Below are 111734 nucleotides of genomic sequence, written 5' to 3'. Positions count from 1 at the left end.
CTCGTTGGCTTCGGTGGCGGCGCGTCCTCCACCACCCGCCGCACCCTGGGCATCCACGCACCGATGGCTACTGCCATCGCCGACGTTGCAGCCGCACGCCGCGACTACATCGAAGAGTCCGGCGGACGCTATGTCCACGTCATCGCCGATGGCGGCATGGGGAACTCCGGCGACATCGTCAAGGCCATCGCCATGGGCGCCGACGCAGTGATGCTCGGTACCGCACTGGCCCGTGCCGATGAAGCACCAGGCGCCGGCTACCACTGGGGCATGGAAGCAGTTCACGAGGCCAGCCCACGTGGCGACCGCGCCAAGGTCGGCACCGTCGGCTCGCTGGAGAAGGTCCTGCACGGCCCATCGCACGAGACCAACGGCACCTCGAACCTGGTTGGCGCACTGCGCCGCTCGATGGCCACCACCGGCTACTCGACCCTCAAGGAATTCCAGCGCGTCGACGTCGTGCTGTCCCCGTACGAATCCGATCGCTTCTAGCGGATCCTGATCTGGCCCTGCTCTTCTTTCGAAGGGTGGGGCCAGTGTCGTTTAAGCGCTTGGTCTCAACGAATGAATAAGCAAGTTGGTTCCACCAGCGGAAAATAAGGCAACAGGGCTAATCTCACGCCATCGCATTTCGAGTTCTACGCCAAATAGAAGTACCGTTAGAGTGTGCTTAAAACCGCTCTGAAGCCCAAATGGATCGGCGCCCTCTTTGCCGCGCTAGCTCTCGCCACCGGATTCGTTCTCTTGTCCGGATGGCAGTTCGGCGCCTCCGAAACCGAGCCGCCGGTCAAGATCGACAAGACCGAGAAGCCGGTCGCGCTGATCGAGCATCAGGAAGTCGGCAAGGAGCTGCTGGGCATCAAGGCAGACCAGATCGTCACCATGGAGGGCGAATTCGTCCCCGGCACCGATCAGCTGATTGCGCCTCGGCTTAATGGCGATCAGCGCGGTGTCTGGGTCATCACCCAATTCAAGGTCGAGGGCGCGGCCCAGGACGCCGGTATTGCGGTGGTACGCGGCTGGCAGCCTGAAGCAACCAAGCCAGCTCCGGCACCTGAAGGCGAACTGGAGATCACCGGGCGCCTGCTGCCTAGCGAAGGCCCGGAATTCCGCGAAGACCTGCGCAGCGCAACGGTGCCAACTCTCGCCTCGGCACAGCTGGCGAACATCTGGGATTCGGTCCTCTTTGAAGGATTCGTCACGGCCCACGAAATCACCACTGCCAAGGGCGAGACCGTAGCGCAGCCGGGCCTGGAAATTGTCGACGTCGGTCCGCAGCCCCAGGAAGCGCAGATCAACTGGCTGAACGTTTTCTACGGCTTGGAATGGGTCCTCTTCGCAGGGTTCGCCATCTTCCTCTGGTACCGCATGGTGCGCGATGATTACCAGCGGGATCTTGACGAGATTGCTGAGCTCGCTGCCGAAACACATATCAAGGGCGGCAACGCCACCCAAGCTGGAAACAGCAACGAATAGCATTTCACGCACACCGCACTTCTTACCGAAATCGGAAGGAATCACTAACGATGTCCAGCACCACCCCGGCACCGAAGCCCCGGAAATTCGGCGGCACCCCTAAGCAGATCCGTGCAGCCGCAACCTTCTACAAGGTCTTCGCCTACATCACCGGCGTGATGCTGCTGCTGCTCGTGCTGGAAATGATTTTCAAGTACTTCTGGTCCCTGGAACTCTTCGTGGGTGGCACCTTGGTAGATGGCACCTCCAACGCCGTCGGCATGTACAACCGCGCCGAGGTGGCCGGGGGACTGAACCTCTCGCTGGGCATCCTGATCGCCCACGGCTGGCTATACGTGGTGTACCTCTTTGCCGACTTCCGCCTGTGGACCTTGATGCGCTGGCCATTCATGCGCTTCATTACGATCGCGCTCGGCGGCGTCGTTCCGTTCCTTTCCTTCTGGACCGAAGCCAAGGTGCACGCAGAAGTAGACCGCGAGCTGGCCGCGCATCCAAAGGCCGCCAAGCGCTACTGACACGTGGCCGCATTCATTGCCAAAGGGCAGATCCGTTCATCGAAAATGAACAGATCTGCCCTTTGCCTTTGCCAAAAATCCACTAGGTGACGCTGATGACATCACCTTGGCTGTTTCGCGCGCAGTGAACCGCGTAGACTGTAACGGTGACTACTGCTCCCCTCAATCCAGAACATAAGCCGGTTCTGGTCGTCGACTACGGGGCCCAATACGCGCAGCTTATCGCTCGCCGCGTACGTGAGGCCCGTGTGTACTCGGAGATCGTTCCGCACACCCTGTCCACCGAAGCCATCCTGGCCAAGAACCCTGCAGCGATCATCCTCTCCGGTGGTCCTTCCAGCGTTTACGCCGATGGCGCCCCTTCCGTCGGGGCTGACCTGTTTGAAGCCGGCGTGCCGGTCTTGGGCATCTGCTACGGCTTCCAGGCCATGGCTAACGCCTTGGGCGGTACCGTGGCCGAAACCGGCCTGCGCGAGTACGGCCGCACCGCAACCAACTTTGAGGGCGATGCCCGCTCCATCCTGGCAGGCGCCGCTCAGGCCCCTACCGTCTGGATGAGCCACGGCGACTCCGTCTCCAAGGCCCCAGAAGGCTTCGAAGTGCTGGCCACCACCGCTGGTGCTCCGGTTGCCGCTTTCGCAAATGAAGCAAAGCGACTGTACGGCGTGCAGTGGCACCCAGAGGTGAAGCACTGCGAGTTCGGCCAGGATGTCCTGGAGAATTTCCTGTACAACGGTGCTGGCCTGAAGGGCGACTGGACCGCTGACAACATCGCTGACGAGCAGATCGAGCGCATCCGCGCCCAGGTCGGCACCGGCAAGGCCATCTGCGGCCTGTCCGGCGGCGTGGACTCCGCTGTTGCAGCTGCCCTGGTGCAGCGCGCCATTGGCGACCAGCTCACCTGCGTGTTCGTCAACCACGGCCTGCTGCGCGAAGGCGAAGCCGAGCAGGTTGAGAAGGACTTCGTAGCTTCCACCGGCGCCAAGCTGTACATTGCCGACGAGCGCGAGCGCTTCCTGACTGCTTTGGACGGTGTCACCGACCCGGAGACCAAGCGCAAGATCATTGGCCGCGAATTCATTCGCGCCTTCGAAGCAGCGGAAGCGGCGATCATCGCCGAGGCCGCTTCCGAGGGCGAGCCAGTGAAGTTCCTGGTCCAGGGCACCTTGTACCCGGACATCGTCGAATCCGGCGGTGGCGAAGGCACCTCGAACATCAAGAGCCACCACAACGTGGGCGGCTTGCCAGAGGACCTGGACTTCGAGCTGGTTGAACCACTGCGCACCCTGTTCAAGGACGAGGTCCGTGCAGTGGGCCGCGAGCTCGGCTTGCCTGAGGAAATCGTTGGCCGCCAGCCATTCCCTGGCCCAGGCCTGGGCATCCGCATCATCGGTGCCGTCAACGAAGATCGCCTGTCCATCCTGCGCAAGGCTGACGCGATCGCTCGCGCCGAGCTGACTGCTGCAGGACTGGATGACGAAGTTTGGCAGATGCCAGTAGTGCTGCTCGCTGACGTACGCTCGGTAGGCGTACAGGGCGATCACCGCACCTACGGCCACCCAATCGTGCTGCGTCCGGTTTCCTCCGAGGATGCCATGACCGCTGACTGGTCGCACCTGCCATACGATCTGCTCTCGAAGATCTCCAACCGCATCACCAACGAGGTAGATGGGGTGAACCGCGTGGTGCTGGACGTTACTTCCAAGCCACCTGGAACCATCGAGTGGGAGTAAATGCCCAAGACTGCTAATTCACTGCGCTTTGGCGGGTGAATGGGAAGCGGATCCGGTACGCCGGTTCCGCTTCCCGCAGTTAAAACGTGTTTCGCGCACCGGTTCTGCACGGTGCGTGCACTACGTTAGAAAGAGGCGTATCTGCACCTGTGGTGCGCCCGAATGTGGTCGGTTCAGTGAAGGGAATGACTGTCGTGACTAGTGGACAGAATGCTGCCGCCGAGCGTGTAGCTGCCTGGGTGAAATCCCTGGGACAGAGTGCCGGGGCGGATACCACCCTGCGATTTGCTCCGTCGACCTCCAATAGCATCGACATAACCCATGCCAATCCATCGGGATTGGCCCAGTTCCTTGCCGGACGGCGTACCCGCCTGTCCACGCTGCTGCACGATGCGGACCAGTACGCTACCGCGCGCCGCACTGCCCGTGCGCTCTCGGCCAAGATCAATGAACTGTGGGAAGAACGCGGCATCGACGTCGGCTACCTGGCCGCCGGTGTCGCCAACTGGCGCGCGGTCCACGATGGCAAGAGCGAGCCTGTCTCGGCTCCCATCATGCTCGGCCGCATCACACTGACCAAGCACGTTGATGCTGACGACTACGACCTGCAGCTGGTCGGCCGCGCCACCGTATCCCCGGCCTTCGTGCGCCAATTCGAAGCCGACCACAACGCCAAGGTCGATGTCGCCGCGGTGGACGCCGAAGCGTACTCCATCGCCCGTTTCGACCCGGTCCGCGGAATGGATGCCCTGCGCCACCAGATGTCCGAGGTTCCCGGCGTAGTGGTGGGCCACCGCCTGCTGCTCTCCACCTTCTCCGAGCTGATGGACCCAGCTGACCCGGCCAAGCTCAATGGGTCCCACCCGGTCATCGAGGCGCTAATTCGTCACGACTCCGCGGAAAAGCAGGCTGGGAACAGCCAAAGCAGCAAGACCTCCGAAGCGCTGGCCAACCTGGTCGCTTCCAAGCCGGGCGCTTCCAAAACCGAGGGCTCAAAGCCTGAAGAAGCCAAGGACGAGTCTGCCGCTGAAAAGAAGCAGGACGAAGAGCAGCCTGAAGCGCAGGCCGCCGATGCCAAGGGCCATGAAGCTGCCGGCTCCCGCCTGAGCCGCGTGAAGAACATTCTCAAGGAAACCGCGCGCTCGCGTAAGCAGAGCCTTGCCTCCGAAGGATCTTCTGCCCGCAAGGTCCACACCGGAACCACCACCATTGCCAAGTCTTCTGATGACCGTGATCCGGAAGATGAACTGTTCTTGCTGGACGCGGATGAGTCCCAGTCCAAGATGCTTGACTACATCGCTGCCGGTGAATCGGTGGCCATCAACGCCGCTGCCGGTACCGGTGCTACCCAGACCGCGCTGAACGCAGCCGCGCTGCTGGCCGCCCAGGGCAAGCGAGTACTGGTGGTTGCGGAACAGCGTTCTGCCGCCGAAGAATTCGTGACCCGCTTCAACGAGCACCTGGATGCAGGCAGCATGCTGCTGGAACCCAACGAGGATCCAGAAGCGCTGCGCGCGATGATGACCAAGGCAATTCTGCGCAACGAACGCGCTGCCGAGCCGCAGCTGGGCTCCATGTTCAAGCGCCTGCGCGAATCCCGCCACGCACTGCACGAGCACGTGAAGTCGCTGCACTCGGTGCGCAGCCGTTGGGGTTGCTCGCCATACCAGGCAATGCAGGAACTGGCACGTCTCTCCGCACTGGAACCAGCGCCATCCACCACCGTGCGCCTGAAGCGTTCGGTGCTGGATTCCATGGGCCAGCGCGGACATGTTGCCGCACAGCTCAAGCGCGCAGCGCAGCTTGGCGCCTTCTCCAAGATGCACACCACCAGCCCATGGCATGGTGCACCGCTGCGCAACACCGAAGCCACCGAAAAGGCCTTGAACCTGGCCAGCGGGCTGGGCCGCGACCTGCCCATCCTGCATGAGCACATGCTGCAGATCGCCGAGCGTTCGCAGATCCGCCTGGAAGAAAGCTACGACAAGTGGGGAGACCAGCTGCAGTTGCTGGTCGCCGTCCGCGGATCGCTGGACAAGTTCGAGGCCGACATCTTCGAGGGCGACATCGATGATTTGATCGCCGCTACCGCAACCAGCGCATGGCGCCGCGAGCACGGCGTGGAGATGGGCTCCATTGTCCGTTCCCGGCTGCGCAAGATTGCCAAGGAATACGTCCGCCCGGGCATGCACGTAGCTGACCTGCAGTCCGCTCTGCAGGCGGTGGCGGTCCAGCGCGATGCCTGGCGAGCCATTGCCACCAGCCAGCGCAACCCGCAGGTCCCAGGCGGCCTGCTGGATGTTGAAGCCGGATACCACGACGCCGGTGCCCGCATCGACAAGCTGGCCGAAATGCTGCCGTCCTCCCTGGGCTCGCGCCTGCGCGAAATGCCCATCAAGGAGCTGCTCTCGGTGATTGCAGCGCTGGTCGAGCGCCGCGAGGACCTGGGCGAGCTGCCCGAGCGCACGTTGATCTCCGAGCAGCTGGCTGAAGCCGGGCTGGGCGACCTGCTCGATGACTTCGCCGAACGCGAGATCGACGCCGACCAGGTAGACAGCGAATTGGAGCTTGCCTGGTGGCAGTCCGTGCTGGATGCCATGATCTCCGGTGACGACTTCCTGGCCATGAATGACGGCTCCAAGCTGGAGAAGATCGAGGCTGACTACCGACTGGCTGACGGCGCGCACATCGCTGCCGGCCCGCAGCGCATCCGCTGGGCGCTGACTCGCAACTGGAAGGCAGCGCTGGCTGACCACCGAGCCGGTTCCCGCGCGCTGCGCGAGATGCTCAAGGGCGGAACCCCGAGCATTGCCGGGCTGCTGGATCTTGGAGCACCGCTGGCCAATTCGCTGACCCCGGTCATCGTCTCGGCTCCGCTGCTGCTGGGCAGCGCCCTGCCGGAGGACACGAAGTTCGATGCGGTCATCCTGCTGGAAGCCAACTACCTCACCCTGCGTGAAGTCCTGGATGCGATCCGCCGCTCCGGCCAGGTCATTGCCATTGGCGATGAAATGCTGGGCGGTCCGAAGCGCTTCGAGGTCTCCGTAGACCCGACCGCACGAGTTCGCGAGCAGAGCGTGGACCGTTCCGCGCTGGAAGCCCTGAACAAGGTCCTGGTGACCGGTTCGCTGTCCACCGTGTACCGCGGCATTGACGAAGGCCTGGTGGAACAGCTGTCCGCCACCTACTACGATTCGGCGCTCTCGCGCCTGCCAATGGCGGTGAACCTCACCGGCGACTCCTCGCTGCTGCGCGGCGAATACGTGCCAGATGCCACCGGCTCACTGTCCAGCAGCGAAGACGGTGTGCAGACCACCGCAGCAGAAGTGGCGCGCGTGGTGGATCTGGTCTTCGGCCACTTCAAGAACCACGGGGGCGAATCGCTGGCAGTCATTGCCTCGAACCGCAGCCATGCCTCGGCCATCGCCGAAGCGATCCGTGTCCAGCTGCCAAACCACAAGTACGCGATGGAGCACCTGCGCTCCAAGCGCGAACCATTCGTGGTGACCACCATGGACCGGCTGATCGGCCTGCGCCGGGACTCGGTCATCTTCGCCTGGGGCTACGGACGTACTCCGCACGGCAAGACCCTGCACGAATTCGGTGCACTGTCCCGCGAGGGCGGCGAACAGCTGTTCGTCGCCGCCATGACCCGATCGCGGACCCGCATGACCTTGGTGTCCAGCCTGTTGCCCGAAGACGTGGACCTGAACCGCGTCTACCGTGGTGCCCGACAGTTCTTCGAACTGTTCGGACGCGTGCAGGCAGGGGATTCCGGAGTCAGCTCGATGCGCAATCCGCGCTTCGATCCATTGGTCTCCGATCTGGCCCGCCGCCTGCGCGAAAGCGGTGCCATCGTTTCCGAGGACTACCGCGGTGTGCTGGACCTGTCGGCTCACGCCTACGACTCTGCGCACAGCGGCATCCGCCCATTGGCTGTGGTCTACGACGGCACCGAGCACTATGCCGGACTGACCGTGCGTGAACGCAGCCGACTGCGCCCGGAATTCTTCGAGAAGCACGGCTGGCGCTATGTTCCGCTGTGGACCATTGACGTCTTCACCGATCCGGGTGCTGTCACCGATCGCCTGGCCCATGCACTGGGGTTGAAAAAGCCTGCGGCCCCAGCCCAGGCTTCGACCCGTACCGGTGTGGCCGCCGCTCGGCCGGTGTCTGCCCGTGAAGTCACCACCGAGGCGGAAACGCCGAAGGAAAAGTCCAATCTGCTCAAGTCCGCCAAGGCGCGACTGGAACCAAAGGCCGAGACCAAGCAGGAAGCGCCAGCTGCTGAAAGCGGTGCCAAAGCTGAAGCTGGCGACGCACCTGCAAAGGACAGCGCGGATAAGCCGCTGACTCCAGCCCCTGTCCCGGCTACCAGCAAGAACGAGGATCCGGAGCCAAAGAAGTAATGACTTCTGAGCAAGAACCAACGCGCGGCCGCCGCAAGCGGCCGCGCGTTGTCGCACCCCCGCAGCATCTGACTGCTCGCGTTGAACTCACCGGCAGCTACGCGCCAGTGCCGCATTCAGACTCCGTGAACCGGGCACTAGCCGGCCACCAGCCCGCCGAGACTTCTGCTGCGGCGATGGCGTCCCGCGCCAAACAGCCGGCCGCCGATCCGCTGTCCGAGTTGCTGGCCAAAGACCAGGACCCGAGAAACTGGGGCGACGCCAAGGAAGACCTGGCTGAAATGATGAAGCGCGAGAAGCCGCCGCACTGGGGCTGATCTCCTAATTCACCAAGACGGCTGAAACCTTGCCGCGCGATACTGCCCCGGCCAGATCATCCGAGAGGCTGCTGGCAGCCGCGACCACCACAATTCCTTCACCGGTCGGAGCCGCGCCGCTGAGCATGCCGAATTCGGAGCTGCTGGCATTATCCGGAACCCAGAGCACCGGCACCGCCTTGGCGATGGTCTGCGAGCTGATGTCCTTTTCAAAGCCATCTCCGGTGGTCAATACGATATCCACCAGTTGCCCTGGATGGAGCAGCGTCACGGTGGCAGGATCGCTCAAGCGCAAGGGAACGGCCACGGTGCCTTCCGGCGAACCGGTCAAAAGTTGTGGCCCCACCAAGGAATAGTTGCGCAGCACCGTTCCGGCAGTCAGTGCCACGGCTGCCCGTTGCCCCGAGATGGCATCGATGCTTTCAAAGACTTCGGCATCTTCCGGGGCAAGCCGCACCGTTTGCACCGTCAGCTGGTTGGCGGATATGCGGGACCCGGCAGGAATGTCGCTCAGCGCCACCACGACCTCGCGCTGCGCTAATTGCCCGGAGGAAAACACATTGAGCACGCCCGCCAAGGCCAGCAGCGCGCAGGCGATGGCCAAAGGCTTCCGGTAGCGGCGCAACAACTCATTGCGGTTGCGCACGGGACGGATCTTCGGCTTGGGAATCACCGGGGGCCGGGAGGCAGCATGCGGTCTGGAGAAGAAGCTCATAACCCCATGCAACCTTCAGGTCCAGCGGCACACTGCGAGCTGCCCGCGAGCTGTGTGTAAATCAGATGATCTGATGCACCTGCTGCGGAGTGAACACCAAGTCCACGGGTTGGTCATGCTCATCGATCTGGAAGGAACCGGCCGGAACATACTCGTGCTCATAAACCACGGCCGCCACACGGACCGGCGCATCGTCGATCAAGGGCAGGAAGCGATCGTAGTAGCCACCGCCTTGGCCTAAACGCAGCCCGTTCGAATCGATGGACAGCGCAGGCATGATCAGCGTATTGATCTCGTCAAAGAGCTCTGTGCCCATCCGCTTGCCCACCGGCTCCATCACCGGGGCCAAGGTACTTGGCTGGAATTCCATGCCGGGGGAGTACTCAACCCACGAGAGCGCGTACTCCGGTTCGCACACCGGCAGGTAGACTTCAATGCCTTCCTTGGCCAAAGCATCCAAGAGCGCCTCGGTGGACGGTTCATCCGGACCCGAGCAATAGGCCGCGACCTTCTGGACGACACCGGTGCTCTGGCTCAGATAGCCAATCACCGTGTGCGCCAGATCCAGTCCGAACTGCTCACGCTTGCTCGGATCAAGTGCCCTGCGCCAAGTGCGCACAGCGGCACGCGCGGCCTTCTTGCCGGCGCCAGAATTCAGATCAGCGGTGGGATTCATGCCTACAGCTTACGTGCAAGAAACGAAACGCTGCCTGCTAGCGCTGTTGCCAGCTGCAAGCATGACGAAGTAATACGATGTGCACATGTTCTTCTCTCGTCGAGCAAAGCGCCTGGTTCCGGATCTGGCCTCGGAACGGCTGTTGTTGCGCCAACTGACTGCCAGTGACGAAGCCGAGTGGATCAATCTGCGCTACGCCAATTCCAAATGGCTCAAGCCATGGGATCCCACCAGTCCCTTGGGCCCGCCAGAAGCCATGACTTTTCGCGAGATGCTCAGGGCCAAGGATGAATCAGCAGTTGACGGCAGCGGATTCACCTGGGCCTTGGCTCTTCCCCAGCTGCACAAGGGGCGCCCGCCATTAATCGGGCAGGTTTCCGTGGCGTCGGTGCAATATGGTGCCGCGCGCACAGCGTCCATCGGCTACTGGCTGGATCGCAACCATGCCGGCTTCGGCCTGATGCCCGAAGCCTGCGCCTTGGTCATAGACCATTGCTTCGAGCAACTGCAGCTGCACCGCCTGGAAATCAACATCCGTCCGGAGAATTCGGCCAGCCTGCGGGTGGTGGACAAGCTCGGGTTCCGCGATGAAGGGCTGCGCAAAGGCTATCTGCACATCGATGGGCAGTGGCGGGATCACCGCACCTTTGCGTTGACCCGTGAAGAGGTGGAAACGACGCTGCTCGAACGCATCTACGAATACTGAGGCGGATTTCGTGCTATTTCGTTCAATCGAGCTCTGATATGAGAGAACTGCATTGAAAACATGCAGACACGCCAAGGGATGTGCATGAGCGCGCACCCAAGGTTGCATAGTGTTGATTCGAAGGAACCATATTTAGTTCCACGAGGATTTGACCGACTCAATCGGTGATGGAGGACCCACATGGCTGGCACGTCACAGAGCGCTTCGCAGGAAAGTGCTGCGACCAAACTCAAGATTCGTGTGCGCTATGGCCGGTTGTCCGTCGCGCTCGTCGGTGCCTTGGCAGTCCTCGCGACCGTCTTCGGTCTCATTCTGGCTCCTTTCACTGCTCTGACCTTCGGCACCGTAGGCCTGTTCGCGCTGATTGCTGTAGCATCCTTCGCCACCCTGCGCGGGCTGGCTGTCCGCGACCGCAACCGCAAGCTGCTCGAGCACCTCGAAGCCACCCGGCAGCAGGCGCTGCGGACTCCCGCTTTTGACGACGCGGCTAACCAGGTCATCTCGCGCAAGCATGAGGATGACGAGGTCTTCGACGCTCGCCCGGGTTCGTCCCGCCGCGCTCCAGCGATTACCGCTGAAGAGCTGCGCGCCGAAGCGCTGCGAGTTGCTCACGGCTATGGCGGCGTAAAGCAGCCAGGTACTTGGGAACCAACGCACGTGCCCAAGCCAACTTACGTGGAAGCCAGCGAGCGCATCGCCAAGACCGCGGAGCTGGCAGCTGAACAGGGTGCCAAGCGGACCCACAAGGCAGCACTGCCGGTGGAAGAACCGCTGCGTCCGAGCAAACAGATCAGCCTGAAGGCATCGGAAGATGCAAAGCGCCTGGCCACCGAAGTTTCGGCCGAAGAGCGCGCAGCGGTCGCTTCGGTAGTTGCCAAGCGTACCGAGAGCGCACCAGCTGCCAAGGAAACCGTTGCAGCGCCATCCCCCGCACCGGAAGCCGCACCCGTGGCTGCCGCGGGTACCAAGCCTCGCCTGAACCTGGACGCGGTCATGCAGCGCCGCCGCGCATAAGCATTCCAAGCACAAAGACTTGTGGCCCGGACCTCGCGAGGTCCAGGCCACAAGTCGCTTAAGCGCTGCTAGCTGATCATGTCATCGAATGGCAGCGGGCCGCGGTTGCCGCGGTGGTGCGCGAAGACCAAGGTGGTTTCGGTATGGCCCACCGACTCGTCGGTGGCGAGGTTGTCCAGCACCCAGTCACGCAGTGCATCGGTGGAACCGACCGCGATATGCAGCAGGTAATCGGTGCCGCCGGAAACATGGAACATGGACAGCACCTCGGGCAGCTGCGGGATGCGTGCCACGAAAGCGTCAATCTTCTCGCGGTCGTGGGCGCGCAGCTTGACCGAGATCAGTGCCTGCACGGTACGGCCTACAGCGCCCAGCGATACCTCGGCGTGGTAGCCGGTGAGGATGCCGCGCTCGACCAGCGAACGGGTGCGCAACAGTGCGGTGGATGGAGCGATGCCCGCACGCTGTGCGAGGGTCGCATTGGAGATACGTGCATTAGCGACCAATTCGTCGATGATGATTCGATCGATTTCGTCCAGATCGACGTTTGATGAAAGCTCTGATTGCTGGGCCATAAGAATATTTCATCATATTCGCGAGATATCAGTGGGATCTTTGGCAGAAAAATCAGTGTATGCCGTCCGCGTACGAGTAAATAATCGGTGAACAAACGGATATATTGGGGATATGACACGTCGTTCTGAGCACACCGGTGAATCCTTTGATACCAGGCTGGCGGCCTATTGCTTGGTGGAACACGAAGGAAAGGTACTGCTTACGCTCTGGGATATGCGTCATCGCGATCCACGCTTCACCCCGCGCTGGTCCCTTCCCGGCGGCGGCATCGACTTGGGGGAGCCTATCGAAGAAGGCGCGCGCCGTGAAGTCTATGAAGAGACCGGCTACGCGGTGGGCGAGCTGGGGCTCCTGGATGTCAGCACGGGAGTTATTCCCGGTTCCAAGCGCTACTCGGGCGAAGGCCATGCCATGCAAACGGTGGCGGTCACCTATCGGGCCAAACTGACCGGTGGAGAACTGCGCCACGAAGTCAACGGTTCTACCAGCCAGGCCGCCTGGTTTACCCGCGAGGAGATTGCCAAGCTGAACTGCATTGAACGCGTTGAGAGCATCTTGCGACTGACCGCACCCGGCAAGTAGCGACGGATCGCCGCTGGCCTGCCCTAGAATCAATAGGGACATGAACTTGCGAAATACCATCACCGTTGGCGCACTCAGCGCAACCCTGCTGCTAACCCTGTCTGCTTGCACCGAAGAGGCAACGCCGACGGCCGAGCCAAGCAAGGCCATCACCTTGCAGATTGCTGCCGGTTCTCAACCTGCAGACCAGGCCTTGGTCCATGTCTATGCCAATGCGCTGAAAGCCGAAGGCTATAAGGTGTCGTTGAACAAGCCCAGTGCTGATCCTTACCAGCAGGTGGTCGACGGAAAAGCCGATTTGGCGGTGGACCAAGCGGCCAAGGCGCTGCCCCTGGTTGCTGACCCGGCGGCCATCACTGGTGAAGATCAATTGCTGAGCGTCGAGGAATCCAAGAACCTGCGCAGCGCCATCAATGACGCTGAGGGGGAGCTCTCTGCCTTGGAACTCAGCCCAGCTGATGCGGGAAAGGTCTTGGTCATGAGCCAGGCCCAGGCAACCTTGCACAAGGTCGATTCGGTGGAAACCCTGATTGCGGCTTGCACAGATCTGACGATCATTAGCGATGAAGCCAACGCCGCATCCTTGAAGGCATCATTGGAGGACGCTGGCTGCGGGAAGCCGAAGGTCGTGGCTGAGGAGCCGGCGAAACTGGCCAGCAAGCTGCGTGCCTCGGTGGACAGCGCAGTGGCGCTCGGGTCGGGAGATGCCGTCATGTCAGATGAAGGCTTCTACAGTATTCCGGGAAGCGCCGCCTTCTTCAACGCCGAGCAGTACATGGTGCTGGCCAACGGCGACGTGGATGACAAGGCCCGGGCAGAACTGGACAAGGTCACCGGCGAATTCTCGCAGCAGTCCCTCGTGGACCTGAACCGGATGGTCAGCCAGGCCGACGGACTGAGCCCAGAGCAAGCGGCCACCCGTTGGGAATGGATCATCGAAGAGTAGGCCCCAGCCAGCTCTCCCAGGATTTCGACCGCTGACCATAGCGGTCGAGTAACAAGGTGTGTCGATCGCACCTGACGTGAGAAAGTGTAACCATGGCAGAATTCAAACAATCAACGAAACTGCACAACGTCCTCTACGACATCCGCGGCCCGCTGCTTGAGCACGCCACGCGCATGGAGTCCGAAGGACACCGCATCCTGAAGCTGAACATCGGCAATCCCGCGCCGTTCGGCTTCGAGGCGCCCGACGCGGTGCTCGTTGACATGATTCGCAACCTGCCTAACGCCCAAGGATACTCCGACTCCCGCGGCATTCTCTCGGCACGTACCGCCGTCTCGCAGTACTACCAGACCCGTGGCATCCAGACCATTGGCGTGGATGACGTCTACCTGGGCAACGGTGTCTCCGAGCTGATCACCCTCTCGTTGAATGCGCTGCTGAATAACGGCGACGAGATCCTGATTCCCGCCCCTGACTACCCGCTGTGGACCGCTTCGGTTTCGCTGGCCGGCGGCACCCCGGTGCATTACATGAATACCGAGGAAGAAGGCTGGCTTCCAGATCTTCAGGACATGGAAGCGAAGATCACTGATCGCACCAAGGGCATCGTGATCATCAACCCCAATAACCCGACCGGTGCGGTGTACCCCAAGGAAACCCTGGAGGGAATCCTCGAGCTGGCGCGCAAGCACAACCTGATTGTGTTCTCGGACGAGATCTACGAAAAGATCCTCTACGAAGACGCCGTGCACATCAACACCGCTTCGTTGGCAGATGACGTGCTGATACTGACCTTCTCCGGCCTGTCCAAGGCCTACCGCGTGTGCGGCTTCCGTGCTGGGTGGATGGCTATTTCCGGTCCCAAGCACCAGGCCGGCGACTACATCGAGGGCATCAACCTGCTGACCAACATGCGCCTGTGCGCCAATGTGCCGGCGCAGCACGCAATCCAGACCGCCTTGGGCGGCTACCAGTCGATCAATGACTTGATCCTGCCTGGCGGACGCCTGCTTGAACAGCGCGATGCGGCCTACAACCTGCTCAGCGCGATTCCTGGCGTGAGCGTCCAGAAGGCCAAGGGCGCGCTCTACATGTTCCCGAAGCTGGATCCCGAGGTCTACCCGATCCACAACGATGAGACCTTCGCCCTTGAGCTGCTCAAGGCGCAGAAGATCCTGATCTCCCAGGGCACTGCCTTCAACTGGATCCGTCCGGACCACTTCCGTTTGGTCACCTTGCCCAACGTGCGCGACCTGACTGATGCGGTTGGACGCATCGGACAGTTCTTGGAGGACTGGCGCGCTCGCGCATAAGCTGCCCGGATGCGGAACCGGCCCAGAATCACCCACGTGATTCTGGGCCGGTTGTGCGTTAAGGCGGCCACCGGGGAATGCGGCCCCCGGAACTTCAGGGATATCGCCTGCCAGCGACTGCGATCGGAGAATTTGGTGTCCTGGGGAGTTGGCGTATCGGCCCGTTGCCGGCGCTTTCGCGGGGCTCAGCGATGCTGAGCATCGAGCCGTGATGGGTGCTTCGCCGTTGACGAATACCGCTTCTCACGGCGCACGCAGTGGCAGTAGGCTGGCAACAACGAATCGCATCACTTCGACACACGCGTGAGGACTTAATGATGAGCGCCTACCCTGCCAACCTGTTAGAAGCGCTACGTGCAGAACCGGGCGTGAAGCTTTCAGAGCGCGCAACCAAGGATGCTGATTGGTGGCCCGGGGACGCCCCGCAGGATAAGAAGGCCGCCGAGAAGCGCATGGAGCAGCTGGCTGAGCTGCTCTCGGATCTGCAAGAGAGGCTCTTCGCCGCCTCGGTAGCTGGCGGACAAGGCCCAGCAGTCCTGCTCATTTTGCAGGGAATGGATACGTCCGGCAAGGGAGGGACTGTTCGCCACGTCCTTGGCATGCTGGATCCGCAGGGCGTCAAGCACCATGCCTTCAAGGCGCCAACCGAGGAAGAAGCAGCCCATGACTTCCTCTGGCGCATCACCAAGCAATTGCCCGCCGGGGGACTAGTGGGAGTCTTTGACCGTTCCCACTATGAAGACGTTCTGGTCGCCAAGGTGAAGGGCTTCGCCACCCCGGAGGCGGTCGAGTCCCGCTACGGGAAAATAGTCGACTTCGAGAAGCAGCTGATCGAGCAGGGCATCCACCCGATCAAGGTGATGCTGCACATCAGCCGAGAAGAACAATTCGAGCGCCTCTCGGCACGCCTGGAGCGTGCCGACAAGCATTGGAAGTACTCGCCGGGCGATGTCGATGATCGCCTGCTGTGGGATGACTTCCAGTCCGCCTACGAGGTGGCGATTAACCGCACCGATAACCAGGGCGCACCATGGCATATCGTTCCCGCTGACCAGAAGTGGAAGGCCCGTTTGTGCGTCGCCGAGCTGCTGCTGGCTACCCTGGAGCGCGTCGCTCCGGACTGGCCCGTTGCCACCTTCGATGTGGAGCAGGAGAAGGCCCGGCTGGCGGCCGCGAAGTAGGCCCGGGTGAGGACAGGCTATTCGCCGGCGGCCTGCTCATGGTTGGCGCGGGCCTGCTCCAGGCGCTGAGAGACACCGTTGAGCCAGTTCTCGCAGTGGGCTGCCAGTGCTTCGCCACGCTCCCACAACGCCAGCGAGGCTTCCAGCGCAACTCCGCCGGTCTCGAGCTGGTTGACCACGGCCAGCAGTTCTTCGCGAGCCTGCTCGTAGGAAAGCTTGGCAATGTCTTCAGGGATTTGTGCAGTCATGATTACTCCAAATTGGTATTCGTGGTGATTAGCTTGCGTTGTCGCCGGCAGGGAGGGATTCAAGGGTTCGTGCAACCAGCTGCCCGGAAGCCACCCGGATGAGCACCTTGCTGTCTGCTGGCGCCTGGGCTGCCTCGCGCACGATGCTTCCGTCCTCCAGCTGGGTGACCGAATAGCCGCGGTCCAGGGTCTGCTGCGGGGACAGGGCACGCATCTGGTTCTTCAGATGGTTGATCTCGTCGTTGGCGCGCATCACGCGGTGGCGCAGCAGATCCGTCGAGCGCTGCTTCCAGCGCTCCAGGTCTTCGGCGCGGGAAGTGACCATCACCTGCGGGTTGGCCAGCACCGGGCGTTCGCGCACCGAGGCCAGCAGCTGGGCTTCGCGCTGGAGAAGATTGTTGATGGAACGGTCCAAGCGGTTGCGGGCGATTTCCAACCCGGCGAATTCTTCTTGCAGGTCCGGGACAATGCGCTTGGCTGCATCGGTGGGGGTCGACGCGCGAAGATCGGCCACATCGTCCAGGATCGGGCGGTCCGCTTCGTGGCCGATGGCCGAAACCACCGGCGTCTGGGCTGCGAAGACCGCACGCACCAGATCCTCATTGGAGAAGGGCAAGAGGTCTTCCAGGGCCCCGCCGCCACGGGCGATGACGATGACGTCGATGTCCGGGTCCGCATCCAGCTGCTGCAGGGCTGCGATGACCTGGTTGGCGGCATCCATTCCCTGCACGGCGGTATTGATGACCTTGAACTGCACCGATGGCCAGCGCAGGCTGGCGTTCCGCAACACGTCCTTCTCCGCGTCCGAATCACGCCCGGTAATCAGGCCGATGCGGTGGGGAAGAACCGGCAGCGGGCGCTTGTGCTCAGGGGAGAAGAGGCCTTCTGCTCCCAGCGCCTGGCGCAATCGTTCCAGGCGCACCAGCAGCTCGCCCAAGCCTACCGGGCGCAGGTCCGTGGCATTCAAGGAAAGCCGGCCGGTTTTCGCGTAGAAGCTCGGCTTCACCTGGGCCACCACGCGGGAGCCCACCTGCGGGGTGGCATCCAGCTTGCGCATCGTCGAGGCCCAAATGGTCACCGAGAAAGAGAAATCCGCATCGACATCGCGCAGGGTGAGGTAGGCGTGTCCGTTGCGCACATTGGCTTCCAGCAGCTGGCCTTCAACCCAAACCACCGGAGAGTTCTCGATATGGATTTTCAGCTTCTCCGAGAGCAGCCGCAGCGGCCAAGGATTGTCCGCTGTGGTCTGCCCGGCGGTCGCCGGCAAACTGGCGGGGGCTTGGGGATCCATCGGTGCCGCTCCTTGGAAAGTCGAATCTCTGGTGCATCTGTGAGACTACCGCATGGCACCGACGCCTGGCCGGATCCCCGGGGGCTGGGGCAAGGCCGCGGCAGGTGGAGCGCAGGTATCGCAATGGGCGATTTTCATACTCGATTGGCCCCGCAAGACCCGGGGAAACGGGGTTTTCCAACGATTGGGACAAGCCTGCCTGCGGGCATTGCGAGGGGCAATGTGCGGGTGGACACTATTGAGCATTGGGGAAGCACTTCAGAAGGATGCAGGGCCATGCGTGGGGCATTGGGGAATAAGAATATTGCGCGTTCTGGGTGGACTTGGGTGGCAGCGCTCAGCTTGCTGGCCGGTTCCATTCCGCTCTCCGCCGCGGCCCCGATGCCCGTGCTGGCGGCTGCGGCAGTGCCGGCCGCAACGGTGGACGTTGCCAGTGCCATATCCATCGACTTGCCGGTCCGGGTGCGCACCACGGCGGATCTGAATATGCGCACCGGCGCCTCGACCAGTTACCGGATCCTGGTGCAGATACCCACGGGGACCTCGGTTCCTGTATCCGGGCGTGCCTCCAACGGCTGGTACAAGGTCAGCTACAACGGGTACACCGGGTACGTCAGCGGCTACTACGTGGTCGCCGCTTCGGTGCGCACGCTCGATGACCTGAATCTGCGCACCGGCACATCCACCAGCTACCGGGTCCTGCTGAGCATCCCGAAAGGGAAGACGGTTCCCGCCTACGCCCGCGCCTCCAACGGATGGTACAAGGCCAGTTACGGAGGGTACACCGGCTGGGTCAGCGGCAGCTACGTGACCACCTATCCGAAGCCGCCCTCCGCCCCGCAGTCCACCGGTCCCAACCGGACATCGAGGGTGGTGCTCACCTTCGATGACTGCCCGCGCACGCTGAGCGCCTTCACCTCGGTGATGGATTACGCCGCCAGCAGCAACATCGGCCTTGTGATCGCTCCCACCGGCGATTGCCTCGGCTCGTTCAAGTCGCGCTACGGCGTGGACCTGGCCGCACTGGCCCGGGCCAAGGGCCAATGGGTGATCAACCATTCGATCAGCCACCCGGATCTGCGCCCGCTGTCCTGCCAGCAGGCCGGTGCGCAACTGGGCGGTTCCGGAGTGCACACGAATTTCGGGCGCCCGCCTTTTGGAGCCATCGACGGTTCGGTGCGTTGCGGCTACGACAGCCGCGGGATGGCCATCTGGACCTGGTCCCGCGACACCCGCGACTGGGACGTGAAATCCAAGTCGATCACCATCTCGCGGGCCTCGGCCGCGGTGCCCGGGGACACCGTGCTGATGCACATGCAGTGGTACGGCTTCTCGCCCGATGCGCTGCGCCAGATCAAGGCGAACCTCGGCGCCCGCTCGGTGGGCGTGTGCCGGGCCTACCACGGGTCCGATGGCACCGGCGCGGTGGTGCGCACCCCGGTGCTGCTGCCCAGTTCGCTGCCCTGCTGAACCGGCAAGCACCCTTCGGAGGCAGATCTCACAGTCCCCGGAGGGTGGCGCGCATCATATGAGCATGGGCTAACTTGCATGCACTTCGTAGACTAGAGGTATGGCTACTTCCACTTCCACTACGGTCTCGCTGTCAATGCCTCGGATCCCGCGGGTGCGCCGCACCCCGGCCGAGATTGCAGCTGCCTCCCCAACGGTCACCGAGCGCAAGGTCCTGCTGGCCGCTCCTCGCGGCTACTGCGCAGGCGTGGACCGGGCAGTGGTTGCCGTTGAAAAGGCGCTGGAGCACTACGGTCCTCCGGTGTACGTGCGCAAGCAGATCGTGCACAACCTGCACGTGGTCTCCGAGCTGGAATCCCGCGGAGCGATTTTCGTCGAGGAGAACGAGGAAGTGCCCGAGGGCGCCCTAGTGGTCTTCTCCGCCCACGGCGTCTCCCCGGCCGTGGTGCAGTCCGCGGCGGACCGCAACCTGCAGACCATCGATGCCACCTGCCCGCTGGTCACCAAGGTGCACCGCGAAGCCGTGCGCTTCGCCAAGAACGACTACGAGATCCTGCTGATCGGCCACGAAGGCCATGAAGAGGTCGAGGGCACCTACGGCGAAGCCCCGGAGGTCACCACCATCGTGAACAACCCCGAGGAAGCCGACACCGTCCAGGTGAAGAACCCGGACAAGCTGATCTGGCTCTCGCAGACCACCCTGAGCGTGGACGAGACCATGGAAACCGTGCGCCGGCTGCGCGAGCGCTTCCCGAACCTGCAGGATCCACCCAGCGATGACATCTGCTACGCAACCACCAACCGCCAGGCCGCGATCAAGAACATTGCGCCGCAGTCGGATCTGGTGATCGTGGTCGGTTCGGCGAACTCCTCGAACTCGGTGCGCCTGGTCGAGGTGGCACTGGACCACGGGGCAAAGGCTTCCTACCGCGTGGACTTCGCCAACGAAGTGGACGAGGCCTGGTTCGAGGGCGTCTCCACCGTCGGCGTGACCTCCGGTGCCTCGGTGCCAGAGGTGCTGGTCCGCGAAGTCGTGGCGCTGCTGGCAGAGTACGGCTTCACCGACGTTTCCGAGGTCACCACCGCGCAGGAAGACATCATCTTCTCGCTGCCCAAGGAAATCCGCGGAAAGCTCAAGGAAGCCGGGGACGAGGAACGTGCCCTGGGCGGACACGCCCGCCCGCAGGCCTGATTTCTCCATAAGAATTCAAGCGCCAGTACACCATTGCGCGCTCATCACTAGTAAAAGGTAGAATTTCCTCCCGTGGCTCTTACTATCGGAATCGTCGGACTGCCAAACGTCGGCAAGTCCACCATGTTCAACGCGCTGACCCGTGCCCAGGTGCTGGCAGCCAACTACCCGTTCGCAACCATCGAACCCAATGTGGGTGTCGTGCCGTTGCCTGACTCGCGGCTGAAGGTGCTCGCCGGAATCTTCAATTCCGAGCGCATCCTGCCTGCGACCGTCTCCTTCGTGGATATCGCCGGCATCGTCAAGGGCGCTTCGGAAGGCGAAGGCCTGGGCAATAAGTTCCTGGCGACAATCCGCGAAGCTGATGCGATCTGCCAGGTCACCCGCGCATTCGTGAATGACGACGTGATACATGTGAACGGCAAGGTGGACCCGGCCTCGGATATCGAGACCATCGCTACCGAGCTGATCCTCGCGGACCTGCAGACCATCGAGAACCAGCTGCCTCGCCTGGAAAAGGAACTGCGCACCAAGAAGATCGAGAAGTCGTTCCTGGACGCAGTGCTCAACGCGCAGAAGGTGCTCGAAGAAGGCATCACCTTGTTCGCCGCCGCGAAGACCAAGGGCGTGGACCTTGAAGAGCTCGCGCCGATGCAGCTGATGACCACCAAGCCATTCATCTACGTGTTCAACACCGATGAGGCTGGCCTGGCCGATACCGAGATGCAGGCCAAGCTCTCCGAGCTGGTTGCCCCTGCCGAGGCGATCTTCCTGGATGCCCAGTTCGAATCCGAACTGGCTGAACTGGAAGAAGACGAAGCGGCCGAAATGATGGAAGATGCCGGCATCGTCGAGTCCGGCCTGGGCAAGCTGGCCCGCGTCGGCTTCGACACCCTGGGCCTGCAGACCTACCTGACCGCTGGCCCGAAGGAAACCCGCGCATGGACCATCGCCAAGGGCGCCACCGCGCCTGAGGCAGCCGGTGTCATCCACACCGACTTCCAGCGCGGCTTCATCAAGGCCGAGGTCATCGGCTTCGAAGACCTCGTTGCCGCTGGTTCGGTGGCTAATGCCAAGTCTGCGGGCAAGGCCCGCATCGAAGGCAAGGAATACATCATGAAGGACGGCGACGTCGTGGAGTTCCGCTTCAACGTGTAGTCGCGTTCCGCTTCAATGTCCCGCTCGAGTGCCCGGATCTCCCTGTGGAGATCCGGGCACTTGATCTATGTGCGACCAGCAGGCGAGTCGCCGTGCCAGGGACTAGCGAAATGTTCGGCTGATCGCGCTGCCGGTCTGGAACAGGGTGATCCACACCAGGAACTTCTGGACTGGACGCAGCGGCCATGCGACAAGTCCTCGCCACCCTTGGCGTCGCGACCAGGACCTGCTGATCCGCAGCTGTGTGCCACCGGTCGCGTTCGCCAAGGTGAATTCAGCCAGAATCGAATTACCCTGCGCGACGTCGGGATAGCCAAAGCTCCATGCGATCCTGTCCGGTTGGTGAATTGCGATGAGCTCAACACTGCGTCGACGAAACTGAGGCTTGATCTTCACAGGTTTGCCGTCTGGATAGATTGCGGGTGCCGTGCCCTCCCAGACCGTACCCGGCATCGCTTCTTGACCGGTCTGGTCGAGGGTGCCGATGCTCGGTTCCCACTCGGGGATACGTGCGGGATCTGTGAGGAACGCCCACACTTCGTCCAGTGGTGCGGATACGAAAGTCTCAATCGTTCCCGTGGTCCGCCCCTTCACTTTCGTTGCAAAGGGCATGGACTTCATAGAGGGCGAGTCGGCCCGATCGAGGCGTTCGATGAGCGCATCGGATGTTGTGCCAAGGCGGCCGAGGATATCCGTGATCAGGCCGCTGGGCTCTCCGACGAGTTCCCGGAGAACGGCGGCAGCGTCGCCCGACTTGCCTTTGCTGCTGGATTTCGCGATGAGGTCCCGAGCGGGACGAGTCCACTCGTACCCATCCGTCTCATGGAACACGATGCGCCCGGCCTCGGGGAACGACGCCTCGATGCCGAGTGAAGCCAGCTGTGCATCACGTTGGTCCTCGACGGCGAGACGGGCGCTGTCAATGTCGATACCCAGCTCGCGCAGTGCGCGGCCGGCAGACTGGTCGTTGATGACCAATGCGAGGAACAGGTGGTCGATGTCGGCTTCGCGGAGCCCGAGCCGGGATGCTTCCTCCATGGCGGCCAGGGAAAGCGATTGGCTGGTCTGAGCGGCGCGGACGAGTTTGTTCATCTGTTCCTCCTGGGTGTCGAGATCGCGGGGTCAATTCTTTTGGAGTGCTTCTTGTGGGCAGCTTGTCGCGTCACTCCGAGCGCGTCGGCGATCTCCTGCCAACTCATGCCCGAACGCAACGCGGCCTCGACCTGCCGAAGTTCCAAGGTGTCCGCAAGCACGCGCAAGGACGCTACGGCCCGCAATCCCGCTTTCGGGTCGCTGGTATCGGCTGCTACTGTTGCGATCCGCGGAGACTCCATGTCGTCAACCTATGTTGCTAAGTGGCCGGATGTCAACCTGGGTTGCCTATTTGCTCGGCGAGTTTGGTGTTCGCAGGGCCAAGAGAGGGTCGACGCTTCGGGGATTCGCCGGGTACTGAGAGGTTGGTAAGAGCGGCGACGTGGTGGAGTTTAGATTTTCGAACTAGAGTGCGGACTTGAGGACAGCCCAGAAGCGCGCTTCCGGGCCTGTCGAGCCCGGACGCTCTTCAAGCATCAGCCTGAGCGCGGTTGAGCCCCATGGAGACATACGCGGAGAACCCCGCTCGCTTCGCGAACTTGATGCGTCGCCGCTGTGTCTCGGTGAAGCCGAGCTTGGCGTACAGCCCGAGGGCGGGGGTGTTGGTGTCCTTGATGTCGCGCAGCACGAACTTGTCGGAGGGCAGTTCCAGGAGCCGGCGCATCAGCGCAGTGGCTACGCCTTTGCCCTGATGCTGCGGCGCTGTCGTGACGAACGCAATCTCCGTCAGACCGGTGCGGGCACCGTCATAGGCCCCCATGAATCGACTGCGGATGATCCGATAGCTGATCATGCCGTGTATTGGACCGAGCACGCGCTGGAGCTCGCGCCGATCCGGCTCGAAGCACTCCTGCTCGCCTTCGGTGACGACCGCGACCGCGGCGGGCTCGCCGTCGACGAGCGCGACGTGGAAGCGCTCCAGGATGAGCATCGGGGCGAACGCGTCGGCAAGCACACCGGGGTCCTTGGAGAAGAACGCGAAATCCTCGGCGAACCCTTGCGTGAGAACTTCAGCGATCCTGTGCCGATACCCCTCACCCAGTTCGTCTGCGCGCGCGACTTCGATCTTCATCGGGGTCCTCCTGTGAACATTCGTAGGATCAGCTCGACATCGGGCTCCGCAAATCCCTCCCGAAGAGCAACGTGCATCGTCGTTATACCGGCAAGCATGGCGAAGTAGTGAGAAGTCATTCGGGTTGGGTCTCCCGCGGTGATTTGGCCTGCGGCCTGGCCTCGACTGATGAGCAAGGCGAAGGCCCGCCAGAGCGTCCCCTGCGTTGCGGCCAGTCGCGCCGCAGTCCCCTCAGGAGTGTCCGTCGAGAAGCCCTGGTTGATCACCATGTAGAACTCGGCCGCGCCGTTGTTCGCTGCGAGGTCTGCCACGTATACCTCGGTGAAGGATCGGATCATGGAGAGCGGATCCCCTTCGGTCGAGAGCTGAACGGCGACAGCCTCGAGCCCGCGTGAGGCCTGATCGATTAGTTCATCGAACAGTCCTTCCTTGCTCGCATAGTGCCGGTAGATCGACCCAGTGCTGATTCCCGCCTCGACGGCGATCTGACGCATGTTCGTGGCCGCGAAACCACGGTGCGCGAAGACCCGGACGGCGGCCGTCTCCACAGCAGCGCGTGTGGCTGAACGCAACGCTTCATTCTGTTCCGTTGTCCGCGGCACGAAGATCCTTTCAATGAATTTCTGTTCATTTTATGCTTCGATCGCAGACGGCACAACTCTGTGCTCTTCCTGGGCTGGTGCCCGCGAGGTGCCAGGTGGTCGGTGGATTGATTCGTGGCACCGGTTCGGCACCCAGCGGTTGGTAGTGCCGGAACTCGGTGGAGTTCCGCTTCAACGTGCAATTCTCATGTCTCAATCGCCCTCGATTTCTTTTGGAGCCGGGGGTGATTTTTTGCCTCGTGCCATTGATTCATCACGAAGTGGCGCCGGAAGGAAAGCTCCTCCACATTAGCGATGCCGTTCAAGGTGCATGGGCCTTTTCCCTTATGGGGCAACGCCGCAAGCAGGCTGAGGAACCAGGCCCCGCGTTGCGGCGATTTAACCGACGGTCTGGGAGCCGGATCCGCGCGGCAATCCGGACGAACTCCGCCCTGCGCTCTAGAGCTCTTACTTGGGTGGAGCCCGGAAGCGCGATTAGGGACCTGTTGAGTTCATGGGCACTCAAGTATCGGCCTGAGCTCCCTGCGGCCACTGCCCGCGGCGCGCAAGGAGCTGCCCTGCCGATCATGCCCCGCAGAGGACGGGATTCTCCGGCACCTTGTGCGTGCGGAAGTCAGGCGCGATCCATCGCGTCGATGTATCGCGTCAGCGCGTCGCGGTTCTGCTGGAGCAGGACGATGCGCTCGGCCAGCTTGTCGCGCTGTTCGACGAGCATCGCGCGCAGTTCGGGATCGGGATCGGCAACTATCGTGCTGCCAACGTCGTTCAGGCACGGGAGCATGTCGCGGATGATCCGGCTGGGGACCCCTGAGTCGAGCAGCCTGCGGATTTTCAGCACGCGCTCCACGAGATATTCGTCGTAATCGCGGTACCCGTTCTCCAGCCGCAGCGGCGTGATGAGTCCCTGCTCCTCGTAGTACCGGAGCATGCGCGTGGGCACCCCAGTTCGATTGGCCAGCTCGCCGATCCGCATTCCAGTTCTCCTTCACATCCATGTCAAGGATACGGGTCGGAACCGCCTCCCGGCCACGGCAGCTCTCCGCGAATCCGCCCGCAGGCTGCGCAGTCTGCCATGGTGCCAGAGTCCGCGGACCTGCAGGCACGGTAATTTGACCTTTACATGGATGTCAATGTTCGATGATGGTTCCATGAACAAGGAACAACGCAAGATGATTCTCGGCTTGGCGCTGACTGACGGCTACGGCACCCTGCCCGGTGCCTGGCGCGCACCGCACGTCGACCCCGGAAACTACTCGAAGGTCGAGGAGAACATTCGCTACGCCCAAGCCGCCGAGCGCGGTGGCTTCTCGTTCGTATTCACGCCCGACTTCCCGGCCGTGCGGGGCAGCCTCGAGCATTCGACCGTCAGCAACATCATGGATCCGCTCATGGAGGCGGCCGCGATCTCGCAAGCGACGAACAGCATCGGTTTCGTGCTCACGGGGTCCACGACGTTCCAGGAACCGTTCAACACGGCCCGGCAGTTCAAGACGCTGGACATCATGAGCCGTGGCCGCGCCGGCTGGAACGCCGTCACGACGAGCGACCAGCTCGTCGCGTCGAACTACGGAAAGCCCGTCGCGGACCGGGCCGAGCGATACCAGCGCGCCCATGAATCGATCCAGATCGTGCAGTCGCTCTGGGGCAGCTGGGAGATGGATGCCTGGATCAAGGACCAGGAATCGGGCCGCTTCATCGACCCCGCGAAGCTGCAGCCGATCAACCTCAGCGGCGAGTACGTCGCATCCCGCGGGCCGCTCGCGTTGCCGCCGTCGGAGCAAGGCCAGCCCGTCGTCTTCACCTCGGGAGGACCGAGCCCGCATCTGCTCGAGCTGGCGGGGCGCTATGCGAGCGGCTTCATCACGGAGGTGTGGACGATCGACGAGGCTCGCGCTGCGCGCAGGGCGCTGCGCCGGGCCGCCGAGGAAGCTGGCCGCAACCCTGATGACGTGAAGTTCATCGTCGGCATCATGACCACAGTGTCCCCAACGGTGCGTGAAGGGCTCGACCGGCGCCTGTCGATGTCAGGCGAGGTCATGGAGGCGCGCCTGCCGCACCTCAGCGCGATGATCGGTGTCCCGATCCTGTCCGAGCGCATCGACAAGCCGCTCACGCCCGAGCAGCTGGCCAGCGCTCACGCCTCGCCGCAGGACCCGCGCTCCGGGATCGCGCTCAAGGTGGCGCGCGAGGGGTGGTCGCCGCGCGACATCCTCGCGCACGGCGTGATCGACTACCATCCCGTGACCGTGGGGCCGGGAAGGGTGCACGCTGATCACCTGCAGGAATGGTTCGAGGCCGGTGCCGCCGACGGCTTCTGGCTGTCGCCCGATGTCTATGAGGACGGGGTTGACGCGTTCGTCGACGAGGTCGTGCCGATCCTGCGCGAACGCGGCCTCTATCCCGAGGACTACGTGGGCTCCACATTGCGCGAGAACCTCGGCGTCCCCGGCCAGTACGGACTCGGCGAATGGCTGAAGTGATCACGCCTGATCGGATGCCTGCGAACTCGCTCGTGCTGGTGCCGCTGGTCGCGCCGCTCGTCTGATTGCGGGTCGCAAGAGCAGAGGTTGGCCTGTGCCGGAGCCTCGTGGAGTCCAAGGATAATGTATAGTCGCGTTCCACGCTGACTACTGGATGAGCTGCGCCAGACAGAGGGCAGGATCCGCGCATTGGTGCGGGACACGGGCAAGGGAAATATGGCAGGAGACAGGAATCCATATCGCACGCATACCCCTGATACTTGAAGCAGTTACCGGAATCCAAAAGGAGGCCTGTCTTTGACGCGAGCAGACGATTCGAGCGAAGCACCGATACTTGAAACTGCGCTGGAGATTGTTGCGCACGCAGAACTGGCAGAACAAGATGCCGCGGAGCTTCGCAGACTGTTCGATGCCGAGTACCTGCGGGATGCCGGCATCTGGGATCCGGATCTGCCATATGGCTATGCCCCGCATGATTTCCACATCATGGCCCGGTGCAAAGGCGAGGTTGTCGGCCATGTCGGGTGGGCGCGACGCACGATCGGTGTGGGAGGCCGCGGCCTTGTCGTTGCAGGTGTGGGTGGAGTGCTGGTTTCCGAGCGCGCGCGGGGCCGCGGCCTAGGCGGGATCCTGATGAATCTCGTGGCTTCATCGATGGTTGATGCCGGCGGTATTGCGTTCGGCTATCTCGGTTGTCGCGAGGAGGTGGCCGCTTTCTACAGCTCGTGCGGATGGACTCGGATTTCCGCTGCCGAGCGTTCGATTAGCCGTGGAGGCCACGCAATTTACGACCCGCCGGGCCAACCTCTGCTTATTTTGCCCATCGAGTCCCAGCTTGCTTCCTGGCCAGAAGGTGAAGTCGACCTTCGCGGGCGGGCGTGGTGACGCCCAAGCGATATCCTACGCAGGCTATGACCGGGCTTGGCGATAGCCCGGGCTATTTTTCACGGTCGATGTTGTATATCCCCACAGCTCAACATACCGTTGGAAGAAAAAGGATCGAGCGCTAGGGAAGTGGAGGCAGATCGAATGAGGAAACTTCCCAAGGTAGCCTGGCTACGAGTCTCGGTGTACCTTGGCATCTCGATTTTGGGGCTGGCCTTGTTCCTTGCGTGCTATTGCATGATTTCCGGCCGGTCGCTCGCCGAGGCTCTTGGCAGCTTCTGGATCGCGATAGCAATTGCTCTTGCTACATCCGCTATCACTGCGGTACGCGACCAACGGCAAGACACTGGAACCGAGTATTCCGAGCCGGAACTATAGCCCCTGCCTTTCGGCTGGTTCAGTTGGAAGGCTTAGTTGCGATGCCGTCGAGCCACAGAACATCTGATTCGTCATTGTGCTTGCCTCCGGATCCAACGTGCTTGCTAGCGATAGTCGGTCCCTTTTGAATGACATGGACCATCGCCATGCCGTGGCCCCGGCCCAGCTGGTAGTCCTCCTTGAGCCATGCCAGAATCTCTGCTGCTTTGACCCCTTCTTGGCTAAGGCCTTTCTCACGGGCGATCTCGATCAACTGGCGAGCAGTGAGCCCGGTCTTCATTTCTATGGTGTCCAGATAGGCTTGAAATGACATGGAGAAACCTCTCGAAGGCATGAATAGGTGCCTCGAATACTAGACCTAATCCCACGCCGCGCATAGAAGTAGTAGCCGGAGGATGCCACGCGGCTAGCGCACGAGAACCACGGTGTGCTCCACGACTGGCATCCTTGCGGCCTTCCGCGTCTAATCGCCACCAGTGATGGCGCCCTGATCAGCAGCAACCAGACTGGTTGAAATGACCCGCAGGCAAGTAAAGACGCATGCCTCGGGACAGTGGAGAACGGCTGCCCGCAAGTGCTGAAGCCTAGTTCCGTCAGCTGAATTCCAACGTGTAATTCTCCGCCGTTGGCAGGTGCCCGGGATCGTCTTCAAACGGCATGTAATCGACTGAATGCAGGTATCCGGCAACAACCCAGAGATCCAGATGCCCCAGCTCCTTGCCATCTTTTGAAACGAGAACAGTGGAGAATGGGCCACCACCATGCCGGACGCTTTGGCAATCGAGTTTGCTTGTGAAGGAAATCGAGAAGCACTCGCATTCTTTGAACTGGTAGCCGCCCCAACGCGCAAACTTCAGTTGCTGTCGAGCCTTTGCTGATTCAGCATCTGTGCCGCTGCAGAGCAAGGCCAGCAGCTCTAGTTCAGCAGGTCGAAGTTCTCCGCCTGGGACTCGCTTAGGTCGGTTATCCATGGGGACAGCCTATATTGCCCTGTGACTAGGAATTGCATCGCTACGTTCCTAGAGCAGCAGCATCGAAGAAGCTACCTCGGAGATCGCCGAAGACGGAATGGCAGTTGAAGCGTTTTCAAGGACGAGCAAGGAAGCGTTCGGGATTTCTTCGGCTAGCACTATGCCGTTGCCGACGGGGAAAAACGGATCCTTTGCACCGTGAACCACCAAGGTGGGGATATCGAGCTCGGACAGCCGCTCGCGCCAGCGCGGAGTGCAGTCCAGCTTGGAAAAGACGATCCCGATCTGGTTTGCCAGATGGGCTTCGGGCTCTGCGCTGGCCGTACGGTCCCAGATGCGGGAGGCCAAGTCCATGGCAACTTCTGGATCATTGCCTAGAATTTGCGAACCCTCGGCGGAGAATTGGGCAACGGCCGCGCGGTCTGCCCAATCCGGCATAGGGCGGGACAACAGCTTGCCCATGGTTGCCTGGTCATGATCTGGCAAATCTTTGTCTACCGGACCGGGAGCTACTGGTCGTGTGCCTATCAGCGTCAGGGCGCCAAATGATTTGGGATGATCCAGCGCCGCAATCTGCGCGATCATGCCGCTGACTCCGATACCGGCTACATGCGCTGGACGGTTATCCAGTAATCTGGCCAGCGCTGCGGCATCCGAGGCCAGATCGCGCAGGTTGTAATCGGGTTTCATCGGGTTCCCGGCCGTTGATTCACCGCAATCCCGCAGGTCGTAGCGAACCACATGGCGCCCGCCAGCGGCCAGAGCCTGGCACAGGGCATCTGGCCAAGCAAGCATGGTGGTTCCGCCGATGAGGAGAACCAATGGATCACTTTTGCTGCCGAAGGATTCGGCACCGAGCTCCACACCGTTGGCTTCAACCGTTCCCATGCGCGACCTGCCTTTGCTATCAGAATCCAAGGATGGCTTGCCTGCCGTCCTGGGGTCAATAGGAATCGGAGTTCTAGAAGAGCGGCCAGGGCACGGCGGGCATCTGCCCCCTATGAGCAGGGAAGTGCCCTTCGCTGCACAGGGTAGCGCAGCGCTCGGCGAGCGCCGCGATTTCTTCATCGTCTAGCAGGTTGGTCAGTTCTTGGCCAAGTTCTGCGTGCAGGGCTTCGCTGACCGTCCGGAGGCCGGCCAGTTCTTCTTCACCCAGCGGTTGGCCAACCCAACCCCAAAGCACGGTGCGCAGCTTGTGCTCTGCGTTGAAGCAGAGCCCATGATCGACTCCGTAGCGGTGGCCACCGGGCATGGCTAGAACGTGGTCGCCCTTGCGGTCTGCGTTGTTGACCAGTGCATCGAAGACCGCCATGCGCCGCAGCGCAGGTGTATCCTCGTGGATCAACGTCATCTGCCGCCCCGATTCATCCTGCCCATGCAGAATGGTCTTCCAACCGCCAGCTGGCACCATGTCCGCGGCTACGATGTCTACTGGGTGCTGTCCTCGATCAACTTCTTGCCATAGCTGCACCATGCCTTCGCCAAACTGCCCTTCGCGCAGCCAAGTGCGCGGGACGAGGTTCCAGCCCAGGGCTTCAGATACGAGGAAGGCGGCAACTTCGCGGTATGCGAGGGTGCCTTGGGGAAAATCCCAGAGGGGTTTCTCGCCAGCAATGGGCTTGTAGACCACGCTGTTCTCGCCGATGCTGCCCAGGAAAGTTGCGTTGGAGGCGGTGGTGATGCGGCCGGTGAGTTCCAGCTGCGCGGTCAGCAGATCGGGAGAGCTCATTCGCCGTTCTCATCTTTGCAAGTGTGCCCATCCGGATCAATCGGATAACCGCAGTTGGCGCACATAGGCCGCCCAGCAGCCACGATCTCGTGGGTGCGCATGGCGAAAGCGCGTGCAGTGCCTACGGGCATGCGCACGCGCAGGAGCGCGCCCGGTCCATCTGGATCAAAGTCGGCTTCATCTTCTTCGTTCAAGGAGAAGGCTTCCAGAACTACCTGCGCTACGGTGGCATCCCATCCGAGATTCATGGAACCCACCCGGAAGGACTCGTTGACTTCTTCCAGCGGATCGTTGTCAACCAGTTCCACCGGAGTATGTTCGGGAACGCTGAAGGGGTTGCCCTTGACGGTGGAGAGCTGATCGAGAATCTCGTCAATCATCTCGGCAACCACCGCGGCTTGCTGTTTTTCCAAGGCGATGCTGGACAGTTCCTTGCCGGCTCTTGCCTGGAGGTAGAAGGTGCGGGACCCGGGCTCGCCGATGGTGCCAATGACAATGCGGTCTGGCCAATTGAATTCGTTGACTGTTGCCGTCATTTCGCTCTCCTTAGTGTCCTGCTCCGCCGCCGACTGGGGCGTCGGTTGTCTTGATTCCTGGGGCTAGCCAGGAGAGGTCTCCGGCGTCGGTGTTGATGGAATACACGCGAGGCGCACCGGTCCCGTAGTGCACAATTGATGCGGAAGCCGGGCCCACATTCAGTCGCTGGAACAGATCCAAATGCATTCCCAGCGCGTCAGCCAGTATCGATTTGATGATATCGCCATGGCTGAAGGCTGCCCATACTGCTCCGGCACCATGTTCGGCCTCGATGGCCGCGTCATGGCGCCTGATGGCTGCTACTGCCCGGGATTGCATTCCGGCCATGGATTCGCCATCCGGGAAGGTCACCGAGGACGGAGCTGACTGCACTGTTTTCCAGAGGTCTTCGGCGGCCAAGTCCTGCAGCGTGCGGCCTTGCCACTGGCCGTAGTCGCATTCCGAGAGTTCGGGTTCAATCAGCAATTGCTCCGCTGGGCTTTGCCGTTGCATGGCGAACTCCGCCGTCTGCACACAGCGTTCCAGCGGGCTTGAGACAACGCCAGCCAAGGGGAGCGCTGCTAGGCGTTCGGCGGTACGAATCGCCTGTTCTTCGCCGGTTTGGTCGAGGAATACTGAGGGGGTGCGTCCGGCCAGTACGCCGGTGGCGTTGGCGGTAGTGCGTCCGTGCCGCACAAGGATTACTGTGGCCATGAACCCAGCCTAGTCATGGAGATGGTGGCAAGCGACTCCTGGGCTGAAAACAGGTCCGGGGCTTCGAAGAGCCCGGCAGGTTCTGGAGGTGCGGTACCTTCACCCGTTGCACCCTTGCTGCAACGCGAGGGCCAGGGCTGATCATTGGTTCGCCGAGCGAACGCTATGGCTCGATGAGCGCCGGGCGAGGTGTGAGTTCAGTCCTCATAACAGCGCCTTTGCTCGTACCGGCTCACGGCATCGGGGTACCATGAAAGTTGGCCAATTCGGGGCGGCAGCTCCCGGAAGTCCCTTGCAAATGACTCGTCGAAAGCGGCGACGCCATGATCCACCACTGGATGTGGTCTTATAAACGGAGTGATAATTCTTGTCTGGAGTCCTCCAGCAGCCAGCGTCAGAACAGCGGTCTGATTCCAAGACACGCACCATCTATGTCGACGGCGAGCATGCTGGCCGGCGGATCGAGAAGTTCCTCCGGGTCCAGCTCAAGACGGTGCCCGCCGGGCAGCTTTTCCGGCTGATGCGCAAAGGGCAACTGCGTGTCAACGGCAAGAAAGTCCAGGAAGGCTACCGGCTAGCCGTAAACGACCAGATCACGCTGCCGGCGCTATATGCAGAACAGGGCGTGGCACCAGCCTTCGATGTCCCGGCACCCTTGCTCAAGCGGCTACGCAACTGCGTCCTGCACGAAGACCAGGACGTCCTGGTGATTGACAAGCCTGCCGGCGTCGCCGTGCACCGGGGAACCGATGTTCCTGCGGGGGTTATCGAAGCTTTCCGCCAGTTGCGCCCCGAGCTGCCGGACCTGGAATTGAGCCACCGGCTGGATCGCGATACTTCCGGGCTGCTGGTGTTGGCGAAGACCCCGAGCATGCTGCGCTACCTGCATGAGATGTTTCGGGAGAGCGAAGAGGAGATAGAACGCCACTACCTTGCGCTCGTTGCCGGGCATTGGAGCTACAAGACCGAATCGATCCACTCGCCGCTGCTGCGCCGTGCCGACAAGGTCGTGGTTGATCCGAACGGGCAGCGAGCCGAAACCCATGTCACCGTGAAGCAGCGCGTAGGCCAGCGCGCCACCATTCTGGATGTGCAGCTGATGACCGGACGCAAGCACCAGATCCGGGTCCACCTGCAAAGCGAAGGCCATCCGATTGCAGGAGACGACCGGTATGGCTTCGCGAAGTTCAACCGCCGCGTCGAACAGCTTGGGGGTCGCGGGCTGTTCCTGCATGCGACTAAGCTGGTGATTCCCAAGCCCGATGGCCAGGAACTGGTGATCGAGGCACCCATGCCGCAGCGCTGGAAGCAGTTGCTGAAGGCGGGGCTATAGCCCAAGCAAGGCTGGCGGGAGGGGAAAAGATGGCTGAAGGACCCTGGAAGCACGTTGCCGAGGGAGTATTCCAGCGCAGATATGATCCGTTGGATATTACCGTGGGAGCGGTGCTCGGCGGGCAAGGCGTGGCGATCATCGATACCCGCAACAACGCACCCGAAGCACAAGAAATCCTTGACGAAGCCACAACGCAATTCGGACTGCCGATCGTTGCCGTGATCAACACCCACGCGCATTATGACCACACCTTCGGCAACCAGCTCTTTGCCCAGCGGGGAATCCCGATTTACGGCCATCACCGGATCCCCGCGCACTTCGAGCAGTTCGAGAAGCCCCGGCTTGAAATGGTGCAGCGCTCGCCGGAACTCGAACCTGAAATGAATTGGGGCGGTGTAACGCTGACGCCGCCTAGCCACTTGCTGGCCGAACCCTGCACGGCAAATCTAGGCGGACGGGAAGTTGAACTGATCCCGCTGGGTGCCGGGCATACCGACACCGACCTTGCGATCCATATTCCTGATGCCAAGGCATGGTTCCTTGGCGACATCATCGAGCAGTCTGGTCCACCGATGTTCGGCTCGGGCGCCTATCCGATGAAGTGGCCTGTGGTGCTCCAATCCCTGCTAGCGCGCATCCAGCCGGGAGACGTCATTGTTCCAGGCCATGGAGAGCCCGTCGACCGGGAATTCGTCGTTCGGCAAATGCACTGCTTCGAGCTGCTCGCCGCGACCCTGGGTTCGGCTCATGAGAAGGGTGCGGCAATCAAGGACATTGCGTTCCCTGCAGAGCTGCAAGAACTGTGGCCTGCCGATTTCCTTCTCGAAGCTGCCAAGGATGCCTACGCGCAGCTGCCGGGTAACGCGAAGGAACCAGGAAAGCGCGGCGCATGAAGCCAGAGCACGAAATGACCTCATGGCCGGCACTCGACTGAGGGCAGCGGCGGAATGGGCGAAATGTCAGTATTCGTTCTTGATCACGAAGTACGAGCCGCGGATGGTCCCTGCAAGCTTGGACTTCTGGCGAGCGAACTTGAACTTCCCTTCCAGCTCGCTGGGCACAGCCATGCCATCGGAAAGCTTGAAGCCCACGGCGCGCTTCTCGCCGGGATCCAGGCCGTAGAGAACATTGATGGACAAGCCGGACGCGTAGAAGACGTAGGCGCGCTTGGCGCCATCCGCCTCGAACACAGCTGCCTGCAATGGCTTCGATGCGATGTGCAAGTCGCGTTCCTGCGCCAGAATCGTGTGCACCCAAGCTATGGCTTCCCTTGCGTCGTCTGCTTGCTCCACGGCAAAGTCGTGGTTGAACTTGTTCTTCAGATAGCGCGCTTCGTTGGCGCGCAAGCCTGCCAGCGCGTCAGCAACAGGCGAAGTCTCAAGACCGTGGGTGGATATGTCTTTGAAATCGACAAGGTATGGCATGGGCATCCCTTCGGGCGTTGGCCCCGTGGATTCGGTAATTCGTTGTTATCGTACTCCGCGAAACTAGCCGAAGGCACTGAATCCGGTCAGGTCCCTGCCGAGGATCAATGCCTGCACAGACTCGGTTCCCTCATAGGTATGCAAGGCTTCGATATCGCCGAAATGGCGAATCACGTGATTTTCCAGCAAGATTCCATTGCCGCCGAGCAGGTCGCGGGCGGTGGCTGCCACCCGGCGGGCAGCCCGGGTGTTGTGGTACTTCAGCAGCGAAGCTTGCGTGTCTTTCAACCGGCCGGCAGCCTGGGCGCCGGCCACGGCCACGCACTGCAACTGCATATTGGTGATTTCGGCGAGCATTTGCGCCAGCCGTTCCTGCACCATCTGGTGCGCGCCCAGGGGTTTGCCGAACTGCGTGCGCTGCTTGGCGTACTGCAGGGCCGCTTCGAAGACGAACTGGGCATGGCCTAGCGCCGACCAGCCAACATTCACCCGGGTTTCAACCAGTGCCCGCGAGACATCCTTGAATGCGCCGGCCCCGGTGAGCCTGGCGGATTCAGGAACGCGAACGTCCGTGAGCCGGATCTCTGCCTGTTCGATCGCGCGAAGCACGCCCTTGCCGCGCACAGGGGAAGCCTCGTAGCCAGGGGCCTGCTGGTCGAGAATGAACCCCTTGACCCGGGAGTCGGCGACGTCGCGTGCCCACACAATGGTGATGCCTCCGGCGGCTCCATTGCCGATCCATTTCTTATGGCCATTGATGATCCAGTGATCCCCGTCGCGCCGGGCACTGGAATCCAGGCCAACAGAGTCCGAGCCATGATGCGGCTCGCTGAGGGCGAAACCACCGAGCAGCTCACCGGAGGCCACGGGTTCCAGATACTTCTCCTGCTGTTCGGGGCTGCCGAAGAATTTCAGGCTGCGCAGCACCAGGCCGCCCTGCACCGCGGCGGCCGCGGCCATCGAACCGTCTGCGCGCGAAAGCTCCATGGCCACTAGGCCCGCGGCCAGCGGGGAGAAGTGGGCGTGGCCTGGAATCTCAAGACCGTCGGTGAACAAATCGAGTTCGCCCATGCGGCGAACCAGATCCAGCGGATAATGCGCGTTCTCCCAATGCTGGTTGATGCTGGGCAGGATCTCTACTCCGTAGTGCCGGGCGCGGGCCCAATGCTTGCGATCCTCGTCGGTGGCAGCATCGAAAGCGGATAGATAATCGATGTCCAAAGCCGAGGCCAGGTCGTAGGGTGCCCATGGGTCCCGGGTCAATGGGTGCCGCCCGAAGTCTTGTTGCGTTCGGCACGCAGCTGGCGCTTGAGCAATTTGCCCGATTGGTTGCGGGGCAGCTGTGCGGCAAAGTCCACCCGCTTGGGAACCTTGTAGTGCGCCAGCTTGGACTTGACGTGCTCGCGCACCTCTTCGGCGGTGAGCGTGGCGCCGGCCTTGAGCACAATGACCGCGGTCACCGCCTCGATCCAGCGTTCATCATCGATGCCCACCACCGCGACTTCCGCAATTTCGGGCAATTCGTAGATGCAGTCCTCCACTTCGCGCGGGGCTACCAGCACCCCACCGGTATTGATGACGTCCTTGATGCGATCCACCACCTGGATGTAGCCGCCCTGGTCCTTGACCACTTGGTCCCCGGAGCGGAACCAGCCGTCGGCAAATGCCTGCTCGGTTTCCGCCGGCTTGTTCCAGTAGCCGCTCATGACCTGTGCAGAACGGTATTGGATCTCTCCGGGCTCACCGGCATCGGCGAGCTTCCCCTCGGCGGTCATCACGCGCGCTTCGATGAAGAACACCGGGCGGCCGCAGGACGCGGGGCGTGCATCGTGCTCCTCGGGGCGCAGCACCGTGCACAACGGGCCGAGCTCGGACTGGCCAAAGCAGTTGTAGAACCCGATCTGCGGATAGCGGTCGCGCAAGCGGGCCAGCACGGTTACCGGCATGATCGAGGCACCGTACTGCGCCTTGGCCAGCGAGCCCAGGTCGCGGGTGTCCAGATCCGGGTGATTGCTCAGAGGCACCCAGACGGTGGGCGCCAAGAACAGCGAGCCGATGCGTTCGGATTCGACGCGTTCCAGGATTTCGCCGATATCGGGTTTGGCGAGCAAGCGGATGCTGGCACCCAATGACAGATAGGGAAGCAGGAACACGTGCATGGCCGCCGAGTGGTAGAGCGGCATCGCGATCAGGGGCCGGTCCGTGCCCTCCAGATCCAGGGCGATAATGGCTGAGACGTACTGGGCCACCAGCGCCGAATGGGTCATCATTGCGCCCTTGGGTGCCGAGGTGGTTCCGGAGGTATAGAGCAGCTGGGCCAGATCCGTGCCGGCCACCGCAGCTCCAGGCGGCGCGGCCTCCACGCTTTCATCCATCGCCGTTTCCAGCACGCTGGTGCTGTTTCCGGTTCCGGGCAGCAGCGGCCAAACATCCTTGACTGCCTGCAGGCCGCCGGCATCGCGCAGTTCCTGGACCAGTTCGAGGCGGGACTCATCGGCGATGACCAGTGCGGCCCCGGAATCGTGCAGCAGGTAGCGCAACTCGTCGCCCCTGAGTGCGAAGTTCACCGGCACGTGGACCAACCCGGCACTGGCGCAGGCGAGGAACAAGATGGCATAGGCGTCGCTGTTCGCTGCATAGGCAGCAACTCGCGAACCGGCCGGCAGGCCTGCCTGCCGCAACCGGGCAGTCACCCGATTCACCCCGTCGGCCAGCTGGCTGTAGGTCCAGTTCCGTTCCCCGAAGGCCAGAGCATTGTCCGCGGGGCAGCGGGCCACCGAGCGGCGCAGCAGCGCGCCCATGGTGTTCTGGTCATCGGAATTCATCGCCGAGGTGGCTCGCAATGCACTCATGGTAGTTTCCTTTGCGGCGGGTGCGGGTAGCTAGAGGCGTTCGATGATGGTGACGTTGGCTTGGCCGCCGCCCTCGCACATGGTCTGCAGGCCGAAGCGGGTATCGCTGCGTTCCAGCTCATGGAGCAAGGAGGTCATCAGCCGTGCACCGGTGGCACCGATGGGGTGGCCCAGGGCGATGGCGCCGCCATTGACGTTGACCTTGGACATGTCGGCGCCGGTTTCCTGCTGCCAGGCAAGCACTACCGCGGCGAAGGCCTCATTGATTTCAATGCGGTCCATGTCTTCGATGCCCATCCCGGCGCGTGCCAGGGCATGCTTGGTGGCGCGGATCGGGGCCGAAAGCATCATGACCGGGTCATCGCCTCGGGCCGAGATGTGGTGGATGCGGGCGCGGGGTTTCAGCCCATAGCGTTTGACCGCGGCCTCGGAAGCAATGAGCAGCATCGCGGCGCCGTCAGACATCTGCGATGCTGTGGCTGCCGTATGCGCGCCGCCTTCGGCAATCGGTGCCAATGACTGCATCTTGGCACGGTCCACGGGGCGTGGCCCCTCATCTGCAGCCAGGGAATCCAAAGCAAGGATCTCGCGGTCGAAGTATCCTTGCGCCTGGGCGTTCAATGCCCGCTCATGGGAGGCCGCAGCGAAGTCCTCTAGCTGGGTGCGGGTGAGGCTCCAGCGTTCTGCCATCATCTCTGCGCCGCGGAACTGCGAGATTTCCTGCTCGCCGTAGCGGGACGCCCACAGCGTGGAGCCGGTGTAGGGATCGGGGAAGCCGAAGTCCTTGGCGGCGGAGTTGGAATAGGACAGGGGAATGCTCGACATGGACTGGACGCCACCGGCAACCACGAGGTCGCTGCTTCCGCTCATGACTGCTTGGGCCGCGTAGGAGATCGCCTGCTGCCCGGAGCCGCACTGGCGTTCTACCGTTGTCCCGGGGACGTGTTCGGAAAGGCCGGCGGCCAACCATGCGTTGCGGGCGATGTCCATGGCCTGGGGTCCCAGCTGGTCGATGCAGCCGAGGATGATCTCGTCGTATTGCTCGGAATCAATGTTGTTGCGGTTCACCAGTTCGGCCAGCGGCGCGGCGGCGAGGTCCAGCGGATGCATATGCGCCAGAGACTTTCCCCGGCGTCCGACAGGTGTACGCAGCGCATCGATGATGTAGGCCTCGGGCATGGGCTCCTCCAGGAAGTTTTTGACAGGAAACGTCTGCTGAACCAACAATGCCCAATTCATCAACGGTTGTCTAGGTCACAATTGCCACGCTTGGCTTGGGAAAATGCCACTAGCTCCAAATTCGCTACCGATAGGCGCGGCTTGGCTGGAGAATATGCTCCAGAATGGAAAACGGATGCGCGGGCGAAGCGAGCCGGGAAATTGCCTGCGACCGGATTAGCGCCCAGTCCAGGTTCAGCGACCCCAACCCGGACCTGCTAAACGTCGCCGAGTCACGGGCACAAGACCGTCTGATCGTTTTTGCTTCGGGAAGCCTGCAACCATTGCCGGGACTCATCCGGCCTCCGCTGGACCTGCGGTGCCCAAGGCCGCGGTCAACTCGTGGCGTGATTCCGGGTGCTGCCAGGTGGAGACAGGGCATAGAAGGCAGCCAATTCGGTTCCGCGCTTTGCCAAGGCTGGAGTCCTGGAAGGTCAAAGCAGGAGCGCGGTGCCCTCGGTGTTGGCGCGAGTACTCGGCGTGGTGTCCGGCGAATTGAACACGCCTGATGGAAGTACTTGCCAATGGGCGGGCTGCACCTAGGCAATGCAAGAATTGATGGAGCACACTGCACCTCGACGGAAATTTTGAGAACGGAACAGGCCCAAGTGAGCTTCGCTGACTACGATCCACGAATCATTGCGCTCTACGATACGGATAATCCCGACGGACCGGATCATGACTATTACCGTGCCTTAGCGGCTGAAACCAAAGCGCACCGGATTCTGGATCTCGGCTCCGGCACCGGCCTTTTGACGGTTACGCTTGCCATTGCGCAAAGAACTGTCGTTGGAGTTGACCCCTCACCGGTAATGATGGACTACGCCAGACAACGGCCCAACGCTGAGCGAGTCACATGGATTGACGGCGACGCTTCGGCAATCGACGGCGGGCCCTTTGACCTGATGGTGATGACCGGCAACGTAGCCCAGCACATCCCGGATCCGCAGTGGGCGCAAACCCTGAAACAACTCCGCGCTGCCGCGGCGACCGGGGCCGTGCTGGCCTTTGAAAGCAGGAACCCGTCGACTCGCGCCTGGGAGCAATGGAATGACGAAGAAACCGCAACCCGGGACACGCAATTCGGTCCGCTGACCGAGTGGAGCGATGCGGAAGAAACCAGTGCGGGACTCGTGCGCTTGACATCCTATGCCAAGATTGAGCACTCGCAGGAAGTACTGGTCGAAAAGCTGGACCTGGCTTTCCGCAGCGCCGAGCAGATCAGTGCAGATCTAGTTGCCGCAGGGTTCAAAGTTCGCGCAATTTGGGGTGACTGGCAGAAGAACCGCTTCAACGGAGAACAACCCCTGATGATCTTCGAAGCGGAAGCGATCAGGAAAGTGGCCGGGGAGACTGCTCATGGATAGGCAACCTTCCAAGTTGCCGGTTACCGTGCTTTCCATCGAGCATTCAGCTTGCCTGCAACGGCTGATGGAAAGCAACCCGGGATATTCGCAACGTGTCACCGGTGCCGGGCCTGCATCCGATGCCGCAATTCAGGCATTGAGCGCCCTGCCGCCGAAGGCGCAATCCGAGCAGAAAATTGATCTTGGCCTATGGGAAGGCGAAGAACTGGCCGGATTCGCGGATCTGATCGTCGGCTGGCCCAGACCAGATACGGTCCACATCGGATTGCTCATGGTCGATGGTGCCAGGCACGGACGGGGCCTGGGGAAGCAGATCCATGAAGCGGTGCTCGATGTGATCCAGGATCATCTGTTGATCACCGCCTGCCGGATTTCGATAGTCGATGCCAATGCTGCTGAAGTTGAACCGTTCTGGAAGAGCCTTGGTTATGCGCCGACCGGAGAAATCAGCACCTACGCGGTGGGGGACAAGCAGTCATGGGCGCGCACGTGGTCGCGCCCGATCACCAGCATGAGGAAGGAGAACCTTGATGAGTAGGTCCCCGGACAACATTTTGCTGCACCTTCCAGCAGAGCAGGAGCAGCAAGTACAGGAGGTCTTTGCCCAGTTGGAGATGCGCGGCTTCCCCGCGCAACACCAGACTCCGCATATCACCATTACCTTTTCGCCCAGCATGAGCGAGGTCGTGACGCAGCGGGCGGCAGAATTACTGCCTGCGCTCATCCCCGCGAGCTTCCAACGGGTGGGCACTATTGTCTTTGGCACGAAGCGCAAGCAGACGGTTGCGTGGCTGCTGGAAACCACGGATGCCTTGGAAATGGCAGCCCGGGAAATCAGCGCGCTGAATCCCGATGGGCGGGGACCGCGGTGGACCCCGCACCTGACCATGGGGTTGCGGCTGCCACGCGAAATTGTTCCCGACTATATCCGGGCACTTGAAGAGCTGGCCTCAACGCAGCTCAGGGAACTGACTGCCTGCCGGGCAGCCTTGTGGAAGCCGCGAATACCCGAACTGACGCTCCTGGCCGGAGCAATGCAGCAGGAAAACCGCGACTAGCTGGCCGATGCAGCTTGCTCTTTGGCAGAAGCACGCATGATGCGCAGATAGCCGAACCCGACAAATAAATGCAGTACCGTACCGGCAGTCAAAATGGCTACGCCCGGTGTTGCCAGCACCGAAAAATCGGGGATCCTGCCACACGCCACGCAGGCCAGCCCCAGCATCATGATGGCGGTGCGGATCTTTCCCGGCCACGTGGAAGCCGGCGGGGAGCCCAGGCGCAAGAAGAAATAGGTGCACAGCAGGATCAGGTCGGTGATGAAAATGGCCACGCCAACCCATAAGGGGATCGCCCCATTGGCCACCAGGGCGATCGCGATAGCCACGATGCCCAAACGATCAGCTATGGGATCCAGCAGGACGCCCAGATGCGAAACCTGATTGAACTTGCGGGCAATAAACCCGTCAACCCAGTCGCTCAGGCCGAAGGCGAGAAGCAGAACCGCTGTCAGTGTCGGTTCGGTATCGGCCAGCAAATAGCCGACGATGGGAACCACCAGGAGAAAGCGAATAATCGTGATGGCGTTCGGAATCGTCGCCCACTCATGTTTGCGTACCGCGCGCGTTTCCACTGCTTTCCCCTTTCCCTTAGTTGAACGATGACGCACTGCGTCGCAATATACAAGGGTGCGGGGCATCTGGCCTGCAAATATGATCCGTCCAGCGTACTGGTGCAGGGAGATTGTTAACGAACTGCGGGGGCCGTCCCGAAGGACGACCCCCGCAGCCAAAGCTAAAGGGCAGGGTGCAGAATTAGCCCTGCTCAAGGAGCTGGAAGCTTACGCCACCCTGCTCATCCACCGCCGCGTCGAGTACTTTGCCCTCCAAAGCGTCGGCAATCGCTTCATCCACGTAGACTGGGCTGCCTTCGGAAGCCACGACGCCGTCGGTGCTTTCGGGAGCGGGGACAATCTGCAGGCCGAAAGCGGCATCTTCCGGGTGGGTGCTGTCTGCCTGCATGATGCGCAGACCAGCGGTTTCTTCCTCGGCCTGGTTGGTGACGATCGCGGTCACGATCGATGCTGCTTGGTCGGTCAGTGCGAGCACGAGGCTCTCCTTCCGGTTGAGGACATACCAAGTTCAGGGCATGTGGGTGCCACGATTCCAAAAAACGCAACGAATCTCAACACCGCTTAACAGCTGCGCAACATGCTTGGACTTGAACCCCGCCAGCCCGATAGGGTGCGCCCCAACACATAGACTGGCGTTGCCCTGCAAAGGAGAAATAATGTGCGACGCTCAGGCAGCCAGCGGCAGGAGTGCCGCTGGGCACGGAATACGCTTGGCTGATTTTCAACCGCAGGACTTGCCTGCAATCCATGCCTTTGCCGCTGACCCAGTGGTGTGCCACTACTCGACATGGGGACCCAACCAACTGGCCGACACCCGGGAATTTCTCGCCGATGCACTGCTCGGGCAACCGCATAGGGTCTTGCAGGCGGTCATGCTCGGTGATGTTCTCATCGGTTCGGCTTCGGTGTGGGTCACCGACCGGAAAGCCAAGGCAGGGGAGATCGGCTACACCCTGAATCGAGAATACTGGGGAAACGGATACGCCACCGAAACTGCTGGACTCCTGCTCCGTCGGGGATTCGAGGATCTTGGTTTGGAACGGATCAGTGCAACCTGCGATGCGAGAAACGCAGCTTCCATCCGAGTCCTTGAAAAGACCGGATTCAAGCTGGAAGGACGCCGGGTTGAAGATCCAGACAGCGACGCCGCACGGGCTGAAACCCTGATCTTCAATATTGGCCGAACCTAGCCCTGGGCAGTCTCCTTGCAGGTATATTGGCAGCAACAGCGACGAAGAGGGACCAGATGAGACTCCATCACGTTCAGTTGCCGATGCCACGCGGCCAGGAAGCTGAAGCCCGCCGGTTCTACGGTGAAGCCCTGGGGCTAATCGAAGTCCCCAAGCCGCCTTCCCTTGCCGGCAGGGGAGGTTGCTGGTTCCGCGCTTTCAAAGCAGATGCCGTTGTGGCGGAAATCCATCTGGGCATAGACGATGCATTCATTCCAGCCAAGAAAGCGCATCCTGGAATGGTCTGCGACTCGGTAGAGGAGTGGGAAACCCTCGCTGGCCGTATCGATTCCATGGGCTATGAACTGTCTTGGGCAGAGCGCGAAACCTTTGAAGGATATCTGCGGTTCCATGCCCGCGACGGGTTCGGGAATCGTCTGGAAATCATGACCCCATCTAGCTAGCGCAAGTACTATCCGGTCAGGAGCCATCGTGGAACAATCCAGCTTTGCAGCAACCAGGGACCATCCCGTGCCAGGCGACGTTGCGCGGTTGCTTGCCACCGTTCCTGAATGGTTTGGCCAACCTGAATCAAACGCAGAGTACATCCAGTCCGCGCGGACCAAGGAAACCTGGACCGTTCGCAATGCCCAAGGCGCAGTGCTCGGTGTGCTCTTGGCAGAACGGCACTACCACCACTCCGTTGAGATCCATCTGATGGTGGTCGACCGTGGATACCACGGCGGTGGAATCGGTTCGGCTTTGTGCGCAGCCATTGAAGCCGAGGCGCTCGCCGGCGGAGTGCAGCTCTTGCAGGTCAAGACCCTGGGTCCTTCGCACCCGGATGCCGGCTACGCGAAAACTCGGCGATTCTATGAAAAGCAGGGCTTCCTTCCCCTGGAGGAAACTAGCCTCTGGGGAGCTGGGACGCCCTGCTTGATCATGGTTAAACCGCTACCTGGCAAGTAGCAATAGGATTGAAATGATGCCTGGTTCCAGCGCTCATGCCGAATCCTGGGAGTTCATCTTCCAGTTGTTTCCATCGTGGACTCCGAGCCGTAGACTGGGTAGATTCCGTCACGACTCTAGGAGATATCCTTGACTGAAATTTCAGCTCTCGCCCAGAACCTCGCCAAGCAGCACGCCTCAGGTGAACTGCTGGTCATGCCAACCGTGTGGGATGCATTCAGCGCCAACATCGCGGCATCCGCTGGCTTCGCCTCGCTGACTGTCGGAAGCCACCCCGTCGCCGATGCCTTGGGCAGTGAAGATGGCGAGAAGATGGACTTCGCAGACTATCTGGCCGCGGTTCAGCGAATCACCAGCAGTGTCGATGTGCCGGTCAGCGCTGACGTTGAATCCGGCTACGGCCTGGATCCGAAGGAACTCTTCGAACGCGTTGCGGCAGCGGGCGCTGTCGGCGTGAATATCGAAGATGTTCTCCACCGTGAAGGCGGCCGTGTCCGTGAACGCCAGGAGCATGCGGACTACATTAACGGCGTCCGCCAAGCAGCAGATGCAGCAGGCATCGAATTCGTGATCAACGGACGCACCGATGCAGTGAAGCTGGCCGATAAGTTCGCAGACCCGCTGGGCGAGGCAATCGAGCGCATCAAGCTGATGGAGCAGGCTGGTGCGCGTAGCGTGTATCCGGTGGCCCTGGCCAATGCCGATCAGGTTGCGCAGGTCGTGCGAGCAGTCAGCATTCCGGTGAACGTGACGGCCCACCCAGTCAACGCGCACCCCGCCGGTGACCTCGCAGCCTTGCGTGAGCTAGGGGTTCGTCGCGTGAGCTTCGGACCGCTGTGGCAAATGTGGTTGGCGGAGATGTCCGGCAAGCAGCTCGGAGCTTGGCTCTAAGCCTTCCCCGGATAAGGCAGTGCGCGCCAGGCGGGCGACGGCCGCACGCGGGTTGCATCAAGGAACGGCAACCCGGGCACAGCCCGGCACCTCATAGGACATTTGTGTTCTGTGAATAGTTGGAAAATCTGCCGCCAGGGCATTTCGCCTTGGCGGCAGGCTCCGGCATTGCCGGGACTGGCCCGCACCAAACGGGTGTCAAGGGCCCCTGGCTTTCCGCAGCCGAACTAATTGCTGATGCCGTAGGCCTTGCTGATGCTCTGGTTGCTTTGAAGTGTTTCGAGCATGAACGCGGCAAGATCATCACGCGTAATGCTTCCACCCAGCCGGCCTGGTTCACCAACTTGCAGTGCGGTCCACTTGCCGAGGGCAGGCTTGCTGCCCAATCCGGTGGGGCGCACAATGCTCCAATCCAAGCCAGAATCTTCCACTAGCTTTTCCTGCTCGGTGTGGTCGGCCAAAGGCTTGGCCAATAGCATTTTGGAGATGAGACCGATGACGCCGGGAAGTTGCGAACCGGAGTTTCCGGCGCCCAGGGAAGACTGGATCAGCAGGCGCTGGGGACCGTTCGCCTGCATCGCGTGGATAACACTGCGTGTCACGCTGGTGCGGGCATTTTTCTTTCCCTTGCTGCCACCCACGGTGATAGCTACGGCGTCGGCGCCGGCAATCGCCTGCACCGCGAATTCAGGATCAGAGGCATCGCCGTTGAGCTGATTTATTTGCCCATGCGCGGTGCGGGAACCGCTTCGCGAGACGACGGTAACTTCATGGGATGCCTGGCGAGCGAGTTCAGCCAGCGCAGCGCCGGTTCCGCTGTTGCCACCGATAATAACGAGTTTCATGAGTTCTTTCCTTGAAGCGTGAAGGCATCAGGTGCCCCGCACTATTCTCCCGCAATACGGTTGAGAGTTTTCATCAGTTTCTTGAAGGTGCGCTGGCCACTCTCCGACAGGCACACGAGGGTGATGCCGTAGCGGTCTTTGCGTTCCTTTGACAGGTGGATTAGTTCACGATTTTCCAGATCCTTGAGGATCTTTGAAAGGTCGGCGGTGGACAGCCCCGTGGCTGCTTGGAGTCCAGCGAAATCCGCCTGTTCTACTTGGCTCAGATGCGCCAGCGTAACGAATCTTTTGGGCGCCAGAAGCAAGGGATCAAGTTCTTGGTAATTCATGGAGCTCAGCGCCGAATTAACAGGAAGAGATAGTAGCCAAGCCACAGCATCGGTGCGAAGCCTCCCAGCAGCAGCGCTTCAGGCCAAGGTGCGGTTTCATGATGGACGATGCTTCGCCAAATAGGCAGGAGCAACCAGGTGGCAAAAATGGCCAGGATCGTGCGGGCACCGGGATAACGCGGTTCATTGATGCGGCGCTGCCGCGCAGCGAACCAGTGATTCGCTGACAAAAAGGCAATAATTGCTGGCGCTATGGAGATCCAACCGTATCCGGACAGTGCCAGTAGTCCTGCCGCCAATGATGCGGCAACAACCAAGATCGCTATCGCGTGATCGACGGCCTTGAGTTCGCGGCGGGGGCGGTGGGGGACCGAGCCCAGCAGTTGCTGCGCCTTGCCGGGCGATAGCGGGGTGGATGAACTGGAATCTTGGCTCATGCCTCAATCTTTGCAACTAGTTGCAATATTCGCAAGTAGTATTTTGTTTCAATTCCTTATCTGTTCATGCTTTTTATGATCGGACGGTTGAGGAACTGCTATTCTCGGACGGAGCCAGCTAAACCACCCACGGCACCGAGGCACGTCAACATGAATGCTTTTTCTGCTCGATCTGAAACAGCGATGGATCACCGTCGGAGTGCATTCGCGTGGCGACCTGAAGCCGATACGCTCATTGCCTTGGCCACGTTGCTGGCGTTTTCCCTGTGCTACTACGCGGGGACCGCGATTGATAGCCTTTTTCTCTGGCTCGGCATTTTGGTCTTCGGAACCTTTGTCCCTCTCTGGACGGTGCTGCACCGGCGCCGAGAGACTCTTGCAGGGGTGGGGATCACGAGAAAACTCCTGCTGGCATCCCTCGCTATTTCCCTGGTGCTGGGTGCCGGGTCCGCCTACCAGCTGGTCACCTTGGCCAACGCCAGTGGCGCCGATATCGCAAGCCATCTGGCGGCGAACTTCTTGGTCTTGTGGGAACCGTTCTTTGTCTTTGGATGGTTGTATCTGCGGTGGGAACGCGCTTTCGGATGGTTGCCAGCTATTGCGCTGACTGGCCTCGGCTTCATGGTTCAGCACCTCGGTTCGGTTCCGGTGGCAGCTGCAGCAGGATTCGGTGTTTTCGCGATCTTGTTCGCGATTGCCTTTGCCATGATGCGCAACCTCGCGGTGTTGTGGCCGCTATTCTACCCAGTAGCCAGTGGAATCGGGACCTTGCAGGCTGGGTATTCGATGGGATGGGGCGATGCCGGCATCTCGGCTATCGTACTGGTGCTCCAGCTGGTGATCTTCTGGTGGATCGCCAAGAGGGCCAAAAGCCTGCCTGCAGCCTAGCCCAAGGCGCCAGCGGCATAGGCAGCCTGCCCGACATGGACCGAGGCGTCGTCAATGATCGATACCAAGCGCACCCCACGGGTAACCGCCGGGTCCCAGCTTCGATCAATGATTTCGTCGAGTTCGTCCTCGCGCAGTCTTGAGGCGTAGCCGCCGAGCGCGGAAAAGCACGCCTCCAAATAGTCCAGGAGCAGCTGCTGGTCGTTGACGATGATCGAGCGAGCCTGCTCGGCGCTGTGCCCGAAGCCCATCGAATCGCCGAGCTCGCCCAAATTGAAGCGGTCCCGGAACTGCTCCCAGAGTTCAGGCTGACCGCTCAGCGCCGAGAGCTGGATATCTGCTTCGCGCCCTGAATGCCAGAGAAGCCATGCAATGGAGTTGGGGTGGTTGCCCGGGTGCGCGTTGAGCTGTTCATTGCCCAGCTGCGGAAGCGCGCGTGCCGCGTCAATTGTCCGCTGGGCCAAGTCTGACAGGAGCTCGGAGACTTTCATGATTCCTCGTTCTTCCCGCGATGCCAGTCGCAGGATTCGTTATCGGCAATGAATTCGGCGGCGAGATAGGTGGCAACGGCGGCAGTGTTGTCGCTGGCAGTGCATACCAAGGCGCTGGATGCTCCCATGGATCGCAGTTCTGCAGCGGCCGCCAGGCTGATCGCCGTGCCGTACCCCTGGCCGCGGGATGCCGGATGCACCGCGATGGGCTCCAGCAGCCCTGGCCGTCCGGGACCAGCAGACCAGACCGCTGCGACAGCCAGCGGGTTCATGTCGCTGTCATAGGCGGTCAGGCATTGCCCGTGGGCATAGATGGGAGTACTGGCCATGGTATGCCAGCGCTGCACCGCACGCGCCAAGTCTTCTGCTGAGAAATCGGCGCCGCGAAAGGCATTGAGGTGGACTTCCATCCATTGGCTGGCTTGGGCGGAATCGACCCGCCGAAAGGTAAGCTCCGGCAGATGCACCGGAGTGTCCAGCGAACGGCGCAAGGGAGTCCATGCTTCGCCCGGAACCCACCCGTTGGCCTGCAGGACCTGGCCCAAGGCCGTCGCGCCGCGGGCTTCGATGCTGGCGGATGAGGAAGGGAAGATCCGCTGTTGCGGCGAGAGGAGGTCGGTGTGGATCTGCTCGGCCAGCGGCTGGATGCCGACGTAGTCCGGATGCAGGGCCATTCGCATGAGATCCGGGCCATCGAGCAGGCCAATGGCATAAATCGATTCGCGATCCGCCCAGACCCGCAGGCTTTGCGCCGTGATTTCCAGACCCCGCATTGCGTACCAGCCCACATCCCCGGGATGCAGCTGCAGGGGCAGGCCATCGCGTTGCCAGCTGGCGAGCTCATCGACGAGGTCGGCAACCCGCGCCGCGGCGGGGGTAAGCATTCTAAGGCCCATTGGCCCATTCAAGCACTGGGCCTGCCATGGGACAAGGGTTCGCGGCAGGCAGCGGGCCAGCAGCATCCGCCGGATGCTGCTGGCCCGCTGCCTATGGGCGTGCAAGTTGCATCGGACTACAGGTCGGCGGTGGCCTTCCACGCCGAATGCACGGCACCGTGGATGTAGTTGACCGCACTGGCATCGCCGATGACATCGACGCTGAATCCGGCACCGCGCAGCTGATCGGCTACCGGCGCGGCACTGGTGGTGCCATCGGCGTAGATGACCATGTCGGCCGGGGCGCTGAACTGCTCTTCGCCTTCGGTCCATTCCACGGTCTTCTCGGTGATGCGGGTGACCGAGACATTGCGGTGGATCTTGACGCCATGCGCGAGATTCTCCTTGACGGCGGTCCAGCGGCGCGGCATGGCCAGCGGCAAGCCCAGCTGCTGGCTCTCATGGACCAGAGTGACGTTGCGGCCGCGCTCGGCCAGGAACTCGGCCAGTTCCAGTCCCACCAGCGAGCCGCCGATGACTACAACGTCCTTGCCCATCGGCAGCCAGAACTTGGTGAACTGGCGGACGAATTCCGGGGACTTGGTCAAGCCCGAGAGCCGTCCGAGCTTGCCCATGGTGCTCAGCACCAGTCCGGCTTCCTCGGCTGTAGCGGTACCCAGCATCATGGCGCGCAGGGTGTCGCCGGTCTGCACGTTGGGCAGGTCGCCGCCTGGCATGTCCGGCTTCGGGCGCACGGCGCCGGTAGCGACAATGACGTGGTCGGGGTTCAGCCCGCGGATGGTTTCCGCGGTGGCTGGGGTATTGAGCTTCACCGCAACCCGCAGGCGCTTGAGCTCGGATTTCAACCAGCGCAGCAGGCGCTCGTTATCCGGGGTGGTCATGGTGGAGAACCACATGGTTCCGCCCAAGCGGTCGGCCTTGTCGACGATGGTCACCCGGTGCCCGCGCTCGGTGAGCACGCGTGCGCTCTCCATGCCCGCAGGGCCCGCGCCAACGACAACCACATGCTTCGAGGCGCTTGCCGGCTTCAACGGCAGCAGCTTCTCGTTACCCAGTGCCGGGTTCACTGCGCAGAACGGGGTGTCATCGAAGAAGTTCTCCGCCACGCACAGGTAGCAATTGATGCATGGGCGCACCTGGTCAAGCTTTCCGTCGCGCAGCTTGTTGGGAAGCTCCGGGTCGGCCAGCAGCTGGCGTCCCATGGCAGCGAAGTCCACCTTGTTCTGGGCGATCGCCTTCTCGGAAATGTCCGGGAGCATGCGGCCCACGGCGATCACCGGAATGGAAACATGCTTCTTGATCTCTGCGGCATTCTCCAGGTAGGCCCCGACCTTGTTCGGCAGCGGCCCGTCGGTGAAGTTGTCGAAGGGGTTGCGTCCCCAACCGGTCACGTGGATGCCGTCAGCGCCTGCGGCTTCGAACATCTTGGACGCCTCGATGGATTCGGCAAGGCTCAACGCGCCTTCCTGGCCGTATTCCTCTCCGGCTACGCGCACCAGGATCGCCAAGGAATCTCCCACGCGTTCCTTGACGGCGGCGATGACCTGGCAGGCCAGGCGGGCACGGTTCTCCAGCGAGCCGCCGTACTGGTCGGTGCGCAGATTATCGCGCTGGTTAAGGAAGACGCCAAGGATGTATCCGTGCGCCGCATGGATCTCGATGGCGTCTGCTCCGCCCTTGGCTACGCGTTCTGCCGCGTCGGCCCATGCGGCGATCAGCCAGTCGATGTCCTCTTGGGCCATCTCGTGGTAGCTGGCTTGCTTGCCCTTGGTGGCAGCACCCATCTTCGCGAGTTCCTCGGGGGTGCAATCGGCCAGCGCGCTCATGGAGTAGCTGTAGTCCGGCTTGTTCGGCGCCATGACTGGACGTCCGTTGGCGGTGTCTACGCGCGCTACCTTGCCATGGTGGGTGGACTGGATGCACAGCTTGGAGCCTGCAGCGTGGATGGCGTCGGCTAGTGCCTTGATGCCCGGGATGTACTTGTCGTCTGACAGTCCCGGTTCCTTCATCGAGGCCGCTCCGTAAGGGAAGGCGATAGCGCATGCGCCGGTGATGACAACTCCGGCTCCGCCGGCGGCACGCGCGACATAGTGGTCGATTTCCGACTGCTCGATTTCACCGCCTTCGGAAACGTTCATGTCCATCGCGGGAAGGACAATGCGGTTGGCGGTGCTCATAGGCCCGATCCGGCCTTCTGACATCAGGTGGGGAAAATCCGTGTTGCTCATGGCAACATAATACCGGCGGAAAATGCCCCAATTTCCGCCAGGAGGATCTTGGAATTGGATTTAATGCCACTAAAATAAACGACTTGTTCAAATTCAGGCATGCCATCATACTATTAGAAAATGTCATTGCAACTAATTCTAGCGGAAATCCTGCGAAAAGAATTCCTGTTTCCATTGCCTAAGTCAACGATAATCAATTTCCATATGCGGATATTATTGGCCGGTTCAACGAATGCGCGAAGTGACCGGCATCACCCCAGCGGTAGGCTGGAAGCATGTACTGGGAAAATATCGTCTTCGATGCCGAGAGCCCGAAACAGCAAGGGGAATTCTGGGAGACCCTGCTCAAATGCCAGATGCTGACCGATAACGCCGACGGCTATGAAACCCGGCTGCAGCTGGCCGGACCGAGATACCTGGATTTGTGCTTCCCCGCTGTCCGGAACCCGGACCGTGCTCAACAGCGCGTGCACCTGATCCTCGGATCCGGCACCCATTTCAGCGAACGCCTTGGCGATCGGCACCGGGATGCCATGGAGTCCAGGCTCGATGCCGCAGGCAACGAATTTCTGCTCCGTGCCCACGACCAGGACGCAAGCGGCTTGGTGCTTGAAGCCCTGCAACTGGCCTGCGTTGACCCGGCCGGAGATGCAGAATTCTGGAAGCAGCTGCTGGGATGGGACATCGTTGTGCGGTCTCCAGCGGTTCTGGCTCATCCATCAGGCGCGGGCCCGCGGCTGGTCCTTGTCCGGGAAGCTTCACCCAAGACTGCGGGGAAGAATGCGATCCATCTGGACCTGCGTCTCGAACAGGCCGAGAGCATGGAGGACGCGTTGGGAATCATCTGCGCATTGGGCGGCAAGGAACTGGACCGTCCGTGGGGTACGCTGCCATGGCGGGTATTCCAGGACCGCTCGGGCAATGAATTCTGCGTCCTGGCCCCGTCGGCTTCCAACCGGTGACGGATCCGGCAACGCCCCGAGGCCGTTAAACGCAATTATCGGCACTACCCAAGGAAGAAAGTGCAACCACACCTAGGCAATGAGCACACCGTTGCGGTGATCCCGGGGCAGTCACGCCGCGGGATCGCGGCTCTGGCGCTCCTGCTCGCAACTGCCACCCATTTGCTGGCACAACTGTTCTGGCCTTCGGGGCTGCTGGCGGACGCCACGCAGATCCTGCTGATGCCGCTGTTGGCAGGAACGGTTCTCGCCCTCACCACCTCGCCGCGTGGCACACTGATCCGGCTGGTGCTCATAGCCCTTTTCTTCTCCTGGGTCGGTGACACCTTGCCCCGGTTCATGGACGGCGATTCTGCATTCCTGGCCATGGTTAGCGCATTCCTGGTTGCGCAGTTCTTCTACATCGCCGCTCTGGCAAGATACTGGAAATCTTCGATACTGCGCCATTGGAGGATGCCGCTTCCTTATCTTGCCGCATTTGCCCTGCTGCTGGTCCTCTGCTCACCCGGTGCGGGAGTGCTGCTCGCCCCGGTGATCATCTATGGCTCGGCATTGATGATGATGGCCATCCTCAGTACCGGGCTGGGTCCGATCGCAGGCTTCGGCGGCGCAATATTCTTCCTCTCCGATTCCTTGATCGCGCTGCGCTCATTTGCGGATATCGATGTCCCCGGAATGGGATTCTGGATTATGCTCACCTACGTAGCTGGCCAATGGATGATCAGCTACGCTGCGAGCCAGCGCGAGGCACAGGAGAAGAGCACGGTGAAATGCGAGTAGCCCCAAAGAGCAGGATCCCGTTGTTCATGGTGCATGGCAACGGGGTAGACCACCGTATCCTCAAGCCGCTGGAAGCAGAGCTGGCCAACGCGCAGATCTTCGACTTGCACTACGTCGACTTGCCCGGCTTCGGAACCTGTCCACCGCTAGGGAACCCCGGGGGACTGCCAGAACTTGCAAACTGGTTGGAGGAACTGATCAGGCAAACCGCGGGAGAGGGGCCGTTCGCACTGCTGGGCAACTCTCTTGGCGCCTTGCTCTGCCAGGAGATGGCCGACAGGTTTCCCGGCCAGGCCCAAGGACTATTCCTCCTGGCCCCAGTGGTCTTTCCCGATGCCTCGCGGCGCACTGTGCCCGAAGCGCAGGTAGTCGTAGAGGATCCCGGGCTGCTGGCCCGGATAGATCCCCGCCAAGCACAGCAATTCTCCGATATTGCCGTGGTGCAATCGCAGCAGGCGTGGCAGAGCTTCGCGCAGTGGGTGCTGCCCGGGCTGGACTGCGCGAACTTGCGCTCCATGGCCAAGCTATCCAAGCGCTACTTCCTGGATCCTCTGCCCGTGGAGCGTAAACGCCAGCTGGATATTCCGGTAACCATCCTGTGCGGGAAACAAGACCACATCACCGGATACCGGGATCCCGAGCAGCTATCGCGCCGGTACCCCTCGATGAGGATCCGCGTGCTTGATTCTGCAGGGCATAACGTGCACCTTGAGCAGCCCGAGCAGGCCGCGGCCGAATTGCGGGACTGGGCCCACCGCACGGGCCGCATGAACGAGCCGGCTTGAGCCGGGGAAAAACCGCATGCTGGTGTGCCGCAACGATCCATAAAAACTTGAGGAATCGCTGGCACCCGGCTACATTTCGAATCAGCAAGTACGGATTCGCTTGAGCATGAAGGAATATGGCATGGAAGAGACTCTCCTGCTGCGCGAGCTGTCGAGCGTGGATGAAGTGCCTGACCTGCTCGACATTTGGCGCAGTTCGGTGGAACGCCGGGGAGACTTCCTCTCGGCTGCTGATATTGATGCGGTGGCCGTCGCCCTGGAAGCTGTCTATAGCCAATCGGTCTCAGTCAGGATTGCCCAGCATGGTCGACGCATTGTTGGCTTTGCGGCATGGAGCAGTACACGCATCGAACTGCTCTGGGTGAGGCACACTGATCGCCAGAAGGGTGTGGGCCGCATCCTGCTGGATGAAATCATCGCCAGCATTCCCGGGATCAGCGTTCATCTCGATTGCCAGCGCCAGCCTGCCATTGCGTTCTTTGGCGACTGCGGATTCGTGCCTGTGCCCGGGGAATCTGCATCGTCGCCGCAACGAGTCGTATTGCGCCACGTGTAGTCTTCAGCCTGGATCGTGGCACGATAGTTTCATGAGTGAAAATAGCCGTGAGATCCGTGAAGTCAGCATCGAACGCGTCGAGGCACGCAAGTACAGGGCCACTAGCCTCGAATCGGGAGCCAGCCTAGAATTCGGCCAGGGCGAAGGATTGCTAACCCCGGTGGAGTTGCTGCTTGCTGCCATCGCAGGATGTTCCGCAATTGATGTTGATGTGGCGACCACCAGGAGAAGCGAGCCTGAGAAATTCGAAGTCAAAGCGGGCGGCTACAAGGTCTCTGAGAACTCGGCGAGCCGGATGGAGGACATCCATCTTGGTTTCGATTTGAAGTTCCCCGATACCGAGGAAGGCCGCAAGGCAGCCAGCATGGTGGAGCGCATCGTCAAGCTTTCGCATGACAAATACTGCACCGTCTCCCGCACCGTTGAACTGGGCGCTTCCGTGCGGAGCGAAGTCATCAACTAGGTAGCGGGACTTCCGGCAATTCCCGGATGAATAAAGGTCAATGGCTGAATCCGCAATAGCTTCCATGGCAATTCACGGGTTTGGACGCAACCGCGAACTTTCTAACATTGCGTGGATCAGTTGTCGGCAAGGTCTTATTGTTCGGAATTCGTTGAATACATCGGGATATAGTCAGCTTTTCGCAATTCGAGCTGTGAAAGTCCAATGATTCAAGCTGGGAGCATGGGTCTTTGCCCTAGTCAGCGGAGAACCTTCATCGTAGGGTCGGACTGTCCCTACGTTGAAGGAGCAGCAATGCAGTCTGAGAACGTTTTAGGCAATATCGACTGGGCGTCGATGCTACAAAAGGTTGGCATCGCGCTAATCATCCTCATCATTACGTGGCTAGTTGCACGCATAATTCGTTGGGCTGCCGCCAAACTGGTGAACAGGGTGAAGTTCCTGCAAAAGCAGGGCAATGACGGAGAACAAATAGGCCAATCCCTGGGCAAGGTCGCGGGGTTGATTGTCTGGCTCTTCGGCCTCGTGGCAATCCTGCAGGTCTTCGCTCTATCCGAAGTGCTATCGCCGGTGCAGGGCATGCTCGGCGGCGTCATGGCCTTCATCCCCAACCTCATCGGTGCGGGCTTCATCTTCTTCATTGGCTACGTCATCGCGAATATCGTTCGCCAGCTGCTGAGGACCGGTTTGGGAACTGTCGATTTTAGCGGACTGGTCCGCAAGGTCACCCCAGGCAACGAACCAGTAGATGAAGTTCAGTCTCGCGAATCCCAAGCGAAGATCGTTGACATCATTGCCAACATCGTCTTCGCCTTGATCCTGCTAGTCGTCGCAATATCAGCCCTGCAGGTTCTGGGCATCGCGGCAATTTCGGTACCTGCCCAGCAGATGCTGCAGCTGGTCTTCACCGCAATCCCGCAGGTCATCATGGCCTTGGCGCTCTTGGCCGTGGGTATCCTGATTGCCAAGTTCGTCGGGCAGCTACTTGAATCCACCCTCCACGGCGTGGGTACCGACACTGTTGTTGCCCAGTGGGGCGTAGTTCCCGAGGGCAAGAGCGCTTCGGGAATCATCGCTGGCATCGTCAAGATTGCTATCGTGCTGTTCTTCGGTGTGATGGCGGCCCAGATGCTGAACTTCCCAGCGATCACCAATATCCTCAATGAGATCCTGGCCTTGGGCGGCAAGATCCTCTTCGGCGCAGCAATTATCGCCGCAGGTTTCGTCATCGCCAATGTGATTGGCCGCTTCTTGGGTGACACTACTGCTTCGAAGATCATCCGCTACACGGCAATTGCGCTGTTCGTGGCGATGGGCCTGAAGTACATGGGTATCGCCGATTCGATCATCAACATGGCCTTCGGCGCAATCGTCATTGGCGCAGCATTGGCAGCGGCTCTGGCCTTTGGCCTCGGCGGTCGTGATGCTGCGGCCCGCACGCTGAAAAAGATGGAGGCCCAACAGGCCACCAATGGCCCGGACTCGACGCCACCGGCATCGAACCCAGGCATCTAACCACGCATCACAAAACCTGAGGGACAGATAAGAAGTCGCGGAATCCAAAACCGGATTCCGCGACTTTTTTGATGCCCGCCAAGCTACTGCTGCGTGCCCCACGGCAAGGGCATGACCGCAGAGCCGCCATCGGTACGCAACCGCGCGTAGGTGTGCACATCGATGCGTTCTCCGGCAACCAGGAATTTGCCCCGCTCGACACCTTCGTGCAGGAAGCCGTTGCTTTCTGCCACATGCTTCGACCCGGGATTATTTGCCCGCAAGCCCAGCTCCAAGCGGTACAGTCCCAGCTCGTCGAACAGGTAATCCACCAAGGTTGCCACGGCGCGGGTGGCCAGCGACCGGCCCCGGTAATTCTGGTTCATCCAATACCAAATCCACGCGTTCCGATTGGCCGGGTCGACCGTACCGCACACCAGTCCCACCAGCCGATCCCGATATGCGACGGCCATCGCCTGCTGGCGTTCCCCGGCCTCCAGCAGTGCGCGCACATACGACTCAGCCTTTTGCGGGGAATCGGCGTCGCCTTGGCGCAACATGTCGGGGTTCGAGGAGAATGCCTCGAAGACCGCTTCGGCATCCGAAAGGCGCAGCCGGCGCACCGTGAATTCACCGTCGGCATGCACGGTTTCCTTCGGTCCTGCAGATGGCTGCGGATGAGCGGCGGCCGTGCCCTGGTGGAAGAGCAGCTGCCAGCGGCCCTGCTCATGGATCCACAGTGAACTGCGTTCGCTGGGGGAACCGGCGAGCAGCTTCCAGCGCAGCAGCACCAGCTGGTCTGAAAGCTGGAGAGCCACCGGGCTTTCGACTTTCAACGCCCCGGCATCCCGTGCCGGCTCCCGGGCCAGCTGGGCAATGATGGCCTCGCGATCATAGACTCGCCCGCTGGCTCCCACCTCGGCGAACCGAGGATGCAAGCGCCGCTGCAATTGCTCCTGGCTATGGCGTTGGCTGGATTCCAAGAGTTCTTGCTCCAACGAGATGATGGTGCTGGATAGCGCAGAACCTTGGGGAAGCACGATAGGGAAGTCATGGAATGCCATGTCAGCAAGTACATCACAGAAGATGACGGAACTGCGTTCAATGAAGTTCGACTTTATGAGCTGCATCATGCTTATAATCGCTGTAATCCGCGGGAGCCTGAATCGACCAGGCTGAGAGGGCACCGAGCCGACCGCTACACCTGATGCGGGTCATGCCGCCGTAGGAAGGAAGCGTGCCCTTGTGCATGTCAACATTGTTGGCGCCGGGATAATCGGCCTGGCCGTCGCGTTCGAGCTGGAATCACGCGCACACACCGTCACCCTCATCGATCCGGCACCCGGCCAAGGTGCAAGCTACGCGGCAGCAGGAATGCTGGCCCCGGCAGCTGAAACGGTCTGGGGCAATGGCCCGTTGCACCAGCTGCTTGCCGCCTCGAATGCCGCCTATCCGCAGTTCATCGAGCGCATCGCATCGGCCACCGGGCAACGCCCGGACTACTTGCAGAACTCCACGCTCGTTGTCGCCGCAGAGCCTGCGGACCGCGAAGCCCTGCACGAGCTGGCCGAACTGCAGATATCCCTCGGCCTGTCAGCGCAAAAGCTGCTGCCCAGCCAAGCCAGCAAGCTCGAACCAGCCTTGGCCGCCAATATTGCTGGCGCGGTCCTGTGCCAAGATGACCACCAGGTCGACCCTCGATCCATCGTCAAGATCCTGTTGGAGCATCTGCGTCCGCACCTGGTCGAGGAACGGGCGCAGGCACTGGTGACCGACGGGAAGCGGACCACCGCTGTGCGGACCGCATCGGGCCGAATCCTCGAAGCGGAGCAGACCATCGTGGCCACCGGTCTTGGCACCCTCGATGGCTTGAACGAACTTCCGCTGCGCCCGGTCTACGGGGACATCCTCCGGATCCAGGGACCAGCAGGCCCGCCGCTCATCACCCGCACCATCCGCGGCATCGTGCACCGGAAACAGGTGTATCTGGTGCCGAGAAGGGACGGTAGCCTCGTCCTTGGCGCCAGCGTCCGTGAAGACCGGCAACAAGCGGTGAACATTGGCGCGATGCACCTGCTGTTGGACAACGCGAGAAAGCTTGTCCCCGGCATCAGCGACTGCACGCTGAACGAAGCAACGGCCCGGGCACGTCCCGCCACGCCAGATGACCGGCCGCTGCTGGGACGCCTTGATCCAGGGCTGCTGCTCTGCACCGGGTACTCCCGGCACGGCGTGCTGCTGGCTCCGCTGGGCGCAACGCTCACTGCGGATCTCGCCCACGGCCACCAATCCCACCCCTTGCACCAGGCTGTGGATCCCCACCGCTTTGCCAACGCAACCTAGACCGCTCACCGAACGGAGCAGCAACCATGACAAGCATCGGCATCAATTTCAATTCACGGCAACTGAACCTGGACGAAGGAACCACCCTTCGCGAATTCATCAGCACGCAAATCGGCAAGGAACTGGACGCCAACTCGGTGGCCGCTGACGGCAGCAAGCTCGGAGTTGCCGCCGCCGTCAATGGCGCTGTCGTTCCACGCAGCGCCTGGAATAGCTACCTGCTGGCCGAAGGGCACAGCATTGAACTCGTTACCGCGGCCCAGGGAGGCTAGGCATGGAAACGCGCAACATCACCGAGCTGGACATCCACAGCGACCCATTCCAGATCGCCGGACGCTCCTTGTCCTCGCGCCTGATCCTCGGCACCGGGGGAGCGAGTTCGCTGACCACCCTGGAAAGCGCCCTGCAGGCCTCCGGAACGGAGCTGACCACCGTGGCCATCCGCCACTTTTCGGCGGCCGGCGCAGGCAACGTGTATGAACTGCTGCAGCGCAACAACGTGATTGCGCTGCCCAACACCGCTGGATGCTTCACCGCCCGCGATGCGATCCTCACCGCGCACCTGGCCCGTGAAGCTCTGGAAACCAATTGGATCAAGCTCGAAGTCATTGCCGATGAGCACACGCTGCTGCCGGACCCGCTGGAACTGCATGCGGCCACCGAGCAACTAGTGGCCGACGAGTTCCAGGTTTTCGCCTACACCAATGATGATCCGGCACTTGCCCAGCGCCTGCAGGACGCCGGGGTTGCGGCAATCATGCCGGCCGGAGCACCGATCGGCTCGGGCCTGGGGATCCTGAATCCGCACAATATTTCCACCATCGTCTCGCGCGCGCAGGTACCGGTGATCCTTGACGCCGGGGTGGGCACCGCCTCGGATGCGGCCCTGGCCATGGAGCTCGGTTGCGACGCGGTGCTGCTGGCCAGCGCGGTGACCCGGGCGCACAACGCGCCGCTCATGGCCAGGGCCATGAAGGATGCTGTGCGTGCCGGGCGCGCCGCGCGGCTCGCTGGCCGGATCCCGCGCCGCGATACCGCACTGGCCTCATCGCCGGCCGAAGGCATGATGCAAACCCTGGTCGGTGACTTCTCGTGAGCCGGGAAGCCCTGGTCGCACCCGGCGCGGAGCTGGAACCGGAAGAGCTGGCGCGCTACTCCCGGCACTTGTCCCTGCCCGGGGTGGGAGAAGAAGGGCAACGCCGCATCGCCAACGCCAAGGTGCTGGTTATCGGAGCCGGGGGCCTGGGCAGTCCCATTGCCAGCTACCTGGTCGCTGCGGGAATCGGCACCCTCGGGGTCATCGACGATGACACCGTCGAGCTGTCCAATCTGCAACGACAAACCATGCACCGGCAACAGGATGCAGGGCGCTTGAAAGTGGATTCGGTGCGGCGGATGGCCCACGAGCAGAACCGGAACGTCCAGATCATCACCGTGGATGAAAAGCTGGATGAATCCAACGCCGTGGCACTTTTCAGTGAATATGACTTGGTCATCGACGGCAGCGACAACTTTGCCACGCGGTACCTGTCCAATGATGCCGCGGAAATCACCGGCACCCCGCTGGTGTGGGGAACCCTCTTCCAGTTCTCCGGGCAGGTGTCCGTCTTCGATCCGCGCACCGGCCCGATGCTGCGTGATCTTTTTCCGGAAATCCCCGACGCGGACTCCGTGCCCAGCTGCGCCGAAGGAGGAGTCTTCGGCGCACTGTGCGGCGTTATCGGTTCGGTGATGTGCGCCGAAGCCCTGAAGCTCATTACCGGAATCGGGACCACCCTGAGCGGCAAGCTCTGGCTCTATGATGCGCTGGAAGCCACTGTGCGGACCCTCGAATTCGCCAGGGATCCGCAACGTGAGCCGGTGACCGGGCTGGGGGAGTACCAGCCGGTTTCCTGCGCTGCCGAAGGGCATGTCCCGGAGCTCACGGTTCAGCAGCTAGCGGAGCTGGAAACGGAAGAACCGGTATTGCTGGTGGATGTGCGCGAATCCTGGGAACGCGACATCATAGCGATCCCGCACAGCCAGCACCTTCCGCTCGCGCAGCTCAAAGAACGGGGACTGGGAAAGCTCGCGCACAGCGCTTCGGCGGTCGTATTCGTGTGCAAAACCGGTGCCCGTTCGCAGCAGGCAGCGCGGATCACCATGTCCGGTCGGGATGCAGGCATTGCCGTCTACAGCCTCAGCGGCGGAACCGTGGAATGGGCCAGGCAAGTGCGGGGCCAGCAGGTGGCCTACTAGGGCTCAGGCGCATCTTTGGCGCGCAATTCACCGGTGGGAAGTGGAGGCGCTCTGGCATACTGGCGCTATGACGTTGGGAAAGACGCTGGAGATCCGTGAATTGGAAAGCCAGGACGAACAGCAGGCAATCGACGCCCACCACTTGATGCTTCGCGAAGACTTCGAGTTCTTGCCGACTTGGTCTGCAGCCGAGGACTGGGAGGACTATATCTACCGGATGAAGGCAGGGCGCCGAGGCGAGCACATTCCAGAAGGCTGGGTTCGCTCGGCGCTGTTCGCCGCCTTTGACGAGGGGGACCTGGTGGGCCGGGTTTCCGTCAGATATGAAATCAACGAGAGCCTTTTTCAGGTCGGCGGACATATCGGCTATGGTGTAGTTCCCGAGTATCGTCGCCGTGGTGTGGCACAGGAACTGTGCAAATTCGGGTTGCAGGAACTTCGCGAATCAGGAATTGAACATGCGCTGGTTACCTGTGATTCCGATAACATCGGTTCAAAATCCACCATAGAAAAATGCGGCGGCTTGCTTGACGCTGAACTCCCGGAAATTGAAGTCAACTTTGGGCCTAGCAAGCTGCGTTTTTGGATGCCAACGCGGTTAATCCGCTGAATTCTTTGCGACAGATACATGAAATTCCTGTATGTTCTGACACAGATCAACAGACTATGAGTCTCGAGCGCGTAAACTGGATTGTTGGGTCGACTTTGGCCCCGACTCCACAGACCCAAATTTTCGAGCGGAAGTGAGCCTTCACGCATGTCAGCAAACACCATTACTCGCGATGAACTTCGCAATGTAGCCATCGTTGCGCACGTTGACCACGGCAAGACCACCCTCGTCAACGCCATGCTCCAGCAGACTGGCGCATTCGACAGCCATGGTGAAACCGAAGATCGCGTGATGGACTCAGGTGAGCTGGAACGCGAGAAGGGCATCACCATTCTTGCTAAGAACACCACCGTGTTCTACAACGGCCCAGCAGCCGAGGGCAAGAAGATGACCATCAACGTCATTGACACCCCAGGCCACGCCGACTTCGGTGGCGAGGTGGAACGCGGCCTGTCCATGGTTGACGGCGTGGTTCTGCTCGTTGACGCATCCGAGGGCCCGCTCCCGCAGACCCGCTTCGTGCTGCGCAAGGCATTGAGCGCCAACCTGCCAGTGATCATCGTGGTCAACAAGACCGACCGTCCCGACTCCCGCATCGATGGCGTCATCTCCGACTCCATGGACCTGCTGCTGGGCTTGGCTTCGGACTTGGCTGACGAAGCTCCGGATCTGGATCTGGACGCAATCTTGAACGTTCCTGTCGTCTTCGCCTCGGGCAAGGCCGGCTACGCTTCGATGAACCAGCCTGGCGATGGCACCCTGCCGGACAACGAAGATCTTGAGCCACTGTTCGAGACCATCATCAAGCACGTTCCTGCACCGACCTACACCGAAGGTGAAGTCCTGCAGGCCCACGTCACCAACCTTGACGCTTCGCCATTCCTTGGCCGCCTGGCGCTGCTGCGCATGATCAACGGCACCTTGCGCAAGGGCCAGCAGGTTAACTGGGCCCGCCAGGATGGCACCATGAAGCAGGTCAAGATCACCGAACTGCTGGCCACCCAGGGCTTGACCCGCGTTCCAGCTGACGAAGCTGGTCCAGGCGAGATCGTTGCAGTTGCCGGTATCGAAGACATCATGATCGGCGAGACCCTCACCGACCTTGAGAACCCTAAGCCACTGCCACTGATCACCGTTGATCCACCTGCGATCTCGATGACCATCGGTATCAACACCTCGCCACTGGCTGGCAAGGTCAAGGGCGCCAAGGTCACCGCACGACAGGTCAAGGATCGCCTGGACAAGGAACTGATCGGCAACGTTTCGCTGAACATCCTGCCTACCGAGCGTCCAGATGCTTGGGAAGTCCAGGGCCGTGGCGAATTGGCACTGGCCATCCTCGTTGAGCAGATGCGCCGTGAAGGCTTCGAGCTGACCGTTGGCAAGCCACAGGTTGTTACCAAGATGGTTGACGGCAAGGTTCACGAGCCAATGGAACGCATGACCATCGACGTGCCTGAAGAGTACCTGGGTGCTATCACCCAGCTGATGGCATCGCGCAAGGGCCGCATGACCGACATGGCTAACCACGGCACCGGCTGGGTTCGCATGGAATTCATGGTTCCAGCACGTGGCCTGATCGGCTTCCGTACCCGCTTCATGACCGAAACCCGCGGCGCCGGCATTGCTGCTTCGCTGGCTGAAGGCTACGAGCCATGGGCAGGCCCAATCGAATACCGCATCAACGGTTCGATCGTTGCCGACCGTTCAGGCGTTGTGACTCCATTCGCGATGATCAACCTGCAGGAGCGCATGAACTTCTTCGTGAAGCCAACCGAAGAGGTTTACGAGGGCATGATCGTCGGCGAGAACTCCCGCGCCGACGACATGGACGTGAACATCACCAAGGAAAAGAAGCTCACCAACATGCGTGCTGCTTCCTCGGACTCGTTCGAGAACCTGACCCCACCACGTAACTTGACCTTGGAAGAGTCGCTCGAATTCGCTCGCGAAGACGAGTGCGTTGAGGTTACCCCGGAAGCCATCCGCATCCGCAAGGTTCTGCTGAACGCCAACGACCGTGCCAAGGCTACCCGTGCACGCGCTCGCTCCTAATAAGCGCAAATCCCTCGGCAGCAACTTCTCCGCGCTCTGGCGCGGTGTTGTTGCCGCCGTGGCAGCAGGATTATTCGGGACCGCAATCCACGCCTCCATCAGCTATGTCGGAAACGACATCCCGCTGGTTTGGGGTGTGGGTCTGGCCTGGCTCCTGCTCGGAGTTCTGGTGTACTGGGCTGCGGTTTCTTCATCGAAGCTGTGGGCCGGTGCGCTGGGGTTCATCGGTTGCTATGTGACCGTTGGCCTGATTTCCTATGTGGGCGATGACCAGCTGATCTTGGGCATGGAGTACTACAAGTACCTGCCCGGGCCAACGCTGGCCTCGGCCTTGTGGATGTATGGAATGGTTATTCCATCCGTGATTGCCCTGCTGTGCTCCTTGCGAGTGCTGCGCAAGCAACAACGCCAGAACTGAAAACAGAAGGAGCACTTCCCAACGGGAAGAGCTCCTTCTGTGTTTAATTAGGCGAAAAGCAGGCTACTGGTCTTTGCGCGCATTGCCGGTGATATCCAGGTGGTGGGCCAAGAACAACGAGGTGGCAACGCCATCTGGATCCGGATCTCGCATCGCGTAGTCCTCAATCACAGCGCGCAGCCGGCTCATGAGATCCTTCTGGCTTTCCTCATTGAGCTTCAGGCCCAAACGAATTACCTGTATCTCCTGGGGATCAAGTCCCTCGATTTCCTGCAGGAAGGTGTCCACCAGCATGGGGGCCGCGTCGGGAATGCGCGTGCCCCAGGACTGCTTGGTGCTGCGGTAGGGCACTTCTTTGGCGCCACGGTTGCCTCGGCGTGATTCTTCTGCCGCGAGGTAACCGTTGCTGACCAGGGTTCGCACGTGATGCAAGGAGGTGGCGGGATTCAAATCGAGAATGTCCGCAATTTCCTTGTTCGTTCGTGACTCATGCAGGCACAAGCGCAAGATGCGAAGCCTCAGCGGGGAGCTGAGGGCTCGTGCTCGCGATTGGACAAGTTTATCGGAGGGCATGGAAACAGCATACGCGAAAAGCGCTGAGTGATTGGCAGTTTCAAATCACATGTCGTCCCAAGCGGTATGGGTGTGCCCGCGGCAGCAACACCTGGAAGCAGGAAAATTGCACGGCTTGCAGGCTGCTACTCGGTGCGAGGGGCACGGGGCCTGCGGCGCGCCGGAGCCGGCGGTACCCGCTTGGCGTGAGTGATCGCCGCGCGGGGGATGCATACCAGTTCAGCCCGGGTTTGGATGCTCACCGATTCCTCCGTCACTTCCTGCAGCTCGCCCAGTGCATCGGAAAAATGCTCACCGGCCCGGCCGTCGGCCAAGCGGTAGCGGACAACAAGCCGTTCACCGGGCGTCACATCACTGAAATTAAGCATTTGGAAGCGTCATCTTTTCGTAAGAAGAATTCATCTGGACCCCGGGAAGCTGAAATGTGAATGGTCGATTACGTCACAGCGAGCCAATGGGCGGTCCGATGCATGGGTATCAGGACTAGACTGTAGTTTGAGCTGGTAAAGGATTCAAAGAGCATCTGAGGAAACCACTAGCTCCTGTTGAAACCACCCAGTGCAAGGAAAGGTCTCGGCCCTCGTGACTTACATCATCGCTCAGCCGTGCGTCGACGTTAAAGACAAGGCGTGCGTCGAAGAGTGCCCGGTAGATTGTATCTATGAAGGTGAGCGCTCGCTCTACATTCACCCGGATGAATGCGTTGACTGCGGCGCCTGCGAACCTGTCTGCCCCGTTGAAGCCATCTACTACGAAGATGACGTGCCGGATGAATGGGCCGACTATTACAAGGCAAACGTCGACTTTTTCGACGAACTTGGATCCCCGGGCGGCGCCGCTAAAATTGGTAACACCGGCACTGACCACCCACTGATCAGCGCCTTGCCACCACAGAACCAAGGCTAGGTTTTCACTTTTATGCTTGAGCTCCCCGATTACCCCTGGAACCAGCTCGCCCCATACCGCGAGCAAGCATCCACGCATCCGGGGGGAGTCGTGGACCTGTCGATCGGCACGCCGATCGATGGCACGCCGCAACTGATCCAGCAGGCGCTGGCCGAGGCGGCGAACTCGCACGGATACCCGACCACGCACGGCACCATTGAAGTTCGCGAGGCCATCGTCGACTGGTTCGCCCGTCGCCGCAATGTCACCGGTTTGAGCACCGATGATGTCATGCCAACGGTCGGTTCCAAGGAAATGGTGGCATGGCTGCCGCTGTTCCTGGGCCTGGGTGCCGGCGACATCGTGGTCCGTCCAGAGATCGCCTACCCCACCTATGACATCGGCGCCCAGCTGGTTGGCGCGACCCCCATCGCCACCGACGACCTTTCGGATTTGACTGCTGAGCAGCGTGAACGCGTGAAGCTCATCTGGGTCAACTCGCCAGGCAACCCGACCGGCAAGGTCCGTGCTACTGCCGAGCTGGCAAGCATCGTGGCCCAGGCGCGTGAGATGGGTGCCGTCGTGGCCTCCGATGAGTGCTACGCCGAACTGGGATGGGATGAATACGAGGGCCAGGTGCCAAGCATCCTGGACCCGGCGGTCAACGGAGGAAACCTCGATGACCTGTTCGCCCTGTACTCGCTGTCCAAGCAGTCGAACCTCGCCGGATACCGCGCCGCTTTCGTTGCCGGCGCCCCGAACCTGATGCCAACTCTGGTCAACAGTCGAAAGCATGCGGGCATGATCGTGCCCGGTCCAATCCAGCACGCCATGGTGGTGGCATTGAATGACGACGAGCATGTTGCGGCGCAGCGCGAGCTGTACCGGGCACGCCGGGCCATGCTGCGGCCAGCGCTGGAGAACTTCGGCTTGGCCATCGATGATTCGGTGGCAGGACTGTACCTGTGGTGCACCGCTGGGCGGCCAAGCTTCGAAACCATCGGGGCGCTGGCGGAACTGGGCATCGTTGCCGGTCCTGGCGTCTTCTACGGCACCGCGGGGGAACGCCATGTACGCGTGGCCTTGACCGCCTCCGATGAGCGGATCGCGGCTGCCGTTGAACGGTTGAATTCTTCCGCCAACCGGTGAAGATGACACCCTAATTAGCTTGAATGGGTCAAATCGCGGTATGTTCTACGGTGACGACTGACCTTTCGGAACTACACGCTTTCCGGTTAGGAGATGCAATGACAGATACCACATCTGCACAGCTACACTTTGGAGAATCCAACCTCGAGCTGCCAGTAATTCAGGCAGCAGAGGGCAATGACGGATTTGGCGTAGCCCCACTTTTGAAGACTACCGGGAACGTGACCTACGATCCCGGCTTCATGAACACCGCGGCTACCAAGTCCGCGATTACCTACATCGACGGCGACGCGGGCATCCTGCGCTACCGCGGTTACCCAATCGAGCAGCTGGCCGAGAAGTCCAGCTTCATCGAGGTAACCTACCTGCTGATCTACGGCGAACTGCCGACTGCTGATCAGCTGGCCGAGTTCGACAATTCGCTGCGCCGCCATACCCTGCTGCACGAAGAGCTCAAGGGCTTCTTCGGCGGCTTCCCGCGCGACGCGCACCCGATGCCGGTCTTGTCCTCGGCTGTTTCGGCCCTGTCGACCTGGTACCAGGATTCGCTGGATCCGAAGGATGACGCACAGGTTGAGCGTTCGACCCTGCGCCTGCTGGCAAAGCTGCCGGTATTGGCTGCGTACGCGCACAAGAAGTCCATCGGCCAGGCATTGCTGTACCCGGACAACTCGATGAACATGGTCGAGAACTTCCTGCGCCTGTGCTTCGGCACCGCTGCCGAGCCTTACCTTGCGGATCCGGATGTGGTCAAGGCCCTCGACTTGCTGCTGATCCTGCACGCTGACCACGAGCAGAACTGCTCCACCTCCACCGTGCGCCTGGTCGGTTCCTCCGAAGCCAACATGTTCGCTTCGGTTTCTGCAGGTATCCATGCACTGTCCGGCCCAGCCCACGGCGGCGCCAACGAAGCCGTGCTGAAGATGCTGCGCGAGATCCAGTCCTCCGGCATCTCCCCAGAAGACTTCATGCAGAAGGTCAAGAACAAGGAAGACGGCGTACGCCTGATGGGCTTCGGCCACCGTGTGTACAAGAACTACGATCCACGCGCCAAGATCATCAAGAAGACCGCTCACGACCTGCTGGCAAAGCAGGGCAAGAACGAGCTGCTTGAGATCGCGATGAAGCTGGAAGAGACTGCGCTGAATGATGAGTACTTCATCTCGCGCAAGCTCTACCCGAACGTGGACTTCTACACCGGCTTGATCTACACCGCAATGGGCTTCCCGGAGAAGATGTTCACCGTGCTGTTCGCCATCGGCCGTCTGCCAGGCTGGATCGCACAGTGGCGCGAAATGATCAAGGACCCAGAGCTGAAGATCGGCCGCCCACGCCAGCTGTACATGGGTGAAACCGCTCGCGACTATCCCGGCTACCAGGCCTAGGGCGAGTTTCCGGATCCCGGCGGCAGGACCTGTCTTCCCACGCAAGTGGGGCGACAGGTCCTTCCCTGTTTTAAGCGGTACTTCGGGAGTATCCTATGAGGCAGAGGGAACGACAAGTGTGCCGAAGAGTCAGGTGGTATGCATGTACCAACGTCGTGGAAATAATTGGTCGCTAGCCATAAATACCAATCAGAATATGCTGATGGCGTTGTACCTGCGCGAACTGTCAGGCGTCCACCCCGCGGAGGCCGGACCCAATAGCCGGCTGGCTTCCAATATCAAGAACCGCAACAAGATCGACGACTCGCATGGACAGCTCAAGCAGGAATGGAGCTCCTGGTGGGATTCGCTGACCGCAATAGCGCCGGCCAAGGAGCCGGCGGCCAGCGATGCACTGATTGAACGGCTTCAAGACGACGGCTACCCGGCCCTGGCCCGGCTGGCCCGCGCGCACTACGGCCAGGCCACGGTTTTTGCCCAGCAGCATGCCCAGGACTTTGCAGAAAACAGTGGCAAGTACGTGCCGCACCGCATGGATGAGCTGGAAAGAATCCTCATCGACCACGGGGTGGAGCACGGCATGCAATCCACCCGCCAGGAAATCCAGCTCATTGACGTGCCCCTGGACGAGCCCAGGGCATGGCTGACCGGCACGGCTACCATCGTTGCCAGTACGTCGCTGCTACGCGACTCCAAGGCCTTCCACGGCTTCATCCAGCCGATGGTGACCATCATCTTCCCCGGCGGATAGCCGAGCAATAAAAAACTGGCAGATCACTTCCGTGATCTGCCAGTTGGATTGCAGGGCAAGAACTAGTTGGCGTGCAGTGCGCTGTTCAGCTCTACGGTCTGGCCGGCGCGCGGCAACGCCTCAACGGCGCCGGTGATCGAATTGCGACGGAAGAGCAGGTTCGGCACGCCGGAAAGCTCCAGCGCCTTGACCTGCTTCTCGCCCAGAACCACTCGGGTGCCGGCAGTCACGTACAGGCCAGCTTCCACTACCGAGTCGTCACCGATGGAAATGCCTACACCGGCGTTGGCGCCCAGCAGTACGCGTTCGCCAATGACAATGCGCTCCTTGCCGCCACCGGAGAGGGTGCCCATGATCGAGGCGCCGCCACCGACATCCGAACCATCGCCGACAACGACCGAAGCGGACACGCGGCCTTCCACCATCGAAGTGCCCAAGGTGCCGGCGTTGAAATTGACGAATCCTTCATGCATGACGGTGGTGCCTTCGGCCAGGTGTGCGCCGAGGCGCACGCGGCCAGCGTCGGCAATGCGCACGCCGGCTGGGACCACGTAGTCGACCATGCGCGGGAACTTGTCCACGCCGTACACGGTGACCGCTCCACGGGCGCGCAGCTTCAAGCGCGTCACCTCGAAGCCCTCTACCTGGCAAGGCCCGAAGTTGGTCCACACGACATTGGCGAGGTGGCCGAAGATGCCGTCGAGGTTGATGCTGTTCGGCTGGACCAGACGGTGCGAGAGCAGGTGCAGGCGCAGCCACACATCGGCGGTGTCAGCTGGTGCTACATCAAGATTAATGGTCAGTGAAACGACCTTCTGGGTGGTGCCGCGGGCTGCATCGTCCTGCGCGGCGGCAGCGAGTTCACCGGAGAGCCCTTCAGCCTTGGCGAGTTCGCCCAAGACTGGAGCCGGGTACCAAACATCAAGGATCGTTCCATCGGATGCGACCGTTGCCAGGCCATGGGCTGAGGCTAAACGGACAGATGATTCGCTGGATGTCACAGATTCTGAAGTCATACACTGATCGTATCTTTGTTGCCCGGAGTAACGTTGATAAATGACAAAAAAGTGAAGCTAGAGACTCAGGACGTAGCCAGCCGTGAACGAATTGGACCTGCAGCAAGACGTTGCCCTGCTTACCGAGCAGATCATGAACATTGAATCCGTTTCCGGCAACGAGCAAGAGCTGGCCGACAAGGTGCACCAGGCGCTGCGGAAGCAGGCGCACCTTGATGTGCACCGGGACCAGGACGCCATCGTAGCGCGCACCAACTTCGGCCGCGAACGCCGCGTCGTGCTGGCCGGGCACCTCGATACCGTGCCTTTGCCGCGCACCGAGGGCGCCAAGGGCACCGTGCCCGCAGAAGTCATCGACGGGGTGCTCTATGGCCGTGGTGCCACGGACATGAAAGGCGGGGTCGCCGTGCAGCTTGCGCTGGCTGCAGAACTGACCGAGGCCAAATACGATATCACCTACGTCTTCTACGACCACGAGGAAGTAGAAGCAGCCAAATCCGGTCTGGGCCGCCTGGCCAAGAACAGCCCGGAACTCTTGGAGGCCGACTTCGCGATCCTGCTGGAACCGACCGACGGCACCGTCGAAGGCGGCTGCAACGGAACCAGCCGCTTCGTCATCCGCACCCGCGGCAAGGCAGCCCACTCGGGACGTGCATGGATGGGGCATAACGCGATCCACGATGCGGGGGAGATCCTGCAGCGCTTGGCTGCCTACCAGCCCCGGACCATCACCGTTGAGGGCTTGGACTACCGTGAAGGCATGAACGCGGTCCGTGTTGCCGGCGGCATTGCCGGCAACGTGATTCCCGATTACTGCGAGGTGGAAGTGAACTACCGCTTCGCTCCGGACAAGACACTGGCCCAAGCTGAAGCCGTGGTCCTTGAGCTTTTCGACGGCTTCGACATTGAACGCACCGATGGCGCTGATGGCGCCAAACCCGGTTTGGACCAGGAGATCGCCGCAGACCTGATCAAGGTACTGGGCCAGGAACCGAAGCCGAAGTACGGATGGACCGATGTTTCCCGCTTCTCCGCCCTGGGCATCTCTGCCGTGAACTTCGGCCCGGGCGATGCGCTGCTGGCGCACAGCGATGATGAGCATGTGCCGCAGCAGGCCATCCGCGATTGCCTGCAGACCCTGCGTACTTGGTTGGGCTAGCGAGGCTGGGATGATCAGCCTTTGAAGAGACAAAAAATCTCCGTACCGCGCGAATCATGCGGTACGGAGATTTTTTTGTTTCAGCTGCTAGGCCTTGGGATCGGAAGGATCCTGTGGCGCTGGCACGTCGAGGCCGGCTGGGGCGCCGACTATGGCTGCGGCCGGGCCGGCCGGGGCATTCTTCTCCTTCTTCACCCGGCTGCTCAGCCGGCGCGAGACAATCACGGCAATCTTGCTCAAGGTGAAGTTGATGATGATGAAGATGGCTGCCGCCACAATCAGCGCCTGCAGGACGTTGCCGTTAGGCGAGGAGTAGGTGCGGGCGAAGAACAGCAACTCGTTGAAGCTGATGATGTAGCCCAAAGCCGAGTCCTTCAAGATCACAACGAACTGGCCGATCAACGCCGGCAGCATGGCGACCAGCGCCTGCGGAATCTCGATGTGGCGCAGCGACATGCCACGGGTCAGGCCGATCGCTATGCCTGCCTCGCGCTGTCCCTTGGGCAGATTGTGAACGCCGGAACGGACCAGCTCCGCAACGACCGAGCCGTTGTAGAAGATCAGCGCCGCGACCACGGCCCACATCGCCGTATCACCTGACAGCTGCAGGGAACGGGAGAAGAAGACGTTGAAGAACACGATCATCAGCAGCACTGGTACCGCGCGGAAGAATTCGACAATCACGGTGGAGATTCCGTTGATCAGCTTATTCTGCGCCAAGCGGCCGACACCGAAGATCAGGCCGAAGATCACCGAGCCGATGATGCCCAGGACTGCTGCCTTGGTGGTGTTCCACAAGCCCGGAAGCAGGTAGTTCTTCCAGGTGCTGCCTTCGATGAAGTCATCCCATTGCGAAGGCTGCATCTGGTCCTTGGCGGCCAGGCCGAGGACGATCCACGCCACGATGCCCAAGGCAATCAAGGCGCCGACTATGTTTACCGCCAAGATGCGGCGGCGGGCCTTTGGCCCGGGAGTATCAAAAAGAATCGACGCGCTCATCGTGCCACCGCCAGTTTCTTAGAAGCCCAAGTAGTCAACAGGCCCACCGGAATGACGATGATCACGAAGCCCACTGCGAAGGTCAAGAAGATCGGGATCACGATATCTGCGCGGAACTCAATCATGGTCTTCATGACCGAGGAGGATTCCGTGGCAACCGAACCGACCGCTGCGACGGTGGAGTTCTTGATCAAGGCGATCAAGGTGTTGCCCAAGGGGACAATCGCGCCGCGGAAGGCCTGCGGCAGAATCACCAAGCGCGCTGCGGGCAAGAAGCTCAGGCCGATGGCACGAGCAGCTTCTGCCTGTCCCAGGGGAACCGTGTTCACGCCCGAGCGGATCGCTTCGCACACGAACGCCGCGTGGTAAACCGCAAGGCCAAGGACGGCGAGGCGGAAGAAGTTTCCCTGGAAATCGCTGCTGAGCACGAATCCGAGCTGGCCGTAGAGGGCCAGCACGCAGAACAGGATGATGATGGTCAGCGGGGTATTGCGAATCAGGTTAACGTAGCTGGTGCCCAGGGCCTGGAAGCTCCCCACGGGGGAGATGCGCAGCAAGGCCAAGATGGTGCCCAGCACGAGGGCGCCTATGGCAGCCCAGAAAGTTAGTTGGATATTGACCCAGAAAGCTCCGGGAATGTCGTACTCAGTGAATATGGATAAGTAATTCTCCACTGCAAGCCTCTGTCTCGATGGCCGGAAAACCGGCCAAGCGGCTATGGGTCCGGTACCTGCATTAGCTGGTACCTGGGAAACGCAGATTGCAGATGGGGGCCAAACACGCTGCGTTTGGCCCCCATCGCATCAGATGCTGCTAGGCGCAGGAATCCGAAAGGGTTGGCGGGTTGGTTTCAGCGTTCGGCTTGTAACCGGTGCCTTCGGTGTTCTTGTCCAGGGCCTTCTGCCACTCGCCGGACTCGATCATCTTGGTGATTGCCGCATTGATGTCGCCGCACTTGTCGGTGCCATCAGGCAGGCCCACGCCGTAGTTCTCTTCGGTGAATGGCGCGCCGACAACCTTGAACTTGCCCTTGTAGGCAGGCTGCGCAGCCAGGCCGGCAAGGATGATGTCATCGGTGGTAACCGCGTCAATGGTGCCGCCACTCATCTGGGTGGTGCACTCTGCATAGCCCGGAAGTTCCTGCAGGTTGGTGTTCTGGGCGTAGTTGTCCTTGACCTTCTGGGCCGAGGTGGAACCGGTGACCGAGCACAGGTTCTTGCCATCGAGGTCTTCTGGGCCGGCGATATCCGAGTCGGATGGAACCAGCAGGTCCTGGCCGGCGACAAAGTATGGACCAGCGAAGTCGACAACCTTGTTGCGCTCATCGGTGATCGAGTAGGTTGCGAAGATCATGTCAACCTGGTTGTTCTGCAGCATGGTCTCGCGGTTGGCCGACGGTGCCGAAATGAATTCGATCTTGTCCTCGGTGTAGCCCAGTTCGCTGGCTACGTACTTGGCGACGTCAACGTCGAAACCGGTGTAGTTATCGCCGTCCTTGAAGCCGAGTCCCGGCTGGTCGTACTTGATGCCGATGCGGATCTTGTCGCCGTCGGCTTCGCTGTCGCCGGAGCCGCCACATGAAGTCAGGGCCAGGGCTGCGACGGCGGCCATTGCGGCTACAGTGCCGAAACGAGTCTTGCGCATTGTTCCTCCTATTGGATGCGTGATGATGAAATTAGTGGTTGGTGATCAACTTGCCAAGGAAATCCTTGGCACGGTCGGATTTGGGATTGGTGAAGAATTCCTCAGGAGTGGCCTGCTCGACGATCTGGCCGTCGGCCATGAAGATCACGCGGTCCGCCGCCTTGCGGGCGAAGCCCATCTCGTGGGTGACCACGAGCATGGTCATGCCTTCCTTGGCAAGACCCACCATGGTGTCCAGGACCTCGTTGATCATTTCCGGGTCCAGGGCACTGGTTGGCTCGTCGAAAAGCATCACCTTCGGCTTCATGGCCAGTGCGCGGGCGATCGCCACACGCTGCTGCTGGCCGCCAGAAAGCTGTGCGGGCAGTTTGCCGGCCTGATTGGCCACGCCCACACGCTCCAGCAGCTGCATCGCCAATTTCTTGGCCTCATCCTTCTTCATGCCCTTGACCTTCATCGGACCGAGGGTCACGTTCTCCAAGATCGACTTGTGGGCAAAGAGGTTGAAGGACTGGAAGACCATGCCGACATCGGCCCGGAGATTGGCCAGTGCCTTGCCCTCTTCGGGAAGGGTCTTGCCATCAATCTTGATGGTGCCTTCGTCGATGGTTTCCAGTCGGTTGATGGCGCGGCACAGCGTGGACTTGCCCGAGCCCGACGGGCCGAGGATCACAACGACCTCGCCCTTGGTCACTTCGAGATTGATGCCGTTGAGCACATGCAGCGCACCGTAGTGCTTATTGACCCCAGTCAGCTGGACGATAGGGCCTTCAGAAGAAGCTTGAGCCTGATGATCGCTTTTCATGTTGTAGACATTACTTGATGTGACGGCGACTACGCGACCCGTCGACCATGTCACACCTAGTTGTTATCAAACTGTTCTCCAATCCGCGGTAGGTCACATCCGAAGATGCGCAGGAGTAACCGATAGAGTGAAGCTATGGTTCATCAGCGTAAGAGTGAAGAAAATGCCCGGGTCGGGCAAAAGCGCCACATCGAAGCGAGCTGGCCAGGAAAGCAACCGGAAGATCAGCTTGACCACCATCTTCTGGAAAGCCCGCAGGTCGATGTCACGCATAGCGACGTGTGGCGCGTGTTGCGAATCCAATCGGAATTCGTCTCCGGCTTTGGAAATATGGCCGGCACCGGTCCTGCCATCGCGGTTTTCGGTTCCGCGCGCACGGATCCAGGCAGCCCGTACTATGCGATGGCCCAGCGTGTCGGCAGCCGCTTGGCCGAGGAAGGCATCACTACCATCACCGGTGGCGGCCCCGGCGCCATGGAAGCGGCCAACAAGGGAGCTGCTGACAAGGACGGCGTTTCCGTAGGCCTAGGCATTGAGCTGCCTTTTGAAACCGGACTGAATGCCTGGGTCAACAAGGGCCTGAACTTCCGCTACTTCTTCGTGCGCAAGACGATGTTCGTGAAGTACTCGCAGGGCTTCATCGTGCTCCCCGGGGGTTTTGGCACCCTGGACGAACTGTTCGAAGCATTGACCTTGGTCCAGACCAAGAAGATCACCAGCTTCCCGATTGTGCTTGTGGGCACCGAATACTGGGGCGGCCTGGTGGACTGGATGACCAAGACGCTCGTTGCTGAAGGCACCATTTCGCCCGGTGATCTGGACTTGTTCACTATCACCGATGATCCTGATGAAGCGGTGGATCTGGTGCTGCGTGCGCATAAAGAAAACCTGAAGGTCGGCGACCTGGCGAAGGGGCAGTAGGCGATGCCGTTCCTCCTTGTTGCCATCGCAGTATTGCTGGTGGGTGCTGTTGCGCTGCTGCTGTCCAGCCAGCGGAAGAATGTACCGGCAGGTCGCCACTTCGAATCCACTGGGGAGCCCATCACGGGATTGGTAGAGCACCAGGCTTCGTTGCCGCCGGTGCTGCTGGCCAAGAATCCGCGCGCTGAAGATGTGGAGAAAGTTCGCTTCTCCTTGGGCTTGCGCGGTTACCGCTGCGACCAGGTGGATGAGGTGCTCGATGTCCTCGCGGCAGAAATTACCGAGCTGGAGAATACGGTTCGTGACCTTGAGTCACGGCGTGTGATTAGCGACACGGGCGAAAATTAGTAATAATAAAAGATAAGTGTCCCAACTCAGCAGGGAATCCTTGCTGAGGATGGACTAGGCATTCGGTTGTATGCACGGCAAGCGCCAGTGCATGCGTTAGCCACAGACGAAGGGAACAGCTTAATGGCTGCTATGAAGCCACGCACCGGTGATGGACCAATGGAAGTCGCTAAGGAAGGCCGCAGCCTCATCTTGCGCCTGCCAATCGACGGAGGCGGACGACTGGTAGTCGAGTTGAACAACGACGAGGCAACCGAATTGCGTGAGTGCCTGCTCAAGGTAACTGAGTAAGCTTGCCCAAGTTCTAGCTTTGGCCGCACGGGTTGCTCGTGCGGCAATCGAGGACCGACAGAAATGTCGGTCCTTAGTCTTTCCCGAAATCAGCGGCTAGAGGCGGGTCGCGGCCTTGGCAGGAAGGACAGTGGCCACAAACAGGCCCTGCTCGGTAGGGAACAGGTGGGTCTGCAAGCGCGGGTCCTCGCGCAGCATGCGCAGCGCATCTCGGGTCGTGACGGTGGAGGGGCGGCGAACCGCGGGCTTGGCTAGGCGGTGCTCGTCGTAGGCGTTGTTCACTATGATCACTCCGCCGATTCCGACCAGCCGCTTGGCCTCGGCCACGTACTCGAGCAGCAGCTCAGCGCCGGCGTCGATGAGTACCAGGTCGTAGGCGTGGTCGGCCAAGCGCGAGAGCACGTTCTCTGCGCGCTCGTTGATAATGCGGGCGCGGGCCGTCGGGATGCCTGAATCGCGCAGGCCCTGGCGCATCGCGTTGGCGTGCTCCAGATCCGATTCAATCGCGGTCAACGTCATGGCGTTGCCCATGACCTCGAGCATCGCCAGCGATGCGACACCCACACCGGATCCGATCTCCACGATATTGCGCGGCTGGCGCAGGGTGCAGAGCATCTGCAGCATCGAGCGGCCGGCCTGATCGATGCAACGCACGCCCAGGTCTTCCGCACGTTCGCGAACCGGGGCGACATGCTCTGGTTCGTTGACGTGGTTCTGGGTATAGGTCCAGCTCGCGGAGAGTTCTGGATTCATCGATGGCATCGGCGGAGGTCCTCAAGGGTTGAATTGGCGGGGCCAGTTCCCATCGTACCTACGTCGTTACCTGAAGTTGTTGAACTTGGAGGTTCTCGCGCAGGGTATTCTTAGCTTCAGCTCAGCTTCCCATTTCATACTTGGAGTGTGAACAATGCACGAAGTGAAACAGTTTCTTCTACGGTGACTGCCGAAACCACGACTCCGACATGGGATCAGATGGTCCAAGAACATGGGCAACGGGTCTTCCGTTTGTCCTACCGTTTGACTGGTAACCGCCAAGATGCCGAGGACCTCTCGCAGGAGGCATTCGTTCGCGCATTCAAAGCCTTGGAAAATTACACCCCCGGAACCATGGGCGGGTGGCTGCACCGCATTACCACCAACCTGTTCCTGGACCAGGCTCGGCGCAAGAGCAAGATCCGCTTCGACCGTTTCGCCGAGGGATCCGAAGACCGGATGCCCGGTACCGCGGTAACCCCGGAACGCTATTTCGAATTCAACAACTTGGATGTCGACGTGCAAGAAGCCCTGCGTGCGTTGTCGCCGGAGTTCCGTGCCGCTATTGTCCTGTGCGATATGGAAGGCTTCTCCTACGAGGAAGTCTCACGCATCCTGGATGTCAAGCTCGGGACCGTGCGTTCTCGCATCCACCGTGGCCGCGCCATGCTTCGTGATGCGCTCGCTCACCGCAATCCAGCCAACCGCCCTGCAAAGACCATGTCGTTGCCGCGCATCCCGCGAGGCTTGCGCGCCGCCAGCTAACCCCGTTCATCGCGTGTTCACCGTTGGCGTGGCGCGGTGACTTCGTTAGTGGCACTGGAACAAGGTAATCTTCTTACGTGGATCTTTTTGGTATTAATGGTGGCGAGTTTATCGTTCTCGCCGTGCTGGCGGTCGTTATTCTGGGCCCCGAAAAGCTTCCTGAGTACGCCAAAAAGCTAGCGAACCTGGTCAAGGAAGTGCGGCGCATGGCCAATGGCGCCAAGGAGCAGCTGCGCGAGGAAGTAGGCGACGAGGTTGCCGACATCGACTGGAAGAAGCTGGACCCGCGCCAGTATGATCCACGTCGAATCATCAAGGAGGCGCTTGTCGATGAATTCGACGACGCCGTGAATGCCGCAAAGGGTTCTCCAGCCAAGACCGTGGCCCCAGCACCGGTGCGCACCGCGGTCCCTTCGGCTACCGCGCAGCAGCTGCAGCTGGGCGCCAACGAATCGGCCCCCTTCGACTCAGAAGCCACCTAGGCCCAGAAGTCCTCAGAAAGACATCGGCAGCGATCGCCCGGCAAGCCCGCGCGGTCGCTGTTCCAATTTCCCGGCCAATTCACGCATCGCTGCCGCGGCCGGTGCCCCCGGGGTGCTGAGCACTACCGGCTGGCCCTGATCCGAACCCACGCGTACGGACTCTTCCAGCGGAATCTGGGCCAGCATCCCAACAGGGTAGCCCAGCTGCTGGCTCAGCGATTCGCTGAGCTTGGCACCGCCACCGGAACCGAAGACCTCCATGCGCGACCCGTCGGGCAGCTGCAGGAAGCTCATGTTCTCAACCACCCCGATCACCTTCTGATGGGTCTGCAAGGCGATGGTGCCGGCGCGTTCGGCAACCTCGGTAGCCGTGGACTGCGGAGTCGTGACCACCAGCAGCTCGCTATTGGGCAGCAGCTGGGACACGGAGATGGCCATGTCCCCGGTGCCTGGCGGCAGGTCCAGCAACAAGTAGTCCAGGTCCCCGAAGTAGACATCCGAGAGGAACTGCTCCAGGGCCCGATGCAGCATCGGGCCGCGCCAGATCACCGGCTGGTTGGAATCCAGGAACATGCCAATGGAAATGACCTTCACTCCGTGCGCCACCGGCGGCAGGATCATGTCATCAACCCGGGTGGGGTTCTGCGAAATACCCATCAGCGAGGGAATGGAGAAACCATGGACATCGGCGTCGATCAGGCCGACCTTCAAGCCCTGGGAGGCTAGCTGGCAGGCCAGATTCGCGGTAATCGACGACTTGCCCACGCCGCCCTTGCCGCTGGCCACAGCGATCACCCGGGTCAGGGAAGCAGGATCGGAGAACGGGGTGCGGCGGCTGGCCAGTGACTCGCGCAGCTCCGCGCGCTGCTGCGGATCCATGACGCCCAGGCTCACCTCAACGCGCTGCACCGCTGCTACGGTCAGCAGGGCCGCGGTGGCCTCTTCCTCGATGGTGGAGCGCATCGGGCAACCGGCGATGGTCAGCAAGATCTTGACCTTGGCGGTGCCATCGGCCAGGACAGCTGATTCCACCATGCCCAATTCGGTGATCGGCCGGCGAAGCTCCGGGTCGTTGACCTTTGCGAGGGCGGCTAGGAGTTCTGGCGTGGTGCTCAATGCTTATTTGCTCTTCCGGTACTGGCCCTGCTGGGGCTTGACGGTTTCGATCATCCCGGTTTGCGGGTGCGAATTCTTATTGCCGCCCTTTTTCTTCGCGCGCAGGTGCAGCTCTTCGCCATCAGAGGTTTCCAGCAGCTCTTCAAGCACATTGCGCAGTTCGGAACGCACGTAGTCGCGGGTGGCAACATCGCGCAGTGCCAAGCGCAGGGAAGCCAGCTCGCGGGTCAGGTACTCGGTGTCGTACAGATTGCGTTCAGCACGGGCGCGGTCCTCGGTCAGCGAGACGCGGTCGCGGTCATCCTGGCGGTTCTGCGCCAGCAGGAGCAGCGGAGCCGCGTAGGAGGCCTGCAAGGAGAGCATCAAGGTCAGCGCGGTGAAGCCGATGGTGGCATCGTCAAAACGCCAATTGATCGGGGCGACCGAGTTCCAGATCAGCCAGAAGGCGCAGAACACCGTCATGTACAGCAGGAAGGTCGGGGTGCCCATGAAGCGGGCGAACTTCTCCGTGGCCGAACCAAAGAGGTCGGGGTTCGGGGAGAACCGGGGCCAGAAGCGTTGTCGTGCTGCAAGCGGGGTATCCAGGCCGTTACTCTTGCGCTGCTCAGCCATAGCTGGAACTCCTTTGCTGCTGATGGGTGGGTGGGGCGTTGGCTAGTCTTGGGAACGCCAGTCATCCGGGAGGATGTGGTCCAGCACGTCATCCACGGTGATGGCCCCTACAAGCCGGCCTTCCTTGTTGGTCACGCCTACGCTGGTGAGGTTGTAGGTGGCCAAATGGCGAACCACTTCGGTGATATTGGCCAGATCCGACATGGGCTCCAGCTCCGTATCAAGGATATCGCCCAGCGGCTCCGGGGGAGCGGCACGCAGCAGCGCCTGGATGTGGACTTGGCCCAGGTAGCGTCCCGTGGGCGTCTCCAGCGGCGGGCGCACCACATATACGGTCGAAGCAAGCGCCGGGCTCAATTCCTCCAGGCGCACCGAGGCCAGGGCTTCAGCGACCGTGGATTCAGGGGTGAGAATCACCGGAACCGGGGTCATGATCGACCCGGCGGTACCTTCCGGGTAGGCGAGCAAGCGGCGGACATCCTTGGCCTCTTCCTCGTTCATCAGATCCAGCAGCTGGTGCTTGGTCTCTTCGCTGACTTCAGCCAGAAGGTCGGCCGCGTCATCCGGGTCCATTTCCTCAAGCACGTCCGCGGCACGTTCCAGGCCCAGGGCGGAAAGGATCTCCACCTGCTCGCGGTCCGGAAGTTCCTGGAGCACGTCGGCCAGGCGCTCATCTTGCAGATGGGCCGCGATTTCCAGGCGGCGCTTCTCATTCATTTCATGCAGGGCGTCAGCAAAGTCGGCAGGCTTCATCTCATCGTGGGCGGCCACGAAGGTGTCAGCGGACTGCGGTTCATTCTTCGAACCGTGGCTGACCTCGTCCCAGGAGACCAGCACCTTGTTGCGGCGGCGCGAACGCAGTCCCAGCAAATTGGCCGTCGGTTCTCCACGCTGGACATAGTATTCGTTGATTTCCCAGTCCCCGCGACGGGTCTGCGCCAAACCGATGTCCTCGATGACACCGCGACCGGAACCATCAACGAAGGTGATGGTGCGGTCGAACATTTCGGCGACAACCAGAATTTCCTGGCCGCGCTGCTGGAAGCGGCGCATGTTCACCAGGCCGTTGCAGATCACCTGGTTGGCTTCCATGGACTGGATGCGGGTCATCGGAACGAACACCCGCCGTTTGCCGGGGACCTCGACGACCAAGCCCACGCAGGCGGCGGGTTTCTTGGGGCCGCGGGAGACCACCACGACATCGCGCAAGCGGCCTAAGCGGTCGCCCAAGGGGTCAAAGACATCAAGCCCGAGCAGCCGGGCGACGAAGATTTTAGACACTTGTGCGCTCACCCTCCTAGACTATCGCGTTTCAGCCCCGTTCCCGGTGTGCAAAGCCACAGGGCCAGTGCTGTTTCTTTCACCCTCAGCGATAGTTGCTTCACAACTAGGCAGGCTCACAGTAAACCTGTGCACAATATAGTTATGACCTCGCCTCATGGAGTAAATTCGATTAGCACCAGCGGCCTGCCGCGCGGAGAACTGCTTGGACGTTACACCAGCTATCTCGACGCGCAGAAGCTCGTGGATTACCTGGCCGATAATGATTTCCCGGTCGCCGCGGTAAGCATCGTCGGCAATGACGTACGCACCGTGGAGCGAGTCACCGCGAAACTTTCCTACCCGCGCGTGGCGCTGGCTGGCGCGGCCCAGGGCGGCATGATGGGCCTGTTTGTCGGCCTGCTCCTGACCCTCTTCGGCGGTGGCGGCAACGGGCTGTACCAGATTCTCTCCGCCATCGGCCTGGGCATGGCTATTTGGATGATCGCCGGCGTGATCAGCTATTCGACCCGTCGCGGCAAGCGCGATTTCGCGTCCTCCAGCCAGTTCGTGGCCACCAGCTTTGACGTGGTGGTGGATTTCGAGCATGCGCAGTCGGCCCGCATCCTGGCCTCCAAGCTGCCCATGCGTCCGCAGCAGGCACCTGCGCAACCAGTTGCCCAAGCCCCGCAGCAGCAGCCTGCCGCAGCTGCCGCACCGTCGGCCCAGGCGGCCGCCGCAGTACCGGCCACGCCTGCGCAGCCGGCCGCCGAGGAAGAGCGCAGCTCGCAGTTCCCCGACCTGCCCGATGGGCGTCCCCGCTATGGCGTCCGCGTCAACGAAGCCAAGCCAGCTGCGCCAGTTGCGCCGGTCGAGCAGCCAGCCAAGGACGAAGCGCAAGCACCGGCCGCCGAGGCCAAGGACACGCAGGACCTGTCGCAGGTAGAGCCGCGAGTGGATACTTCGCAGCAGCCTCAGGCCCCGGTCCAGGAACCAGCGCCTCGCAAGGATCCTGAAGCATAGGGACCAGCTAGGCCAAAGAAAGGCATGGGCGCAGTTACCTCGGTAACTGCGCCCATGCCTTTCGCTGGTTAACGCTGCGGGACGAATTAGCCGCGCAACTTAGCCATCCACGCTTCAACTTCCTCAGGCTTGCGTGGCAGGGCAACGCTCAAGTTCTCGGCGCCATCGGCGGTGACCAGGATGTCATCCTCGATGCGCACGCCCAGGCCGCGGTACTCCTCGGGGATCGCCAGATCCTCGTCCTTGAAGTAGAGTCCGGGCTCGATGGTGAAGACCATGCCCTCCTCCAGCTCGGCATCCAGGTACAGCTCGGCGCGTGCCTGGGCGCAGTCGTGCACGTCCAGACCGAGATGGTGGCTGGTGCCATGCGGCATCCAGCGGCGGTGATGCTGCCCCTCTGGATCCATGGCTTCTTCCACAGATACCGGCAAGATGCCCCACTCGGAGAGCCGCTCAGCCAAAACGCGGGTAGCCACCAGATGCAGGTCGCGGAACTTCAGGCCCGGCTTGGCCGCAGCGAAGGCGGCATCGGCGGCATCCAGCACGGCCTGGTAGACCTTGCGCTGCACCTCGGTGTACTTGCCGGACACCGGCAGCGAGCGGGTGATGTCTGCGGTGTACAGGGATTCGGCCTCGACACCTGCATCCAGCAGCAGCACCTCGCCCTGCTTGACGGTTCCGGTGTTGCGGATCCAGTGCAAGATGGTGGCGTTGTTGCCCGAGGCGGCGATGGTGTCGTAGCCCAGCTCGTTGCCTTCAAGCCGGGCGCGGGCGAAGAACGCGCCTTCGACAACGCGTTCGCCGCGTTCGTGCGCGACGGCCTTGTCCAGGTTGCGCACCACGTCTTCGAAGCCGTTGATGGTCGCGGCAACCGACTTGCGCAGTTCGGCGATTTCGTACGCGTCCTTGACCAGGCGAAGCTCGGAAACGAACTCGGCCAGCTCGGTATCCAGGGCATCGCTGGCTTCCAGGTCCTGGCCGGTGTTGATGCGCGAGGTATCCACCAGCGCCTCGATGTTCAGATCCACCTCGCGCACCAGACGGATGCGGATGCCGCCCAGGGCCTGCGGGCCGGAATTCTTGGTGATCGCGATTTCCAGCTGTTCCAACGAATCGGTGGGCATCCCGGTGCGCGCCGACAGCGAGGACAGGGTTGGGCGCGGGCCCACCCAGAATTCGCCGGAACGCGAATTCAAATAGAAATCGGTGGTGTCGCGGCCGGCCATCGGCGCGAAATACAGGGTGGAAACGTGGTTGGAGCCGTGCTCGCCCACGCCGTCATCGGTCGGTTCCATGACCAGTACGGCATCGGGCTCGTGGTCGACGCCCAGGCCGGTCAGGTGGGCGAACGCAGAATGAGGGCGGAAACGGTAGTCCGTGTCGTTGGAGCGGACCTTGAGCGGGCCTGCCGGAATGACGATGCGCTCACCGGGGAAATTCTCCGAGAGCTTGGCACGGCGAGCGGCTGCGTAGCTGGCAGCGGCATCTTGTTCTGGCAGATCAGAAGTGTCTTGCGCCCACGAGGAGGCCATGAAGTCCTGGAATGCCTTGGACGTTGGACGCTGGGAACGGTTGTTCACGCGGTCTTCCAACGGCTGATCAGTGCTTGGTGCAGATGAATCTTGATTGGTCATGTTCCAAGTGTGTCACCATCAGCTGTATCCCAGCAAAGAATCAGCGCAGGGGATAACCTAGGCATATGCGAATCGACCTGCACACCCACTCCAATGTGTCCGACGGAACTGAAACTCCGGCCGAGCTCATGCGCGCCGCTTCGGTTGCGGGCCTGGATGTCGTGGCGTTGACAGATCATGACCAGACCACCGGTTGGGCCGAAGCCGCGGCGCAAGCCGGGAAGCTGGGACTGGGATTCATACCGGGCATGGAAATCACCTGCCAGGATACCCACGGCATCAGCGTGCATCTGCTCAGCTACCTGCATGACCCCACCTACCAGCCGCTGCTCGATGAGCTGGATATTGCGCTGAACTCGCGGATCGTTCGTGCCCGCCGCATTGTCGACCTGCTGGCCGAGGACTATCCGATCAGCTGGGATCTGGTGGGGGAGCATTGCCTGCCGGGTTCAACCGTGGGCCGCCCGCATATTGCCGATGCGCTGGTGACTGCGGGGGTGGTGGATAACCGCAATGAAGCGTTCGCCAACATCCTCTCCTCGCGTTCGCGCTACTACGTTTCGCATCCAGCGGTGAATCCTGCCACTGCGGTGCAATTGGTGCGGGAAGCCGGTGGCGTTCCGGTGTTCGCGCATCCCAAGGCCTCTGCGCGCGGACGGGTAGTTCCCGATTCCACCTTCTACGAGATGATCGATGCCGGGCTAGCGGGGGTCGAAACGCACCACCGGGACAATACCGCCGAGGGGAAGGCCTGGTTGCTCAAGCTGGCCGCCGATCGCGATCTGATTGTCACCGGATCTTCCGACTACCACGGCACCGGAAAGCTGAACCGGCTCGGCGAGAATCTCACCGAGCCGGAAATGCTGCATAGGATTATTGCCCAGGGGACCGGAACTCAGGCCTCGATATAGCTGGTGCTTCCAGGCAAACGAGCCTTCATCACCTCGATGGCCTCGGGGTTCTGGTCAATCAGCACGTATTGGCGTCCCAGCTTCGCGGACACCGCACCGGTGGTGCCTGAGCCGGCAAAGAAGTCCAGCACCCAGTCGCCGGGGCGCGACGACGCGGCCACAATCCGGCGCAGCACGCCTTCGGGCTTCTGCGTCGGGTAGCCGGTCTTTTCCTTGCCGGTCGGCGAGACGATGGTGTGCCACCAGACATCGGTCGGCAACTTGCCCAGGGCGCGCTTCTCCGGGGTGACCAGGCCGGGAGCCATATACGGCTCGCGGTCCACCTCAGCCGAATCGAAGTGGTACTTCTTCGGATCCTTCACGTAGACCAGGATGGTGTCGTGCTTGGCCGGCCAGCGGCTCTTGGCGCGGGCACCATAGTCGTAGGCCCAGATCAGTTCGTTCAGGAAGCAGTCCCGGCCGAAAATCCCATCGAGCAGCACCTTCACGTAGTGCACCTCGCGGTAATCGAGGTGCACATAGAGCGTGCCGTCCTCGGCCAGCAGGCGGTGGGCCTCGCGTAGCCGCGGCTCGATGAAGCTGAGGTAGTCGTCGAAGGTATCGTGATACGAACGGGCGATCCCCAGCTCGGTGTTGTACTCGCGTCCCTTGAATCCGGTGCGGTCGCCTTCGCCTTCGGCAGCGCGAACCATGGTGCGCTGGGCACGGGTCTGCTTGCGCCCGGTGTTGAACGGCGGGTCCACATAGATCAAGGTGAAGCTTTGATCGGGCAGGGTGCCAAGGATGGAGAGGTTATCACCGTGATACACGGTATTACCCGAGGCTGGAACGACGGACGCCGGGGCATCCTGCGTTCCAGCGTCGGGCAAAGCTGGTTCTTCGGGTAGAGCGAGCACCGCTGGTGTGGGTTCCTTTCGGAAAAGTTGGCTGACCGGTTGGACTGGGGATTAGTCCTGGCCGCCTGCTTCGGTGCTGCGGGTGCGGCGGCGCGGACGGCGTCGGCGGGCAGCGGATGCGCCCTCGGTCGCCTCCTGCTCCCCGCCGGAAGCATGGGTTTCGCGGTGGCGCTCGTTTTCGCGTGCCGGACGGTCCTGTTTGCCCTTGGAGTGGCCGTGGCGTGCGCCCTCCTGCTCGGCGCCGGAGTCCTGCGCACCGCGCTGCTGGGTCTGCTCGCCGTTCACGGTGCGGGTGCGGGTACGCGAATTGCTGCGGCGGCGCGGGGTGCGCGCCGAATCCTCGCGGCGTGGCGAGCCATCGCCCTCAGCTGCCGCGGTCTTCTTGGCACGCTGCAAGCGGCCCTTGGTGCCCTTGGGGATTCCCAAGTCGGCGAAGAAATGCGGCGAGGACGAGTAGGTCTCTACCGGCTCGGGAACGTTCAGGCCCAGCGCCTTGTTGATCAGCGACCAGCGGGGCACCGAATCCCAGTCCACGAACGTGACCGCGATACCGGTGTTGCCGGCACGGCCGGTACGGCCTACGCGGTGCAGATAGGTGTTCTCATCATCCGGGCACTGCAGGTTGACCACGTGGGTGACGTCATCCACGTCGATGCCGCGGGCCGCGACATCGGTAGCTACCAGGATGTCGACCTTGCCGGCGCGGAAGGCCTTCAAGGCCTGCTCGCGGGCGCCCTGGCCCAGATCGCCGTGCAGCGAACCGGCGTTGAAGCCGCGGTCCACCAGCTCATCGGACAGCTTGGCAGCCGAGCGCTTGGTCTGGGTGAAGATGATGGTCTTGCCGCGGCCTTCGGCCTGCAGCAGGCGGGCCACCATCTCGTCCTTGTCCATGTTGTGCGCGCGGTAGACCAGCTGGCGGATGTTGCGCTTGGTCAGCGAGTCATCATCACCGGGATCCTGGGCGCGGATGTGGGTGGGACGGGTCATGTAGCGGCGGGCCATGGTGATCACGGCGCCGGGCATGGTGGCCGAGAACAGCATCGCCTGGCGTACCGGCGGCAACGCGGCCAGAATGCGCTCGACATCGGGCAGGAAGCCCAGGTCCAGCATCTCGTCGGCCTCGTCCAGTACCACGGTGCGAACCTGCTTGAGGTTCAGCACGCGCTGGCGGTTCAGGTCGATCAAGCGGCCCGGGGTGCCGACAATCACGTCGGTGCCGGCCTTCAGGGCATTGATCTGCTCTTCGTAGGGACGGCCGCCGTAGATGGTGGTGATCGAGATGTTCGAGTGCTTCGATGCCTGGGCCAGGTCGGCGCCGACCTGGATGGCCAGCTCGCGGGTCGGGGCCACGATCAGTGCCTGCGGGGCACCGGGGAATTCAAGATCCCCGTAGCCCTTGTCGCCTTCGCGGATCACGCGCTGCAGGGCAGGGATGCCAAAGCCCAGGGTCTTGCCGGTGCCGGTCTTGGCCTGGCCGATGATGTCGTTGCCGCCCAGGGCAACTGGCAGGGTCAGGGCCTGGATGGGGAACGGGTACTCGATCCCGGCTTCCGAAAGCGAAGCAACGATGTCTTCGCGAACCTTCAAATCGGCAAAGCTCTGCTTGATCGGCTCTGCGATGGTTGGCTCATTGTCTTGTGGTTCGGCCACTGGGGCCGAAAGCGTCGTGTCAGTCACGATGTCTTTGTTCTCGTTTCATGTGGGCACGGTACCTGCTCCATTCCGGCTTGCAACAAGCCAGGAGCATGCGGATACCGCACGAATCCAGCGGAGCCGATCGCTACTTTCACGTTAGGTGGCTTGGTCAAGCACCTGCGGGATGGCGGCCGCTGGGAAGTCGCCATAAAACTGTTTCATCTATCAGCCCATTGCGATCGGGCATCCTATTTACTAATAGGCCAAGCATAGCCGGTTTTGCCCGGAAACCCGGGTTTAGGAGTCTCAGGCCACGATTTCGAAGCTGATCTTGCGGGCCACGGGATCAGCTTGGACCAGCTTTACGCGCACCAAGGTGCCCGGCTGGGCGGAACCGGAAAACTCTCCGGTGACCGGTTCATCGGCCAGCTGCAGTACTCCGGGACGAATCTTTCCATCTTCCTTTTGCTCGGCTGACTTCAGCACGATGGCTTGGAATTCTTCCCCGACACGTGTTTTGAGCACATAGGCTTCGAGCAGGTCGACGGCCGCATTGTTCACCCGGTTGGCGGCAATGCTGCTGGTACGCATCAGCCCGGGCAGCTCTTCCAGGGCCGAGGCGAGCTGCTCGGGGATCGGTTGGCCGGTGGAAAGCAGGTGGCAGGTGAGCAGCACGAAGCGGTCCACGAGCCGGCGCAGCGGCGCGGTGGTGTGCGCGTAGGGTGCCGCCAGTGCCGCTTGGATCAGTTCCTCTTCGGGCTGCCCGGCTATGACCCGGTAGTCCGCACCGCGGAACAGCGCAGCGGCACGATGCATGATCACCAGTTGCTTCGGGTCGCTGACATCCAATGCATGCAGGTACTGCCCATAGCTTTGCGTTGCGTCCCACGGCGTGCCCAGCAACTGGGTCTGGGTGCGGAATTCCTGCTGGTCCGCTTCATCCGGTGCGGGCATGGTGCGCAGGATGCCCACACCGGCCTCGAGCATGATGCGGGCTGCGGCTATGCCGGTGAGCAGGGAAATCTGCGCGTTGTGCCCTTCCAGGGGCAGCGGGGTGCGGCTGACCAGCTTGTAGCCGTCGCCTGCTTCTTCAATTTCCTGGTCCGGCAGGTTCAATGAGGCGCCGCCGCGCAGTTGCTCCTGCAGCAGGCGCGCAGCACCGATTTCGGCGAGCAATTCCAGCTGCTCATCGGGTTCCCCCGAATCCAGCCGGGCCTGGGCGGAGGCGTAGTCGAGCTGGGCGCGGGAACGGATGCGCGCGCGGTTCAGCTGGACCTCGCCCAGGGCGCCATCGGCATCCAGGGAAATTTTCCAGTGGAAGGCCGGCCGGTCCTGGTCTGGCAGCAGCGAGCCCTGGTCTTCGGAAATCAGGGGCGGGTGCAAGGTGATCTTGCGGTGCGGCAGGTAATAGGTCTGACCGCGTTGGCGGGCCACCTGGTCCAGCTGGCTGCCCAAGGTCACGAACGCGGGAACGTCCGCGATCGCATAGTGCACGGTATAGCCCTGGCCGTTTCGTTCAAGGAACATCGCCTGGTCGAGATCGGTGGCGCCGAGCGGGTCAATGGTGAAGAACGGGATGCCGGTGGCGTCTTCTTCGGGGTGCTGGACCTGGGCTACCGCCAGTTCCGCGGCTTTCAGGGTTTGCTCGTCGAAGGGTGCCGGCACCTCGAACTCTGCTTCAAGGCCGAGCAGTAGCTGGGCCAGCGAGTTGGCGGGAACCGGGCGGGGGCTGCGGATTCTTCGTTCAGTCACCCCTTAGCAATACCATGACTCGGTGAGTCAAATCACCATTTGGGCGAAGAAATAGCCGGTTTCGCTTCTAAGCGAAACCGGCCACCAGCTGCCAAGGCGATGCCTCGGCGCGCAACAAGCTCTACTGTGCGAAGCCGACGCGGCGGACTTCTTCCGGGCCAACCTCAACGTAAGCGATGCCAGCAGCAGGCACCAGGACCTCGCGGCCCTTTGGATCCTTCAGTGCCAGAACGGTGCCGTCGGCGATCGCCTTCGAGACCAGCTCATTGACTTCGGCGTTGCTGAGCTCGGATTCAAGTACAACTTCGCGGGCTACATTCTGAATGCCAATGCGGATTTCCATGATTGTCGCAGATCCTCTCGAACGAAATAGGTGTCCCGTATGGGGCCTCTGAACACTAATTTAGCTAGTTTTCTTTCGGGAACTGCGAAATTCCGCGCCAAGCTAAACGGGAGATGAGATCCACGGCGGCATTCTGGTCCACCGAGGAGCTGCTGGTGGCCCAGTAACGCGCCGAAACCTGGGAGAGGCCTGCCAGGGCACGGCCTGCCAGCAGGCCTTCCTCCTCGCTCATGTCGGTATCTTCGACCACGACGCGGGCGATGGAGGAAGCCAGCGAACTGTTGAACTGCTCGATGCGATGGGCGATCAGCGGGTCCGAGAGCACATCGGATTCGAAGATCAGGCGGTACGCCTGGGATTCGCCCTTGATGTAGCTGTAGTAGGTGTTGATGGTGGCGAAGACGCGCTCGCGATTGTCGCTGGTGGAGCGGATCGCTTCATCCAGCTGACGGCTGAAGTCGGCCAGGTGCGAATCCAGCAAGGCGAGGTAGAGTTCGCGTTTGCCGGGGAAATGCTGGTAGAGCACCGGTTTGGAAACCAGGGCGACTTCAGCGATTTCGTCCATGGACGCACCATGGTACCCATGGGCCACGAAAACCTGGTGCGCTGCCTGCAGCAGCTGGCGACGACGCGCTTCACGGGGCATCCGTTGCGGGCGGGTGCCTTTGATATTTTCGAGTTCCGTCATGTCGAATGGGGCCTTTCCAGCTGCAGAGTGATCAGCTCCCAAGTCATCAAAGGAATTCTCGGGTGGATAATCTACTTGGAAGTAGTATTCCATGCTTCTGTGCGGAAAGTGGAAATATGCTGGGGGAAATCAGGTTTTCTACGCTGATTTGGCTTCCGGGGCGGCTGGACAGTTGCCCAGGGCCTGCGTAGTCTCCGATTTCCCGGGCTCCGGCTGCGAGAGCTCCAAGCCGTAGAGGGTTTCCAGGGCCGAGACGTATTCGCCGGTGCGGCCTTCGCCTGCCAGTTCGCGGGCACGCACGGTAGGCACATGCAAAAGCTGGCGCACCATGCGGCGCATGGCCAGCTCGACTTCCTCGGCCGCGGCGCTGCAGCCGTGCTGGGCACGGACCTTCGCGATCTCGGCATCCAGAACGGCTTTGGTGTGCTGGCGCAGCGCGACAATCGCGAAGTCGGCCTCGCGTTCACGCTGAGCGGCGGCAAATTCTGCGGTGGCGTTCTTGACGATGCGGCTAGCCGCGTGAACGGCCATGGCCTGCTCGGTCGGGGCGGCCATGCGCACCGATTCCAAGGTAATCAGTTCAACATCGGGCAGTTCGACCATGGTCGGATCGAAGTCGTGGGTGAGCGCCATGTCGATGGCGATCAGCGGGTGCTTCTTCACGCGCAGCGCTTCAAGCTCTGCACGGGCCAACTGGTGACCGCCGCCGGAGCAGCCAACGATGATGTCAGCTTCGCGCAGGGCCTGCGGCAGCAATTCGTCGCTGAGCGGGAAACCGCCGCGCTTCGCGGTGAAATCTGCGGCGCGCCCGGAATGCGAGTAAACCGAAATGCGCTGGACGCCGCGTTCCTTGAGCAACGCCATGGTGGCGCCAGCGTAGGAACCGGTGCCAAAGAGCACAACATCCTGCTCGGACCAGTCGCGGCCTTCAGTGGCCAGTTCTTCGGCCAGATCGAGGGCCACCGAAACCACGGACTTGCCCTGGGTGCCAAGGTCGGTATTCGAACCGACATCCTTGGCCGCGCGGGTGGCGTTCTGGAACAGGCGGGTGAGGTTGCTGGTTGTGGTCTTCTCTTGCTGCGCCTGGGTCAGTGCTCGACGCACCTGGCCAGCGATTTCGCGTTCGCCGACAACGGCCGAGTCCAGTCCGGCGCCTACGGAGAAGAGGTGCTCAACTACCGGGTCGCCTTCCAGCGTGGTGAGACGGCGGGCCAGGAATTCGGGGGAGAGGTCGGTGCTTGCTGCCAGCTCGTTGACCAGATGTTCTGCTGCGTCCTCCACGTGGTCCACGTCTGCGTAGACTTCGAAGCGGTTGCAGGTGGCCAGCACGACGGCGCCATTGATAGCCGCCGAACCGTTAACGGAGGCAGCTGCCAGCCCGTCGGCCGAAGCACTGATTTGTGCGACGGTCTCCAGATCGAGCTGGGAATGCGATGCGACAAGAGATAAGAAAACCACAGTGACCCCAGAATAGGCCGGAAAATACCGGCAGACAACGCAGGTGTGCCTAAATCCGCATGGTTCCAAGGGGTTAGTTTGCTCACCTTCCCCTGCGGGCGAACGCAGTAAATGGGCTTTTAATCTGAAGAGTTGGCAGAATTGGGGCATGACCCTGTCGCAGAACCATCCGTTGATTGATGGACGTACCCAAGATTCCGCTTTGATCCACGCTTTGACCGGCAAGAAGCCGTCGCATCACCCGGTGTGGTTCATGCGCCAGGCTGGCCGTTCGCTGCCTGAATACCTGAAGCTGCGTGAAGGAGTGAGCATGCTCGACTCCTGCCTTGACCCTGCCATGGCCAGCGAGATCACCTTGCAGCCGGTGCGCCGCCACAAGGTGGACGCCGGCATCTTCTTCTCGGACATCGTCATCCCGCTGCGCCTTGCAGGCATTGGCGTGGACATCGTGCCAGGCGTTGGCCCGGTGCTGGACACCCCGATTCGCACCAGGGAGCAGGTAGCTGCCCTTCCGGAGCTGACGGACGAGTCGCTGGAACCCATCCGCGAAGCCGTGCGCTTGACCGTGGCCGAGCTGGGCAAGACCCCGCTGATCGGTTTCGCCGGTGCGCCATTCACCGTGGCCGCCTACATGGTCGAGGGCAAGCCAAGCCGCGACCACCTGGGCCCGCGCACCATGATGCACACCGACCCGGATGTCTGGGACGGACTGATGACCTGGGCTGCCGACGCCTCGGGCAAGTTCCTGCGGGCGCAGGTTGAAGCCGGCGCCTCGGCCGCGCAGCTCTTCGACTCCTGGGCTGGTTCGCTCTCGCTTCCGGACTACCAGAAGCACGTCGCCCCGTACTCGGTGAAGTCCCTGGACTACGTCCGCGACCTGGGCGTGCCGTTGATCCACTTCGGAACCGGCACCGGCGAACTGCTCACCGCCATGCGCGATGCTGGCGTGGATACCGTGGGCGTGGATTACCGCATCCCGCTGGAAACCGCGATTGAACGCTTGGGCCAGGACGTTTCGGTCCAGGGCAACATCGACCCGGCGTTGCTCGATGCCCCGTGGGAAGTCCTCGAGGCGCACGTGCGCGAAGTGGTTGCAGCAGGCAAGAAGGCCCGCGGACATGTGGTGAACCTGGGCCATGGCGTTCCGCCAACCACCGACCCAACCGTGTTGACCCGTGTGGTGGAGCTCATTCACTCGCTGTAATTCAACAGGTCTAAGCTAGGTTTAACGCTGTGTTCCAACTGGCCCTCGAGGCCATGGGCAGGGAACAGGGCATCGGCATATTGTGAAGGTAGAAGGTGCTAGGCACGTGAGCAAGGAACAGCGCAATCTGCGCGCAGGGGATTCAGCTGAAGCCACCGGCGCGTCCAAACCGCGACGCGATATTGCCAACGATGCCGCAGCGCATGCCTTGCGCCTGCTGGAAAAGGTGCGCAGCGCCAGCGAAGCACGCCTAGCGAAGAGCGAATCGGCCGATCAGGCCCAGAAACCATTGGCCCCGCATGCGGTGGTGATCGGTGGCGGCATCGCCGGCCTGGTCGCTGCCCGTGAACTTCGCCAGACCGGACACGAAGTGACCGTGCTGGAAGCAACCGCGAACTTCGGTGGCTGCGTGCGCACCACCGAAGTTGCCGGCATGGAGATTGATGCTGGCGCGGAATCCTTCGCCCTGCGTGGCGGCATTGTTTCCTCCTACCTCGACGAGCTGGATCTAGGCGGGCAGATCGCCAGGACCTCCGGAGAGCGGGCCTGGCTCATCCAGGGGGAAGAGCAGGAAATTCATGCTCACCAGATGCCTGCCACCGCAATGCTGGGCATCCCGGGCAATGTGCGCACCGACGAGGTGCGCGGCATCATTGGCCGACCGGCCACCGTGCGTGCCGCAGCGGATCTGATCACGCCCATGAACAAGAAGTGGGCCACGGAGAACCTGACCATCGCTGAAGTGGTCCGTTCCCGCATGGGACAGGCGGTACTGGACCAGCTGGTGGCCCCGGTCATCAACGGCGTCTATTCCACCGACCCTGCCAAGATTTCCATTGACGCCGCCGCGCCTGGCCTGCGCCAAGCCATGCAGGAGACCGGTTCGCTGGCCCGCGCCGTCACCCGGCTGCAGGCTTCGGCTCCGGCTGGTTCCCGTGTGGCTGGCCTCAACGGCGGCATGTACACCATGGTCGAAGCCCTGGTGTCCCAGCTGGAGCAGGCTGGCGTTGCGCTGGTGCGCAATTCGCCGGTGACCTCCTTGCGCCACGATGCGCAGTCGCCAACTCCGTATGCAGTCACGACCTTGGGCCATGAACTGCTCGCTGACCGGGTAGTTCTCGCGACGCCGGCCGAGCCGGCACTGGACCTGCTGAACCCCCTGCTGGCACCAGAAGAGCGGATCGCCGGCGAAAGCGGTGCCAATGCCATTGCCTTGGCGATCCTGGTGGTCGATAAGCCGGAACTCGATGATGCCCCGCGCGGATCGGGTGTGCTGGTCTCCAGGAACGCCCCGCTGACGGCCAAGGCGCTGACCCATTCCACGGCCAAGTGGCCCTGGCTCGCCGCAGAGACCGGCCCTGGCACCCACGTACTGCGACTGTCCTTTGGACGAATCGGCGAACATGAGCAACTTGTCGAATCCGGAGATGATTCAGCTCTCATCGACCAGGCAATCAAAGATGCTTCAAAGATTCTCGGTGTTCAATTGCATCTTGATGATGTCTTGGGAAGCACCGTTTCACGCTTCAGCGACATGGTTCCGCTGCAGGGCCAGGCCGCTACCACGCGCCGCGCGCAACTGCAGCGCAGCCTGTCGGGCTTCGAAGGGCTCGATGTGGTTGGCGCATGGATTGCCGGCACCGGACTGGCGCGAGTTATCGCCCAAGCCCGCAGTGCCGTCGCGATCAGCGCCCGCTAACCGCACCCGGGCCAACTATCCTGGACTTTTGTCCGAAACCAGATCAAGGAGAATATCAAGTGAGCAACGCACCGGAGCATAATTCCCCAGTAATTCGTGAACGCGAAAATGCAGGAGAAAACCCGACGTTCTTCTACACTCTCTGGACCATTTTCAAGCGTTCGGAAATTGTCGAGCGTTCCGAGGCTGCTGCCGCTGAATTCGATGCGCTGGTCGCCGAGCTGGCCGCCGAAGGCGCCACCGTGCGCGGCATCTACGACGTTTCGGCCATGCGCGAGGACGCTGACGTGATGTTCTGGGTGCACGGGCCATCGGCCCAGCTGCTGCAGGCATCGATGCGCAAGATCCGCCGTTCGGCCCTGCTGGCCGGCACCGAAATCGTTTACTCCACCATGGCCGTGCACCGTGAAGCGGAATTCGCCAAGGACCACTCGCCAGCGTTCGCGCGCGGCCTGGATCCGAAGGAATGGATGACCGTTTACCCATTCGTCCGCTCCACCGAGTGGTACACCCTGGATCCGGCGGCCCGCGGCAAGATGCTGCGCGACCACGGCATCCTGGGCCGCGAATTCCCGAACGTGCTGGCCAACACCGTAGCGGCCTTCTCCTTCGGCGACTACGAATGGCAGATCTGCCTCGAAGCCGACGACATGATCGATCTCGTCGACATGATGCGCCACCTGCGCTACACCGAAGCTCGCCACCATGTGCGTGAGGAGACTCCGTTCTACACCGGCCGCCGCATCTCGGCAGCTGAAGCGCTAGAGGTACTGAAGTGAGCCAGGCCTTTGACCCCCGCGAGGGATATGACCGCAACGGCCAGATGATTCCCAAGTCCTACGATGCCATCTTGCTGGCATCCTTCGGCGGACCGGAAGGGCAGGATGATGTCATCCCGTTCCTGCGCAAGGTCACCGAGGGCCGCGGCATCCCTGACGAGCGCCTGGAAGAAGTTGCGGTGCACTACCGCAAGAACGGCGGCGTCTCGCCAATCAACGCGCAGAACCGTGCACTGAAGGCCGCGCTGGAGGCAGAGCTGGCTACCCGCGGCATCGACCTGCCCATTTACTGGGGCAACCGCAACTGGCACCCGTTTATCGACGACACCCTCAAGCAGCTGGCTGCCGACGGCCACCGCAAGGTGCTGCTTATGGGCACCGGCGCCTACTCCGGCTACTCGGCCTGCCGCCAGTACCGCGAGGATGCGGGCATGGGCCTAGTCAACACCGGGCTGGACGGTGTGGTGGAAGTGGACAAGCTGCGCCAGTTCTTCGACACTCCTGCCTTCGTGACGCCCTTTGCGCAGTCCTTGCGTTCCTCGCTGGCCAATGTGCGTGCGCAGCTGGCCGAAGCGGGCAAGGAAGACGGGGCGATCAAGATCGTCTTCGTCACCCACTCCATTCCGATGGCCGACGCCGAGGCCGCAGGACCCGAAGGTATCCGGGCCGCAGGCTACGGGAATCTCTACACCAGCCAGCACCAGGCGGTGGCCAACTACATCCTGTCCCAGGTGGAGGAGGCCAAGGGCCTGGAGCACAGCCTGGTCTACCAGTCCCGCTCCGGGGCACCGCATGTGCCATGGCTGGAACCGGATATCAACGACGCGCTGGAAGAGGATGCCGCAGCCGGTGTCGCCGGCGTCGTGGTCGTGCCCATCGGCTTCATCTCGGACCACATGGAAGTCATGTGGGATCTGGATACCGAAGCCAAGGACAGCTGCGCCCAACTGGGCCTGGCCTTTGACCGCGTCGCCACCCCGGGCACCCACCAGGCGTTCATCTCCGGACTGGTGGACTTGGTCGAAGAACGCCTGGCCGGCCCCGATGGCAAGGCCCTGCGCGCCGGCCGCACCTCGGTTCTCGAATGCGGCCCATGGTTTGATGTCTGCCGTCCGGGCTGCTGCGAGAAGCGCGCCCTGGACGGAACCTTGCGCCCGACCATCGGCGCAGTCGATTCAGAAGTTGGTGTACCCCAGCCATGACCGAAGCATTTCGCGTAGGAACGCGCGGCAGCGCGCTGGCGACCACCCAGACCGGATGGGCCGCGCAGAAGCTGGCCGGGATTTCCGGGTTGGCCGCGCAGACCGTGCTGGTCAAGACCGAAGGCGATGTGGTGACCGGCTCGCTGGCCACCCTCGGAGGCACCGGCGTCTTCGCCGCCGCGCTGCGCCAGCACCTGCTCGATTCCGGCTGCGACCTGGCCGTGCACTCGCTCAAGGACCTGCCCACTGCGCAGCCCGAGGGCCTGGTCCTGGCCTCGATCCCGCCGCGCGAGGATGTCCGCGATGCCCTGTGCTCGCGCGACTCGCTGGGCTTGGACCAGCTGCCCCAGGGTGCGAAGATCGGTACCGGTTCGCCGCGCCGTGCAGCCCAGCTGCTGGCCTACCGCAGCGACTTCGAGATTGTCGATATCCGCGGCAACGTCCCCACCCGCTTAGGCCGGGTCAAGGGTGTCGGGAAGACGCTGGATGATGGCAGCGTGGGCCGCGGCACCCAGGGTGACCTGGACGCGGTGATCCTGGCAGCTGCCGGGATGCGCCGCCTGGGCTTGGACAAGCACATCACCGAGTACCTGGATCCCTCCATCATGCTGCCCGCCCCGGGCCAGGGCGCCTTGGCGCTGGAAACCCGTACCGCGGGCACCGGCCACGGCGCATTGGATGCGGCTCTGGCGCAGTTCGATGATGCCGCCACCCGCATGCAGGTGGAGGCCGAACGTGCGCTGCTCTCCGAATTGGAAGCCGGCTGTGCTGCCCCGATTGGCGCCTTGGCCCATATCGAGGGCGATGAGCTGGTCCTCGAAGCGGTGGCCTGCAACCCCGATGGCTCGCAGACCATGCGCCGCAGTGCGCGGATCTCCTGCAGCACGGCGGATGCAGCACAGCAGCTGGGCCGTTCGCTGGCGCAGTCGATGATCGCTGATGGCGCTGCCGTAGTTGCCGGGCTGGCCTAGTTCCGGACCATGGCTTATCAAGCACTGATCCTGCGCAACCCGGCACGTGCCGCGGCCACCGTGCAGGAATTCGATCGGCTGGGCATCACCTCGTGGTGCGCCCAGCTGATCGAAACTGTTTGGCCCGCCGACCGCAGCGCATTGCAGCGCATGGCCAGCGATCTGGTCGCCGGAGACTACTCCTGGCTGGTCTTCACCTCGGTGAATACCGTCAAGGTGGTGCAGCAGGTGCTGGCTGGAGCGCTCCTGCCGGAGCAGCTGCGTCTGGCCTCGGTTGGAGAGAAGTCCACCGAGGCCATCAAGCGGCACTTGGGCCGCAGCGTGGACTTCGAAGCTGAAGAGCAATCGGCTGCCGGCATGCTTGCGGCATGGATCCCTGAGCCGGGTGCCAGGATCTGCTATCCGCACGGCGATCTGGCCAGCTCCACGCTGGCTGATGGGCTGAGCAAATACCCGGTGCAGGTCAACGAATTCATTGCCTATGAAACCGTGGATGCCCCGGCGCCCGGCACCCCGGTCTCTGAGCCGGAAGCGGCAGCCGGACTCAACGTCCTACCGGCGAACCGGATCGGTGACAGACTGGAAGAACAGGATTTGGTGGTCTTCTCGGCGCCCAGCGTGGTCCGCCGCTTCGTGCAGCTGGCAGGGACGCAGCTGCCCGGGAAGCTGCAGACCATCGCGATTGGCCATCCAACGGCCCGGGCTATGGAGCGTGCCGGGCTGCCGGTGCATGCCGTGGCCTCCGCTCCCACCCCGCAGGGCCTGGCCCGTGCGGCCCAAGATTTGCTCCGGCACCGGTAACTCCGGGACCGGAAGTGTGCACAACGGAATAAGAAGTTATGAGAACTGGAGAAAGAGGAGCCATGGGTTTCCCTCAGCATCGCCCGCGCCGGTTGCGGCAGAATCCTGCCATCCGCCGCCTGGTGGCAGAAAATGAGCTTTCGGCACGCCAACTGATCTTGCCTGCCTTCGTGCGCGAGGGACTGGTCGAACCCAACGAGATCACCTCCATGCCGGGGGTCTACCAGCACACCATGGACTCGCTGAAGGCTGCCGCGGCGTACGCGGCCGAGCTGGGGCTGGGTGGCATCATGCTCTTTGGCATCCCGGAAGTACGCGACGAGAACGGCTCGGCCGGTCTGGACCCGCAGGGCATCTTGAACCGCGGCATTGCCGCGGTGCGCGCCGAGGTAGGCGATGAACTGGTGGTCATGTCCGATGTCTGTCTGGATGAATTCACCTCGCACGGCCATTGCGGCGTGCTCGATGCCCAGGGCAACGTGGATAACGATGCCACCTTGGAAATCTACGGTCAGATGGCCGTGGCCCAGGCCGAAGCCGGCGCCCACATGCTGGGCCCGTCGGGCATGATGGACGGCCAGATCGGTGTCATCCGCCAGGCACTGGATGCTGCCGGGCGCCAGGATGTCTCCATCCTCGCCTACAGCGCCAAGTACGCCAGCGCTTTCTACGGCCCGTTCCGCGAGGCAGTGGACTCCCAGCTGGTGGGGGACCGCCGCACCTACCAGATGGATTCGGCCAACCGCAGCGAAGCGGTGCTGGAAGCTGAACTGGATATTGCCGAAGGCGCGGACATGATCATGGTCAAGCCGGCCATGAGCTACCTGGATATCGTGCGCGATATTGCCGATATTTCCCCAGTTCCAGTCTCCGCCTACCAGATTTCCGGCGAGTACTCGATGATCGAGGCCGCCGCCGCCAACGGCTGGATTGACCGCAAGGCGTCCGTGCTTGAATCGCTGCTGTCGATCAAGCGCTCCGGTGCCCAGCAGATCCTCACCTACTATGCAGCCGAAGTTGCCGGCTGGCTCAAGGAAGGCAAGTAATAACATGTCGAACTCTGAAAAGCTTTTCGCCGAAGCCCGCGAAGTCATGCCAGGTGGCGTGAACTCCCCGGTGCGCGCCTTCGGTTCGGTCGGCGGTGTTCCTCCATTCATGGTCGGTGCCAAGGGCGCATACCTGACCGACGCCGACGGCAAGGAGTATGTCGACCTGGTGTGCTCATGGGGTCCGGCACTGCTGGGCCACGCCCACCCGGAGATCCAGGCTGCCGTGCACGCGGCCGTGGACCGCGGTTTGTCCTTCGGCGCATCCACTCCGGATGAGGCCAAGCTCGGCGCGCTGATCAAGTCCCGCATGGGCGGGGTGGAACGCGTGCGCATGGTCTCCACCGGCACCGAAGCCACCATGACCGCCGTCCGCCTGGCCCGCGGCTACACCGGCCGTGACCTTGTCATCAAGTTCTCCGGCTGCTACCACGGCCACCTCGATGGCCTGCTGGCCGACGCCGGCTCGGGTGTTGCCACCCTGGCCTTGCCAGATTCCGCCGGCGTGACCGCTGCCACGGCAGCAGAGACCTTGGTGCTGCCCTATAACGACCGCGCCGCCATCGAGGCGGCCTTCGCCGAGCACGGTGCGAATATCGCTGCGGTGATTACCGAATCTGCTCCGTGCAACATGGGTGTCGTAGTTCCAGAGGACGGATTCAACAAGTTCCTGAAGGAAACTACCGCCAAGCACGGCGCGCTGCTGATCCTCGACGAGGTCCTCACCGGCTTCCGCGCTTCCTCATCGGGCTACTGGGGCCTGACCGGCAAGGAAGAGGGCTGGAACGCAGACCTCTACACCTTCGGCAAGGTCATCGGCGGCGGTTTGCCCACCGCGGCCCTGGGCGGACGCGCTGAGGTCATGGACTACCTGGCACCATTGGGTCCGGTCTACCAGGCAGGCACGCTGTCGGGCAACCCGGTAGCGATGGCTGCCGGCATCGCCCAGCTGACCCACGCGACCGAGGACGTCTACGCGCACCTGGCCAAGCAGTCCGAGGCGCTGCAGGGTGCCATCACCGAATCCTTCAATGCTGCTGGCCTGGACCACTCGATCCAGCGCGCCGGTACCTTGTTCTCGGTAGCTTTCGGCACCTCCGAAAGGGGAGTGCGCAACTACGCTGACGCGCAGGGGCAGGAAGCCTTCCGCTATGCACCGTTCTTCCACTCGATGCTGGACTCCGGGGTGTACCTGCCGCCAAGCGTCTTCGAAGCATGGTTCGTCTCGGCGGCCCATGATGATGCCGCAATGGAGAAGATCTTCGCGGCCCTCCCAGCAGCTGCCCGGGCCGCTGCGGCCGCCACGGCCTAATTGCAGGCTCCCGAGGGCAACAGCCAGGGCCAGGCAGGCACCGTGAGGTGCTTGCCTGGCCCTGGCTCATTTAAGCCTGGAAAGACGGTGGGAAACGGAACTGCCCGAGTTCCGTATACGGAACTCGGGCAGTCAAGGTTCAAGCGTTCGGGAATGCCCCGTGGCTGGAAACCGGATTAGAAAGCGGCGATAACGCTGCCGTCGGTCCAGGTCTTCTCGATGTAATCGCGGACCTCATCGGAGTGCAACAGCTCTTCGAGCTTCGCAACAGCCGGGGTCTCTTCGCCGTCGCGCCAGGTCAGGAAGTTGGCGTTGGGGTTGTTCGCGCCCGACTCCTGGGCAAGCATCTCTGCTTTGTCCAGCTTGGCCTGGACGATGTAGTTGCCGTTGATGACCGCCAAGCCGATGGAATCATCGGACTTGTAGTACTGGACGACCTGCTCGGCGTTGGCGTCAGTGATTTCGAGGTTCAGCGGGTTCTTGTCCGCGTTGCCGTTGACGGTCAGCAGGGAATCATCATCGCTGAGGTTCTGCAGCAGCCCTGCTTCTTCCAGGACGCGCATGCCGCGGATCTGATTCACCGGGTCGTTGTTCAGCAGTACCTTGGTGCCTTCTGCGACGTCCTTGGCGTCCTTGAACTTCTTCGAGAAGACGGTCATTGGCTCCACATGAACGCCAGCGCCGTGCGCGAACTCGTAGCCCTTTTCCTTCATCTCGGTAGCCAGGTAGGCCTCGGTCTGGAAGTAGTTGGCATCCAGCGAGCCGTCGGCAAGTCCGGTGTTCGGGGTGACGTAGTCATCGATCTCCATGACTTCCAAGTCGATGCCGGCTTCCTTCGCCAAGTTCTCATCGATGAAGTTCAGGATGTCTGCCTGTGGGACCGGGCTGGCGCCTACCTTGATAACCGTAGGGTTTGCCGGATCCAGGGTCGCTGCAGCATCAGCAGTTGGTTCGCTGCTGCCGCAAGCAGTCAGGGCGAATGCGGTGGCAACACCGGTGATGGCGAGTGCGAGTTTCTTGCGCATAACTTGTCTTTCCTTAGGTAGAGCCGTGAGGCACGATGCGAGTGGATTTGCCGTGTCCTCAGCGGTTCCACGGCTCCGCCGGATAGACCGGCGGAAGTTTTGACTAGCGGTGATCGACCTTGCGGGCGATCGCATCACCGATGACCTGCACCAGCTGGACCATGATCACGATAATCACGATGGTCGCAAGCATGATGGGCATGTTGTAGCGGACGTAGCCGTAGTTGTAGGCCAGACGACCCAAACCGCCACCGCCTACCAAGCCAGCCATCGCGGAGTAGCCGATCAAGGTCACCAGAGTGGTGGTGACGGCCGAAATGATGCCGGGCATGGCTTCAGGCACCAGGACCTTGCGAATGGTTTGCAGCTTGGTGGAACCCATCACCAGCGCGGCATCGACCTTGCCAGCGGAAACATCGCGCAAGGCGGTTTCCACCAGGCGGGCGAAAAATGGGACCGTGCCGATGGTCAAAGAGACCGAGGCAGCGATCGGGCCCAGCGCGGTGCCGATGAGCATCGCGGCGAACGGAATCAGGGCGACCATTAAGATGGCGAACGGGACGGAACGGGTGATGTTCACGATCACCGTGGAGAGAATCGCGTTTAGCCAGCGGACCGGCGCCAGTCCGCCTTTGCCAGTGACATGCAGCAAGATACCCAGCAGCAGTCCGATGATCACGGTGATCACACCTGAGATCAAGACCATCTGCAGGGTTTCGACGGTCGCTTGGCCTACGGCCTTGAGTACGGTGGGGGTGAAGAAATCCATTGCTTACTTGGCTCCCTTCACGGTTACGGCGATGCCGGTGGACTTCAGGTGGTTCACGATTGCATCCAGATCCGCGTCGGGAGCCAGCTGCAGGCGCAAGTGCGCGTACTGCTGGTTGCCAAGCTGCTCGACCGAACCAGCCAAGACATTGACATCGGTATTGAACAAGCGGGCAATGGAAGAGATGACAGGCTGGGTCGCCTGGCCGCCGGTGTAGAGCAGGTCCAGGATCGGTCCTTCGCCCTCGATGCGTGGTGCGTCGCCCGGAAGCGGGAGCAACGTGGAAGCCAAAGTGCCTTCGGCGTTGGTGATGACCTGTTCGATATTGCCGTGCTCCACGATCTTGCCGCCTTCCAGCAGCGAAACGGAATCGCAGGCTTGCTTCACGACGTGCATTTCGTGGGTAATGATCAGCACGGTGATGTTCAACCGATCGCGCAGCTTCTTGACCAAATCGAGGATTTCATCGGTGGTCTTCGGATCCAAGGCACTGGTCGGCTCATCACAGAGCAGGACATCCGGATCGGTGGCCAGCGCCCGGGCGATACCAACGCGCTGGCGCTGGCCACCGGAAAGCTGGGATGGGTACCCTTTGGCGAACCTGGTCAGGCCCACGAGCTCCAGGAGTTCAGCGACCTTGGCATCAATTTCGGCTTTGGGCATGCCACCAAGCTCCAGCGGGTATGCCACATTCTGCTCGGTGGTGCGCGAGTCGAAGAGGTTCGCGTGCTGGAAAACCATGCCAATTCGACGTCGCGCATTCCGTAACTCGTCGGTGCTGACGTTGGTCAGCTCCTTGCCGTTAACGGCAACGGTTCCGGATGTGGGCTGGTCGAGCAAGGTCAAGCAACGGACGAGAGTGGATTTACCCGCTCCGGAATGTCCGACGATGCCATGAATTTTCCCGGTAGGGACTTCAAGGCTGACACCATCAAGGGCAACAACATCCTTGCCGTCTTGCTGGTAGACCTTGCGCAGGTCACTGACTGTGATCACTAGGCGTGTTCCTTCAGATTCTCAAAGGGTGTAGAGAGTACCCTCCATTGAATCATCATCGAACAAAATCGCCCGAATCAAGGGGAAATTACAGTCAAGATTCTTAGTATGAGGCCTTAATGGGGGAGCCTTCGAATATAATTTGTTGATTTGTGACAGAAAATGAACGATTGGCTTCCGCATGGTGGTCGCGAGGCCTGTTGACCCCATGTGAAACGGGGCACAAGAAGCTGATTATTTCAATCTTTACGACTCGGTGATAGGCCAAGCGCCGTCGACAACAGCTTCAGGCTTCGTCTTGCGCAAGTATTTCTGGAAACTTTCTGCCTGTTCTTTCGCCCAACCGATCTGCCAGCCGTGCAGCACCATCGGATCTACTTGCAACTGCGGATAGCGTTCGCCCAGCTGGCGAGCGACCTCGACGCAGGCAACTGCATCGGCCAACGAGGTGTGCGCATTTTCGAGGACTACACCGTAGAACTCGCAAGCCGCCGCAAGGGTGCGCTTCCCCTTGCGGAACTTGTCAACCTGCTTGTCGATGATGAACGGATCGATCACATTGCCCGGGAAAAACGGCTCAAGGTCGTAGCGAACGGCTTCGCTGTAGAGCACTGAGAAATCGTACGAAGCATTAAAAGCAACGATTGGCGCTTGCTCCGAGGCGAACTTCAGCAAATTCAAGATCTCCTGAACGGACTGTTTCGCCGGGGCACCGTCGGCGCGGGCTTTCTCGGTGGAGATTCCGTGAACTGCGGCCGCGGCCTCTGGAATCTCGACCCCGGGGTTTACCAGCCACTCGCGGTTGTTCACCACTTTGCCATCGGCATCCAGCAAGACAACCGATGCCGTAACGATGCGTGCAGTATTGGTATCAACACCAGTGGTTTCCAAATCAAAGCCAATTGCCAGGCCCTTGTGCCATTCAGTCATGGATATAACGCTACAGCCAAGGCGGGACAGGACGGCCCTGCGAATTGCGTGTTGTGGAGTCCTGCAAGCTAATTGGCAGAATAGGGCTATGACATCTGACGCAGCCGAAAAGCCCCTGGACTATTCAGAGGCGGTGCATCGCCTCGCAGCACTCGTCCCGGCAGGGGCGGTGCTCAGCTACAAGGACGTGGCAGAACTTCTCGGAAGCGGGGGAGCACGCCAAACGGGCAAGGCGATGGCAAGCGCGCCGGAAGGGACACCATGGTGGCGGATTATCCGCTCCAACGGTTCCATGGCCGATGCGCTTGCCGAAGCAGCAGAACGGCACTGGATCGCAGAAGAACTGGCAGCACCTGGCCGTCACGTGAACATGAATAGATACCGCTGGAACCCCAACGACTGGGCGTGGGAAAAAATTGACGCGCTGCGTACGGCGCTGGGCAACCCCAAAATGTCCGAGATGGATGATCAACTATGAGTATGGAAGAGACCCGAAGCCAGCCCCGCGAAGAAGCCACCTCGGTCCTTGGCCACTTGCATTCGGTGGAAAGCCCGGTCCTGGTCACTGGGGCTCCGGGTACCGGCAAGACCCATCTGCTCATCGACACCGCGGTGGCGCACCTTGACGCCGGGCTCGATCCGCAGGCCCTCTTGATCATCGGGCCAACTCGACTGACCGCTGCCTCGATCCGTGATGAGCTCAGCCGCCGAGCAGAACGGACTTTCACCGAACCGGTGGTTCGCACCTGGTCGGCTTATGCCTTTGACTTGATCCGCCGTGCCCGCGTTGAAGGACTCTTGCCCCAGCTCGAACGCATTCCCCGCTTGCTCTCCGGTCCGGAACAGGACACCCTCATCGGCCACCTGCTGGAAGGCCATGCCGAAGGCCTCACCGAAGGACCGCAGTGGCCAAGCGAACTGGCGCTGGCAGTAGGGACTCGCGGCTTCCGCAAGGAAATCCGCGAGTTCTTCGACCGTGTTTCAGAGCTGGGATTGGAACCTGCAGACATCGCTGACCTCGGCCAGCAAGCCAACCGCCCCGAATGGCACGCTGCTGCGCTGTTCTACCAGGAATACCGCGACCTGCTGGACTTGGGCAGCGCCGAAGCCTTCGACCCGGCAGGGCTGATTACCCGGGCGGCACAAATTCTGGAAGACAATGAAGCGTTCCTGCACGCAGAACAGGACCGGTTGGCCCTGATCCTCGTGGATGACCTGCAAGAAGCCACCCTGTCGCAGCACCGCCTCCTGGCTCTGCTCGGCAAGGACCGCGCCATGGTCGCTTTCGCTGCACCCGACAGCGTAGTTCAGGGATTCCGCGGTGCCCGCACCGATGAATTGCATCGTTTCGCACAGAATTACGCGAGTGCTGGCGAAGCGACCTGCCTCGAACTGACCCACGGCTATCGAATGTCTGGACAGATCACCGAGGCATGGAAACGGATCGTCAGCCGCGTGCCGCTGGCTGCAGGCTTGCGCGGACGAGCTATTGAGCCGTTGAACGTGCCGGAACACGAACTGTGCCAGGCACTGGTATTCGAGAATTCCACCTTGGAAGAACGTTTCATTGCCCAGCGGATAGTGCATCTGAACCTCTACGAGAACCGCAGCCTCGCTGAAATTGCGATTGTGGTGCGCAACGGTTCACAGGTGCGCTCCTTCAGCCGTTTTCTTGAAGGCCAGGGAATCGGCGTGCAGGTGCCGCCGGCCGAAATTCCATTGAAGGATGAAGGTGCGGTCCGTCCGCTGCTTGACCTGTTGAACTTGGCGTTCAGCGATTCTGTCACCGATGACCCGCTCCTGATGCAGAACCTGCTGCTGTCGCGTTATGGGATGAGCACTGCCTTGGAAATCCGCCGGATCCGCCAGCTCTTGCGCCAGCAGGAAGCCGCAGCCGGCGGACGCCGCTCCAGCCAGGAGTTGCTTGAATCCTGCCTGCGTGAACCGGCAATGGCCGAGAAATTGGGCAAGCCGGGTTACGGATTGAACCGGCTGCTGAAGATGTACTCCGCGCTGCAAGACGAACTGGCCAGCGGAACCGCTACACCGGAAACAGCGCTCTGGGTGATGTGGGAGGCCTCGGGCCGGGCAAAGGCCTGGCGCGAAGAGGCCCTGGGCACCGGCACTGCCGCCCGCCGCGCAGATCATGACCTGGATGCTGTCCTGTCGCTTTTCCAAGCCGCAGAACGTTTTGTGGATCAGCTTCCCGGCGCCAGCGTCCAGCAGTTCATCGAGCACATCTTGCAGCAGGAATTGCCCATGGACTCCTTGGCAACCCGTGCTGCCGGTGGGCAAACCGTCACGGTTCTCACTACCGCTGCCGCTGCCGGAAAGCAATGGCCAGTGGTCTTTATCCCCGGGCTGCAAGAAGGCTCCTGGCCCAACCTCCGGCTCCGTGGCGAGCTGCTCGGTTCCAATGCGCTCGCCGACGCCGCGGAGCATGGCATTGAATTCCTGGCCACCCGAACGCCAACGCATCTGGTACGCCAAATCCGCAACGACGAATTGCGCAGCTTCAGCAATGCCGTCTCCCGTGCTGGAGACCAGCTGATTTGCACGGCGGTCGATAACGAAGACAGCCAGCCTTCCTCTTTCCTGGATCTGGTCGAGCCACCGGGGCCAGAAGGCAGGGAACCAACCGCGGTTCCGCGCATCCGTTCGCTTCCAACCTTGGTGGCAGAGCTGCGCAGCACCGCCGAGAGAGCCAGGGCCGCCGGCCTTGGGGCAGCGCCAGCGCCGGACGATGTGGAAGCAGCTAACCTGTACCAGGACGCCACCCACGTGCTTGGACGCCTGGCTCAGGCAGAGCGCCCGGTGCGAGGAGCGCATCCAAGTTCCTGGTGGGGGTTGCGCGAACTGACTACCCATGAACCGGTTATCCCGGAAGACCAGCCTCGGCGGGTGTCACCGTCGAAGGTGGAAACCCTGGTGAAATCGCCGCTGAACTGGTTTGTGCAAAGCGCTGGTGGAACCGCTGCCCGCGATTTCGCGGCCTCCTTGGGTACGCTGATCCACTCCATCGCCGAAGAGCATCCCGATGCAAGCGGAAGCGAATACCAGCAGATCCTGGAGCAACGCTGGCCAGAGCTGGAAAAACTGGAGAACTGGGAAGGTCAAAGGGACTTCGACCGTGCCAATAGCATGCTCAAGAAGTTCGCCGCCTACTGCGTCACCATGCGCCAAGAAGGACGCGAACTGGTGGCTCGCGAGATGCCGTTCCAGATCGAGGTCCCGGCCCCTGACGGCACGCATATCCAGCTTCGCGGAATTATCGACCGCGTCGAAGCTGACGCCAACGGCAAGGTGAGGGTCGTTGACCTGAAAACCGGTTCCACTGCGCCATCCAAGGACGCAACCTTGGAACACCCGCAGCTAGGCGTCTACCAAACCGCAATCCAGCTCGGCGCGTTGCAAGATCACGAGGAAACTGCAGGACTCCCGGATGAGCCAGCCGGCGCATCCTTGGTCTACGTCGGTACCAGCACCAAGGGCGCCTCGGTCCGTGAACAACCATCAATTGGTGAAGGGGACTGGGCCCGCGCGCTCATCTTCGAAGCTGCCTCGCTGATGGGAAACAGTGAATTCATCACCCGGCACGTTTCGGGAGCCGCAGGGATCCTCGGCAACTGCACGCTGCCTGAAATCTGCCCTTTGTGCGCCCAAGGACGACAGGTCACCGAACCATGAGCAATATCAGATTCACTCCAGAAGAACTCTCCGCAGCCCTGGGCGAGCAGTTTCCGCCCACCGCGCAGCAGGCTGAGATAGTCGCTGCGCCATTGGAACCGATGCTGGTCATCGCCGGCGCCGGCTCGGGCAAGACCAAAACCATGGCGGATAAAGTCGTCTGGCTGGTAGCCAACCAGCTGGTCCGGCCGGAAGAGATTCTCGGGGTGACCTTTACCCGCAAGGCAGCGGGAGAGCTTTCCGTGCGTATCCGTGCCAAGATCGCGCAGCTTGTGGCCACCGGTCTGCTCAGCCCAGAAGAAACCCGGGACTTCCTTGACCCTGCGGTATCCACCTACCACTCCTACGCCAACACCCTGGTCCAAGACCATGGGCTGCGGCTTGGCCTTGAAGAAGACAGTGCCTTGTTGGGCGCGGCCCAATCATGGCAGGTGGCCCACTCGGTGCTGGAAAGATACACCGGCAACTACGAGCACCTGAACAGTGCCACCAGCACACTGATTGATGCCATCGTTTCCTTCAGTTCGGAAGCATCCGAGCACTTGGTCACCGCACCTGAGGCCCATCAGTGGATTGATGACCTGGTGGCACGCCTGCGCACCTTGCCGATGGACGCAGAGAAGCCCAAGAAAACTACCCAAGCAGCCCTCAAGCTCATCGACAAGCTGGCTTCACGTGCCACCATCGCTGAGTTGGCTGAAGAGTACGCCCGGGAAAAGAAGCGCCTCGGGGTGATGGACTACGGCGACTTGGTGGCCCACGCAGCGCGTATCGCCCAGGAGGTGCCGGCAGCTGCGCTCGCCGAACGGGCTAGCCACAAGGTGGTGCTGCTGGATGAATTCCAGGACACCTCGCACGCGCAGATGGTGCTCTTCTCTCAACTCTATGGCGAAGGCCATCCGGTCACCGCGGTGGGTGACCCTAACCAATCCATCTACGGATTCCGCGGGGCTAGTGCCGGTCAGCTGTTCCGATTCCCAGAAGTCTTCCCGATTGTTCGGGACACAGGCCGGGACGTCGCCCACGTGAAGCACCTGACCATCGCATGGCGCAATACCGTCAACGTGCTCGCGGCAGCGAATAGCATCACTGCCGGCGGGCCGCAGCATCAAGGCCCGGTCTCGGTCAAGCCCTTGGATTCCTCGGCGCATGCCAAGCCAGGTCGTGTGGTGCTCAACCGTTGCGCAACGGTTCGCGACGAGGCAGACGCCATAGCCGACATGATTGTTGCCGAGAATAGGGCATCTTCCGAGCCGAAGACCAGTGCGGTGCTCTCGCGAAATCGTACCCAGTTGAGCATCATGGGCGAGGTGCTCGCTGAGCGGGGCATCAAATACCAGCTCGTGGGACTATCCGGATTGCTGAGCACCCCTGAGCTCACCGACCTGGTCTCGTACCTGCACGTGCTGGTTGACCCGCTGCGCTCCGACAAGCTCATGCGCTTATTGGCTGGAGCGCGCTGGCGGCTGGGTGCCGCAGACCTGATGGCCTTCGCCGATTGGTCCCGCCAGCTGGAACGGCGGCGAGCCCGCGGGCTGCAGCCAGACCCGGCAGAAAGCGAAGAGGCGCAGAGCCCCGAAGAAGCAGTGACCGAGGCGGCCCGCGCCGAACTCAATGATGCGGCCAGCCTCGTCGAAGCACTGGACTTCCTGCCCAGGGAAGGGTGGACCAGCAATGACGGCAGGACCATTAGCGCAGCGGGCTACGAGCGCTTGGCGGCCCTGCGCGATGAACTCGCCGGCCTGCGGCTGCTGGCCAATGACGACCTTGAAACGCTGATTCGCGAGACCGAACGCGCCATGAACCTGGACATCGAGGTGGCTGCCCGTCCGTGGATATCTCGAGACAAGGCGCGAGCCAACCTCGATGCCTTCGCCGATGTGGTACGCGAATACTGCCGCAATGCGCCACGCGTTGAACTGTCCGGCTTCTTGATGTGGCTGGAACAGGCCGCCGAAAAGGAAAAGGGACTACCGCTGCCAAGCGAAGATGCTGACCCCGCGGCAGTCCAATTGCTGACGGTTCACGCGTCCAAGGGATTGGAATGGGACATCGTGGCGGTGATGACCTTGAACGACGGGGTGTTCCCGGGTTCCAAATCCGACCGGTGGACCAGCGGTGACAAAGCGCTGCCCTGGGAAATCCGTGGCGACGCCCGCGACCTGCCCCAATGGGACACCGAACAGCCGGCCTTGAAGGAACTGCTGGAAGCCGAATCGGTCTTCAAGGACCAGGTAGAGGACCACCACATTGCCGAAGAGCGTCGCCTGGCCTATGTTGCGGTGACCCGCGCCAAGTCATTGCTGATTTGCAGTAGCAGCGTCTGGACGAGCACCCGTACCAAGCCAACCGAGCCATCAGAATTCTTCACCTGTTTGCTTCCGCTGGCCGAAGGCGAGGAACCCCAGGCGGAGATCGGGGTCTGGGTGAAGGACGAAGAAGCGCCGGAACAAAACCCGAGCACTTTGACGCCCCTTGAAGCGCTGTGGCCGTACGATCCATTGGAAGGCCCCGTCGTCACGGGGGGAGTGCAAAAGACTCCATACCCGTATTCACGGCGCAATGTCATTGCGGAAGTGGCGAAGGATCTCGAATCCGTTCCAACAGATCATGAGCCGCTGACCAGCTTCGGGAGGCAGTGGGCTGAAGAAGCCGAGAAACTTCTAGGCCAGCGCGAGTTCTTGGCTGGCCGTGAGCGCAGCATCGAGGCACCAGAGCATGTGCGTGCTTCATTGTTTGTCGAGCTGGCCGAGGACCCGGTTGGGGTACTGGAAAACCTTCGACGCCCGGTGCCGCGTCGACCGGGGCTCGCTGCACGGCGCGGTACCGCGTTCCATGCCTGGATTGAAGAGTTCTACGAGAAGACGTCAATGCTTGATCTGGGAGACCTGCAGGATCCGGCAGATGGCTATCTTGATGAGGCGCTGGACCTTGAATCCATGAAGGAAGCGTTCCTATGCAGCGAATGGTCCAAGCTGCAGCCGGCCTATGTCGAGGTTCCATTGGAGACCCGTGTGGGTCCGGTGGCTGTGCGTGGCCGCATTGATGCCGTCTTCCGGATGGACGACGGTACGTGGCTGATGCTGGACTGGAAAACCGGTCGAGTTCCTAGCGGCAAGGATCTGAAGAGCAAGCTGGTCCAGCTCGCGGTGTATCGTCTGGGCTGGTCACGCCTGCACGGAATCCCGCTAGAGGAGATCAAGGCCGCCTTCTACTATGTGGCGGCGGGCATTACGATCCACGCGGAGTATCTCTCCGATGAGCAAGAACTGGAACAGATGATCAGCAGCGCGTTTGAACAGCTCGAAGGCTAGCCGCTCAGGACGCTGGGAAGTCTTTACTTCTCGGCGTCCTCAACAGGCTTGTTGTTCTTTTCAGCAGGCTCAGCCGTGCTCATTGGCCGTGCGGCAGCTGACTCGGCCTCCGCTGCATCACTATCGTGTTCGGCGGCCTTGGAGGCGGGTTCATCCTTCGCAGGCGAACTGTTCTTGGCATCAGCCTGAACAGCATCAGATTTTGGCTGGTCACCAGACTCCTCTGGCGCGGCCTGGACATTGGACGCTGTGCTTCGGGGTGTTGCGGAGTTCGGCGATTCCGCTGCCAGGGGAGTGACCTTGTCGGTGTTAATGCTTGGCGCGGCGACGGCGGCCGGCTTTTCCGGAGCCTTCTGGGCCGGTGCTTCTGGCTGGGGAGCCAAAGGGCGCGGAGCTTCCACGACCGACAATGGCTGGCCACCGTACTCCGCGATGTTCTGGTCCAATTCGCGTAGCATCTCTTCGGCCTCGGCGATGCGCTCGTAGTCCTTGGAATCCAAAGACTTCACCAGCCACTGCGCCAGCGCGAATTCGGCGGCCAGCGCGGCGCGACGCATGATGTGCGGATCCGCAGCCTTGCCGCGGGCTTCGACATAGGCGGTGAAAACGCGCTCGCTGAAGCTCTGGTCTTCTATGGCCGAAAGCCAAGCGAAGTCATCAGCGGGATCACCGACGTGCAAATCTGTCCAGCCCTTGACTGCAGTGATGCTGGAATGGGAAATCTGCAGCTGCTCTTCATCGAAGTCGCCGTGAACTACGGCAGCGTTGAAACGCCACAGCGCCACGTCCTCCATGGCGTGTTCCCAACGGCGCAGTAAACCGCTTGGCACCTTGCCCGTAGCCGCGGCTGTATCCAGTTCGTTGAGTTTGCGCTGTCGAATCTCGTCGGCAGTGTAGGTCGGCAGGCCTGCCACTTCAACAGCTTCATCTGGGATCTGGTGGATGGCAGCCATGCATTGGCCCAGCGACTTGGCCAGGTTGCTGCCGACATCAACCAATTCATCGAGGGTCGGAACGTGTCCGGGCATATCCTTGTAGACAAAGGTGCGCAGTGGGCCCTGGCGCACGGTGCCGGCTACGGCAGGCAAGGAAAACGGCAGTGAAGCGCGGACCT

At 61.6% G+C, this 111734-nt stretch carries 115 protein-coding genes and 1 riboswitch (2 of these 116 cut by a window edge); of the genes, 63 read left to right on the top strand and 52 right to left on the bottom strand.

From position 1 onward, the window contains the following. From ACFVHU_RS04330 to ACFVHU_RS04305, 6 genes are all read left to right on the top strand, one after another. A protein-coding gene (locus tag ACFVHU_RS04330) for a GuaB3 family IMP dehydrogenase-related protein (protein ID WP_105657602.1) crosses the window boundary here: on the top strand, positions 1-492 show its 3' portion. Its footprint begins 660 nt before the window's first position; 492 of the gene's 1152 nt are visible here — the last part of the coding sequence; its start codon lies beyond the left edge, outside the window; its stop codon occupies positions 490-492. 174 nt (positions 493-666) lie between these two features. Beyond that, the gene (locus ACFVHU_RS04325; protein ID WP_388022658.1) at positions 667-1476 is read left to right on the top strand and encodes an SURF1 family cytochrome oxidase biogenesis protein; all 810 of its coding nucleotides are present in this window, start codon (positions 667-669) and stop codon (positions 1474-1476) included. A 50-nt stretch (positions 1477-1526) separates the two neighbouring features. Then, complete coding sequence (locus ACFVHU_RS04320) at positions 1527-1991, top strand: DUF3817 domain-containing protein (protein WP_105657600.1); 465 nt, start codon at positions 1527-1529, stop codon at positions 1989-1991. A gap of 146 nt (positions 1992-2137) precedes the next feature. Next, entirely contained in the window at positions 2138-3724 is a 1587-nt protein-coding gene (gene guaA, locus ACFVHU_RS04315; RefSeq protein ID WP_388022655.1) for a glutamine-hydrolyzing GMP synthase, read from the top strand. A 185-nt stretch (positions 3725-3909) separates the two neighbouring features. Next, positions 3910-8133 (top strand): DUF4011 domain-containing protein, encoded by a 4224-nt coding sequence (locus ACFVHU_RS04310; RefSeq protein ID WP_332489168.1) that lies wholly within the window; start codon positions 3910-3912, stop codon positions 8131-8133. Then, positions 8133-8450: a hypothetical protein gene (locus ACFVHU_RS04305; protein ID WP_332728456.1), complete on the top strand. Its 318-nt coding sequence runs from the start codon at positions 8133-8135 to the stop codon at positions 8448-8450. Before ACFVHU_RS04310 ends, ACFVHU_RS04305 begins: the two co-directional genes overlap by 1 nt. A gap of 4 nt (positions 8451-8454) precedes the next feature. Here ACFVHU_RS04305 and ACFVHU_RS04300 read toward each other — a convergent pair whose 3' ends face one another. Next, positions 8455-9165: an RcpC/CpaB family pilus assembly protein gene (locus ACFVHU_RS04300; protein WP_105657596.1), complete on the bottom strand. Its 711-nt coding sequence runs from the start codon at positions 9163-9165 to the stop codon at positions 8455-8457. Between the two features lie 61 nt (positions 9166-9226). Then, positions 9227-9841 (bottom strand): 5-formyltetrahydrofolate cyclo-ligase, encoded by a 615-nt coding sequence (locus ACFVHU_RS04295; RefSeq protein WP_105657595.1) that lies wholly within the window; start codon positions 9839-9841, stop codon positions 9227-9229. A gap of 85 nt (positions 9842-9926) precedes the next feature. On the opposite strand from ACFVHU_RS04295, the gene ACFVHU_RS04290 reads away from it, so the two are divergent. Both ACFVHU_RS04290 and ACFVHU_RS04285 read left to right on the top strand, forming a co-directional pair. Further along, complete coding sequence (locus ACFVHU_RS04290) at positions 9927-10547, top strand: GNAT family N-acetyltransferase (RefSeq protein ID WP_105657594.1); 621 nt, start codon at positions 9927-9929, stop codon at positions 10545-10547. Between the two features lie 180 nt (positions 10548-10727). Further along, positions 10728-11561 (top strand): hypothetical protein, encoded by an 834-nt coding sequence (locus ACFVHU_RS04285; protein ID WP_105657593.1) that lies wholly within the window; start codon positions 10728-10730, stop codon positions 11559-11561. Positions 11562-11629: 68 nt separating this feature from the next. Here the strand turns inward: ACFVHU_RS04285 and ACFVHU_RS04280 are convergent, their stop codons facing one another. Further along, positions 11630-12136 (bottom strand): Lrp/AsnC family transcriptional regulator, encoded by a 507-nt coding sequence (locus ACFVHU_RS04280; protein ID WP_105657592.1) that lies wholly within the window; start codon positions 12134-12136, stop codon positions 11630-11632. A 112-nt stretch (positions 12137-12248) separates the two neighbouring features. Here ACFVHU_RS04280 and ACFVHU_RS04275 point away from each other — a divergent pair, with 112 nt between their 5' ends. From ACFVHU_RS04275 to ACFVHU_RS04260, 4 genes are all read left to right on the top strand, one after another. Then, positions 12249-12719, top strand: a complete 471-nt coding sequence (locus ACFVHU_RS04275; RefSeq protein WP_105657591.1) for an NUDIX hydrolase — start codon at positions 12249-12251, stop codon at positions 12717-12719. 40 nt (positions 12720-12759) lie between these two features. Further along, entirely contained in the window at positions 12760-13665 is a 906-nt protein-coding gene (locus tag ACFVHU_RS04270; protein WP_105657590.1) for a glycine betaine ABC transporter substrate-binding protein, read from the top strand. Positions 13666-13757: 92 nt separating this feature from the next. Next, complete coding sequence (locus ACFVHU_RS04265) at positions 13758-14978, top strand: pyridoxal phosphate-dependent aminotransferase (protein WP_105657589.1); 1221 nt, start codon at positions 13758-13760, stop codon at positions 14976-14978. A 317-nt stretch (positions 14979-15295) separates the two neighbouring features. Beyond that, positions 15296-16159: a PPK2 family polyphosphate kinase gene (locus tag ACFVHU_RS04260; protein ID WP_388022648.1), complete on the top strand. Its 864-nt coding sequence runs from the start codon at positions 15296-15298 to the stop codon at positions 16157-16159. 17 nt (positions 16160-16176) lie between these two features. Here ACFVHU_RS04260 and ACFVHU_RS04255 read toward each other — a convergent pair whose 3' ends face one another. Both ACFVHU_RS04255 and xseA read right to left on the bottom strand, forming a co-directional pair. Further along, positions 16177-16407, bottom strand: coding sequence for an exodeoxyribonuclease VII small subunit (locus tag ACFVHU_RS04255; RefSeq protein WP_388022645.1), 231 nt, complete (start codon positions 16405-16407; stop codon positions 16177-16179). Positions 16408-16435: 28 nt separating this feature from the next. Continuing rightward, positions 16436-17698: an exodeoxyribonuclease VII large subunit gene (gene xseA, locus ACFVHU_RS04250; RefSeq protein WP_105657586.1), complete on the bottom strand. Its 1263-nt coding sequence runs from the start codon at positions 17696-17698 to the stop codon at positions 16436-16438. A 276-nt stretch (positions 17699-17974) separates the two neighbouring features. Here xseA and ACFVHU_RS04245 point away from each other — a divergent pair, with 276 nt between their 5' ends. From ACFVHU_RS04245 to ychF, 3 genes are all read left to right on the top strand, one after another. Beyond that, positions 17975-19168 (top strand): SH3 domain-containing protein, encoded by a 1194-nt coding sequence (locus ACFVHU_RS04245; RefSeq protein ID WP_332489172.1) that lies wholly within the window; start codon positions 17975-17977, stop codon positions 19166-19168. Positions 19169-19268: 100 nt separating this feature from the next. Continuing rightward, complete coding sequence (locus ACFVHU_RS04240; protein ID WP_105657584.1) at positions 19269-20360, top strand: 4-hydroxy-3-methylbut-2-enyl diphosphate reductase; 1092 nt, start codon at positions 19269-19271, stop codon at positions 20358-20360. 72 nt (positions 20361-20432) lie between these two features. After that, positions 20433-21518, top strand: coding sequence for a redox-regulated ATPase YchF (ychF, locus tag ACFVHU_RS04235; RefSeq protein WP_105657583.1), 1086 nt, complete (start codon positions 20433-20435; stop codon positions 21516-21518). Positions 21519-21620: 102 nt separating this feature from the next. Here the strand turns inward: ychF and ACFVHU_RS04230 are convergent, their stop codons facing one another. The 5 genes from ACFVHU_RS04230 to ACFVHU_RS04210 form a co-directional block, all read right to left on the bottom strand. Next, positions 21621-22610, bottom strand: coding sequence for a Clp protease N-terminal domain-containing protein (locus ACFVHU_RS04230; RefSeq protein WP_388022641.1), 990 nt, complete (start codon positions 22608-22610; stop codon positions 21621-21623). Then, positions 22607-22852, bottom strand: a complete 246-nt coding sequence (locus ACFVHU_RS04225) for a hypothetical protein (protein ID WP_015771057.1) — start codon at positions 22850-22852, stop codon at positions 22607-22609. Before ACFVHU_RS04225 ends, ACFVHU_RS04230 begins: the two co-directional genes overlap by 4 nt. A gap of 227 nt (positions 22853-23079) precedes the next feature. Further along, positions 23080-23682 carry a GNAT family N-acetyltransferase gene (locus tag ACFVHU_RS04220; protein ID WP_332728461.1) on the bottom strand — a complete coding sequence of 201 codons (603 nt, stop codon included), beginning with the start codon at positions 23680-23682 and terminating at the stop codon, positions 23080-23082. Continuing rightward, the gene (locus tag ACFVHU_RS04215) at positions 23679-24284 is read right to left on the bottom strand and encodes a TetR/AcrR family transcriptional regulator (protein ID WP_388022636.1); all 606 of its coding nucleotides are present in this window, start codon (positions 24282-24284) and stop codon (positions 23679-23681) included. Before ACFVHU_RS04215 ends, ACFVHU_RS04220 begins: the two co-directional genes overlap by 4 nt. 613 nt (positions 24285-24897) lie before the next feature. Beyond that, a complete protein-coding gene (locus ACFVHU_RS04210; protein WP_388022633.1) occupies positions 24898-25257 on the bottom strand; it encodes a MerR family transcriptional regulator in 360 nt (119 codons plus the stop codon). 175 nt (positions 25258-25432) lie between these two features. On the opposite strand from ACFVHU_RS04210, the gene ACFVHU_RS04205 reads away from it, so the two are divergent. Both ACFVHU_RS04205 and ACFVHU_RS04200 read left to right on the top strand, forming a co-directional pair. After that, positions 25433-26764, top strand: a complete 1332-nt coding sequence (locus ACFVHU_RS04205; protein ID WP_388022631.1) for an NtaA/DmoA family FMN-dependent monooxygenase — start codon at positions 25433-25435, stop codon at positions 26762-26764. Positions 26765-27061: 297 nt separating this feature from the next. Beyond that, positions 27062-27649, top strand: a complete 588-nt coding sequence (locus ACFVHU_RS04200; protein WP_388022628.1) for a GNAT family N-acetyltransferase — start codon at positions 27062-27064, stop codon at positions 27647-27649. Positions 27650-28046: 397 nt separating this feature from the next. Here the strand turns inward: ACFVHU_RS04200 and ACFVHU_RS04195 are convergent, their stop codons facing one another. The 6 genes from ACFVHU_RS04195 to ACFVHU_RS04170 form a co-directional block, all read right to left on the bottom strand. Further along, a complete protein-coding gene (locus tag ACFVHU_RS04195; RefSeq protein WP_332489176.1) occupies positions 28047-28340 on the bottom strand; it encodes a DUF4287 domain-containing protein in 294 nt (97 codons plus the stop codon). Positions 28341-28620: 280 nt separating this feature from the next. Continuing rightward, complete coding sequence (locus ACFVHU_RS04190; protein ID WP_332489177.1) at positions 28621-28998, bottom strand: hypothetical protein; 378 nt, start codon at positions 28996-28998, stop codon at positions 28621-28623. 48 nt (positions 28999-29046) lie between these two features. Next, positions 29047-29886, bottom strand: a complete 840-nt coding sequence (locus ACFVHU_RS04185; protein ID WP_332498461.1) for an alpha/beta hydrolase — start codon at positions 29884-29886, stop codon at positions 29047-29049. A gap of 73 nt (positions 29887-29959) precedes the next feature. Further along, a complete protein-coding gene (locus tag ACFVHU_RS04180; protein ID WP_332489179.1) occupies positions 29960-30727 on the bottom strand; it encodes an SCO1664 family protein in 768 nt (255 codons plus the stop codon). Further along, entirely contained in the window at positions 30724-31263 is a 540-nt protein-coding gene (locus ACFVHU_RS04175) for a DUF3090 domain-containing protein (RefSeq protein ID WP_133833662.1), read from the bottom strand. Before ACFVHU_RS04175 ends, ACFVHU_RS04180 begins: the two co-directional genes overlap by 4 nt. A 10-nt stretch (positions 31264-31273) precedes the next feature. Next, positions 31274-31957, bottom strand: coding sequence for an MSMEG_4193 family putative phosphomutase (locus ACFVHU_RS04170; protein WP_388022623.1), 684 nt, complete (start codon positions 31955-31957; stop codon positions 31274-31276). A gap of 367 nt (positions 31958-32324) precedes the next feature. Here ACFVHU_RS04170 and ACFVHU_RS04165 point away from each other — a divergent pair, with 367 nt between their 5' ends. Together ACFVHU_RS04165 and ACFVHU_RS04160 are read left to right on the top strand one after the other, a co-directional pair. Further along, complete coding sequence (locus ACFVHU_RS04165) at positions 32325-33290, top strand: RluA family pseudouridine synthase (RefSeq protein WP_332489181.1); 966 nt, start codon at positions 32325-32327, stop codon at positions 33288-33290. Between the two features lie 29 nt (positions 33291-33319). Beyond that, entirely contained in the window at positions 33320-34183 is an 864-nt protein-coding gene (locus tag ACFVHU_RS04160; RefSeq protein ID WP_332489182.1) for an MBL fold metallo-hydrolase, read from the top strand. 66 nt (positions 34184-34249) lie between these two features. Here ACFVHU_RS04160 and ACFVHU_RS04155 read toward each other — a convergent pair whose 3' ends face one another. The 4 genes from ACFVHU_RS04155 to ACFVHU_RS04140 all read right to left on the bottom strand — a co-directional run bounded on the left by ACFVHU_RS04155 (position 34250) and on the right by ACFVHU_RS04140 (position 38745). Beyond that, positions 34250-34714, bottom strand: coding sequence for a phage tail protein (locus ACFVHU_RS04155; protein WP_388022618.1), 465 nt, complete (start codon positions 34712-34714; stop codon positions 34250-34252). Positions 34715-34777: 63 nt separating this feature from the next. Beyond that, entirely contained in the window at positions 34778-35977 is a 1200-nt protein-coding gene (locus ACFVHU_RS04150; protein WP_332489183.1) for an acyl-CoA dehydrogenase family protein, read from the bottom strand. Next, on the bottom strand, positions 35974-37566 hold the full coding sequence (locus tag ACFVHU_RS04145; RefSeq protein ID WP_388022614.1) for a fatty acyl-CoA synthetase: 1593 nt from the start codon (positions 37564-37566) through the stop codon (positions 35974-35976). Before ACFVHU_RS04145 ends, ACFVHU_RS04150 begins: the two co-directional genes overlap by 4 nt. 30 nt (positions 37567-37596) lie before the next feature. After that, positions 37597-38745, bottom strand: a complete 1149-nt coding sequence (locus ACFVHU_RS04140; protein WP_133833668.1) for an acetyl-CoA C-acetyltransferase — start codon at positions 38743-38745, stop codon at positions 37597-37599. Between the two features lie 563 nt (positions 38746-39308). Here ACFVHU_RS04140 and ACFVHU_RS04135 point away from each other — a divergent pair. The 3 genes from ACFVHU_RS04135 to ACFVHU_RS04125 are packed head-to-tail and all read left to right on the top strand — an operon-like array spanning position 39309 to position 41209. Then, on the top strand, positions 39309-40151 hold the full coding sequence (locus ACFVHU_RS04135) for a bifunctional 2-polyprenyl-6-hydroxyphenol methylase/3-demethylubiquinol 3-O-methyltransferase UbiG (RefSeq protein ID WP_133833669.1): 843 nt from the start codon (positions 39309-39311) through the stop codon (positions 40149-40151). Next, entirely contained in the window at positions 40144-40689 is a 546-nt protein-coding gene (locus ACFVHU_RS04130) for a GNAT family N-acetyltransferase (protein WP_388022610.1), read from the top strand. The genes ACFVHU_RS04135 and ACFVHU_RS04130 overlap by 8 nt, the downstream gene beginning before the upstream one ends. Beyond that, positions 40682-41209 (top strand): 2'-5' RNA ligase family protein, encoded by a 528-nt coding sequence (locus tag ACFVHU_RS04125; protein ID WP_133833671.1) that lies wholly within the window; start codon positions 40682-40684, stop codon positions 41207-41209. The genes ACFVHU_RS04130 and ACFVHU_RS04125 overlap by 8 nt, the downstream gene beginning before the upstream one ends. On the opposite strand, the gene ACFVHU_RS04120 is transcribed toward ACFVHU_RS04125, so the two are convergent. After that, positions 41206-41850 carry a CDP-alcohol phosphatidyltransferase family protein gene (locus ACFVHU_RS04120; RefSeq protein ID WP_388022607.1) on the bottom strand — a complete coding sequence of 215 codons (645 nt, stop codon included), beginning with the start codon at positions 41848-41850 and terminating at the stop codon, positions 41206-41208. The two genes, ACFVHU_RS04125 and ACFVHU_RS04120, sit on opposite strands and share 4 nt — an antisense overlap. Before the next feature lie 115 nt (positions 41851-41965). Then, on the bottom strand, positions 41966-42259 hold the full coding sequence (locus tag ACFVHU_RS04115) for a Fe-S cluster assembly protein HesB (RefSeq protein ID WP_105657563.1): 294 nt from the start codon (positions 42257-42259) through the stop codon (positions 41966-41968). Positions 42260-42494: 235 nt separating this feature from the next. Here ACFVHU_RS04115 and ACFVHU_RS04110 point away from each other — a divergent pair, with 235 nt between their 5' ends. From ACFVHU_RS04110 to ACFVHU_RS04095, 4 genes are all read left to right on the top strand, one after another. Then, positions 42495-42974, top strand: a complete 480-nt coding sequence (locus ACFVHU_RS04110; RefSeq protein WP_388022604.1) for a GNAT family N-acetyltransferase — start codon at positions 42495-42497, stop codon at positions 42972-42974. Positions 42975-43030: 56 nt separating this feature from the next. After that, positions 43031-43417: a VOC family protein gene (locus tag ACFVHU_RS04105; RefSeq protein WP_388022601.1), complete on the top strand. Its 387-nt coding sequence runs from the start codon at positions 43031-43033 to the stop codon at positions 43415-43417. Positions 43418-43445: 28 nt separating this feature from the next. Further along, complete coding sequence (locus ACFVHU_RS04100; protein WP_388022598.1) at positions 43446-43922, top strand: GNAT family N-acetyltransferase; 477 nt, start codon at positions 43446-43448, stop codon at positions 43920-43922. A 129-nt stretch (positions 43923-44051) separates the two neighbouring features. Then, positions 44052-44813 (top strand): isocitrate lyase/phosphoenolpyruvate mutase family protein, encoded by a 762-nt coding sequence (locus ACFVHU_RS04095; protein WP_332728553.1) that lies wholly within the window; start codon positions 44052-44054, stop codon positions 44811-44813. Positions 44814-45040: 227 nt separating this feature from the next. Here the strand turns inward: ACFVHU_RS04095 and ACFVHU_RS04090 are convergent, their stop codons facing one another. The 3 genes from ACFVHU_RS04090 to ACFVHU_RS04080 are packed head-to-tail and all read right to left on the bottom strand — an operon-like array spanning position 45041 to position 46424. Continuing rightward, positions 45041-45658, bottom strand: coding sequence for an NAD(P)-dependent oxidoreductase (locus ACFVHU_RS04090; RefSeq protein WP_105657558.1), 618 nt, complete (start codon positions 45656-45658; stop codon positions 45041-45043). A 41-nt stretch (positions 45659-45699) separates the two neighbouring features. After that, a complete protein-coding gene (locus tag ACFVHU_RS04085; RefSeq protein ID WP_105657557.1) occupies positions 45700-45987 on the bottom strand; it encodes a transcriptional regulator in 288 nt (95 codons plus the stop codon). A 5-nt stretch (positions 45988-45992) separates the two neighbouring features. Continuing rightward, positions 45993-46424 (bottom strand): hypothetical protein, encoded by a 432-nt coding sequence (locus ACFVHU_RS04080; RefSeq protein WP_105657556.1) that lies wholly within the window; start codon positions 46422-46424, stop codon positions 45993-45995. Between the two features lie 150 nt (positions 46425-46574). Between ACFVHU_RS04080 and ACFVHU_RS04075 the strand changes: the two genes are divergently transcribed. Continuing rightward, the gene (locus ACFVHU_RS04075) at positions 46575-47312 is read left to right on the top strand and encodes a hypothetical protein (RefSeq protein ID WP_146112272.1); all 738 of its coding nucleotides are present in this window, start codon (positions 46575-46577) and stop codon (positions 47310-47312) included. Here the strand turns inward: ACFVHU_RS04075 and ACFVHU_RS04070 are convergent. The 3 genes from ACFVHU_RS04070 to ACFVHU_RS04060 all read right to left on the bottom strand — a co-directional run bounded on the left by ACFVHU_RS04070 (position 47309) and on the right by ACFVHU_RS04060 (position 50927). After that, on the bottom strand, positions 47309-47803 hold the full coding sequence (locus ACFVHU_RS04070; RefSeq protein WP_105661530.1) for a DinB family protein: 495 nt from the start codon (positions 47801-47803) through the stop codon (positions 47309-47311). The genes ACFVHU_RS04075 and ACFVHU_RS04070 overlap by 4 nt on opposite strands. Continuing rightward, a complete protein-coding gene (locus ACFVHU_RS04065) occupies positions 47800-48687 on the bottom strand; it encodes a GNAT family N-acetyltransferase (RefSeq protein WP_388022592.1) in 888 nt (295 codons plus the stop codon). The genes ACFVHU_RS04070 and ACFVHU_RS04065 overlap by 4 nt, the downstream gene beginning before the upstream one ends. A gap of 128 nt (positions 48688-48815) precedes the next feature. Beyond that, positions 48816-50927: an FAD-dependent oxidoreductase gene (locus tag ACFVHU_RS04060; protein ID WP_388022589.1), complete on the bottom strand. Its 2112-nt coding sequence runs from the start codon at positions 50925-50927 to the stop codon at positions 48816-48818. Between the two features lie 275 nt (positions 50928-51202). On the opposite strand from ACFVHU_RS04060, the gene ACFVHU_RS04055 reads away from it, so the two are divergent. The 6 genes from ACFVHU_RS04055 (at position 51203) to ACFVHU_RS04030 (ending at position 55988) form a co-directional block, all read left to right on the top strand. Beyond that, positions 51203-51889: a VOC family protein gene (locus ACFVHU_RS04055; RefSeq protein ID WP_388022587.1), complete on the top strand. Its 687-nt coding sequence runs from the start codon at positions 51203-51205 to the stop codon at positions 51887-51889. A 60-nt stretch (positions 51890-51949) separates the two neighbouring features. Beyond that, the gene (locus ACFVHU_RS04050; RefSeq protein ID WP_388022584.1) at positions 51950-52669 is read left to right on the top strand and encodes a lysoplasmalogenase; all 720 of its coding nucleotides are present in this window, start codon (positions 51950-51952) and stop codon (positions 52667-52669) included. Further along, positions 52660-53454, top strand: a complete 795-nt coding sequence (locus tag ACFVHU_RS04045; RefSeq protein ID WP_166650723.1) for an alpha/beta fold hydrolase — start codon at positions 52660-52662, stop codon at positions 53452-53454. The genes ACFVHU_RS04050 and ACFVHU_RS04045 overlap by 10 nt, the downstream gene beginning before the upstream one ends. 121 nt (positions 53455-53575) lie before the next feature. Further along, positions 53576-54010 (top strand): GNAT family N-acetyltransferase, encoded by a 435-nt coding sequence (locus ACFVHU_RS04040; protein ID WP_166650724.1) that lies wholly within the window; start codon positions 53576-53578, stop codon positions 54008-54010. Positions 54011-54041: 31 nt separating this feature from the next. Next, positions 54042-54473, top strand: coding sequence for an OsmC family protein (locus ACFVHU_RS04035; protein WP_105657548.1), 432 nt, complete (start codon positions 54042-54044; stop codon positions 54471-54473). Positions 54474-54767: 294 nt separating this feature from the next. Beyond that, a complete protein-coding gene (locus ACFVHU_RS04030; RefSeq protein WP_133833686.1) occupies positions 54768-55988 on the top strand; it encodes a mechanosensitive ion channel in 1221 nt (406 codons plus the stop codon). A gap of 83 nt (positions 55989-56071) precedes the next feature. On the opposite strand, the gene ACFVHU_RS04025 is transcribed toward ACFVHU_RS04030, so the two are convergent. Further along, complete coding sequence (locus tag ACFVHU_RS04025) at positions 56072-57100, bottom strand: GNAT family N-acetyltransferase (RefSeq protein WP_332498443.1); 1029 nt, start codon at positions 57098-57100, stop codon at positions 56072-56074. A gap of 10 nt (positions 57101-57110) precedes the next feature. Continuing rightward, positions 57111-57215, top strand: a riboswitch (TPP riboswitch). Between ACFVHU_RS04025 and thiO the strand changes: the two genes are divergently transcribed. The 7 genes from thiO (at position 57213) to ACFVHU_RS03990 (ending at position 63631) form a co-directional block, all read left to right on the top strand. Further along, positions 57213-58310, top strand: coding sequence for a glycine oxidase ThiO (thiO, locus tag ACFVHU_RS04020; protein ID WP_388022579.1), 1098 nt, complete (start codon positions 57213-57215; stop codon positions 58308-58310). (Overlaps the previous riboswitch by 3 nt.) Positions 58311-58336: 26 nt before the next feature. After that, positions 58337-58582 (top strand): sulfur carrier protein ThiS, encoded by a 246-nt coding sequence (thiS, locus tag ACFVHU_RS04015; RefSeq protein WP_105657546.1) that lies wholly within the window; start codon positions 58337-58339, stop codon positions 58580-58582. 2 nt (positions 58583-58584) lie between these two features. Beyond that, positions 58585-59406: a thiazole synthase gene (locus ACFVHU_RS04010; protein WP_332498441.1), complete on the top strand. Its 822-nt coding sequence runs from the start codon at positions 58585-58587 to the stop codon at positions 59404-59406. Further along, a complete protein-coding gene (moeB, locus tag ACFVHU_RS04005) occupies positions 59403-60548 on the top strand; it encodes a molybdopterin-synthase adenylyltransferase MoeB (protein ID WP_105661521.1) in 1146 nt (381 codons plus the stop codon). Before ACFVHU_RS04010 ends, moeB begins: the two co-directional genes overlap by 4 nt. A gap of 67 nt (positions 60549-60615) precedes the next feature. After that, positions 60616-61158 carry a GNAT family N-acetyltransferase gene (locus ACFVHU_RS04000; RefSeq protein ID WP_181148843.1) on the top strand — a complete coding sequence of 181 codons (543 nt, stop codon included), beginning with the start codon at positions 60616-60618 and terminating at the stop codon, positions 61156-61158. Positions 61159-61305: 147 nt separating this feature from the next. Then, entirely contained in the window at positions 61306-63213 is a 1908-nt protein-coding gene (typA, locus tag ACFVHU_RS03995; protein ID WP_105657542.1) for a translational GTPase TypA, read from the top strand. Beyond that, positions 63194-63631, top strand: coding sequence for a hypothetical protein (locus ACFVHU_RS03990; protein WP_105657541.1), 438 nt, complete (start codon positions 63194-63196; stop codon positions 63629-63631). The genes typA and ACFVHU_RS03990 overlap by 20 nt, the downstream gene beginning before the upstream one ends. Positions 63632-63694: 63 nt before the next feature. Here ACFVHU_RS03990 and ACFVHU_RS03985 read toward each other — a convergent pair whose 3' ends face one another. Together ACFVHU_RS03985 and ACFVHU_RS03980 are read right to left on the bottom strand one after the other, a co-directional pair. Then, complete coding sequence (locus tag ACFVHU_RS03985; protein ID WP_105657540.1) at positions 63695-64204, bottom strand: helix-turn-helix domain-containing protein; 510 nt, start codon at positions 64202-64204, stop codon at positions 63695-63697. A 125-nt stretch (positions 64205-64329) separates the two neighbouring features. Next, positions 64330-64572, bottom strand: coding sequence for a hypothetical protein (locus ACFVHU_RS03980; RefSeq protein WP_133833693.1), 243 nt, complete (start codon positions 64570-64572; stop codon positions 64330-64332). A gap of 214 nt (positions 64573-64786) precedes the next feature. Here ACFVHU_RS03980 and fdxA point away from each other — a divergent pair, with 214 nt between their 5' ends. The 4 genes from fdxA to ACFVHU_RS03960 all read left to right on the top strand — a co-directional run bounded on the left by fdxA (position 64787) and on the right by ACFVHU_RS03960 (position 68374). Further along, positions 64787-65110, top strand: a complete 324-nt coding sequence (gene fdxA / locus ACFVHU_RS03975; RefSeq protein ID WP_013349521.1) for a ferredoxin — start codon at positions 64787-64789, stop codon at positions 65108-65110. 12 nt (positions 65111-65122) lie between these two features. Then, positions 65123-66238: a succinyldiaminopimelate transaminase gene (dapC, locus tag ACFVHU_RS03970; RefSeq protein ID WP_105661519.1), complete on the top strand. Its 1116-nt coding sequence runs from the start codon at positions 65123-65125 to the stop codon at positions 66236-66238. Positions 66239-66336: 98 nt separating this feature from the next. Further along, positions 66337-67623 (top strand): citrate synthase, encoded by a 1287-nt coding sequence (locus ACFVHU_RS03965; protein WP_105657537.1) that lies wholly within the window; start codon positions 66337-66339, stop codon positions 67621-67623. A gap of 202 nt (positions 67624-67825) precedes the next feature. After that, positions 67826-68374 carry a hypothetical protein gene (locus tag ACFVHU_RS03960; RefSeq protein WP_133833694.1) on the top strand — a complete coding sequence of 183 codons (549 nt, stop codon included), beginning with the start codon at positions 67826-67828 and terminating at the stop codon, positions 68372-68374. A 62-nt stretch (positions 68375-68436) separates the two neighbouring features. Here ACFVHU_RS03960 and dapD read toward each other — a convergent pair whose 3' ends face one another. After that, the gene (gene dapD / locus ACFVHU_RS03955; protein ID WP_105657535.1) at positions 68437-69390 is read right to left on the bottom strand and encodes a 2,3,4,5-tetrahydropyridine-2,6-dicarboxylate N-succinyltransferase; all 954 of its coding nucleotides are present in this window, start codon (positions 69388-69390) and stop codon (positions 68437-68439) included. Between the two features lie 82 nt (positions 69391-69472). Here dapD and dapE point away from each other — a divergent pair, with 82 nt between their 5' ends. Continuing rightward, positions 69473-70549, top strand: a complete 1077-nt coding sequence (dapE, locus tag ACFVHU_RS03950; RefSeq protein WP_105661518.1) for a succinyl-diaminopimelate desuccinylase — start codon at positions 69473-69475, stop codon at positions 70547-70549. 87 nt (positions 70550-70636) lie between these two features. On the opposite strand, the gene ACFVHU_RS03945 is transcribed toward dapE, so the two are convergent. The 4 genes from ACFVHU_RS03945 to ACFVHU_RS03930 form a co-directional block, all read right to left on the bottom strand. Beyond that, positions 70637-71548 carry an amino acid ABC transporter permease gene (locus ACFVHU_RS03945; protein ID WP_105661517.1) on the bottom strand — a complete coding sequence of 304 codons (912 nt, stop codon included), beginning with the start codon at positions 71546-71548 and terminating at the stop codon, positions 70637-70639. Next, entirely contained in the window at positions 71545-72222 is a 678-nt protein-coding gene (locus tag ACFVHU_RS03940; protein ID WP_105657532.1) for an amino acid ABC transporter permease, read from the bottom strand. Before ACFVHU_RS03940 ends, ACFVHU_RS03945 begins: the two co-directional genes overlap by 4 nt. 139 nt (positions 72223-72361) lie before the next feature. Next, on the bottom strand, positions 72362-73192 hold the full coding sequence (locus tag ACFVHU_RS03935) for a glutamate ABC transporter substrate-binding protein (protein WP_105657531.1): 831 nt from the start codon (positions 73190-73192) through the stop codon (positions 72362-72364). Between the two features lie 31 nt (positions 73193-73223). Further along, on the bottom strand, positions 73224-73955 hold the full coding sequence (locus ACFVHU_RS03930) for an amino acid ABC transporter ATP-binding protein (protein ID WP_181148852.1): 732 nt from the start codon (positions 73953-73955) through the stop codon (positions 73224-73226). A gap of 177 nt (positions 73956-74132) precedes the next feature. On the opposite strand from ACFVHU_RS03930, the gene ACFVHU_RS03925 reads away from it, so the two are divergent. The 3 genes from ACFVHU_RS03925 to ACFVHU_RS03915 all read left to right on the top strand — a co-directional run bounded on the left by ACFVHU_RS03925 (position 74133) and on the right by ACFVHU_RS03915 (position 75557). After that, positions 74133-74918 (top strand): TIGR00730 family Rossman fold protein, encoded by a 786-nt coding sequence (locus ACFVHU_RS03925; RefSeq protein WP_105661516.1) that lies wholly within the window; start codon positions 74133-74135, stop codon positions 74916-74918. A 3-nt stretch (positions 74919-74921) separates the two neighbouring features. After that, positions 74922-75266: a DivIVA domain-containing protein gene (locus ACFVHU_RS03920; RefSeq protein ID WP_105657528.1), complete on the top strand. Its 345-nt coding sequence runs from the start codon at positions 74922-74924 to the stop codon at positions 75264-75266. A gap of 123 nt (positions 75267-75389) precedes the next feature. Then, positions 75390-75557, top strand: a complete 168-nt coding sequence (locus ACFVHU_RS03915; RefSeq protein ID WP_013349509.1) for a DUF3117 domain-containing protein — start codon at positions 75390-75392, stop codon at positions 75555-75557. A gap of 96 nt (positions 75558-75653) precedes the next feature. Here the strand turns inward: ACFVHU_RS03915 and ACFVHU_RS03910 are convergent, their stop codons facing one another. After that, complete coding sequence (locus ACFVHU_RS03910; RefSeq protein ID WP_388022566.1) at positions 75654-76319, bottom strand: O-methyltransferase; 666 nt, start codon at positions 76317-76319, stop codon at positions 75654-75656. Positions 76320-76457: 138 nt separating this feature from the next. Here ACFVHU_RS03910 and sigE point away from each other — a divergent pair, with 138 nt between their 5' ends. Next, entirely contained in the window at positions 76458-77075 is a 618-nt protein-coding gene (sigE, locus tag ACFVHU_RS03905; RefSeq protein WP_105657526.1) for an RNA polymerase sigma factor SigE, read from the top strand. Positions 77076-77152: 77 nt separating this feature from the next. Continuing rightward, positions 77153-77557: a sec-independent translocase gene (locus tag ACFVHU_RS03900; protein WP_105661515.1), complete on the top strand. Its 405-nt coding sequence runs from the start codon at positions 77153-77155 to the stop codon at positions 77555-77557. A gap of 12 nt (positions 77558-77569) precedes the next feature. Here ACFVHU_RS03900 and ACFVHU_RS03895 read toward each other — a convergent pair whose 3' ends face one another. From ACFVHU_RS03895 to ACFVHU_RS03885, 3 genes are read right to left on the bottom strand one after another with little or no spacing between them, the layout of a single operon-like run. Then, entirely contained in the window at positions 77570-78673 is a 1104-nt protein-coding gene (locus ACFVHU_RS03895) for an Mrp/NBP35 family ATP-binding protein (protein ID WP_105661514.1), read from the bottom strand. A gap of 3 nt (positions 78674-78676) precedes the next feature. After that, positions 78677-79285, bottom strand: a complete 609-nt coding sequence (locus tag ACFVHU_RS03890) for a DUF1003 domain-containing protein (protein WP_332498436.1) — start codon at positions 79283-79285, stop codon at positions 78677-78679. A gap of 42 nt (positions 79286-79327) precedes the next feature. Continuing rightward, on the bottom strand, positions 79328-80578 hold the full coding sequence (locus ACFVHU_RS03885) for a magnesium transporter MgtE N-terminal domain-containing protein (RefSeq protein ID WP_105657522.1): 1251 nt from the start codon (positions 80576-80578) through the stop codon (positions 79328-79330). 132 nt (positions 80579-80710) lie between these two features. Between ACFVHU_RS03885 and ACFVHU_RS03880 the strand changes: the two genes are divergently transcribed. Beyond that, a complete protein-coding gene (locus tag ACFVHU_RS03880) occupies positions 80711-81568 on the top strand; it encodes a general stress protein (protein WP_332498434.1) in 858 nt (285 codons plus the stop codon). An 86-nt stretch (positions 81569-81654) separates the two neighbouring features. Here ACFVHU_RS03880 and ACFVHU_RS03875 read toward each other — a convergent pair whose 3' ends face one another. Then, positions 81655-83202, bottom strand: a complete 1548-nt coding sequence (locus tag ACFVHU_RS03875; RefSeq protein ID WP_332498433.1) for an aminopeptidase P family protein — start codon at positions 83200-83202, stop codon at positions 81655-81657. Between the two features lie 65 nt (positions 83203-83267). Between ACFVHU_RS03875 and ACFVHU_RS03870 the strand changes: the two genes are divergently transcribed. Beyond that, positions 83268-84113: a PHP domain-containing protein gene (locus ACFVHU_RS03870; RefSeq protein ID WP_388022562.1), complete on the top strand. Its 846-nt coding sequence runs from the start codon at positions 83268-83270 to the stop codon at positions 84111-84113. Here ACFVHU_RS03870 and ACFVHU_RS03865 read toward each other — a convergent pair. The 6 genes from ACFVHU_RS03865 to ACFVHU_RS03840 all read right to left on the bottom strand — a co-directional run bounded on the left by ACFVHU_RS03865 (position 84098) and on the right by ACFVHU_RS03840 (position 90885). After that, positions 84098-84982 (bottom strand): site-specific DNA-methyltransferase, encoded by an 885-nt coding sequence (locus ACFVHU_RS03865; protein WP_105657678.1) that lies wholly within the window; start codon positions 84980-84982, stop codon positions 84098-84100. The genes ACFVHU_RS03870 and ACFVHU_RS03865 overlap by 16 nt on opposite strands. Positions 84983-85060: 78 nt before the next feature. Continuing rightward, positions 85061-86686, bottom strand: coding sequence for a DEAD/DEAH box helicase (locus ACFVHU_RS03860; RefSeq protein WP_105657519.1), 1626 nt, complete (start codon positions 86684-86686; stop codon positions 85061-85063). Between the two features lie 264 nt (positions 86687-86950). Further along, entirely contained in the window at positions 86951-88396 is a 1446-nt protein-coding gene (locus ACFVHU_RS03855) for an RNB domain-containing ribonuclease (protein ID WP_105657518.1), read from the bottom strand. Between the two features lie 121 nt (positions 88397-88517). Further along, complete coding sequence (locus ACFVHU_RS03850) at positions 88518-88739, bottom strand: DUF3107 domain-containing protein (RefSeq protein WP_105657517.1); 222 nt, start codon at positions 88737-88739, stop codon at positions 88518-88520. Between the two features lie 64 nt (positions 88740-88803). Beyond that, entirely contained in the window at positions 88804-89427 is a 624-nt protein-coding gene (locus ACFVHU_RS03845; protein ID WP_105657677.1) for a TetR/AcrR family transcriptional regulator, read from the bottom strand. 138 nt (positions 89428-89565) lie between these two features. Further along, the gene (locus ACFVHU_RS03840; protein WP_105657516.1) at positions 89566-90885 is read right to left on the bottom strand and encodes a glutamyl-tRNA reductase; all 1320 of its coding nucleotides are present in this window, start codon (positions 90883-90885) and stop codon (positions 89566-89568) included. A 148-nt stretch (positions 90886-91033) separates the two neighbouring features. Between ACFVHU_RS03840 and hemE the strand changes: the two genes are divergently transcribed. The 8 genes from hemE to hemL all read left to right on the top strand — a co-directional run bounded on the left by hemE (position 91034) and on the right by hemL (position 99899). Then, positions 91034-92089: a uroporphyrinogen decarboxylase gene (hemE, locus tag ACFVHU_RS03835; protein ID WP_332594821.1), complete on the top strand. Its 1056-nt coding sequence runs from the start codon at positions 91034-91036 to the stop codon at positions 92087-92089. Between the two features lie 106 nt (positions 92090-92195). Then, on the top strand, positions 92196-93788 hold the full coding sequence (gene hemG, locus ACFVHU_RS03830; protein WP_388022559.1) for a protoporphyrinogen oxidase: 1593 nt from the start codon (positions 92196-92198) through the stop codon (positions 93786-93788). 92 nt (positions 93789-93880) lie between these two features. After that, positions 93881-94567: a hydrogen peroxide-dependent heme synthase gene (gene hemQ / locus ACFVHU_RS03825; protein ID WP_105657676.1), complete on the top strand. Its 687-nt coding sequence runs from the start codon at positions 93881-93883 to the stop codon at positions 94565-94567. Further along, positions 94564-95769, top strand: a complete 1206-nt coding sequence (locus ACFVHU_RS03820) for a ferrochelatase (RefSeq protein ID WP_133833702.1) — start codon at positions 94564-94566, stop codon at positions 95767-95769. Before hemQ ends, ACFVHU_RS03820 begins: the two co-directional genes overlap by 4 nt. Then, positions 95766-96740, top strand: a complete 975-nt coding sequence (hemC, locus tag ACFVHU_RS03815; protein WP_133833703.1) for a hydroxymethylbilane synthase — start codon at positions 95766-95768, stop codon at positions 96738-96740. The genes ACFVHU_RS03820 and hemC overlap by 4 nt, the downstream gene beginning before the upstream one ends. 9 nt (positions 96741-96749) lie before the next feature. Next, complete coding sequence (locus tag ACFVHU_RS03810) at positions 96750-97541, top strand: uroporphyrinogen-III synthase (RefSeq protein ID WP_388022555.1); 792 nt, start codon at positions 96750-96752, stop codon at positions 97539-97541. Positions 97542-97603: 62 nt separating this feature from the next. Next, on the top strand, positions 97604-98587 hold the full coding sequence (hemB, locus tag ACFVHU_RS03805) for a porphobilinogen synthase (RefSeq protein WP_105657510.1): 984 nt from the start codon (positions 97604-97606) through the stop codon (positions 98585-98587). Positions 98588-98591: 4 nt separating this feature from the next. Then, the gene (gene hemL, locus ACFVHU_RS03800) at positions 98592-99899 is read left to right on the top strand and encodes a glutamate-1-semialdehyde 2,1-aminomutase (RefSeq protein WP_388022553.1); all 1308 of its coding nucleotides are present in this window, start codon (positions 98592-98594) and stop codon (positions 99897-99899) included. A gap of 176 nt (positions 99900-100075) precedes the next feature. On the opposite strand, the gene ACFVHU_RS03795 is transcribed toward hemL, so the two are convergent. From ACFVHU_RS03795 to ACFVHU_RS03780, 4 genes are all read right to left on the bottom strand, one after another. Further along, positions 100076-100924: a MetQ/NlpA family ABC transporter substrate-binding protein gene (locus tag ACFVHU_RS03795; protein ID WP_105657508.1), complete on the bottom strand. Its 849-nt coding sequence runs from the start codon at positions 100922-100924 to the stop codon at positions 100076-100078. Between the two features lie 103 nt (positions 100925-101027). Continuing rightward, positions 101028-101693, bottom strand: coding sequence for a methionine ABC transporter permease (locus ACFVHU_RS03790; RefSeq protein ID WP_105657507.1), 666 nt, complete (start codon positions 101691-101693; stop codon positions 101028-101030). A 3-nt stretch (positions 101694-101696) separates the two neighbouring features. Then, positions 101697-102689, bottom strand: coding sequence for a methionine ABC transporter ATP-binding protein (locus ACFVHU_RS03785; RefSeq protein WP_105657506.1), 993 nt, complete (start codon positions 102687-102689; stop codon positions 101697-101699). A gap of 246 nt (positions 102690-102935) precedes the next feature. Then, positions 102936-103619 (bottom strand): 3'-5' exonuclease, encoded by a 684-nt coding sequence (locus tag ACFVHU_RS03780; protein ID WP_105657505.1) that lies wholly within the window; start codon positions 103617-103619, stop codon positions 102936-102938. 88 nt (positions 103620-103707) lie between these two features. Here ACFVHU_RS03780 and ACFVHU_RS03775 point away from each other — a divergent pair, with 88 nt between their 5' ends. The 3 genes from ACFVHU_RS03775 to ACFVHU_RS03765 are packed head-to-tail and all read left to right on the top strand — an operon-like array spanning position 103708 to position 110620. Then, positions 103708-104097: an MGMT family protein gene (locus ACFVHU_RS03775; RefSeq protein ID WP_166650728.1), complete on the top strand. Its 390-nt coding sequence runs from the start codon at positions 103708-103710 to the stop codon at positions 104095-104097. Beyond that, positions 104094-107306 carry an ATP-dependent DNA helicase gene (locus tag ACFVHU_RS03770; RefSeq protein WP_133833705.1) on the top strand — a complete coding sequence of 1071 codons (3213 nt, stop codon included), beginning with the start codon at positions 104094-104096 and terminating at the stop codon, positions 107304-107306. The genes ACFVHU_RS03775 and ACFVHU_RS03770 overlap by 4 nt, the downstream gene beginning before the upstream one ends. Continuing rightward, a complete protein-coding gene (locus ACFVHU_RS03765) occupies positions 107303-110620 on the top strand; it encodes an ATP-dependent DNA helicase (RefSeq protein ID WP_105661508.1) in 3318 nt (1105 codons plus the stop codon). Before ACFVHU_RS03770 ends, ACFVHU_RS03765 begins: the two co-directional genes overlap by 4 nt. A gap of 23 nt (positions 110621-110643) precedes the next feature. Here the strand turns inward: ACFVHU_RS03765 and ACFVHU_RS03760 are convergent, their stop codons facing one another. After that, positions 110644-111734, bottom strand: the 3' portion of a protein-coding gene (locus ACFVHU_RS03760) for a phosphotransferase (RefSeq protein ID WP_105657502.1). The gene runs 220 nt beyond the window's last position; only the last 1091 of its 1311 coding nucleotides appear in the window; its start codon lies beyond the right edge, outside the window — the gene reads right to left on this strand; the stop codon is at positions 110644-110646.

This window comes from Glutamicibacter sp. NPDC127525 (assembly GCF_042672105.1).
GTDB lineage: Bacteria > Actinomycetota > Actinomycetes > Actinomycetales > Micrococcaceae > Glutamicibacter.
Note: the sequence above shows the minus strand (reverse complement) of the source record. Positions and strands in the feature narration are given on the sequence as shown.

What these genes read in the sequence shown, in the direction of transcription:
- ACFVHU_RS04320 (WP_105657600.1), top strand. Translation starts at nt 1,527, where the DNA reads ATGTCCAGCACCACCCCGGCACCGAAGCCCCGGAAATTCGGCGGCACC.
- ACFVHU_RS04310 (WP_332489168.1), top strand. Translation starts at nt 3,910, where the DNA reads ATGACTGTCGTGACTAGTGGACAGAATGCTGCCGCCGAGCGTGTAGCT.
- ACFVHU_RS04305 (WP_332728456.1), top strand. Translation starts at nt 8,133, where the DNA reads ATGACTTCTGAGCAAGAACCAACGCGCGGCCGCCGCAAGCGGCCGCGC.
- ACFVHU_RS04300 (WP_105657596.1), bottom strand. Translation starts at nt 9,165, where the DNA reads ATGAGCTTCTTCTCCAGACCGCATGCTGCCTCCCGGCCCCCGGTGATT.
- ACFVHU_RS04295 (WP_105657595.1), bottom strand. Translation starts at nt 9,841, where the DNA reads ATGAATCCCACCGCTGATCTGAATTCTGGCGCCGGCAAGAAGGCCGCG.
- ACFVHU_RS04290 (WP_105657594.1), top strand. Translation starts at nt 9,927, where the DNA reads ATGTTCTTCTCTCGTCGAGCAAAGCGCCTGGTTCCGGATCTGGCCTCG.
- ACFVHU_RS04285 (WP_105657593.1), top strand. Translation starts at nt 10,728, where the DNA reads ATGGCTGGCACGTCACAGAGCGCTTCGCAGGAAAGTGCTGCGACCAAA.
- ACFVHU_RS04280 (WP_105657592.1), bottom strand. Translation starts at nt 12,136, where the DNA reads ATGGCCCAGCAATCAGAGCTTTCATCAAACGTCGATCTGGACGAAATC.
- ACFVHU_RS04275 (WP_105657591.1), top strand. Translation starts at nt 12,249, where the DNA reads ATGACACGTCGTTCTGAGCACACCGGTGAATCCTTTGATACCAGGCTG.
- ACFVHU_RS04270 (WP_105657590.1), top strand. Translation starts at nt 12,760, where the DNA reads ATGAACTTGCGAAATACCATCACCGTTGGCGCACTCAGCGCAACCCTG.
- ACFVHU_RS04265 (WP_105657589.1), top strand. Translation starts at nt 13,758, where the DNA reads ATGGCAGAATTCAAACAATCAACGAAACTGCACAACGTCCTCTACGAC.
- ACFVHU_RS04260 (WP_388022648.1), top strand. Translation starts at nt 15,296, where the DNA reads ATGAGCGCCTACCCTGCCAACCTGTTAGAAGCGCTACGTGCAGAACCG.
- ACFVHU_RS04255 (WP_388022645.1), bottom strand. Translation starts at nt 16,407, where the DNA reads ATGACTGCACAAATCCCTGAAGACATTGCCAAGCTTTCCTACGAGCAG.
- xseA (WP_105657586.1), bottom strand. Translation starts at nt 17,698, where the DNA reads ATGGATCCCCAAGCCCCCGCCAGTTTGCCGGCGACCGCCGGGCAGACC.
- ACFVHU_RS04245 (WP_332489172.1), top strand. Translation starts at nt 17,975, where the DNA reads ATGCGTGGGGCATTGGGGAATAAGAATATTGCGCGTTCTGGGTGGACT.
- ACFVHU_RS04240 (WP_105657584.1), top strand. Translation starts at nt 19,269, where the DNA reads ATGGCTACTTCCACTTCCACTACGGTCTCGCTGTCAATGCCTCGGATC.
- ACFVHU_RS04230 (WP_388022641.1), bottom strand. Translation starts at nt 22,610, where the DNA reads ATGAACAAACTCGTCCGCGCCGCTCAGACCAGCCAATCGCTTTCCCTG.
- ACFVHU_RS04225 (WP_015771057.1), bottom strand. Translation starts at nt 22,852, where the DNA reads ATGGAGTCTCCGCGGATCGCAACAGTAGCAGCCGATACCAGCGACCCG.
- ACFVHU_RS04220 (WP_332728461.1), bottom strand. Translation starts at nt 23,682, where the DNA reads ATGAAGATCGAAGTCGCGCGCGCAGACGAACTGGGTGAGGGGTATCGG.
- ACFVHU_RS04210 (WP_388022633.1), bottom strand. Translation starts at nt 25,257, where the DNA reads ATGCGGATCGGCGAGCTGGCCAATCGAACTGGGGTGCCCACGCGCATG.
- ACFVHU_RS04205 (WP_388022631.1), top strand. Translation starts at nt 25,433, where the DNA reads ATGAACAAGGAACAACGCAAGATGATTCTCGGCTTGGCGCTGACTGAC.
- ACFVHU_RS04195 (WP_332489176.1), bottom strand. Translation starts at nt 28,340, where the DNA reads ATGTCATTTCAAGCCTATCTGGACACCATAGAAATGAAGACCGGGCTC.
- ACFVHU_RS04190 (WP_332489177.1), bottom strand. Translation starts at nt 28,998, where the DNA reads ATGGATAACCGACCTAAGCGAGTCCCAGGCGGAGAACTTCGACCTGCT.
- ACFVHU_RS04185 (WP_332498461.1), bottom strand. Translation starts at nt 29,886, where the DNA reads ATGGGAACGGTTGAAGCCAACGGTGTGGAGCTCGGTGCCGAATCCTTC.
- ACFVHU_RS04180 (WP_332489179.1), bottom strand. Translation starts at nt 30,727, where the DNA reads ATGAGCTCTCCCGATCTGCTGACCGCGCAGCTGGAACTCACCGGCCGC.
- ACFVHU_RS04175 (WP_133833662.1), bottom strand. Translation starts at nt 31,263, where the DNA reads ATGACGGCAACAGTCAACGAATTCAATTGGCCAGACCGCATTGTCATT.
- ACFVHU_RS04170 (WP_388022623.1), bottom strand. Translation starts at nt 31,957, where the DNA reads ATGGCCACAGTAATCCTTGTGCGGCACGGACGCACTACCGCCAACGCC.
- ACFVHU_RS04160 (WP_332489182.1), top strand. Translation starts at nt 33,320, where the DNA reads ATGGCTGAAGGACCCTGGAAGCACGTTGCCGAGGGAGTATTCCAGCGC.
- ACFVHU_RS04155 (WP_388022618.1), bottom strand. Translation starts at nt 34,714, where the DNA reads ATGCCATACCTTGTCGATTTCAAAGACATATCCACCCACGGTCTTGAG.
- ACFVHU_RS04145 (WP_388022614.1), bottom strand. Translation starts at nt 37,566, where the DNA reads ATGAGTGCATTGCGAGCCACCTCGGCGATGAATTCCGATGACCAGAAC.
- ACFVHU_RS04140 (WP_133833668.1), bottom strand. Translation starts at nt 38,745, where the DNA reads ATGCCCGAGGCCTACATCATCGATGCGCTGCGTACACCTGTCGGACGC.
- ACFVHU_RS04135 (WP_133833669.1), top strand. Translation starts at nt 39,309, where the DNA reads ATGGGCGGGCTGCACCTAGGCAATGCAAGAATTGATGGAGCACACTGC.
- ACFVHU_RS04130 (WP_388022610.1), top strand. Translation starts at nt 40,144, where the DNA reads ATGGATAGGCAACCTTCCAAGTTGCCGGTTACCGTGCTTTCCATCGAG.
- ACFVHU_RS04125 (WP_133833671.1), top strand. Translation starts at nt 40,682, where the DNA reads ATGAGTAGGTCCCCGGACAACATTTTGCTGCACCTTCCAGCAGAGCAG.
- ACFVHU_RS04120 (WP_388022607.1), bottom strand. Translation starts at nt 41,850, where the DNA reads ATGCCCCGCACCCTTGTATATTGCGACGCAGTGCGTCATCGTTCAACT.
- ACFVHU_RS04105 (WP_388022601.1), top strand. Translation starts at nt 43,031, where the DNA reads ATGAGACTCCATCACGTTCAGTTGCCGATGCCACGCGGCCAGGAAGCT.
- ACFVHU_RS04090 (WP_105657558.1), bottom strand. Translation starts at nt 45,658, where the DNA reads ATGAAACTCGTTATTATCGGTGGCAACAGCGGAACCGGCGCTGCGCTG.
- ACFVHU_RS04085 (WP_105657557.1), bottom strand. Translation starts at nt 45,987, where the DNA reads ATGAATTACCAAGAACTTGATCCCTTGCTTCTGGCGCCCAAAAGATTC.
- ACFVHU_RS04080 (WP_105657556.1), bottom strand. Translation starts at nt 46,424, where the DNA reads ATGAGCCAAGATTCCAGTTCATCCACCCCGCTATCGCCCGGCAAGGCG.
- ACFVHU_RS04075 (WP_146112272.1), top strand. Translation starts at nt 46,575, where the DNA reads ATGAATGCTTTTTCTGCTCGATCTGAAACAGCGATGGATCACCGTCGG.
- ACFVHU_RS04070 (WP_105661530.1), bottom strand. Translation starts at nt 47,803, where the DNA reads ATGAAAGTCTCCGAGCTCCTGTCAGACTTGGCCCAGCGGACAATTGAC.
- ACFVHU_RS04065 (WP_388022592.1), bottom strand. Translation starts at nt 48,687, where the DNA reads ATGCTTACCCCCGCCGCGGCGCGGGTTGCCGACCTCGTCGATGAGCTC.
- ACFVHU_RS04060 (WP_388022589.1), bottom strand. Translation starts at nt 50,927, where the DNA reads ATGAGCAACACGGATTTTCCCCACCTGATGTCAGAAGGCCGGATCGGG.
- ACFVHU_RS04055 (WP_388022587.1), top strand. Translation starts at nt 51,203, where the DNA reads ATGTACTGGGAAAATATCGTCTTCGATGCCGAGAGCCCGAAACAGCAA.
- ACFVHU_RS04045 (WP_166650723.1), top strand. Translation starts at nt 52,660, where the DNA reads ATGCGAGTAGCCCCAAAGAGCAGGATCCCGTTGTTCATGGTGCATGGC.
- ACFVHU_RS04040 (WP_166650724.1), top strand. Translation starts at nt 53,576, where the DNA reads ATGGAAGAGACTCTCCTGCTGCGCGAGCTGTCGAGCGTGGATGAAGTG.
- ACFVHU_RS04035 (WP_105657548.1), top strand. Translation starts at nt 54,042, where the DNA reads ATGAGTGAAAATAGCCGTGAGATCCGTGAAGTCAGCATCGAACGCGTC.
- ACFVHU_RS04030 (WP_133833686.1), top strand. Translation starts at nt 54,768, where the DNA reads ATGCAGTCTGAGAACGTTTTAGGCAATATCGACTGGGCGTCGATGCTA.
- ACFVHU_RS04025 (WP_332498443.1), bottom strand. Translation starts at nt 57,100, where the DNA reads ATGATGCAGCTCATAAAGTCGAACTTCATTGAACGCAGTTCCGTCATC.
- thiS (WP_105657546.1), top strand. Translation starts at nt 58,337, where the DNA reads ATGACAAGCATCGGCATCAATTTCAATTCACGGCAACTGAACCTGGAC.
- ACFVHU_RS04010 (WP_332498441.1), top strand. Translation starts at nt 58,585, where the DNA reads ATGGAAACGCGCAACATCACCGAGCTGGACATCCACAGCGACCCATTC.
- ACFVHU_RS04000 (WP_181148843.1), top strand. Translation starts at nt 60,616, where the DNA reads ATGACGTTGGGAAAGACGCTGGAGATCCGTGAATTGGAAAGCCAGGAC.
- typA (WP_105657542.1), top strand. Translation starts at nt 61,306, where the DNA reads ATGTCAGCAAACACCATTACTCGCGATGAACTTCGCAATGTAGCCATC.
- ACFVHU_RS03985 (WP_105657540.1), bottom strand. Translation starts at nt 64,204, where the DNA reads ATGCCCTCCGATAAACTTGTCCAATCGCGAGCACGAGCCCTCAGCTCC.
- ACFVHU_RS03980 (WP_133833693.1), bottom strand. Translation starts at nt 64,572, where the DNA reads ATGCTTAATTTCAGTGATGTGACGCCCGGTGAACGGCTTGTTGTCCGC.
- dapC (WP_105661519.1), top strand. Translation starts at nt 65,123, where the DNA reads ATGCTTGAGCTCCCCGATTACCCCTGGAACCAGCTCGCCCCATACCGC.
- ACFVHU_RS03965 (WP_105657537.1), top strand. Translation starts at nt 66,337, where the DNA reads ATGACAGATACCACATCTGCACAGCTACACTTTGGAGAATCCAACCTC.
- ACFVHU_RS03960 (WP_133833694.1), top strand. Translation starts at nt 67,826, where the DNA reads ATGGCGTTGTACCTGCGCGAACTGTCAGGCGTCCACCCCGCGGAGGCC.
- dapD (WP_105657535.1), bottom strand. Translation starts at nt 69,390, where the DNA reads ATGACTTCAGAATCTGTGACATCCAGCGAATCATCTGTCCGTTTAGCC.
- ACFVHU_RS03945 (WP_105661517.1), bottom strand. Translation starts at nt 71,548, where the DNA reads ATGAGCGCGTCGATTCTTTTTGATACTCCCGGGCCAAAGGCCCGCCGC.
- ACFVHU_RS03935 (WP_105657531.1), bottom strand. Translation starts at nt 73,192, where the DNA reads ATGCGCAAGACTCGTTTCGGCACTGTAGCCGCAATGGCCGCCGTCGCA.
- ACFVHU_RS03925 (WP_105661516.1), top strand. Translation starts at nt 74,133, where the DNA reads ATGGTTCATCAGCGTAAGAGTGAAGAAAATGCCCGGGTCGGGCAAAAG.
- ACFVHU_RS03920 (WP_105657528.1), top strand. Translation starts at nt 74,922, where the DNA reads ATGCCGTTCCTCCTTGTTGCCATCGCAGTATTGCTGGTGGGTGCTGTT.
- ACFVHU_RS03915 (WP_013349509.1), top strand. Translation starts at nt 75,390, where the DNA reads ATGGCTGCTATGAAGCCACGCACCGGTGATGGACCAATGGAAGTCGCT.
- ACFVHU_RS03910 (WP_388022566.1), bottom strand. Translation starts at nt 76,319, where the DNA reads ATGCCATCGATGAATCCAGAACTCTCCGCGAGCTGGACCTATACCCAG.
- ACFVHU_RS03890 (WP_332498436.1), bottom strand. Translation starts at nt 79,285, where the DNA reads ATGGCTGAGCAGCGCAAGAGTAACGGCCTGGATACCCCGCTTGCAGCA.
- ACFVHU_RS03880 (WP_332498434.1), top strand. Translation starts at nt 80,711, where the DNA reads ATGACCTCGCCTCATGGAGTAAATTCGATTAGCACCAGCGGCCTGCCG.
- ACFVHU_RS03875 (WP_332498433.1), bottom strand. Translation starts at nt 83,202, where the DNA reads ATGACCAATCAAGATTCATCTGCACCAAGCACTGATCAGCCGTTGGAA.
- ACFVHU_RS03870 (WP_388022562.1), top strand. Translation starts at nt 83,268, where the DNA reads ATGCGAATCGACCTGCACACCCACTCCAATGTGTCCGACGGAACTGAA.
- ACFVHU_RS03850 (WP_105657517.1), bottom strand. Translation starts at nt 88,739, where the DNA reads ATGGAAATCCGCATTGGCATTCAGAATGTAGCCCGCGAAGTTGTACTT.
- ACFVHU_RS03845 (WP_105657677.1), bottom strand. Translation starts at nt 89,427, where the DNA reads ATGACGGAACTCGAAAATATCAAAGGCACCCGCCCGCAACGGATGCCC.
- hemE (WP_332594821.1), top strand. Translation starts at nt 91,034, where the DNA reads ATGACCCTGTCGCAGAACCATCCGTTGATTGATGGACGTACCCAAGAT.
- hemC (WP_133833703.1), top strand. Translation starts at nt 95,766, where the DNA reads ATGACCGAAGCATTTCGCGTAGGAACGCGCGGCAGCGCGCTGGCGACC.
- ACFVHU_RS03810 (WP_388022555.1), top strand. Translation starts at nt 96,750, where the DNA reads ATGGCTTATCAAGCACTGATCCTGCGCAACCCGGCACGTGCCGCGGCC.
- hemB (WP_105657510.1), top strand. Translation starts at nt 97,604, where the DNA reads ATGGGTTTCCCTCAGCATCGCCCGCGCCGGTTGCGGCAGAATCCTGCC.
- hemL (WP_388022553.1), top strand. Translation starts at nt 98,592, where the DNA reads ATGTCGAACTCTGAAAAGCTTTTCGCCGAAGCCCGCGAAGTCATGCCA.
- ACFVHU_RS03795 (WP_105657508.1), bottom strand. Translation starts at nt 100,924, where the DNA reads ATGCGCAAGAAACTCGCACTCGCCATCACCGGTGTTGCCACCGCATTC.
- ACFVHU_RS03790 (WP_105657507.1), bottom strand. Translation starts at nt 101,693, where the DNA reads ATGGATTTCTTCACCCCCACCGTACTCAAGGCCGTAGGCCAAGCGACC.
- ACFVHU_RS03780 (WP_105657505.1), bottom strand. Translation starts at nt 103,619, where the DNA reads ATGACTGAATGGCACAAGGGCCTGGCAATTGGCTTTGATTTGGAAACC.
- ACFVHU_RS03775 (WP_166650728.1), top strand. Translation starts at nt 103,708, where the DNA reads ATGACATCTGACGCAGCCGAAAAGCCCCTGGACTATTCAGAGGCGGTG.
- ACFVHU_RS03770 (WP_133833705.1), top strand. Translation starts at nt 104,094, where the DNA reads ATGAGTATGGAAGAGACCCGAAGCCAGCCCCGCGAAGAAGCCACCTCG.
- ACFVHU_RS03765 (WP_105661508.1), top strand. Translation starts at nt 107,303, where the DNA reads ATGAGCAATATCAGATTCACTCCAGAAGAACTCTCCGCAGCCCTGGGC.